At 71.5% G+C, this 110,784-nt stretch carries 111 protein-coding genes and 3 pseudogenes; 29 read left to right on the top strand and 85 right to left on the bottom strand.

The window, feature by feature from the left end; translation table 11 throughout:
• Positions 1–58: 58 nt before the first annotated feature.
• Complete coding sequence (locus AQJ58_RS12875) at positions 59–1,348, bottom strand: hypothetical protein (protein ID WP_067249037.1); 1,290 nt, start codon at positions 1,346–1,348, stop codon at positions 59–61.
• Positions 1,349–1,551: 203 nt separating this feature from the next.
• Between AQJ58_RS12875 and AQJ58_RS12880 the strand changes: the two genes are divergently transcribed.
• A complete protein-coding gene (locus AQJ58_RS12880; protein WP_067249042.1) occupies positions 1,552–2,478 on the top strand; it encodes a DUF4429 domain-containing protein in 927 nt (308 codons plus the stop codon).
• Here the strand turns inward: AQJ58_RS12880 and AQJ58_RS12885 are convergent.
• Entirely contained in the window at positions 2,447–3,241 is a 795-nt protein-coding gene (locus AQJ58_RS12885) for a class II aldolase/adducin family protein (protein WP_067249045.1), read from the bottom strand. The two genes, AQJ58_RS12880 and AQJ58_RS12885, sit on opposite strands and share 32 nt — an antisense overlap.
• A gap of 148 nt (positions 3,242–3,389) precedes the next feature.
• Here AQJ58_RS12885 and AQJ58_RS12890 point away from each other — a divergent pair, with 148 nt between their 5' ends.
• Complete coding sequence (locus AQJ58_RS12890; protein ID WP_067249048.1) at positions 3,390–3,878, top strand: pyridoxamine 5'-phosphate oxidase family protein; 489 nt, start codon at positions 3,390–3,392, stop codon at positions 3,876–3,878.
• 34 nt (positions 3,879–3,912) lie between these two features.
• Here the strand turns inward: AQJ58_RS12890 and guaA are convergent, their stop codons facing one another.
• Positions 3,913–5,493 (bottom strand): glutamine-hydrolyzing GMP synthase, encoded by a 1,581-nt coding sequence (gene guaA / locus AQJ58_RS12895; RefSeq protein ID WP_067249051.1) that lies wholly within the window; start codon positions 5,491–5,493, stop codon positions 3,913–3,915.
• Positions 5,494–5,817: 324 nt separating this feature from the next.
• Here guaA and AQJ58_RS12900 point away from each other — a divergent pair, with 324 nt between their 5' ends.
• Together AQJ58_RS12900 and AQJ58_RS12905 are read left to right on the top strand one after the other, a co-directional pair.
• Complete coding sequence (locus AQJ58_RS12900; protein ID WP_067249054.1) at positions 5,818–6,099, top strand: chorismate mutase; 282 nt, start codon at positions 5,818–5,820, stop codon at positions 6,097–6,099.
• A gap of 689 nt (positions 6,100–6,788) precedes the next feature.
• Entirely contained in the window at positions 6,789–7,841 is a 1,053-nt protein-coding gene (locus tag AQJ58_RS12905) for an LPXTG cell wall anchor domain-containing protein (RefSeq protein WP_067249056.1), read from the top strand.
• 85 nt (positions 7,842–7,926) lie between these two features.
• On the opposite strand, the gene AQJ58_RS12910 is transcribed toward AQJ58_RS12905, so the two are convergent.
• From AQJ58_RS12910 to AQJ58_RS12945, 8 genes and pseudogenes are all read right to left on the bottom strand, one after another.
• On the bottom strand, positions 7,927–9,708 hold the full coding sequence (locus AQJ58_RS12910) for a GMC family oxidoreductase N-terminal domain-containing protein (RefSeq protein ID WP_067249058.1): 1,782 nt from the start codon (positions 9,706–9,708) through the stop codon (positions 7,927–7,929).
• Between the two features lie 47 nt (positions 9,709–9,755).
• Complete coding sequence (locus AQJ58_RS12915; protein ID WP_079078893.1) at positions 9,756–11,513, bottom strand: succinic semialdehyde dehydrogenase; 1,758 nt, start codon at positions 11,511–11,513, stop codon at positions 9,756–9,758.
• A 172-nt stretch (positions 11,514–11,685) separates the two neighbouring features.
• Positions 11,686–12,447 (bottom strand): annotated as a pseudogene (locus AQJ58_RS12920) (serine/threonine-protein kinase); the annotation flags it as partial.
• A gap of 145 nt (positions 12,448–12,592) precedes the next feature.
• Entirely contained in the window at positions 12,593–14,386 is a 1,794-nt protein-coding gene (locus tag AQJ58_RS12925) for a serine/threonine-protein kinase (RefSeq protein ID WP_067249062.1), read from the bottom strand.
• Between the two features lie 59 nt (positions 14,387–14,445).
• Positions 14,446–16,338: a serine/threonine-protein kinase gene (locus AQJ58_RS12930; RefSeq protein ID WP_067249064.1), complete on the bottom strand. Its 1,893-nt coding sequence runs from the start codon at positions 16,336–16,338 to the stop codon at positions 14,446–14,448.
• A gap of 176 nt (positions 16,339–16,514) precedes the next feature.
• Positions 16,515–19,355, bottom strand: coding sequence for a protein kinase (locus AQJ58_RS12935; RefSeq protein WP_067249068.1), 2,841 nt, complete (start codon positions 19,353–19,355; stop codon positions 16,515–16,517).
• A 154-nt stretch (positions 19,356–19,509) separates the two neighbouring features.
• Entirely contained in the window at positions 19,510–21,624 is a 2,115-nt protein-coding gene (locus AQJ58_RS12940) for a serine/threonine-protein kinase (RefSeq protein WP_067249070.1), read from the bottom strand.
• A gap of 207 nt (positions 21,625–21,831) precedes the next feature.
• Entirely contained in the window at positions 21,832–23,544 is a 1,713-nt protein-coding gene (locus tag AQJ58_RS12945; RefSeq protein ID WP_107122030.1) for a glycerol-3-phosphate dehydrogenase/oxidase, read from the bottom strand.
• Between the two features lie 272 nt (positions 23,545–23,816).
• On the opposite strand from AQJ58_RS12945, the gene AQJ58_RS12950 reads away from it, so the two are divergent.
• A complete protein-coding gene (locus tag AQJ58_RS12950) occupies positions 23,817–25,025 on the top strand; it encodes a nucleotide sugar dehydrogenase (RefSeq protein WP_067249078.1) in 1,209 nt (402 codons plus the stop codon).
• Between the two features lie 741 nt (positions 25,026–25,766).
• Here AQJ58_RS12950 and AQJ58_RS12955 read toward each other — a convergent pair.
• The 4 genes from AQJ58_RS12955 to AQJ58_RS12970 form a co-directional block, all read right to left on the bottom strand.
• A complete protein-coding gene (locus tag AQJ58_RS12955; RefSeq protein WP_067249083.1) occupies positions 25,767–26,891 on the bottom strand; it encodes a GuaB3 family IMP dehydrogenase-related protein in 1,125 nt (374 codons plus the stop codon).
• Between the two features lie 103 nt (positions 26,892–26,994).
• Positions 26,995–28,497, bottom strand: a complete 1,503-nt coding sequence (gene guaB, locus AQJ58_RS12960) for an IMP dehydrogenase (RefSeq protein ID WP_067249086.1) — start codon at positions 28,495–28,497, stop codon at positions 26,995–26,997.
• A gap of 154 nt (positions 28,498–28,651) precedes the next feature.
• Entirely contained in the window at positions 28,652–29,239 is a 588-nt protein-coding gene (locus AQJ58_RS12965) for a sigma-70 family RNA polymerase sigma factor (protein ID WP_067249722.1), read from the bottom strand.
• Positions 29,240–29,917: 678 nt separating this feature from the next.
• Complete coding sequence (locus AQJ58_RS12970; protein WP_003948568.1) at positions 29,918–30,529, bottom strand: response regulator transcription factor; 612 nt, start codon at positions 30,527–30,529, stop codon at positions 29,918–29,920.
• Between the two features lie 379 nt (positions 30,530–30,908).
• On the opposite strand from AQJ58_RS12970, the gene AQJ58_RS12975 reads away from it, so the two are divergent.
• Positions 30,909–31,238, top strand: coding sequence for a WhiB family transcriptional regulator (locus tag AQJ58_RS12975; RefSeq protein WP_055638477.1), 330 nt, complete (start codon positions 30,909–30,911; stop codon positions 31,236–31,238).
• Positions 31,239–31,321: 83 nt separating this feature from the next.
• On the opposite strand, the gene AQJ58_RS12980 is transcribed toward AQJ58_RS12975, so the two are convergent.
• A complete protein-coding gene (locus tag AQJ58_RS12980) occupies positions 31,322–32,296 on the bottom strand; it encodes a LysR family transcriptional regulator (protein ID WP_067249087.1) in 975 nt (324 codons plus the stop codon).
• An 81-nt stretch (positions 32,297–32,377) separates the two neighbouring features.
• Here AQJ58_RS12980 and AQJ58_RS12985 point away from each other — a divergent pair, with 81 nt between their 5' ends.
• The 3 genes from AQJ58_RS12985 (at position 32,378) to AQJ58_RS12995 (ending at position 34,715) form a co-directional block, all read left to right on the top strand.
• Entirely contained in the window at positions 32,378–33,046 is a 669-nt protein-coding gene (locus AQJ58_RS12985) for an MOSC domain-containing protein (RefSeq protein WP_067249090.1), read from the top strand.
• A gap of 97 nt (positions 33,047–33,143) precedes the next feature.
• Positions 33,144–33,917 (top strand): SDR family NAD(P)-dependent oxidoreductase, encoded by a 774-nt coding sequence (locus AQJ58_RS12990; protein ID WP_067249093.1) that lies wholly within the window; start codon positions 33,144–33,146, stop codon positions 33,915–33,917.
• 90 nt (positions 33,918–34,007) lie between these two features.
• Positions 34,008–34,715 (top strand): ester cyclase, encoded by a 708-nt coding sequence (locus AQJ58_RS12995; protein WP_067249095.1) that lies wholly within the window; start codon positions 34,008–34,010, stop codon positions 34,713–34,715.
• A gap of 97 nt (positions 34,716–34,812) precedes the next feature.
• On the opposite strand, the gene groL is transcribed toward AQJ58_RS12995, so the two are convergent.
• From groL to AQJ58_RS13015, 4 genes are all read right to left on the bottom strand, one after another.
• Positions 34,813–36,438, bottom strand: coding sequence for a chaperonin GroEL (groL, locus tag AQJ58_RS13000; protein ID WP_067249096.1), 1,626 nt, complete (start codon positions 36,436–36,438; stop codon positions 34,813–34,815).
• 146 nt (positions 36,439–36,584) lie between these two features.
• Complete coding sequence (gene groES / locus AQJ58_RS13005) at positions 36,585–36,893, bottom strand: co-chaperone GroES (RefSeq protein WP_039652762.1); 309 nt, start codon at positions 36,891–36,893, stop codon at positions 36,585–36,587.
• A gap of 214 nt (positions 36,894–37,107) precedes the next feature.
• Positions 37,108–37,884 (bottom strand): polysaccharide deacetylase family protein, encoded by a 777-nt coding sequence (locus AQJ58_RS13010; protein ID WP_067249097.1) that lies wholly within the window; start codon positions 37,882–37,884, stop codon positions 37,108–37,110.
• The gene (locus AQJ58_RS13015; protein ID WP_079078895.1) at positions 37,881–38,813 is read right to left on the bottom strand and encodes a polysaccharide deacetylase family protein; all 933 of its coding nucleotides are present in this window, start codon (positions 38,811–38,813) and stop codon (positions 37,881–37,883) included. The genes AQJ58_RS13010 and AQJ58_RS13015 overlap by 4 nt, the downstream gene beginning before the upstream one ends.
• 138 nt (positions 38,814–38,951) lie before the next feature.
• Here AQJ58_RS13015 and AQJ58_RS13020 point away from each other — a divergent pair, with 138 nt between their 5' ends.
• A complete protein-coding gene (locus AQJ58_RS13020) occupies positions 38,952–40,145 on the top strand; it encodes a class I SAM-dependent methyltransferase (RefSeq protein WP_067249728.1) in 1,194 nt (397 codons plus the stop codon).
• Positions 40,146–40,170: 25 nt separating this feature from the next.
• Here AQJ58_RS13020 and AQJ58_RS13025 read toward each other — a convergent pair whose 3' ends face one another.
• The 4 genes from AQJ58_RS13025 to AQJ58_RS13040 all read right to left on the bottom strand — a co-directional run bounded on the left by AQJ58_RS13025 (position 40,171) and on the right by AQJ58_RS13040 (position 44,564).
• Positions 40,171–41,469, bottom strand: coding sequence for an RNA polymerase sigma factor (locus AQJ58_RS13025; protein WP_420712152.1), 1,299 nt, complete (start codon positions 41,467–41,469; stop codon positions 40,171–40,173).
• A 47-nt stretch (positions 41,470–41,516) separates the two neighbouring features.
• Positions 41,517–41,873 carry a YciI family protein gene (locus tag AQJ58_RS13030; RefSeq protein ID WP_067249100.1) on the bottom strand — a complete coding sequence of 119 codons (357 nt, stop codon included), beginning with the start codon at positions 41,871–41,873 and terminating at the stop codon, positions 41,517–41,519.
• Between the two features lie 219 nt (positions 41,874–42,092).
• Positions 42,093–43,436 carry a glycoside hydrolase family 10 protein gene (locus AQJ58_RS13035; RefSeq protein ID WP_107122031.1) on the bottom strand — a complete coding sequence of 448 codons (1,344 nt, stop codon included), beginning with the start codon at positions 43,434–43,436 and terminating at the stop codon, positions 42,093–42,095.
• Positions 43,437–43,517: 81 nt separating this feature from the next.
• The gene (locus AQJ58_RS13040; RefSeq protein ID WP_067249102.1) at positions 43,518–44,564 is read right to left on the bottom strand and encodes a LacI family DNA-binding transcriptional regulator; all 1,047 of its coding nucleotides are present in this window, start codon (positions 44,562–44,564) and stop codon (positions 43,518–43,520) included.
• Between the two features lie 128 nt (positions 44,565–44,692).
• Here AQJ58_RS13040 and AQJ58_RS13045 point away from each other — a divergent pair, with 128 nt between their 5' ends.
• The 3 genes from AQJ58_RS13045 to AQJ58_RS13055 all read left to right on the top strand — a co-directional run bounded on the left by AQJ58_RS13045 (position 44,693) and on the right by AQJ58_RS13055 (position 49,488).
• Entirely contained in the window at positions 44,693–47,011 is a 2,319-nt protein-coding gene (locus AQJ58_RS13045) for a beta-xylosidase/alpha-l-arabinosidase (RefSeq protein WP_067249104.1), read from the top strand.
• A 75-nt stretch (positions 47,012–47,086) separates the two neighbouring features.
• Complete coding sequence (locus AQJ58_RS13050; RefSeq protein ID WP_067249106.1) at positions 47,087–48,550, top strand: M48 family metallopeptidase; 1,464 nt, start codon at positions 47,087–47,089, stop codon at positions 48,548–48,550.
• On the top strand, positions 48,547–49,488 hold the full coding sequence (locus tag AQJ58_RS13055; protein WP_067249108.1) for a DUF3592 domain-containing protein: 942 nt from the start codon (positions 48,547–48,549) through the stop codon (positions 49,486–49,488). The genes AQJ58_RS13050 and AQJ58_RS13055 overlap by 4 nt, the downstream gene beginning before the upstream one ends.
• 341 nt (positions 49,489–49,829) lie before the next feature.
• Here AQJ58_RS13055 and AQJ58_RS44365 read toward each other — a convergent pair.
• From AQJ58_RS44365 to tsaB, 4 genes and pseudogenes are all read right to left on the bottom strand, one after another.
• A pseudogene (locus AQJ58_RS44365) lies at positions 49,830–50,078 on the bottom strand (hypothetical protein); the annotation flags it as partial.
• The gene (tsaD, locus tag AQJ58_RS13070) at positions 50,075–51,208 is read right to left on the bottom strand and encodes a tRNA (adenosine(37)-N6)-threonylcarbamoyltransferase complex transferase subunit TsaD (RefSeq protein ID WP_067249110.1); all 1,134 of its coding nucleotides are present in this window, start codon (positions 51,206–51,208) and stop codon (positions 50,075–50,077) included. The gene tsaD and the pseudogene AQJ58_RS44365, both read right to left, overlap by 4 nt.
• Complete coding sequence (gene rimI / locus AQJ58_RS13075; protein ID WP_234360035.1) at positions 51,201–51,770, bottom strand: ribosomal protein S18-alanine N-acetyltransferase; 570 nt, start codon at positions 51,768–51,770, stop codon at positions 51,201–51,203. Before rimI ends, tsaD begins: the two co-directional genes overlap by 8 nt.
• A complete protein-coding gene (gene tsaB, locus AQJ58_RS13080) occupies positions 51,767–52,420 on the bottom strand; it encodes a tRNA (adenosine(37)-N6)-threonylcarbamoyltransferase complex dimerization subunit type 1 TsaB (protein ID WP_067249112.1) in 654 nt (217 codons plus the stop codon). The genes rimI and tsaB overlap by 4 nt, the downstream gene beginning before the upstream one ends.
• A 120-nt stretch (positions 52,421–52,540) precedes the next feature.
• Here tsaB and AQJ58_RS13085 point away from each other — a divergent pair, with 120 nt between their 5' ends.
• On the top strand, positions 52,541–53,089 hold the full coding sequence (locus AQJ58_RS13085) for a hypothetical protein (RefSeq protein WP_067249114.1): 549 nt from the start codon (positions 52,541–52,543) through the stop codon (positions 53,087–53,089).
• 134 nt (positions 53,090–53,223) lie between these two features.
• Complete coding sequence (locus AQJ58_RS13090; protein ID WP_067249116.1) at positions 53,224–53,403, top strand: hypothetical protein; 180 nt, start codon at positions 53,224–53,226, stop codon at positions 53,401–53,403.
• A gap of 14 nt (positions 53,404–53,417) precedes the next feature.
• Here the strand turns inward: AQJ58_RS13090 and tsaE are convergent, their stop codons facing one another.
• The 5 genes from tsaE to AQJ58_RS13115 all read right to left on the bottom strand — a co-directional run bounded on the left by tsaE (position 53,418) and on the right by AQJ58_RS13115 (position 59,232).
• Complete coding sequence (tsaE, locus tag AQJ58_RS13095) at positions 53,418–53,930, bottom strand: tRNA (adenosine(37)-N6)-threonylcarbamoyltransferase complex ATPase subunit type 1 TsaE (RefSeq protein WP_067249122.1); 513 nt, start codon at positions 53,928–53,930, stop codon at positions 53,418–53,420.
• A complete protein-coding gene (locus AQJ58_RS13100) occupies positions 53,896–55,152 on the bottom strand; it encodes an alpha/beta fold hydrolase (RefSeq protein WP_067249128.1) in 1,257 nt (418 codons plus the stop codon). Before AQJ58_RS13100 ends, tsaE begins: the two co-directional genes overlap by 35 nt.
• A gap of 135 nt (positions 55,153–55,287) precedes the next feature.
• Entirely contained in the window at positions 55,288–56,454 is a 1,167-nt protein-coding gene (gene alr / locus AQJ58_RS13105) for an alanine racemase (RefSeq protein ID WP_067249131.1), read from the bottom strand.
• A 505-nt stretch (positions 56,455–56,959) separates the two neighbouring features.
• Complete coding sequence (locus AQJ58_RS13110) at positions 56,960–58,414, bottom strand: bifunctional ADP-dependent NAD(P)H-hydrate dehydratase/NAD(P)H-hydrate epimerase (protein WP_067249133.1); 1,455 nt, start codon at positions 58,412–58,414, stop codon at positions 56,960–56,962.
• 47 nt (positions 58,415–58,461) lie between these two features.
• Entirely contained in the window at positions 58,462–59,232 is a 771-nt protein-coding gene (locus AQJ58_RS13115; RefSeq protein WP_067249143.1) for a MarR family transcriptional regulator, read from the bottom strand.
• A gap of 230 nt (positions 59,233–59,462) precedes the next feature.
• On the opposite strand from AQJ58_RS13115, the gene AQJ58_RS13120 reads away from it, so the two are divergent.
• From AQJ58_RS13120 to AQJ58_RS13130, 3 genes are read left to right on the top strand one after another with little or no spacing between them, the layout of a single operon-like run.
• On the top strand, positions 59,463–60,128 hold the full coding sequence (locus AQJ58_RS13120; RefSeq protein WP_067249742.1) for a DUF4097 family beta strand repeat-containing protein: 666 nt from the start codon (positions 59,463–59,465) through the stop codon (positions 60,126–60,128).
• A gap of 31 nt (positions 60,129–60,159) precedes the next feature.
• The gene (locus tag AQJ58_RS13125) at positions 60,160–61,116 is read left to right on the top strand and encodes an ATP-binding cassette domain-containing protein (protein WP_067249144.1); all 957 of its coding nucleotides are present in this window, start codon (positions 60,160–60,162) and stop codon (positions 61,114–61,116) included.
• Positions 61,113–61,898, top strand: coding sequence for an ABC transporter permease (locus tag AQJ58_RS13130; RefSeq protein ID WP_067249146.1), 786 nt, complete (start codon positions 61,113–61,115; stop codon positions 61,896–61,898). Before AQJ58_RS13125 ends, AQJ58_RS13130 begins: the two co-directional genes overlap by 4 nt.
• A gap of 121 nt (positions 61,899–62,019) precedes the next feature.
• Here AQJ58_RS13130 and AQJ58_RS13135 read toward each other — a convergent pair whose 3' ends face one another.
• Both AQJ58_RS13135 and AQJ58_RS13140 read right to left on the bottom strand, forming a co-directional pair.
• A complete protein-coding gene (locus AQJ58_RS13135) occupies positions 62,020–62,391 on the bottom strand; it encodes a holo-ACP synthase (RefSeq protein WP_067249744.1) in 372 nt (123 codons plus the stop codon).
• 24 nt (positions 62,392–62,415) lie between these two features.
• The gene (locus tag AQJ58_RS13140; RefSeq protein ID WP_067249148.1) at positions 62,416–63,123 is read right to left on the bottom strand and encodes an SDR family oxidoreductase; all 708 of its coding nucleotides are present in this window, start codon (positions 63,121–63,123) and stop codon (positions 62,416–62,418) included.
• 83 nt (positions 63,124–63,206) lie between these two features.
• Here AQJ58_RS13140 and AQJ58_RS13145 point away from each other — a divergent pair, with 83 nt between their 5' ends.
• Entirely contained in the window at positions 63,207–63,932 is a 726-nt protein-coding gene (locus tag AQJ58_RS13145; RefSeq protein ID WP_199844575.1) for a sugar isomerase domain-containing protein, read from the top strand.
• Between the two features lie 56 nt (positions 63,933–63,988).
• Here AQJ58_RS13145 and AQJ58_RS40685 read toward each other — a convergent pair.
• Positions 63,989–64,117: pseudogene (locus AQJ58_RS40685) on the bottom strand (transposase); the annotation flags it as partial.
• A gap of 32 nt (positions 64,118–64,149) precedes the next feature.
• Between AQJ58_RS40685 and AQJ58_RS13150 the strand changes: the two are divergent.
• Complete coding sequence (locus AQJ58_RS13150; protein WP_067249149.1) at positions 64,150–64,476, top strand: hypothetical protein; 327 nt, start codon at positions 64,150–64,152, stop codon at positions 64,474–64,476.
• 10 nt (positions 64,477–64,486) lie between these two features.
• Here AQJ58_RS13150 and AQJ58_RS13155 read toward each other — a convergent pair whose 3' ends face one another.
• Positions 64,487–65,191 (bottom strand): PH domain-containing protein, encoded by a 705-nt coding sequence (locus tag AQJ58_RS13155; protein ID WP_067249151.1) that lies wholly within the window; start codon positions 65,189–65,191, stop codon positions 64,487–64,489.
• A 48-nt stretch (positions 65,192–65,239) separates the two neighbouring features.
• On the bottom strand, positions 65,240–65,644 hold the full coding sequence (locus AQJ58_RS13160) for an ATP-binding protein (RefSeq protein WP_067249153.1): 405 nt from the start codon (positions 65,642–65,644) through the stop codon (positions 65,240–65,242).
• A 114-nt stretch (positions 65,645–65,758) separates the two neighbouring features.
• Between AQJ58_RS13160 and AQJ58_RS13165 the strand changes: the two genes are divergently transcribed.
• On the top strand, positions 65,759–66,595 hold the full coding sequence (locus AQJ58_RS13165; RefSeq protein ID WP_067249155.1) for a helix-turn-helix domain-containing protein: 837 nt from the start codon (positions 65,759–65,761) through the stop codon (positions 66,593–66,595).
• A gap of 8 nt (positions 66,596–66,603) precedes the next feature.
• Positions 66,604–66,945 carry a DUF397 domain-containing protein gene (locus AQJ58_RS45330; RefSeq protein WP_079078898.1) on the top strand — a complete coding sequence of 114 codons (342 nt, stop codon included), beginning with the start codon at positions 66,604–66,606 and terminating at the stop codon, positions 66,943–66,945.
• On the opposite strand, the gene glmS is transcribed toward AQJ58_RS45330, so the two are convergent.
• Entirely contained in the window at positions 66,928–68,775 is a 1,848-nt protein-coding gene (gene glmS, locus AQJ58_RS13180; protein ID WP_067249156.1) for a glutamine--fructose-6-phosphate transaminase (isomerizing), read from the bottom strand. The two genes, AQJ58_RS45330 and glmS, sit on opposite strands and share 18 nt — an antisense overlap.
• Positions 68,776–68,952: 177 nt before the next feature.
• Here glmS and coaA point away from each other — a divergent pair, with 177 nt between their 5' ends.
• Positions 68,953–69,921 carry a type I pantothenate kinase gene (coaA, locus tag AQJ58_RS13185; protein WP_199844586.1) on the top strand — a complete coding sequence of 323 codons (969 nt, stop codon included), beginning with the start codon at positions 68,953–68,955 and terminating at the stop codon, positions 69,919–69,921.
• A gap of 13 nt (positions 69,922–69,934) precedes the next feature.
• Here coaA and AQJ58_RS13190 read toward each other — a convergent pair whose 3' ends face one another.
• From AQJ58_RS13190 to AQJ58_RS13210, 5 genes are all read right to left on the bottom strand, one after another.
• On the bottom strand, positions 69,935–70,510 hold the full coding sequence (locus AQJ58_RS13190; RefSeq protein ID WP_067249160.1) for a hypothetical protein: 576 nt from the start codon (positions 70,508–70,510) through the stop codon (positions 69,935–69,937).
• Complete coding sequence (locus AQJ58_RS13195) at positions 70,507–71,892, bottom strand: hypothetical protein (protein WP_067249162.1); 1,386 nt, start codon at positions 71,890–71,892, stop codon at positions 70,507–70,509. The genes AQJ58_RS13190 and AQJ58_RS13195 overlap by 4 nt, the downstream gene beginning before the upstream one ends.
• A 65-nt stretch (positions 71,893–71,957) precedes the next feature.
• Entirely contained in the window at positions 71,958–72,767 is an 810-nt protein-coding gene (locus AQJ58_RS13200; protein ID WP_420712153.1) for an ABC transporter ATP-binding protein, read from the bottom strand.
• Positions 72,768–72,787: 20 nt separating this feature from the next.
• Positions 72,788–73,645 (bottom strand): zf-HC2 domain-containing protein, encoded by an 858-nt coding sequence (locus AQJ58_RS13205; protein ID WP_067249167.1) that lies wholly within the window; start codon positions 73,643–73,645, stop codon positions 72,788–72,790.
• Entirely contained in the window at positions 73,642–74,172 is a 531-nt protein-coding gene (locus AQJ58_RS13210; protein WP_234360036.1) for an RNA polymerase sigma factor, read from the bottom strand. The genes AQJ58_RS13205 and AQJ58_RS13210 overlap by 4 nt, the downstream gene beginning before the upstream one ends.
• A 133-nt stretch (positions 74,173–74,305) precedes the next feature.
• On the opposite strand from AQJ58_RS13210, the gene AQJ58_RS13215 reads away from it, so the two are divergent.
• Both AQJ58_RS13215 and AQJ58_RS13220 read left to right on the top strand, forming a co-directional pair.
• Positions 74,306–75,244, top strand: coding sequence for a DUF389 domain-containing protein (locus tag AQJ58_RS13215; protein ID WP_067249171.1), 939 nt, complete (start codon positions 74,306–74,308; stop codon positions 75,242–75,244).
• Between the two features lie 164 nt (positions 75,245–75,408).
• Positions 75,409–76,191 carry an SAM-dependent methyltransferase gene (locus AQJ58_RS13220; protein ID WP_067249173.1) on the top strand — a complete coding sequence of 261 codons (783 nt, stop codon included), beginning with the start codon at positions 75,409–75,411 and terminating at the stop codon, positions 76,189–76,191.
• A 104-nt stretch (positions 76,192–76,295) separates the two neighbouring features.
• Here AQJ58_RS13220 and glmM read toward each other — a convergent pair whose 3' ends face one another.
• From glmM to rplM, 3 genes are all read right to left on the bottom strand, one after another.
• Positions 76,296–77,654 (bottom strand): phosphoglucosamine mutase, encoded by a 1,359-nt coding sequence (gene glmM / locus AQJ58_RS13225; RefSeq protein WP_067249175.1) that lies wholly within the window; start codon positions 77,652–77,654, stop codon positions 76,296–76,298.
• A gap of 175 nt (positions 77,655–77,829) precedes the next feature.
• Positions 77,830–78,351 (bottom strand): 30S ribosomal protein S9, encoded by a 522-nt coding sequence (gene rpsI, locus AQJ58_RS13230; protein ID WP_067249178.1) that lies wholly within the window; start codon positions 78,349–78,351, stop codon positions 77,830–77,832.
• Between the two features lie 44 nt (positions 78,352–78,395).
• Positions 78,396–78,839: a 50S ribosomal protein L13 gene (gene rplM, locus AQJ58_RS13235; protein ID WP_055632362.1), complete on the bottom strand. Its 444-nt coding sequence runs from the start codon at positions 78,837–78,839 to the stop codon at positions 78,396–78,398.
• Positions 78,840–79,190: 351 nt separating this feature from the next.
• On the opposite strand from rplM, the gene AQJ58_RS13240 reads away from it, so the two are divergent.
• On the top strand, positions 79,191–80,063 hold the full coding sequence (locus AQJ58_RS13240; RefSeq protein WP_067249181.1) for a hypothetical protein: 873 nt from the start codon (positions 79,191–79,193) through the stop codon (positions 80,061–80,063).
• Positions 80,064–80,159: 96 nt separating this feature from the next.
• Complete coding sequence (locus AQJ58_RS13245) at positions 80,160–82,160, top strand: right-handed parallel beta-helix repeat-containing protein (RefSeq protein ID WP_067249182.1); 2,001 nt, start codon at positions 80,160–80,162, stop codon at positions 82,158–82,160.
• Between the two features lie 6 nt (positions 82,161–82,166).
• On the opposite strand, the gene truA is transcribed toward AQJ58_RS13245, so the two are convergent.
• From truA to rpsJ, 31 genes are all read right to left on the bottom strand, one after another.
• A complete protein-coding gene (gene truA, locus AQJ58_RS13250) occupies positions 82,167–83,024 on the bottom strand; it encodes a tRNA pseudouridine(38-40) synthase TruA (RefSeq protein ID WP_067249185.1) in 858 nt (285 codons plus the stop codon).
• A 70-nt stretch (positions 83,025–83,094) separates the two neighbouring features.
• Positions 83,095–83,601 (bottom strand): 50S ribosomal protein L17, encoded by a 507-nt coding sequence (gene rplQ / locus AQJ58_RS13255; RefSeq protein WP_067249188.1) that lies wholly within the window; start codon positions 83,599–83,601, stop codon positions 83,095–83,097.
• An 85-nt stretch (positions 83,602–83,686) separates the two neighbouring features.
• Positions 83,687–84,709: a DNA-directed RNA polymerase subunit alpha gene (locus AQJ58_RS13260; RefSeq protein ID WP_003966937.1), complete on the bottom strand. Its 1,023-nt coding sequence runs from the start codon at positions 84,707–84,709 to the stop codon at positions 83,687–83,689.
• Between the two features lie 118 nt (positions 84,710–84,827).
• The gene (gene rpsK / locus AQJ58_RS13265) at positions 84,828–85,232 is read right to left on the bottom strand and encodes a 30S ribosomal protein S11 (protein WP_010354218.1); all 405 of its coding nucleotides are present in this window, start codon (positions 85,230–85,232) and stop codon (positions 84,828–84,830) included.
• Between the two features lie 66 nt (positions 85,233–85,298).
• Positions 85,299–85,679 carry a 30S ribosomal protein S13 gene (gene rpsM / locus AQJ58_RS13270; protein ID WP_055632357.1) on the bottom strand — a complete coding sequence of 127 codons (381 nt, stop codon included), beginning with the start codon at positions 85,677–85,679 and terminating at the stop codon, positions 85,299–85,301.
• A gap of 217 nt (positions 85,680–85,896) precedes the next feature.
• Complete coding sequence (rpmJ, locus tag AQJ58_RS13275) at positions 85,897–86,010, bottom strand: 50S ribosomal protein L36 (protein WP_004984509.1); 114 nt, start codon at positions 86,008–86,010, stop codon at positions 85,897–85,899.
• A 75-nt stretch (positions 86,011–86,085) separates the two neighbouring features.
• Positions 86,086–86,307, bottom strand: a complete 222-nt coding sequence (infA, locus tag AQJ58_RS13280) for a translation initiation factor IF-1 (RefSeq protein ID WP_003948620.1) — start codon at positions 86,305–86,307, stop codon at positions 86,086–86,088.
• Positions 86,308–86,480: 173 nt separating this feature from the next.
• A complete protein-coding gene (map, locus tag AQJ58_RS13285) occupies positions 86,481–87,317 on the bottom strand; it encodes a type I methionyl aminopeptidase (protein ID WP_067249189.1) in 837 nt (278 codons plus the stop codon).
• Positions 87,318–87,450: 133 nt separating this feature from the next.
• Complete coding sequence (locus AQJ58_RS13290) at positions 87,451–88,113, bottom strand: adenylate kinase (RefSeq protein WP_067249192.1); 663 nt, start codon at positions 88,111–88,113, stop codon at positions 87,451–87,453.
• Complete coding sequence (secY, locus tag AQJ58_RS13295) at positions 88,113–89,426, bottom strand: preprotein translocase subunit SecY (protein WP_067249194.1); 1,314 nt, start codon at positions 89,424–89,426, stop codon at positions 88,113–88,115. Before secY ends, AQJ58_RS13290 begins: the two co-directional genes overlap by 1 nt.
• Positions 89,427–89,672: 246 nt before the next feature.
• Positions 89,673–90,128, bottom strand: coding sequence for a 50S ribosomal protein L15 (rplO, locus tag AQJ58_RS13300; RefSeq protein ID WP_003974249.1), 456 nt, complete (start codon positions 90,126–90,128; stop codon positions 89,673–89,675).
• A 2-nt stretch (positions 90,129–90,130) separates the two neighbouring features.
• Positions 90,131–90,313 (bottom strand): 50S ribosomal protein L30, encoded by a 183-nt coding sequence (rpmD, locus tag AQJ58_RS13305; protein ID WP_055632353.1) that lies wholly within the window; start codon positions 90,311–90,313, stop codon positions 90,131–90,133.
• Positions 90,313–90,918: a 30S ribosomal protein S5 gene (rpsE, locus tag AQJ58_RS13310; RefSeq protein WP_009190144.1), complete on the bottom strand. Its 606-nt coding sequence runs from the start codon at positions 90,916–90,918 to the stop codon at positions 90,313–90,315. The genes rpmD and rpsE overlap by 1 nt, the downstream gene beginning before the upstream one ends.
• 39 nt (positions 90,919–90,957) lie before the next feature.
• Positions 90,958–91,341: a 50S ribosomal protein L18 gene (gene rplR / locus AQJ58_RS13315; RefSeq protein WP_055632352.1), complete on the bottom strand. Its 384-nt coding sequence runs from the start codon at positions 91,339–91,341 to the stop codon at positions 90,958–90,960.
• A gap of 3 nt (positions 91,342–91,344) precedes the next feature.
• Positions 91,345–91,884: a 50S ribosomal protein L6 gene (rplF, locus tag AQJ58_RS13320; RefSeq protein ID WP_067249196.1), complete on the bottom strand. Its 540-nt coding sequence runs from the start codon at positions 91,882–91,884 to the stop codon at positions 91,345–91,347.
• 24 nt (positions 91,885–91,908) lie between these two features.
• The gene (gene rpsH, locus AQJ58_RS13325; protein WP_055632350.1) at positions 91,909–92,307 is read right to left on the bottom strand and encodes a 30S ribosomal protein S8; all 399 of its coding nucleotides are present in this window, start codon (positions 92,305–92,307) and stop codon (positions 91,909–91,911) included.
• A gap of 214 nt (positions 92,308–92,521) precedes the next feature.
• Entirely contained in the window at positions 92,522–92,707 is a 186-nt protein-coding gene (locus tag AQJ58_RS13330) for a type Z 30S ribosomal protein S14 (RefSeq protein WP_003956452.1), read from the bottom strand.
• 5 nt (positions 92,708–92,712) lie between these two features.
• Positions 92,713–93,270 (bottom strand): 50S ribosomal protein L5, encoded by a 558-nt coding sequence (gene rplE / locus AQJ58_RS13335; protein WP_067249204.1) that lies wholly within the window; start codon positions 93,268–93,270, stop codon positions 92,713–92,715.
• Positions 93,270–93,593 (bottom strand): 50S ribosomal protein L24, encoded by a 324-nt coding sequence (rplX, locus tag AQJ58_RS13340; protein ID WP_030039760.1) that lies wholly within the window; start codon positions 93,591–93,593, stop codon positions 93,270–93,272. Before rplX ends, rplE begins: the two co-directional genes overlap by 1 nt.
• A 2-nt stretch (positions 93,594–93,595) precedes the next feature.
• Positions 93,596–93,964 carry a 50S ribosomal protein L14 gene (gene rplN, locus AQJ58_RS13345; RefSeq protein WP_003998823.1) on the bottom strand — a complete coding sequence of 123 codons (369 nt, stop codon included), beginning with the start codon at positions 93,962–93,964 and terminating at the stop codon, positions 93,596–93,598.
• 100 nt (positions 93,965–94,064) lie between these two features.
• Positions 94,065–94,349, bottom strand: a complete 285-nt coding sequence (rpsQ, locus tag AQJ58_RS13350; RefSeq protein WP_067249205.1) for a 30S ribosomal protein S17 — start codon at positions 94,347–94,349, stop codon at positions 94,065–94,067.
• Entirely contained in the window at positions 94,349–94,573 is a 225-nt protein-coding gene (gene rpmC / locus AQJ58_RS13355; RefSeq protein ID WP_055632347.1) for a 50S ribosomal protein L29, read from the bottom strand. Before rpmC ends, rpsQ begins: the two co-directional genes overlap by 1 nt.
• Entirely contained in the window at positions 94,573–94,992 is a 420-nt protein-coding gene (rplP, locus tag AQJ58_RS13360) for a 50S ribosomal protein L16 (RefSeq protein ID WP_030788270.1), read from the bottom strand. The genes rpmC and rplP overlap by 1 nt, the downstream gene beginning before the upstream one ends.
• A 5-nt stretch (positions 94,993–94,997) precedes the next feature.
• Entirely contained in the window at positions 94,998–95,825 is an 828-nt protein-coding gene (gene rpsC / locus AQJ58_RS13365; protein WP_067249207.1) for a 30S ribosomal protein S3, read from the bottom strand.
• Positions 95,825–96,172: a 50S ribosomal protein L22 gene (gene rplV / locus AQJ58_RS13370; protein ID WP_004571827.1), complete on the bottom strand. Its 348-nt coding sequence runs from the start codon at positions 96,170–96,172 to the stop codon at positions 95,825–95,827. The genes rpsC and rplV overlap by 1 nt, the downstream gene beginning before the upstream one ends.
• A 45-nt stretch (positions 96,173–96,217) precedes the next feature.
• Entirely contained in the window at positions 96,218–96,499 is a 282-nt protein-coding gene (rpsS, locus tag AQJ58_RS13375) for a 30S ribosomal protein S19 (protein ID WP_023547380.1), read from the bottom strand.
• A gap of 12 nt (positions 96,500–96,511) precedes the next feature.
• A complete protein-coding gene (gene rplB, locus AQJ58_RS13380) occupies positions 96,512–97,348 on the bottom strand; it encodes a 50S ribosomal protein L2 (protein WP_007494772.1) in 837 nt (278 codons plus the stop codon).
• 38 nt (positions 97,349–97,386) lie between these two features.
• On the bottom strand, positions 97,387–97,806 hold the full coding sequence (gene rplW, locus AQJ58_RS13385; RefSeq protein WP_067249212.1) for a 50S ribosomal protein L23: 420 nt from the start codon (positions 97,804–97,806) through the stop codon (positions 97,387–97,389).
• Positions 97,806–98,459 carry a 50S ribosomal protein L4 gene (gene rplD, locus AQJ58_RS13390; RefSeq protein WP_067249214.1) on the bottom strand — a complete coding sequence of 218 codons (654 nt, stop codon included), beginning with the start codon at positions 98,457–98,459 and terminating at the stop codon, positions 97,806–97,808. The genes rplW and rplD overlap by 1 nt, the downstream gene beginning before the upstream one ends.
• A gap of 8 nt (positions 98,460–98,467) precedes the next feature.
• The gene (rplC, locus tag AQJ58_RS13395) at positions 98,468–99,112 is read right to left on the bottom strand and encodes a 50S ribosomal protein L3 (RefSeq protein ID WP_007384065.1); all 645 of its coding nucleotides are present in this window, start codon (positions 99,110–99,112) and stop codon (positions 98,468–98,470) included.
• A 17-nt stretch (positions 99,113–99,129) separates the two neighbouring features.
• The gene (gene rpsJ / locus AQJ58_RS13400; RefSeq protein ID WP_003948644.1) at positions 99,130–99,438 is read right to left on the bottom strand and encodes a 30S ribosomal protein S10; all 309 of its coding nucleotides are present in this window, start codon (positions 99,436–99,438) and stop codon (positions 99,130–99,132) included.
• Positions 99,439–99,913: 475 nt separating this feature from the next.
• Between rpsJ and AQJ58_RS13405 the strand changes: the two genes are divergently transcribed.
• Complete coding sequence (locus AQJ58_RS13405) at positions 99,914–101,935, top strand: Ig domain-containing protein (protein ID WP_159056242.1); 2,022 nt, start codon at positions 99,914–99,916, stop codon at positions 101,933–101,935.
• Positions 101,936–101,950: 15 nt separating this feature from the next.
• On the opposite strand, the gene AQJ58_RS13410 is transcribed toward AQJ58_RS13405, so the two are convergent.
• From AQJ58_RS13410 to AQJ58_RS13435, 6 genes are all read right to left on the bottom strand, one after another.
• Positions 101,951–102,778 (bottom strand): hypothetical protein, encoded by an 828-nt coding sequence (locus tag AQJ58_RS13410; protein WP_067249219.1) that lies wholly within the window; start codon positions 102,776–102,778, stop codon positions 101,951–101,953.
• Positions 102,779–103,027: 249 nt separating this feature from the next.
• Positions 103,028–104,221: an elongation factor Tu gene (gene tuf / locus AQJ58_RS13415; RefSeq protein WP_055632341.1), complete on the bottom strand. Its 1,194-nt coding sequence runs from the start codon at positions 104,219–104,221 to the stop codon at positions 103,028–103,030.
• A 169-nt stretch (positions 104,222–104,390) separates the two neighbouring features.
• Positions 104,391–106,517 (bottom strand): elongation factor G, encoded by a 2,127-nt coding sequence (gene fusA, locus AQJ58_RS13420; protein ID WP_067249221.1) that lies wholly within the window; start codon positions 106,515–106,517, stop codon positions 104,391–104,393.
• Positions 106,518–106,556: 39 nt separating this feature from the next.
• Complete coding sequence (gene rpsG, locus AQJ58_RS13425) at positions 106,557–107,027, bottom strand: 30S ribosomal protein S7 (RefSeq protein ID WP_030788318.1); 471 nt, start codon at positions 107,025–107,027, stop codon at positions 106,557–106,559.
• A 3-nt stretch (positions 107,028–107,030) separates the two neighbouring features.
• Positions 107,031–107,402 carry a 30S ribosomal protein S12 gene (gene rpsL, locus AQJ58_RS13430; RefSeq protein WP_003948652.1) on the bottom strand — a complete coding sequence of 124 codons (372 nt, stop codon included), beginning with the start codon at positions 107,400–107,402 and terminating at the stop codon, positions 107,031–107,033.
• A gap of 253 nt (positions 107,403–107,655) precedes the next feature.
• The gene (locus tag AQJ58_RS13435) at positions 107,656–108,627 is read right to left on the bottom strand and encodes a glycosyltransferase family 2 protein (RefSeq protein ID WP_067249752.1); all 972 of its coding nucleotides are present in this window, start codon (positions 108,625–108,627) and stop codon (positions 107,656–107,658) included.
• A gap of 184 nt (positions 108,628–108,811) precedes the next feature.
• Between AQJ58_RS13435 and AQJ58_RS13440 the strand changes: the two genes are divergently transcribed.
• Positions 108,812–110,089, top strand: a complete 1,278-nt coding sequence (locus AQJ58_RS13440) for a glycosyltransferase family protein (RefSeq protein ID WP_067249223.1) — start codon at positions 108,812–108,814, stop codon at positions 110,087–110,089.
• A gap of 19 nt (positions 110,090–110,108) precedes the next feature.
• On the opposite strand, the gene AQJ58_RS13445 is transcribed toward AQJ58_RS13440, so the two are convergent.
• Positions 110,109–110,597 carry a DUF1707 and DUF4190 domain-containing protein gene (locus AQJ58_RS13445; protein ID WP_067249226.1) on the bottom strand — a complete coding sequence of 163 codons (489 nt, stop codon included), beginning with the start codon at positions 110,595–110,597 and terminating at the stop codon, positions 110,109–110,111.
• Between the last annotated feature and the right edge of the window lie 187 nt (positions 110,598–110,784).

Raw genomic sequence — 110,784 nt, forward strand, 5'->3', positions numbered from 1 at the left:
CCGCCCGAGCGTTCACTTCGGCCGGGCGGGGTGGTTGTCGGGCGGGCGGCGGACGGTTCTACTCGGTGACGTCGATCAGGTAGCGGTTGGTCTCCACGCCCGCCGCGGTGACGACCTGGACCTCCAGCCGGCCGGGTTCGACGTCGACGGGGACGGGGACGGTGAGGACGGCGTCGGTGGGGTTGCTGAAGCCGCCGGCGACCGGGACGAGGGGGACGTGGACATGGACCGGACCGATGCGGACGACCATGCGGGAGAGGCGGTCGGCGGTCTGGGCGCCGGGCGGGACGAAGCCGGCGCCGCGGATCTCGATGTCGTCGCCGGTGCGGATGGGCGCGTCGAGATCGCCGGCCTCACGGGAGCGGACGACGGAGAGGATGACGGGGCGGCCGCCCTCGGCGTACTTGCCGGCGAGGTAGGTCGCGGCCGAGACCAGGACCACGACCGCGAGTCCCCAGGGCAGGTCGGGGAGCTGGTCCGGGCGGCGGGCGAGGCGGGTCGCGGCGAAGGCCAGGGCGACGGCGCTGATGACGACGTACTGGATGTCGGCGAAGGTGCCGCGGCCGGAGTCGTCGGTGAGGAGGTCGGCGGCTCGGGGGCGGTGGGCGCGGACCTTCTGGAGCCGCTGGGCGAGGACCCTCAGGCCCACCACCCGGCGGACGAGGACCGCGATGCCGCAGACCACGGCGAGGACGGTCACGACACCGGCGCCGCGGGCGAGGTCGAGGCCGGAGATGAGGGCGTCGCGTTCGGTGTGGCTCGAGGCGGCGGCGAGGCGGCCGACGAGGACGAGGACCGCGTAGGAGAGGAGGAGGACCCAGGCGGCGGCGACCGCGCGGGAGGTGGAGAGGCGGTTGTCCTCGCCGATGACGGGGGCGAGGGCGCCGCCGCGGGCCCGGTGGAACCAGGAGGCGGTGGTGAGGGCGCCGGCCACGAGGAGGGCGGCGAGGAGTCCGGCGGTGCGGGCCGATGTCCAGCCCGCGCCGATGGCGGTGACGGCCTGGACGAGGAGGAGCAGCACGACCACCGCCCAGACGGTGGTGGCGGTGCGCAGCCACAGGCGGGACAGCCAGACCTCGCCCTCGGCGCGGCCGCGTTCGGCGACGAGTTCCGCCGACTGGGTGAGTTCCTCGGAGACCCATTGGCGGGAGGCCGAGGCGGAGTGGGCGACGGCGGCGGGGAGACCCTGGCCGGCGGCGAACTCGTCGCGTTGGTGCAGGAACGCGGCGACCGCGCGCCGGTGTCCCTCGCGGGCGCCGTGCGGGCAGTCCCCGCAGGTGCAGCCGCCGTCGTGGGGGCCCGCGCCCGTGCCCGGGTGCGCGCCCTGTCTCGCCTCCTGTACCGCCACGTCCGACGCCCGCCTTCCCCGTGACCCGAACGAGCGGCGGCCTGTGCGGGACCCGTTGTGGATCCCGGCCGCCGCACTGCTGACAACTCCCCCGCGATGACAGCGAATTGTGCCCTATCGCACACGGTCCGGTTTCGGCAGGTCTGGTCAGAGCGGGTGAAGGAGGGAGGGGCCGTGTTGACCCGGCTGCCAGAATTGTCCGTATGGCCGAGATCATCCAGCGCGACGGGGGCTGGGACTTCGACGGGACGGCGGTGCGGATCAGGCCGGGGCTGCACCGTTCCGTGCCGCTGTTCCGGCGGGCGTACGGGGAGATCGTCGTGCCGTTGGAGGCGGTCGCCGGGGTCGTGTACGAGCCGGAGCGGCGGCGGGGGCGGCTGCGGATGTGGCTGAGGGAGGGGGCGGATCCGCTGGTGCAGGCGACGGGCGGGCGGCTTCCGGAAGGCGCGGATCCGTACCGGCTGCTGGTGGACGTGGACCGTTGCGGGCTGGCGGAGTACGTCGTGGAGGAGATCCGGCACGCGCTGCTGCTGGACCAGGTGCCCAAGGAGCCCGCCCGGTCCTATCTGCTGCCGGGGCCGCCGGTCCCGGTGTCGGTGCGTTCCTCGGACGGCACGGTGTCCTTCGACGGATCGCGGGTGCGGATCGACTGGGCGGACACCTCGGACCGGGTGAAGCGCGCGAGGGGGCCGCTGATCCTCGGGGTGGGGGACCTGGTCCGGGTGGAGTGGTTGCCCAACTCGGGGCACGAGGGCGGCTTCCTGCGGTTCGTGACCCGGGAGACGGTGTGCGCGAGGCTGCCGGCCGAGAAGGATCCGTATGCGCTGGATCTGTGGGGCGGTGTGCAGCGGGATCTGCTGACCGCGCTGGTGGCGACGGCGGTGACGGCGCGGATGCCGCACCCCTCGGCGTGGGCGGACGCCCAGGGCGCGGACCGGCCGCGGCGGTGGGCGGCCGCCGTCCCCGCCCAGGCCGACCCCCATGACGAACTGTTGCGCAGGCTGCGGGAGCTGGGCGAGCTGTACCGGGACGGGGTGCTGACGGACGAGGAGTTCACGCGGACGAAGGCCGCGCTGCTGCGCGGCTTCAAGGAGGGGCCTAGCTCAGCAGGTCCGGTTCGCTGCGGCTGATGTCCTGCCAGAGGGGCTGGTAGTTGATCCAGGCCACGAGGTCGCCGCCGAGTTGTTCGCGGGTGGCGACGGCCGCGCGGTGGTCGATCAGCAGGGGGCGGCCGGCGGCGCGGGCGGTGAGCTGGACCTGGCTGGAGCGTTCCATGGACAGGAACCACCAGGCGGCCGCGTCGACCGAGTCCCCGACGGTGAGCAGGCCGTGGTTGCGCAGGACGAGCGCCTTGCGGGAGCCGAGGGCCCTCGCGATGCGCCGGCCCTCCTCGGCGTCCACGGCGACCCCGGTGTAGGCGTCGTACAGGGCGTGGTCCTCGTAGAAGGCGCAGCTCTCCTGGGTGAGGGGGTCGAGGAGTTCGCCGAGGGCGGCGAGGGCGCGGCCGTACACCGAGTGGCAGTGGGCGACGGCGACGACGTCCGGGCGGGCGGCGTGGACCTGGGCGTGGACGGTGAAGGCGGCCTGGTTGACGTGGTAGCCGCCCTCGACGACCTGGCCGTCGGAGTTGGCCAGAACCAGGTCACTGACGGTGACGTGCTTGAACGGCATGCCGAACGGGTTGACCCAGAAGCAGTCGCTGTACTCCGGGTCGCGTGCGGTGATGTGGCCGGACACGCCGTCCTCGAAGCCGAGGCGGCCGAAGATGCGTACGGCGCCCGCCAGGCGTTCCTTGCGGTGCCGGCGCTCGTCCTCGACCGTGTCGTGCATCGGCGGCATCGCGAAGTTCAGCCGGTCGGTGGGCAGCGGGGCAGGCGGCGTGGGCCCGTGCATCGGTCCTCCAGCACTGGGTGGGTGTACGGGCGGAAGTTACCCTCGGTCAGCGCAGGAGAACAGGCTTGTGGGGCAAAGATGACGCGCGTCCGACGAACGCGACAGGAATACGACAGGAGATGTCCTGTATCGGGTTCACACTGCGGGTATGACAGCGCACAGCACAGCGGTTGACTGGGCGGCCTTCGCCGCGGCCGAACCCGCTCTCGCGCGGACCGTCGAGGAGCGGTTCGGCGCGTTCACCCATCATGTTCTGGCCACTCTGCGCAAGGACGGCTCTCCGCGGACCACGGGGCTGGAGGTCCGGTTCCTGGACGGGGAGCTGTGGTTCGGCATGATGCCGGACTCGGTCAAGGCGCTCGATCTGCGGCGCGATCCGCGTTTCGCGCTCCAGGCCAACCCGGGCGAGGGCACGGGGATGGGCGGCGGCGACGTACGGATCGCGGGGCGGGCGGTGGAGGTCGAGGATCCGGCGGTGAAGGGGGCGTACCGCGAAGAGGTGGAACCGCCGGAGCCGTTCCACCTCTTCCGCACCGAGCTGACGGAGGTCGTCAGGACCTACGTCGAGGACGAGACGTATCTCGTCGTGCAGGTCTGGCAGCCCGGTGCGGGGCTGCGCGTCGTCAAGCGCAGGTGATCCCGGGGAGGGACCGGATGCCGGTCCCGGGGACCTACTCCCACTCGATGGTGCCCGGGGGCTTGGAGGTGACGTCGAGGACGACGCGGTTGACGTCCCGTACCTCGTTGGTGATCCGGGTGGAGATCTTCGCGAGGACGTCGTACGGCAGCCGCGACCAGTCGGCGGTCATGGCGTCCTCGGAGGAGACGGGGCGCAGCACGATCGGGTGGCCGTAGGTGCGGCCGTCGCCCTGGACGCCGACGCTGCGGACGTCCGCGAGCAGGACGACCGGGCACTGCCAGATGTCGCGGTCGAGGCCGGCGGCGGTGAGTTCCTCGCGGGCGATCGCGTCGGCGTCGCGGAGGAGGTCGAGCCGCTCCTTCGTCACCTCGCCGACGATCCGGATGCCGAGGCCGGGCCCGGGGAAGGGCTGGCGCTGGACGATCTCCTCCGGCAGGCCGAGCTCCTGGCCGACCATGCGGACCTCGTCCTTGAAGAGCTTGCGGAGGGGCTCGATGAGCTTGAACTCCAGGTCCTCGGGGAGGCCGCCGACGTTGTGGTGGGACTTGATGTTGGCGGTGCCGGTGCCGCCGCCGGACTCGACGACGTCCGGGTAGAGCGTGCCCTGGACCAGGAACTCCACCGCCGGGCCCTCGTCCGCGATGATCTCGGCCTGGGCCTGCTCGAAGACGCGGATGAACTCGCGCCCGATGGTCTTGCGCTTCTCCTCGGGGTCGGAGATGCCCTTGAGCGCGGTGAGGAAGCGCTCCTCGGCGTCGACGACGACCAGCTTGACGCCGGTCGCGGCCACGAAGTCCTTCTCGACCTGCTCGGTCTCGCCCTTGCGCATCAGGCCGTGGTCGACGTAGACGCAGGTCAGCTGGTCGCCGATGGCGCGGGCGACGAGGGCCGCGGCCACGGCGGAGTCGACGCCGCCGGAGAGACCGCAGATGGCGCGCTTGTCGCCGACCAGCTCACGGATCGCGGAGACCTGCTCCTCGATCACGTTGCCCGTGGTCCAGGTGGGCTTCAGGCCGGCGCCGCGGTAGAGGAAGTGCTCCAGGACCTGCTGGCCGTGCGTGGAGTGCATGACCTCGGGGTGGTACTGGACGCCGTAGAGCTTCTTCTCGTCGTTCTCGAAGGCGGCGACCGGGACGACGTCGGTGGACGCGGTGACGGTGAAGCCCTCGGGGGCGGCGGAGCAGGCGTCGCCGTGCGACATCCATACGTGCTGCTCGGCCGGGGTGCCCTCGAAGAGGGTGGAGGACGTCCGGGAGACGTGCAGATCCGTACGGCCGTACTCGCGGGAGCCGGTGTTGTCGACCGTGCCGCCGAGGGTCTGGGCCATCAGCTGGAAGCCGTAGCACATGCCGAAGACGGGGACGCCGGCCTCGAACAGCTCGCGGCCGAGGCGGGGGGCGCCCTCCTCGTACACGGACGAGGGGCCGCCGGAGAGGATGATCGCCGCCGGGTTCTTGGCGAGCATCTCCTCGACCGGCATGGTGCTCGGCACGATCTCGCTGTAGACCCGGGCCTCGCGGACTCGGCGGGCGATGAGCTGGGCGTACTGCGCGCCGAAGTCGACGACCAGGACGGTGTCGGGGGCGGTGGCAGCGGGAGTCGCTGTGGACACGGGGGCCTTCCGGCGGTGGGGCGGGGGTCTGTGTGTACGCCGATTCTACCGAGGCGGCCGTCCGAACGGTCCCGTCCCCCGGGGGCTCCGCCCCCGGCCCTCGGGCACCGCGTGGGCGGCTGTGGCATACTCCCCTCCATGCGCAAGCTTCCGACCTTCCTCTTTACCTATGGCGACCGGCCCACCGGCTGCCATGGTCGTGCTGCTTGAGCAACTGACAAGCGACTTCCCAGGCGCCCCGGGCCGACAAGGTCCGGGGCGCCTGGCGTTTTCCGGGGTTGTCGGTCCGGGGCCCACCCGACACCCACCCCACCAGGAGTCCCCATGACCGCCCTCGACGTGACCGGCGCCCGTACCCCCGAGGCCGCCGATGTGATCACCGGTGCGCGGGAGCGCATCGACGCCCTCGACGACCGGATCATCGGGCTGATCCAGGAACGGGCGGCGGTGTCCGCCGTCATCCAGGAGGCCCGCATCACCTCCGGCGGCCGGCGCGTGAACCTCTCCCGCGAGATGGACGTGCTCGGCCACTACAGGGAGGCGCTGGGCAAGCCCGGGACCGCCCTCGCGATGACCCTGCTGGAGCTGTGCCGGGGTCGTATCTGAGTTCGGGCGCCGTCTCACCCGTACGGCGCGTGACCGCCGCCGGGTCCGTTTCGTTGGTCCCGGTGTCCGTTCCAGCCAGGTGCGGGCCCGGAAGTACCACGCGTGGCTCACTGGAGCGATGAGGCGGACGGATCGTGCCGTGCGTCGTGGGACCTCGCTCCAGGTAAGTGACCGGACGGCAGGGGACAGCAGCCCGGTCACCCAAGAGAACGGTCGGCCTCGGGGACGCCCGGGGCCGACCGGCGGACTTGGCAAAGATGCACAAGAACCGGGTCGAAAGGTTGCGGGCGCCGCGTTCATCCAGCACGATGCAGACAAAGCCCCCACCGCTCCTCGTCCCGTCCCGGCCGACGCTCTTGTCCAGCTTGTGTCCCGGACGACTTTCAGAGGTCCAGACCACTAGTGCGGCGCAATCCCCCGGCGCCGCCTCCCAGGCACCGGCGCTGCCCTGACGCCGGTGCTGACGAAAGAAGGGCCTCGCGGATCCGCCCCGCGGGGCCCTTCGTCGTACCCGCGGCCACAGGTCGTACCCACCGCCCCAGGATGAGTGATGCAGATCACATAAGAATCTTGTGAAGTCAGGACAACGATTCACCGGACCCACGGGTCACACCAGGCGACACAAGGGTCACGCCTGCGCCCCGCATTCGCAGAAGACCTCCCCCTACAGTCGATCTCCCGAGGTCTTCATGAAGCTCCGCCGGACTCTCCTCACCGCCGCCGCGACAGCCGCCATGGTGCCGCTCGCCCTGCTCTCCGCGCCGGGAGCGTTCGCAGAGGAGTCCGCCTCGCCGTCGGCGAGAGCCTCCGGGTCCGCGACCGCCGCCGCGCCGGACCAGGACGCCGTGGACACGTCGAGCCCGTCCGGCTCCGCGTCCGCCACCACCTCTCCCTCGGCGACCCCGTCGCAGACGGGCAGCGCCTCCGGCTCCCCGTCCGGCTCGGCCTCGCAGTCCTCCTCCTCGGCGAGCGCCTCGGCCTCCGCGAGCGCCTCTGCGGGCGCGTCCGCGAGCGAGAAGCCCTTCGACCCGTTCACGGACTGCAAGGCCTTCGAGCTGGACGAGAACCTCACCGCGCAGATCAAGGGACTGCCGAACAAGATCGTGGCCGGTTCGGGCTGGCACGACTTCACCTTCAAGGTCAAGAACGACTCCGACCAGGACCTGACGAACGTCTACATCGACGCGTTCCTCGAGTACGGCGACGACAACGACGCCTGGCTGTCCGAGGGCCTCGCCGTCATCCAGGTCAAGGAGGACGGGAAGTGGACCGACGGCTTCCAGGACTCCTACGAGGACGAGAACGGCAAGCAGGTCAACGTCACCGGCTCCTTCGTCGGACTGCTCGACACCCTGGAGAAGCACAGCTCCAGCACGCTCGACCTGCGCGTGAAGGTCAAGGCGTCGGCCCCGGCCGGCTCGTCGTTCGCACTGAGCGAGGCGATCTACGCGGGCAAGGACGCCACCTGCCACGGCAACGGCGACTTCTACGACGTGAAGATCCTCGCCGCCGGCAGCGACGCGGGTGACGTCGGCGACGCCGAGCCGAACGGCCAGAAGCCCGACACCGACGACGGCACCCGCGCCCAGGGCGGCGCCAGGCCGATCGACGGCGCCCTCGCCTCCACCGGCTCCGACTCCTCGCTCCCCGTCATCGGGCTGGTCGGCGGTGTCGCCGTCCTCGCCGGTGCGGGAGCGGTCGTCGCGGTCCGGCGCCGCAGGACCACCGGCGCGCACGCGTAAGGCGCCGCCCGGTACAGCGAGAGGGACCTGTGCTCGGAGGGGGGTGCAGGTCCCTTTCGCCTGCCCGCCGACGGCCTGCCGGGTCCTACGGCTTCTTCGGGGGCACCGCCGGCATCCCCAGGAAGGGCAGGCGCAGCGCGCCGAACGCCTCCGCCGGGACCGCCGGGGTCCGCGGCTCCACCGGCTTCAGGCGCTCGTACGCCGCTCCCTGCGCCGGACGCGGGTCCGCCTCGCCCTTGTTCGGCCAGTACGACATCGCCCGCTCGGCCTGGGCGGTGATCGTGAGGGAGGGGTTGACGCCCAGGTTCGCCGAGACCGCGGCGCCGTCGACGACCGAGATGCCGGGGTGGCCGTAGAGGCGGTGGTACGGGTCGATGACCCCGGTCTCCCGGGAGTCGCCGATCGGACAGCCGCCGAGGAAGTGGGCGGTGAGCGGGGTGCCCATCAGCTCGCCCACGTTGGAGCCGGCGAAGCCGTTGATGTCGGCGGCGAGCGCGGTTGCCGCCTCGGAAGCGGCCCTGATCTGCTTCGGGTTGGGCGCGCCGTGGCCCTGGCGGGCCGTCAGCAGCCCCTTGCCGACGCCCGTCTGCTTCAGGTACGTCGTCAGCGAGTTGTCCAGCGACTGCATCACCAGGCCGATGATGGTCCGCTCCGACCAGCGCCGGTTGGACAGCGAGCGCAGGACGAGCAAGGGGTGCCGGGCGGCGTGGGCGAGCCAGCCGGCCACCCGGGAGGAGCCCTCCGCGTACGGGACCTGGAGGATGGACAGGCCGCCCATGGAGTTGGAGCCCTTGCCGTAGCGGACCGGCTCGATGTGGGTGTTCTCGTCCGGGTGGATGGAGGAGGTGATGGCGACGCCGCGGGTGAAGTCGGCCTTCGGCGCGCCGGTCGCCCGGCGGTAGCGGCGGTCGTCGGTCTGGGCGCCGACCAGCGCCTCGGAGTTGGTCCGGGTCAGCTCGCCGAGCCGGTCGGACAGGTAGGGCAGTTGTCGGTTCGCCTTCATGCGGTGCAGCAGACTCTGGGTGCCGTAGGTGCCGGCCGCGAGGACGACCCGGCGGGCCTTGAAGGTGCGGCCCTCGGCGCGGCGGCGCTCGTCGGTCGGGAGGGTCGCCACCGCGTACCCGCCCTGGGAGTCGTCCGTGACCGACACGACCGTGGTCATCGGGTGGACGACCGCGCCCGCCCGCTCGGCGAGGTACAGGTAGTTCTCGTTGAGGGTGTTCTTCGCGCCGTGCCGGCAGCCGGTCATGCACTCGCCGCACTCGGTGCAGGCGTTGCGGTCGGGGCCCGCGCCGCCGAAGTAGGGGTCGGCGACCCGCTCGCCCGGTTTCGCCCGCGCGGCGCCGTCCGCGTCCTCGCCGTCGCCGAAGAACACGCCGACCGGTGCGAGGTGGAAGGTGTCGGCGACGCCCATCCGCTCGGCGGCCGCCTTCAGGTGCACGTCGGAGGGGGTGGTCGTGGGGTTGAGCCGTACGCCGAGCATGCGGCGCGCCTGGTCGTAGTACGGGCTCAGTTCCTCCTGCCAGTCGGTGATGTCCCGCCACTGGGGGTCGTCGAAGAAGGCCTTCGGCGGGACGTAGAGGGTGTTGGCGTAGTTCAGGGAACCGCCGCCGACGCCCGCGCCCGCCAGGACCATGACGTTGCCGAGGAGGTGGATGCGCTGGATGCCGTAGCAGCCGAGCTTGGGGGCCCAGAGGTAGTTCCTGAGGTCCCAGGAGTTCTTGGGGAGGTTCTCGCGGGTGAAGCGGCGGCCGGCCTCCAGGACGCCGACCGTGTAGCCCTTCTCCGTGAGGCGCAGGGCGGTCACGGAACCGCCGAAGCCGGAGCCCACGACGAGGACGTCGTAGTCGTAGGTGTCCTGGGGCACGATTGCTCCTCTTCGCGTGTCCGTGCGGGGGGTACGAGGTAGGTCGGCTACCCGAGCCGGAGTGCCTTCATCACCCGCAGGCTCGCGCTCATGAACGCGGCGTACTTCTCGTCGTCCATCCCCAGCGCCGGCGCCATCGGCAGCAGCCGCTGCTGGGCCACCGTCTGGGCCTCCGTGTACTTGAGGATGCCCTCCGCGCCGTGGCGGCGGCCGAGGCCGGAGTCCTTCATGCCGCCCATCGGGGACTGGACGCTGCCGTAGGCGGGGGCGTAGCCCTCGTTGACGTTGACCGTGCCGGTGCGCAGGCGGGCGGCGACCTCGGCGCCGCGGCGGGCGTTCCTGGTCCAGACGGAGGAGTTCAGGCCGTACGGCGTGGCGTTGGCGAGGGCGACCGCCTCGTCGTCGGTCGTGAAGCGGTAGATCGAGACGACCGGGCCGAAGGTCTCCTCGCCGCACACCGCCATGGGCTCGGTGACGCCGTCGAGGATGGTCGGCTCGTAGAAGTAGGGGCCGATGTCGGGGCGGGCCACTCCGCCCGCGACGACCTTCGCGCCCTTGGCCACGGCCTCCTCGACGTGCCGGGTCACGGTCTCCAGCTGGCGTTCGCCGACCAGGGAGCCCATGTCGGCGCCGTAGGCCAGGGAGTTGCCGAGGCGCATGCCCCGGGTACGGGTGGCGAAGCGCTCCAGGAAGGCGTCCGCGACCGACTCGTGGACGTAGAGCCGCTCGATGGAGATGCAGAGCTGGCCGGCGGAGGAGAAGCAGGCGCGGACGGCGCCCGCGGCGGCCTTCTCGATGTCGGCGTCGTCGAGGACCAGCATGGCGTTCTTGCCGCCGAGTTCGAGGGACACGCCGACCAGCCGGGCGGCGGCTCCTTGCGCGACCTCACGCCCTGTGCGGGTGGAGCCGGTGAAGGAGACGTAGTCGGCGTGCCGGACGACCTCGGGGCCGACGACCGGGCCCTCGCCGAGGACGACCTGGAAGACGTCGGCGGGCAGACCGGCCTCGATGAGGAGGTCACGGGCCCACAGCGCCGTCAGGCAGGTCTCCGTGTCCGGCTTCATGACGACCGCGTTGCCCGCGACGAAGGCGGGGAGCGCGTCGCCGACGGAGAGCTCCAGGGGGTAGTTCCAGGGGGCGATCTGGCCGACGACGCCGCGCGGGTGGCGCAGTTCGGTGACCTTGGTGAGGGTCGGCACGGCGCCGGCGTGCCGCTTGGGGCGCAGGTACGCGGCGGCCCGGCGGCCGTAGTGACGGGCGGCGACCGCGACGGCCTGGACCTCCTCGTGGGCGTGCAGGCGGGCCTTGCCGGTCTCCAGCTGGATGAGGTCGAGGACCTCGGCCTGACGGGCCAGGACCAGGTCGTGGAAGCGGAGCAGGACGGCGGCGCGCTCCCGTACGGGGGTCCGCGCCCACACGGCCTGGGCGGCGCGGGCCGCCTCGTAGGCCTTCACCACGTCCTCGGGGGTGGACTCGGGCAGGTCGGCGAGCTTCTCGCCGGTGAACGGCGTGTGGTTCGCGGTGCGGCCGGAGCCGACGACGCCCTTGGTCAGCTGGGCCACGAGCTGGGGGGTGACCACGTCGGCGGCGGTGCGGACCCCTGCGGGGGCGGGGGCGACGGGGTTGGTGCCTGCCGGGGCCGTGGCTGCCGCCGTGGCTGCCGTACCTGCCGTACCGGCCGTACCTGCTGCCGTACCTGCTGCCGCCGTATGTGCCGCATCTGCCGGGGTCGTCGCGCCGGCTGTGGTCGTCGTGCCTGCCGTGTTCGTCGTGCCGCTGCTGTCCGGGGCCTGCGAGTCCGTCATGACGCGCAGGGTATGCCGCGGGGAGGACTTTGGGTACCCGCGGGTAACGGGGATTCACCGACCGTCCACATGACGCCAGTGGCCACTGGCAACGAAGCCGCTGATCAGGGCACCGATCGGGGCACGGCGCGGTTCAGCGGCTCTCCAGCTCCAGGGAGGCGCGGGACGCCGTGACCACCGCCTCCAGCTCCGCCGCGACCTGTGCCGCCTCCGGCCGGCCGGCCGGGTCCGGGCTGAGCAGCCGCCGGACGAGCGGGTCCAGCGGGCCGGTGTCCGCCACGGCGGCACGGAGCAGGGCCCCGAGCGACCACAGGTCGGAGGCGGGACCGGCGGCGCGGCCCGCCCTGCGCTCGGGGGCGGCGAAGTCCGCGGAACCGGGGAGGGCGCCGGCGGGCGGCTCCGGGGTGGCGGCCAGGCCGAAGCCGGTGAGGACGACCCGGCCGTCGGAACCGAGCAGGACGTTCGCCGGCCTCACCTCGCGGTGGACGATGCCGACGGCGTGCGCGGCGCGCAGGGCACCGAGGACGGCGAGGCCGATGCGGGCGGCCTCGGCGGGGTCGAGGGGGCCGCGGGCGAGCGTCTCGTGCAGGGACTCGCCGCGGATCAGCTCCATCACGATCCACGGCGGTCCGTCGCCGGCCGCCTCGGGCGCGCCGTCCTCCTCCACCACGTCGAGGATGGCGACGGCGGAGGGGTGGTCGACGAGGGCCGCGGCCCGGGCCTCGTGGTGGAGGCGGTGGGCGGCCCTGCGGCGGTCCTCGTCCCCCGGGTCGCCGGGCAGCCGGGGCTGCTTGACGGCGACCTCGCGGTCGAGGAGGCCGTCGTGGGCCCGCCACACCGTGCCCGTGGCACCGGAGCCGATCCGTTCGAGCAGCCGGTAACGCCCGGCCACGACAAGGTCGTTGACGCCTATCGGGGCGCCGTCGTCACTCATGCCCCATGACTACCACGAGCACCCGCCTCCAAGCCGTCCGCCGAGGCCCACGGATGTCCGCGGACTCGTCTCCGACACCCCCGTGCCGGCTCATGGGTCCGTCCCTATCGCGCCAGGCAGGCCGGTTTCCACCGGAGAACGGCACCTACCGTGTCACGAACGTGTCGACCGCGACGTCGAAGTACTCCCGTGCCTCCCGCACCTTCCCGACGGGGGCCGACACCCACACGTCGTACAGCCGCCCGCGCTCCTCCCAGCACAGGTCGTAGGTGTGCCGGGGGCCCTCGGCCGCGCTGAAGCCGTCCCAGGTGAACTGCCAGAGGGCGGCGGGGTCCCCGTCGTGGGTGGTCTCGGTGACCGTGCCGTCGTGGTAACCCGGGTTGGTGTCGGGCCCCTTGGCGGCCGCGCGGCGCATCACGCCCAGCGGGCCGCCCGACTGCGGGGCGGAGACCTTGATGCCGAGCCGGAAGGTCTGCCCCGGGGACAGGTAGAAGACCCGCTCGCCCTGCGGCGCGCGGGTGAAGTCCTCCGGCACGGCGAGGGCGAACCCGGCGGGGTCGTCGGCGACGCGGTAGCCGGAGGGCGCGCTGGGGCGCTCGTCGGAGGCGGGGCTCGCGCCGCCCGAGGCCGACGCGGACGGGGTGCTGCCGGGGCTCGCCGAGCCGCCGGCGGCCGGACCCGTGCCCGGGCCCGTCGTGTCCCGGGACGCCGACCCGGTGGGCCCCGGGGACCCGGTGGAACCGGTATGTCCCGTGGGACGCGCGGAACTGGCGTGGCTCGTGGGCGAGTCGGCGCCGCCGTCGCGGTTCACCAGCAGCGCCGCCGCGGACACGCCCGCGCCCGCCATCGCGGCGACCAGGAGCGCGGCGATCAGCACACCCCGCGAGGAACGCTCCCGCGCGGCCGGCGACTCCGGGTCCGGCCGGGTGTGCTCGGCTCCCGGCCCGGTCCGCTCCGACGGCCGGGACTGCTCCCCCCGTGACTCCTCCGGCTGCCGGGGCTGGTCCGACCGCGCGGGCGGCCGCCGGAACCTCCCGGTCGCCCGGGAGCGGGCCGGCAGATCCTCCCGGGTGGGGGTGTACCCGGAGCCCACGGGCTCCGGCGTACGCCCGGTGTCGAGGAAGGCGCGCAGCAGCCGCTCCGCTTCCGCCGGTGCGAGCCGCCGTTCCGGATCGCGCTCCAACAACCCCCGAACGACGGGCAGCAGCGGGGCGGCCTCGGCGGGGGTGCGGATCTCGGCGAACACGACGGCGTGCAGGATGCCGCCGAGGGAGTCGCGCCGGAAGGGCGACTCGCCGCTCAGCGCGGTGCACAGCAGCGCGCCCAGCGACCACAGGTCGGACTCGGGGCCGGTGCGGGCACCGGACATCCGCTCCGGGGCGGTGTACTCGGGCGAGCCGACGAAGGAGCCGGTCTCGGTGAGCGTGGTGGCGCCCGCGACCTGCGCGATGCCGAAGTCGGTGAGGACGACCCGGTCGCTGTCGTCCTCCAGCAGGACGTTCGCCGGCTTGATGTCCCGGTGCAGCACCCCGGCCGCGTGCGCGGCGCGCACGGCGCCGAGCAGGGCGATGGCGATCCGGGCCGCCTCCTCGGGGGCCAGGGGGCCGTGCCCGGCGATCCGGTCGGCGAGCGAGCCCCCCTTGATCAACTCCATGACGATGTACGGCCGTTCGTCGTCCTCGACGACGTCGTGCACGACGATGATGTGCGGATGGCTCAACTGGGCCACCGCGCGGGCCTCGCGCAGGGTCCGGTCGCGGCGGCCGCGCGCCTCCTCGGCGGAGAGCGTGTCGTCCTGGATCAGCTCCTTGACCGCGACACGCCGTCCCAACAGCTCGTCCGTGGCACGCCACACGACGCCCATGCCGCCCCGCCCGAGCCTCGCCTCGAGCCGGTAGCGGCCCGCGATGACGCGGACGGCGTCCCCCTCGGTCCCCATGGGCCCATGATGCCCCACCGGATGTCCCCGCTCCGGGTGGCCGACCGGCCAACCCCCCGTCACGAGGCGCCGGGTTCCCGCCAGCTCTGCAGTACGGCTTTGAACTGTTTGGCGGTGGTGGCCCAGTCGTTCGCCGGGGAGGACATGTAGATCACGTACTCCGAGCCGTCCCGGGCGATGTACGTTTCCTCGACGGCCCGGCGCGGCCCGGGAAACGCCGAGTCCTTGGCCAGCGCGGTCCAGGTGTACTCCCACTCGGAGCCGTCGCGGTCGCGGTAGAGGTTCTTCTCCAGCTTGACCGTCGTGTAGTCCACCAGCCGCTCGAGCTGTGCCTGGAGGTCCTTCTGGTGGGCGTACGGGTCGTTGTAGTCGGGCGACGTGTCGAGCGCGATCCGGACGAAGTGCTTGCCGCCGTCCGGGGAGTAGTCGACCTGCTTGAGGTCGCCGTCGTCCTGGTAGACCGACCGCTTCCAGCTCTTGTCGGGCAGGGAGAGCCCGAAGCCCAGCTCGTCGTCGACCTCGGTCCAGGAGTTGGGCACGCCGCCCTGGCTGCCGGGGCTCACGTCGGCCGACGGGCTCGACGAGGCGGAGTCCTGCGGCACGGTGTCCTGGGGCGCGGTGGACGCGCCGGCGTCCTCCTGGCTCCGGCCCCAGTTCTGGAGCGCCACGGCGGTCCCCCCGCCGACCAGCGCGGCGACCACGACCACCAGCGCCAGCGTCCGCAGCCGGCGGCGCGGGGGCGCGGCGGCCGGGACGGGGCCGAGGTGGACGGGGCCCGAGTGCCCGGGGTGGGGCACGGGACCGGAGCCGGTGCCGGAGTACGGGAGGCCGCTGCCGGAGTACGGGAGGCCGGCGGCGGTCGGGCCGGTGCCGCCGGGGACGGGCGTCGACGCCTGTGCCGAACCGGGTCCCGCCGGGCTCCCGGGTCCCGTGGGCGGCCCGGCGTGCGCCCCGGAGACGTACTGCGCCCCGGAGGCGTGCTGCGCCCCCGAGTCGTACGCCGGGTAGGACGACCCCGTGCCGCTCGTCCCGCGGTCGGGTCCGCCGTACGCGTCCGGGCCCTGGGTGCGGCCGGGGCTGGTGTATCCGCCCGGTCCGCCGTACTGCGTGGGCACGAAGGCCTGCGCCGCGTCGGGGCGGCGCCCTTCGGCGGCCTCGGCGAGGAGCTGCTCGGCCGCGGAGGTGGAGGGCCGGCCGGCCGGGTCCTTGCACAGGAGGGCGGCGATGACGGGGGCGAGCGGGCCGGCGTGCTGCGGCTCGGCGGCCTCGTCCTCCACGACGGCCTGAAGGGTGCTCAGGGCCGAGGTGCGGCGGAACGGCGAGCGCCCCTCCACCGCCGTGTACAGGGTCGCGCCGAGCGCCCACAGGTCGGAGGACGGGCCCGGGTCGTTGCCACGGATGCGCTCCGGGGCGAGGTAGTCGACGGAGCCGACGACCTCTCCGGTCCGGGTGATCGTCGTGTCGCCCTCGATCTGCGCGATGCCGAAGTCGGTGAGCAGGACCCGGCCGTCGTGCGAGATGAGCACGTTGCCGGGCTTGACGTCCCGGTGCAGGACTCCGGCGGAGTGCGCGGCGCGCAGGGCGCGCAGCACCCACAGACCGATGCGGGCCGCCTCGGCCGGCTCGATCCGGCCGTCCTCCTTGACGGCGTCGGCCAGCGAACGGCCCTCGACCAGCTCCATCACGATCCACGGCCGGCCGTCGTGTTCGAGCACGTCGTGCACGGTGACGACGGCGGAGTGGTTGATCCGCGCCGCGGCGCGCGCCTCCGCCCGGGTGCGCGCGAGCAGGACCGGCCGGTCGCTCTCGGTGACGTAGAGGGCGGCGGTCAGCTCCTTGATCGCGACGGCACGGTGCAACAGCTCGTCGTGCGCCCGCCACACCCGACCCATGCCACCGCTGCCGATGGTGTCGGCGAGCCGGTAGCGGCCCGCGAGGAGCAGGCCCTGCATCTGATTCACGTTGCCCCGCAATGCTCTTGACAGGCTCAGCGTAAAGACCGGGATGCCTCCGGGGAACCAGGGGGGTGCCAAGGAGACAGCACTGTGACGGTTGTCGCTTCCGTGACGATCCGGGAACCGGCCGGACCGCGGCCGCCCGCACCCGCCCGACGGCCGAACGGACTTGCTCAGCCGGTGTACCGGTACGTGGCCGCCGCCTGCTCGTAGAGCCGGGTGACCTCGTCCCGTTCGGCCTCGGGCCCGCGCACCTGGACGACGTGGTAGCGGCCGTCGATGAGGATCGCGAGGTTGCGGACGTAGAGCTCGCGGCCGCCGTCGGACCAGGTGAACTGCCCTTCCGCCATGGTGCGGGTGCCCACGGTCGTGGTCCGCAGCCCGGAGGCGGTCGCCCAACTGGAGTCGCGGTACGGCTGGAGCTCGCTCTCCTTCTCCCGCTGATAGACCATCGGGTCGCCGCCGTTGGCGGAGGCGCTGTCCCGCCCCGGTACGACGATCAGCTCGAAGTCGCCGTGGGAGTACACGATCTGGCCGCGCCCGTTCTTGCCGGTGCGGCTCCAGCCGTCGGCGACGGCGATCCGGAAACCGGCGGTGTCCTCGCGGAGGGTGAAGCCGTCGGCGGCGTCCGTGTCGGAGCCGGTCTGGGTCTCGGTGGCCTCCGCGCTGCTCCCGCCGCCGGGCGAGGTCTGGTCGGGCCGCGGCTCGCTGCTCGCGTCGGGGGCCCGACCGGCGGGTGCGCTCGCGGAAGCGGTGGCCCCGGTGTTCTGGGTGCCTCCGGTCGCGGTCGCGCCGTCCTCGCCGGCCTTGGGCATGAACAGGACGGCGTAGGCGACGGCCCCGGCCAGCAGCAGCAGGATCAGCACCAGCAGGGTGCGGCCGAGGCTGCGCGGGGAGCGGCCCGGGTCCTGCCGGGCCCGCTTGTGGCGGCCGTGCGGGGCGGGCAGCCCGGCGCGTCGTCTGCGCACCAGCTCGCCCTTGCGGCGCACGATCGGCAGCCGGCGCGGGTCGGTGGGTGGCGTGGCGACGACGTACGTGCCCGCCTCCGGCTCGGGCGCGGAGCGCACCAGCGAGCGAAGCCAGCCGCGCAGTTCCTCGAAGTCGAGGCGCTCGGTGGGGTCCTGACGCAGCAGCGACTCCACGACCGGCCTGAGCGGTCCGCACTCCTCGGCGAAGGCGGGCGGCTCGGCGCACACCATCTGCACCAGCTCCGCGGTCGACTCCTCCGGGTAGGGCGCGTGTCCCTGTACGGCCCGGAAGAGCAGCGCGCCGAGCGCCCACAGGTCGGTGGCGGGGCCGATCGGCGCGGCGAGCTGCCAGTTCTCGTGCACCGGTCCGGCCTGTTCGGGTGCCCAGCGCTCGGTGACGGGTCCGACGACCGCCATCCGGGCCTGCCGGGCGCGCTCGGCGGCGAGCGCGGTCGCGGGGCCCCGGCGCACGCCGTGGCCGGGCGCGCCGGTGGCCACGGGATCGCCCCAACGCGCCCCGGAGCGCCCGTCACCGGCCACTGTGCCGGGCTGGGCCGGGACGGGGACGGGGACGGGCGGCTGCCCGGCGGTCGCCGGGACGGACGGATACCCGCCGGCGGCGGGGGCGGGCGCCGGGCCCGGTGCGGTGTGCGGTGCGGGGGCGCCTCGTACGCCGTAGGGGTCGGCGATCTGTCCGGGCGGGCCGGAGGGGGCTCCGGTGGTACCGCTCAGGGCGTGCGGGGTGCCGGTGGCACCGCCGGGGAGCGCGGTGTTCGTGCCGGATGCGCCGTACGGGGAGGCGGTCACGGGGCCGTGGTCGTCCTCGGCGGGGGTGCGGGCCCCTGGCAGGGCGGTGCGGCCGCTCTGCTGGGACTCCTGGACGCGGGCGGCGGCGCGGGCGCCCGCGCGGTAGGCGGCGATCGCCCCGGCGCGCGCGGCGCGGATGTCCCCGCCGGTCTCCAGGGGCGCCCGTCGGGCGACCTCGCCCGACGCCCCGGCGCCGGTCGCCGGCTCACCCGCCGGCCCGGGCAGCCCACCGGCCGCCCGCGCCTCGATGGCGGCCCGCCGCGCGGCCTCGGGGTCCTCGGCCCCGGCGCCACCCACGGACCCGCCGCCCGAAGCCCCGAGTGCGCCAGCGGCGGGTGCACCCGGGGGCGCCCCGGCGAATCCACCGGCGGTCCCACCGGAGGCCCCTCCGCCGAAACCACCGGCGGTCCCACCGGAGGCCCCTCCGCCGAAACCACCCGAAGTGCCTCCGGCGAAAGCACCCGAAGTCCCACCGGCGCTCCCTGGCGCACGGCCCGGCACACGGCCCGTGCCCGCGGGCCCGCCGGGCTCCCCGGCAGCGCCCGGTGCCGCGGGGTGCGGGGTCGTGGCGGGGGACGCCTGGAGGGCCGCGCCGGTCCCCGGTTCCTCCTGCGGCACCGGGTCGTAGCCGCACAGCGCCTCTTCCGCCGCGCCGACGGCGAGGCCGGTCAGCATGACCCGTCCGTCGTCGCAGACGAGGACGGTGCGGGCGGTGATGTTGCGGTGCACCCAGCCGTGCGCGTGCAGCACCCGCAGGGCCGTGAGCACGTCGGAGGCGACCTCGGCGGCCCGGTACGGGGTCAGCGGCTGCTCGGCGAGGAGCGCGGCGAGCGGCCGGGCGGCCACCAGCTCACTCACTATCCACAGCGAACCGCCGTCGGCGAACACGTCGAAGACCTGGTCGAGCCGGGGGTGGTCGGGGATGCCCGCGGCCGCCTGCGCGGCCTCCACGGCACGCCGTACGACCGGATCGGCGGGCTGCCGGGTGCTCGCGCCCGCGCGTGCGCCGGGGCGGCGCCCGGCGCCGCCCGGGTGCTCACGCGCCGTGAACCCCTCGGGCAGCCCCCCGGCGTCGAGCACCTCGGCCTCGACGACCTCGGGCAACGGGACCTGACGAACCAGGACTTCCTGGCCGCTGAAGGTGTCGAAGGCCCGGGTCTCCGTGAGTTCGTACTCGTCGGAGGGGGGCAGCGGCAGGCGGTAGCGGTCGGCGAGAACCCGTCCCGCGTAGTCGTCCACATGGCCTCCCCCGGCCGCCCCGGTCGGTCACATCCGTTCACCGTACGACCCGTTGCAGCCGTATCCGGCCACGGAGCTGGATGCACACGGTCCGCAGCCCTTCACGATACGTGCCGGAGGCAACTCTCCGAGAGGGGATGCCCGATCCGGACCGCTACTTCTTGGGCGTGAAGGTGTCCGTGAGGGTCTGCCAGGTGCTCGTGCGCAGCTCGGTGGACCATGTGGCGGCCTTCGCCGTGTACATCAGCGCGTAGCCCTGGCTGTCGCTGACGACGAACCCGCGGTCGACCACCCGGTATGCCGTGCCGCTCTCCGCATACGTGAACTCCCAGTCGGCCGTGTTCCAGCCGCGGTAGTCGACGGCCTGTATGCGGATCTTGCGGTACTGCGAGCGCGTCATGTAGCGCTCCTGGCTCTTCCAGTCGGCGACCGGGTCGTCCTTGGGCGTGGTCGTCCAGGCGACCAGCAGCCGCTGTCCGTCGGGGCCGGTGAACCGGTCGCCTGCGGAGCTCGACGTCTGGAACTTCCAGCCGGCGGGCAGCCCGATGGAGTAGCGGGTCCCCTCGTGCGTCGTCGCCGCCCGGCTGTCGTCGGTGGCGGACACGTCGGAGCCGGAGCCGCCGGCGGCCGTGGTGTTGCCGGGCGTCGAGCCGGAGGCGGCCGAGCCGGACCGGGAGGGGGACCCGTCCGTGCGGCTGCCGTCGCTGTCGTCCCCCTTGGTCTCGGCGCTCGCGGCGGCGCCACCGGTCGCCACGGTGCTGCCGCCGCTCTTCCCGGAGCCGCTCGCGCTGTCGTCGTCACCGCCGCCGAGGGTGAGGGCCAGCACGGTGCCGAGCACCGCGAGCACCACCACCACGGCGATGATCACCAGCGTGCGCTTCGGCACCACGTCGGTCAGCGGCGCCTTGGGTACGGGGCGCGGCGGCAGGTCCGGCGGGGTCATCACGGGCCAGCCCGAACTCCGGCCGCCCGCAGCCCCGTTCGTCCCGGTCCTCCCGGCGGAGCCGGAGGCGCCGGTGGGCGGCACGGCGGGCGTCACCGCGGTGGGTGCGGAGCCGGCCGTCGCGGAGGCGGCGGCCGGGGCCGTGGCCGTCCTGGCGGTGGGCGCGGTGGCGGTCGCGGCGCCGGTGTGCCGGGGCTGGTCCGCGCCCACGGAAGGGGACACCGTGGTGGCGGACGCGGTGGGGGCCTCCCCGGCACCCGAAGCGGCCGTGGTCCCGGCGGACTTGACGCGGGAGGCGGCCGCGGTGGAGGCCGCTCCCGCGGCGACGGCGGCCTTCTTGCGGACGGAGCGCAGCGCGCCGCGCAGCTTCTCGCCCGCCTCCCCGGCCGAACTCGCCCTGTTCTCGGGGGCGTCCGGCTGGACCGGGATCGGCACGAGCCTGGTGGCCTCGGCGGCCGCGGTCTCCTTGGGGTCGGGCGCGTGGATCACGTCGTTGAGCATCGCCCGCGCACCGGCGTCGTCGAGCCGCCGCTGGGGGTCCTTGGTGAGCAGCCCGTAGATGACGTCCCTGAGGGGACCGGCGTTCTTCGGCTCCTCCAGGGGCTCGGTCATCACCGCGGTGAGGGTCGCGATGGCGGAGCCCTTGTCGTACGGCGGGGTGCCCTCGACCGAGGCGTAGAGCAGACCGCCGAGCGACCACAGGTCGGCGGCGGGGCCGGGCTTGTGGCCGCGGGCGCGCTCCGGGGAGATGTAGGAGGGGGCGCCGACGAGCATGCCGGTGGAGGTGATGGACGGGTCGCCCTCGACCTGGGCGATGCCGAAGTCGGTGAGCACGACCCGGCCGTCCTCGGCGATCAGCACGTTGGACGGCTTCACGTCGCGGTGGAGGATGCCCTCGCGGTGCGCCGAGCGCAGCACGTCGAGGATCGCGAGGCCGACCTCGGCGGCGCGCCTCGGTTCCAGCACGCCGTCCTCACGGATGACCTCGGCGAGCGACTTGCCCTCGACGAGTTCCATCACGATCCACGGCCGGTCGTCCTCCTCGACGACGTCGAAGACCGTCACCGCGCTGTTGTTGCGGATCCGGGCGATGGCCTTGGCCTCGCGCAGGGTCCGGGTGATCAGCCGGCGCTTCTCGTCCTCGTCGATGTTCCCCGGGAACCGCAGCTCCTTGACGGCGACCGTCCGGCCGAGGGTCTCGTCCTCGGCGCGCCACACCGTCCCCATGCCGCCGCGGCCGAGTACGCCTCCCAGCCGGTACCGACCGGCGAGGAGACGTGCGCTCTTGTCCTGACGGGATGCTCCCGCCCGCTCCGCCTCCGACATGCGTCCCCTCATGCAACCCGCCCTGAAAGAGCCTCCATTGTCCCTCACCCGACAAGTGCCCGACGCCCAGGGGGCCCCTCGCGCCCCCGGGGGTGGGGAGCATTCCGGCCAGAAGGTGCGGCGCAGTCCGGCCAACGCCCAGGTGACACCGGGGCGCAAGGCCTGCTTGCGGCGTGAACAGGCCTTGTGTCGAGCGGAGTTCGACGGTCAGAGCGGCACGATGTCCGGTGCCCCGAGCCGGGCCGCGTCCGCCGTCTGGTCGTCGGGCTGGAGCTGCGACTCGCGCTCCGCCTCCACCCGCTTCTCGTAGTGCTCGACCTCGCGCTCGATCTGGTCCTTGTCCCAGCCGAGCACGGGCGCCATCAACTCGGCCGCCTCGCGGGCGCTGCGCGTGCCGCGGTCGAAGGTCTCGATGGAGATGCGGGTGCGCCGGGTCAGGACGTCGTCCAGGTGCCGGGCCCCCTCGTGCGAGGCGGCGTAGACGATCTCGGCGCGCAGATAGTCGTCGGCGGCCTGGAGCGGCTCGCCGAGGGAGGGGTCGGAGGCGATGAGGTCGAGCACCTCCTCGGCCGTCGCCCCGTAGCGGTTGAGGAGGTGCTCCACCCGCACCACGTGCAGCCCGCTGCGGGCGGCGATGCGCGCTCGCGCGTTCCACAGGGCCCGGTAGCCCTCGGCGCCGAGCAGCGGCACGTCCTCGGTGACGCAGTCGGCGACCCGCATGTCGAGCCCGTGCACGGCCTCGTCGACGGCGTCCTTGGCCATCACCCGGTACGTCGTGTACTTGCCGCCGGCCACGACGACCAGTCCGGGCGCGGGGTGGGCGACGGTGTGTTCGCGCGACAGCTTGCTGGTGGCGTCCGACTCGCCGGCCAGCAGCGGCCTGAGGCCGGCGTAGACGCCCTCGACGTCGTCGCGGGTCAGCGGCACCCTGAGGACGGAGTTGACGTGCTCCAGCAGGTAGTCGATGTCCGCGGTGGAGGCGGCGGGGTGGGCCTTGTCGAGGTCCCAGTCGGTGTCGGTGGTGCCGACGATCCAGTGCCGGCCCCAGGGGATGACGAACAGCACGGACTTCTCGGTGCGCAGGATGAGGCCGGTGGAGGAGCTGATGCGGTCCCGGGGCACGACGAGGTGGATGCCCTTGGAGGCGCGGACGTGGAACTGGCCGCGCTCGCCGACCATCGCCTGGGTGTCGTCGGTCCACACCCCGGTGGCGTTGACGACCTGCCGGGCGCGGATCTCGTACTCACCCTCACCGCCGCCCTCCACGTCCGTCACCCGGGCGCCGACGACCCGTTCGCCCTCGCGCACGAAGGCCGTCACCCGGGCCCGGTTGGCGGCCTTCGCCCCGTAGGAGACCGCGGTGCGCACCAGGGTGGCGACGAAGCGGGCATCGTCCATCTGGGCGTCGTAGTACTGAAGGGCGCCGACCAGCGCGTCCTTGCGCAGGGCGGGGGCGACGCGCAGGGCGTGACGGCGGCTCAGATGGCGGTGCATGGGCAGGCCCCGGCCGTGGCCGCGGGCCATGGACATCGCGTCGTAGAGCGCGACGCCCGAGCCGGCGTACCACCGCTCCCAGCCCTTGTGCTGGAGCGGATAGAGGAACGGGACGGGCTTGACCAGGTGCGGTGCGAGCCGCTCCAGCAGCAGTCCGCGTTCCTTCAGGGCCTCGCGGACGAGGGCGAAGTCGAGCATCTCCAGATAGCGCAGTCCGCCATGGATCAGTTTGCTGGACCTGCTGGACGTGCCCGACGCCCAGTCACGCGCTTCGACGAGGCCCGTGGACAGGCCCCGGGTCACGGCGTCGAGGGCGGTACCCGCGCCGACCACTCCGCCTCCCACGACCAGCACGTCCAGCTCACGCTCGGCCATGCCCGCCAGTGACTCGGCTCGCTGTGCCGGCCCCAGTGTCGCTGTCCTCACCGCTGCCTCCCGCTGTCCGTCGCGCCGGCCGCACCTTCAGGGCGAGGCCCGCTCGGTGTCCCCCTGCGTGTCCCCCTGCCCAAAATTCTGACCGTCTTGCCCGACTTCAGCCACCACTCACCCCCAGCCTGTGGACAACTCTCACGGAACACAGTCGATCAATCCCGCATAACGGTCATATTTACTCCTAGTCTGACATTGCGCTCGCCCATCCTGTCCACAGGGCTTGCGCACCTGTCCCGCTTCGGTTACTGGGAAGGACGGCCCACGCCATGCCCGCAGATCTCGCCGTCATCGGACTCGGCCCGCTCGGCCTGCCCCTGGCCCAGGCCGCGGTGGCCGCCGGCATCGCCACCCTCGGCTACCGGACCGGACCCGAGACGGGCCCCCTCAGCGCCGCCGAGCTGCGCCGGATGCTCTCGGGGGGCTTCCGGACCGCCACCGACCCGGCCGGGCTGAGCCGGGTGCGCACGGCCGTCATCTGCGCGCCCACCCCGCGCGACGCGGCCGGCGGCCTCGACCTGGGGCAGGTGGAGGCCGCCGCCCGCGCCCTCGGCGCCCGGTTGCGCCCGCACACCACCGTCATCCTGGAGTCACCGGTCCACCCGGGGACGACGGAGGACTTCCTGCGCCCACTCCTCGAAGAGACGTCCGGCCTGCGCGCGGGCCGCGACTTCCACCTCGCCTACTCCCCCAGCCGGGTCGACCCGGGCAGCCGCGCCTTCACCCCCGCGAACACCCCGAAGGTCATCGGCGGCCTCACCCCCGCCTGCACCGAGTCCGCCGCGGCCTTCTACGGCCGCCTCACGGACAAGGTGGTACGCGCGCGTGGCGTCCGGGAGGCCGAGACGGTCCACCTCCTGGAGACCAACTTCCGGCACGTCAACATGGCCCTCGTCAACGAGATGGCCGTCCTCTGCCACGACCTCGGCGTCGATCTGTGGGACGTCGTCCGCTGCGCCGAGACCAAGCCCTTCGGCTTCCAGGCCTTCCGCCCCGGCCCCGGCGTCGGCGGCCACGCGGTCCCGCTGGACCGCGCGGGCCTCCCGGGCAGCCCCCTGCGCATGGTCGAACTGGCCCAGCAGGTCAACAGCCGGATGCCGCGGTACGTCGTCCAGCGCGCCGCCGCCCTGCTCAACGAGCACGGGAAGTCGGCCCGGGGCGCCCGCGTCCTCCTCCTCGGCGTCACCTACAAGCCCGACCTCGCCGACCTGACCGGCACCCCCGCCCACGAGATCGCCATCCGCCTGATGGAACTCGGCGCCGCCGTCAGCTACCACGACCCGCACGTCCCCGCCTGGAGCGTCCTGGACCGCCCGGTCCCCCGCGCCGACTCCTTCTACGAGTCCGCCGCCGACGCCGACCTCACGATCCTCCTCCAGCACCACCGCACGTACGACCTCCAGGGCCTCTCGGTGAAGGCCCAGCTGCTGCTGGACACACGGGGAGCCACGCCCACGGGGGCGGCGCACCGGTTGTGAAGGGGGCGCGTGGGGGGCCGGTGGACTCCCGGGATGGTGGCATGCGGGGTCCGGCGCCAGTACGGTAGGAGCAGGTGGAGCCCACCGCAGTGGCCACTGCGTCAGGCTCCTGGATGGATCACGGAGTGTCCGCCCCTAGTTGGTGTGGGGGCGGCCGCTCACCATCCGAAAAGGATGGAGCCCACCGCAGCAGGCACTGCGGCAGGCTCCTGGATGGATCACGGAGTGTCCGCCCCTAGTGTGTGTGGGGGCGGCCGCTCACCATCCGAAAAGGGTGGAGCCCACCGCAGTGGTCCCTGCGGCAGGCTCCAGGATGGATCACGGAGTGTCCGCCCCTAGAGTGTTTGGGGGCGGCCGCTCACCATCCGAAAAGGCGCAAGATCCACCTCCTCTTGAACTGGACCATCCGAAGACGGATCCGGTCCCAGCGGGTGGGCTTGCGGTGGCGTCCCACGGGCGCCCCCTTCCACGATGCCGCCCAGTGACCCGGTGGGACGGTCCGTCGGAACTCGGGCCGGGCCCCGAGGGCCGGGGTCCGGAACGATGTCCTTGGAAGGGGGCAACCCCACACAACTGGGGCGCCGAGACGGACGCTATCGCCTGCGACCCCCTGACCAGCCCAGATCCACCCTGAACGCAACCACGCGCCCCCTCCCCATCCCACACGCCCTCATGTCCCCGGGCATGCGAAAGGGGCCGGTCGCCCGTTGTGGGTGACCGGCCCCTTCGGGGCGCCGGGTGTCAGCGGCGGTGCTGCGAGTCCGCCACCGTCACCTCGACGCGCTGGAACTCCTTCAGCTCGCTGTAGCCGGTGGTGGCCATCGCGCGGCGCAGGGCGCCGAAGAGGTTCATCGAGCCGTCGGGGGTGTGCGACGGGCCCGTGAGGACCTCCTCGATCGTGCCGACCGTGCCGAGGTCGACCTTCTTGCCGCGCGGCAGCTCGTCGTTGACGGCCTCCATGCCCCAGTGGTGACCCTTGCCCGGCGCGTCGGTCGCACGGGCCAGCGGGGAGCCCATCATCACCGAGTCGGCACCGCAGGCGATCGCCTTGGGCAGGTCGCCGGACCAGCCGACCCCGCCGTCCGCGATGACGTGCACGTACCGGCCGCCGGACTCGTCCATGTAGTCGCGCCGGGCGGCCGCGACATCGGCCACCGCGGTCGCCATCGGGACCTGGATGCCCAGGACGTTACGGGTGGTGTGCGCGGCGCCGCCGCCGAAGCCGACCAGGACGCCCGCCGCGCCGGTGCGCATCAGGTGCAGGGCCGCCGTGTAGGTGGCGCAGCCGCCGACGATCACCGGGACGTCGAGTTCGTAGATGAACTGCTTCAGGTTCAGCGGCTCGTGCGAACCGGAGACGTGCTCCGCCGAGACCGTCGTACCGCGGATGACGAAGATGTCCACGCCCGCGTCGACGACGGCCTTGGAGAACTGGGCCGTGCGCTGCGGGGAGAGCGCGGCCGCCGTGACCACACCGGAGTCGCGCACCTCCTTGATGCGCGCGCCGATCAGCTCCTCCTTGATGGGGGCGGAGTAGATCTCCTGGAGGCGCCGGGTCGCCGTGTCCGCGTCGAGGTCGACGATCTCGTCGAGGAGCGGCTGCGGGTCCTCGTACCGGGTCCACAGGCCTTCGAGGTTGAGGACACCGAGGCCGCCGAGCTCGCCGATGCGGATCGCGGTGGCCGGGGAGACGACCGAGTCCATGGGGGCGGCCAGGAAGGGCAGCTCGAAGCGGTAGGCGTCGATCTGCCAGGCGATCGAGACCTCCTTCGGGTCCCGCGTACGGCGGCTGGGGACGACGGCGATGTCGTCGAAGGCGTACGCCCGGCGGCCGCGCTTGCCGCGCCCGATCTCGATCTCAGTCACGTCTGTGGCCTTTCCCTGATGCGTTCAGCGTCTTCCAGTATCGCCGACGGGCACGACAAGGGCGGCCCCGGTGCGCCCGGGACCGCCCTGGAAGGCCTGCCGCCTACTTGCGGCTGTAGTTCGGCGCCTCGACCGTCATCTGGATGTCGTGCGGGTGCGACTCCTTCAGCCCCGCCGACGTGATCCGCACGAAGCGGCCCTTCGTCTCCATCTCCTCGATGGTGGCGGCGCCGACGTAGCCCATGGTCTGGCGCAGACCGCCGACGAGCTGGTGCAGCACGTTGGCGAGCGGACCGCGGTAGGGCACCTGGCCCTCGATGCCCTCGGGCACGAGCTTGTCGTCGGAGGCGACCTCGGCCTGGAAGTAGCGGTCCTTGGAGTACGACCGGCCCTGGCCGCGGGACTGCATGGCGCCCAGCGAGCCCATGCCGCGGTACGACTTGAACTGCTTGCCGTTGATGAACAGCAGCTCGCCCGGGGACTCCTCGCAGCCGGCGAGGAGGCTGCCCAGCATCACCGTGTCGGCGCCGGCGGCGAGCGCCTTGCCGATGTCGCCGGAGTACTGCAGACCGCCGTCGCCGATCAGCGGGACACCGGCGGGACGGGCCGCGAGGGAGGCCTCGTAGATCGCGGTGACCTGCGGGACGCCGATACCGGCCACCACGCGCGTGGTGCAGATCGAACCGGGGCCGATGCCCACCTTGATGCCGTCGACACCGGCGTCGATGAGGGCCTGCGCGCCGTCGCGGGTGGCGACGTTGCCGCCGATCACGTCGACGTTCACGCTGGACTTGATCTTCGCCATCCAGCTGAGGGCGTTGCTGTTGTGACCGTGCGAGGTGTCGACGACCAGGAAGTCCACGCCGGCCCCGGCCAGGGCCTGGGCCCGCTCCAGCGCCTCGGGGCTGGCGCCGACGGCGGCACCGACGATCAGCCGGCCCTCGGAGTCCTTCGCCGCGTTCGGGTACTTCTCGGCCTTGACGAAGTCCTTGACCGTGATCAGACCCTTGAGAAGGCCCTGGTCGTCGACGAGCGGAAGCTTCTCGATCTTGTGCTTGCGCAGCAGGTCCATGGCCTCGACACCCGTGATGCCGACCTTGCCCGTGACCAGCGGCATCGGCGTCATGACCTCGCGGACCTCACGAGTGCGGTCGCTCTCGAAGGCCATGTCGCGGTTGGTCACGATGCCGAGCAGCCGGCCCGCCGGGTCGGTGACCGGGACACCGCTGATGCGGAACTTGGCGCAGAGCGCGTCCGCCTCGGCGAGCGTGGCCTCCGGGTGGACGGTGATCGGGTCGGTGACCATGCCGGACTCGGACCGCTTGACCAGGTCGACCTGGTTGACCTGGTCCTCGACGGACAGGTTGCGGTGGAGGACGCCGACGCCGCCGAGGCGGGCCATCGCGATCGCCATGCGGGACTCGGTCACCTTGTCCATGGCCGCGGACAGCAGCGGGATGTTGACCCGGACGTTGCGGGAGATTCGGGACGAGGTGTCGACCGCGTTGGGGAGCACCTCGGACGCTCCCGGCAGCAGCAGCACGTCGTCGTAGGTCAGCCCCAGGGTCGCGAATTTGGCGGGCACTCCGTCGACGTTGGCAGTCATGACACCTTCCCCAAATGGCCTTGATCGGTGCGGATGTCCATGCTAACGGGAAGTGAACCTCCCGAATTCCACGGTGGGACGCCGCTCCGGGCTTCGTATGTTCGTACGGAAATCCCGGCGCGCCCGTTCATACGGCGCCGACTATGCGTGTTTTCTACTGTTCGGCGAGAGCCCGCAGCCGGCTCAGCGCCCGGTGCTGGGCCACCCGGACCGCTCCGGGTGACATTCCCAACATCTGACCGGTCTCCTCGGCGGTGAGGCCCACCGCGATCCGCAGCAGGAGCAGCTCCCGCTGGTTCTCGGGCAGGTTGGCCAGGAGTTTCTTGGCCCATTCGGCGTCGCTGCTGAGCAGGGCGCGCTCCTCCGGGCCGAGGGAGTCGTCGGGGCGTTCCGGCATCTCGTCGGAGGGGACCGCGGTGGAGCCGGGGTGCCGCATGGCGGCCCGCTGCAGGTCGGCGACCTTGTGCGAGGCGATCGCGAACACGAACGCCTCGAAGGGCCTGCCGGTGTCGCGGTAGCGGGGCAGGGCGAGCAGGACCGCGACGCAGACCTCCTGGGCGAGGTCCTCGACGAAGTGGCGCGCGTCGCCGGGGAGCCGGGAGAGCCGGGTGCGGCAGTACCGCAGGGCGAGGGGGTGGACGTGGGCGAGAAGGTCGTGCGTGGCCTGCTCGTCGCCGTCGACGGCGCGATGCACGAGCGAACCGATCGTCCCCACGGCAGTGACCGCCTCGTCGTCGCGCATCGGTCCATGGTGCACCGCGGCCGACGGGTCCGCGGCACCGTGCTCGTCGTTGTGCACCGAAGCGTTATGAGCAGGTGCGCCGGAACTCATCCCCTGCGCCCTCCCCTTCCGCTCGACCGACTCGTCCCCGAGAGACTCCACATCTCAAGGATGCGGCATCGGCGGCGAAACGAGCAGCGGGCACCCGGCGGAGCCCGGCGCGAGCCTCGCCCGCCGCCCCGGAGACGGGTGTCCCGACCCCGTCTGAACAGGGAGGTTCCCTCATGCCTCCCCTCCTTCCGACCGACCGGACACCGACCGCACACCACCCGCCGGGACGACGACATCCACCGAACGGCCCACCGGCTGGTTCGGGGCGGGTGCCCGGTTTCGGTGCGGGCGACCCCGACTTCCCGGCGACGCGCTGCCGGCACGGCAGCGGCAGCGACCGATGGGTTTCGGTGAAGGAGCGAGGGGCGGGGAAACGCCGGGGTGCCCCCGCGCGGACGACGACACGGCCGAAGGGCAGCCGCGCGCGGGAGGGCGCCGGCCCCGCGGGCAAGCGCGACCCGCCCGCGGCCGCGCACACGGGGCCCGTAAGGCGGGACACCGCACCGGCCCGCACCACGGAAACCCGAGACGGCCCGCACCACAGAGCACCGGACCAACCCGCCCCCAGTGCGTGACCGCCGGACGGCGCTAGCGGACCAGTCCCCACCGGAAGCCCAGGGCCACCGCGTGGGCGCGGTCCGAGGCGCCGAGTTTCTTGAACAGGCGCCGGGCGTGGGTCTTGACGGTGTCCTCGGAGAGGAACAGCTCGCGGCCGATCTCCGCGTTGGAGCGGCCGTGGCTCATGCCTTCGAGGACCTGGATCTCGCGCGCGGTGAGCGTGGGCGCCGCGCCCATCTCGGCGGAGCGCAGCCGGCGCGGGGCCAGCCGCCAGGTCGGGTCGGCGAGCGCCTGGGTGACGGTCGCCCGCAGCTCCGCGCGGGAGGCGTCCTTGTGCAGATAGCCGCGGGCCCCGGCGGCGACCGCGAGGGCCACGCCGTCCAGGTCCTCGGCGACGGTGAGCATGATGATGCGCGCACCGGGGTCGGCGGACAGCAGCCGCCGTACGGTCTCGACGCCGCCCAGTCCGGGCATGCGCACGTCCATCAGGATGAGGTCCGAGCGGTCGGCGCCCCAGCGGCGGAGGACTTCCTCGCCGTTGGCCGCCGTCGTCACGCGCTCGACGCCGGGCACGGTCGCGACCGCGCGGCGGAGCGCCTCTCGGGCAAGCGGGGAGTCGTCGCAGACGAGGACGGAAGTCATGGCCGCCCTCCGCAGCTGATGCGCGTCACCTTGTGCCTCCAGGCTGGTGGGAAATCGTCACCTGTGCGGTCGACCGTCTCGGACGCCTGCCCGAGCGTTTGTGTTTTCAACCGCCTCGCACTCTCAACGATGGTCACTCGAAAGAGTTACGGGGCCGCGTGCAGACTTCGGCACTCTACGTGAGGGCGTGGACACGGTGGAGGGTGCCGCGCTGACCCTCAAGCTTTCATCACAACCCATGCCCCATTCAGCCCTATTTCTTCCCTTTAGCTGGTGTCTGAGGCTAGATTCGCAATGAGTCATATTTTCATCTCCTTAGATCGTAGTTGTACGGTCGTGGGCACCGTATCCGCTCAGAACGGCTACAAGGGGTCACGCAATGGCAGATTTCTCCCGCCTTCCCGGACCGAACGCGGACCTGTGGGACTGGCAGCTCCTGGCTGCCTGCCGCGGGGTGGACAGTTCGCTCTTCTTCCATCCGGAGGGTGAGCGCGGGGCGGCTCGGAGCGCTCGAGAGAACTCGGCCAAGGAGGTCTGCATGAGGTGCCCGGTCCGAGCGCAGTGCGCCGCGCACGCGCTCGCCGTACGTGAGCCGTACGGCGTGTGGGGCGGGTTGACCGAGGACGAGCGCGAGGAGCTGATGGGCCGGGCGCGCAACCGCCTGGTGTCAGCGTCGACGGGCGCGAGGGACGCGTCGTCGGACACATGAGAGAACGCACGTGAAGGAACTCTGAAGGAACGTTTCTGCAAGGCCGACGCCGGACGGCGGGCACGCGCGCGTGCCCGCCGTTCCTACATGCCCCGAGTCGCCTGAGTCTCCTGAGTCGCCCGAGACGCGCGCGGGGCCCGAGTGGACCGGGCCGCCCCTTCCAGCCGCTCCAGCGTCGCCGCGACCGCCGGCACCTGGGCCAGGTCGGGCAGGGTGAGCGCGACGATCTCCCGCCGCACGGCCGGTTCGAGGGTGACCGCGCGCGCTCCCCGGGGCCGTACGGACTCGATCGCGAGCTGGGGCAGGACGGCCACCCCGAGACCTGCGCCGACCAGCCCGACCACCGCCGGGTAGTCGTCGGTCGCGAAGTCGATACGGGGGGTGAAGCCCGCCCGCTCGCACACCTCCACCAGCTGGCCCCGGCAGCGCGGGCACCCCGCGATCCACGGCTCGGCGGCGAGTTCACCGATGGCGACGGCCGGTGTGTGCGCCAGCCGGTGCCCCTCCGGTACGAGGGCGACGAGGCGGTCCGTCAGCAGCGGCCGTACGACGAGGTCGTCCCATTCCTCGGCCGCCCCCTCGGCCGGACCCGCGCCCGGCACGCGCGCGTAGCGGAACGCGAGGGCGATGTCGCAGTCGCCGGCCCGCAGCGCGTCGACCGACTCGGGCGGTTCGGCCTCCTCCAGGGAGACCCGGGTGCCGGGGTGATCGGCGCGCAGGGCGGCCAGGGCGGTGGGGACCAGCGTGGAACTGCCGCTGGGGAAGGAGACCAGCCGGACCCGGCCGGCGCGCAGCCCCGCGATCGCGGCGACCTCCTCCTCGGCGGCGGTGAGGCCGGAGAGGATCCCGGCCGCGTGCCGCACGAGGGCCTCGCCCGCCTGGGTCAGGCGCATCTCCCGGCCGCTGCGGATCAGCAGGGGGGTGCCCACGGAGGCTTCCAGCGCCTTCATCTGCTGACTGACGGCCGGCTGGGTGCAGCCCAGCTCGCGGCCGGCCGCTGAGAAGGAACCGGTGGCGGCGACGGCGCGCAGGACGCGGAGATGGCGGGCCTCGATCATCTTTCGAGCATAAGGGAATCTTGGGCGATGAGGCGAAAAATGAGTAGACCCTTTGAGGTCCGGTGACCTACGGTGGCGGCCATGAGGCTGCTCTCCGTCAACGTGGGCCGGGCACGCGCCGTCCCTTACACCGATCACCCGCAGAAGCTGACGGGCATCGACAAGCGTCCGGTCGAGGGACCGGTGCGGATCTCGGCACCGGGACCCAAGGGCGTCGCCGGGAGCGGACTGGCCGGGGACGACGTCTGCTCCCTGAACCACCACGGCGGGAACGACCAGGCGGTGTACGCGGTCGCGCGCGAGGACCTCGACGACTGGGAGCCCGAGCTGGGGCGGGCGCTGCGGGCCGGCGCGTTCGGCGAGAACCTCACCACCCATGGCCTCGACGTCTCCGGGGCGCGGATCGGCGAACGCTGGCGGATCGGCCCGGACGTGGTGCTGGAGGTGACCTCCGGGCGGATCCCCTGCCGTACCTTCCAGGGCCACCTGGGCGAGGAGAAGTGGGTCAGACGGTTCACGGAGAGGGCGGCGACCGGCGCGTATCTGCGGGTGATCGAACCGGGCGAGGTCCGCGCGGGGGACGCGATCGAGATCGTGCACGTCCCGGAGCACGAGGTGACGGCCCGGATGCAGTTCCAGGCCGTCACCACCCGTCGCGATCTACTGCCCCGGCTGCTCGCGGCGGGCGAGGCGCTGCATCCCGAGGCGCTGGAGCAGGCGCGGAAGTACGTGGCGAAGTACGGCGTCTGAGCGGCGGTCACGACGGGGGCGCGCACCGGTCCCTCACGTTCGGACAGACCGTGTCCGCGGAACGGACCCGCACAGTCCGGGTCACTACGCTGCTGCCATGACAACGGCTCTCATCACGGGTTCGACCGCGGGCATCGGCGCCGCGTTCGCCCGCAGACTGGCGGCGGACGGGCATGATCTCGTCCTCGTCGCCCGGGACACCAAGCGGCTGCGCGAGCAGGCGACCGAGTTGCACGACCGGCACGGCGTCGAGGCGCAGGTGCTGGTCGCCGATCTCGCCGCCGACGCGGGCATCGAGACGGTGGCTTCGCGGCTCGGCGACCGCAAGAACCCCGTCGACCTGTTGATCAACAACGCGGGCTTCGGCAACAAGGGCCGCTATCTCGACGTACCGATGGCCGACGAGCTGAAGATGCTCAAGGTGCACTGCGAGGCCGTGCTGCGGCTGACGTCGGCGGCGGTGACCTCGATGCGCGAGCGCGGGCGCGGCGGTGTGGTGAACGTGGCCTCGGTGGCGGCGTTCCTGCCGCGCGGGACGTACGGGGCGTCGAAGGCGTGGGTCGTGCAGTTCACGCAGGGTGCGGCGAAGGATCTGGCGGGCAGCGGCGTCCGGCTGATGGCGCTCTGTCCGGGTCTCGTGCGCACGGAGTTCCACGAGCGGGCCGGGATGGGCACGGACAACGTCCCGGGCTGGATGTGGCTGGACGCGGACAAGCTGGTCGCGGCCGCGCTGGACGATCTGGCGCGCGGGAAGTCGCTGTCGATCCCCGACCCGCGCTACAAGACGCTGATGGGTCTGGTGAAGGTGACGCCGCGTGCCCTGCTGGGCGGGATCAGCTCCCGGACCGGGCGGAAGTACGGGCCTCAGTGACCGGAGTCCCCGTACGCAGGTGACGTCGGCGCTCCGGTGGGAAAATGGGCTTGTCAGAAGACCGGACCCAGGGGGACCGGAGGCGGCGTCATGACATTCGTACAGCTCATCGACTGCAGGACCAGTCGGTTCGACGAGATGGACCGGCTGATGGACACATGGGTCGAGCAGACCAGGGGGAAGCGGACGGCGACGCACGCGGTGGTGGGCAAGGACCGCTCGGACGCGTCGCACTTCATCGAGATCGTGGAGTTCCCCTCGTACGAGGAGGCGATGCGGAACTCGAATCTACCGGAGACCGACAAGATCTTCCGCGAGCTGGTGGCCCTGTGCGACGAGATGCCGACGTTCACGGATCTGGACGTCGTACGGGACGAGAAGCTGTACGCGCAGACCGCGCGCCGGATGTTCGAGACGATCGCCACGCGGGGTGAACTGCCTCCGCTGGACGGTCTGATCGCCCAGGACTACCACGACCACGACCCGGCGAACGAGCAGGACACCATGGGGATGGACGCGATGCGGCGCGAGGTCTCCATGTGGCGCGAGGGCTTCGACTTCGCCTTCGAGATCGAGGACCAGATCGCGCAGGACGACCGGGTGTGCAACCGTTGGACCTGGCGCGGCACCCACAAGGGCGACTTCATGGGCCTCGCGGCCACCGGCAAGCAGGTCACCATGACCGGGATGACCGTCTTCCGCTTCGACGCGGACGGAAGGATCGCCGAGGCCTGGTGGCAGTACGACCGGCTGGGACTGATGGCCCAACTGGGCGCCCTGGACGAACTGGGGGGCTGATCCCGGCCCCCACCCGAACCGAAATCGCCCGCGAAGGGAGAAGCCCCCCGTTCCGCGACGGAACGGGGGGCTTCTTCGCGCGGGTGCGCGGGGTGCCTCAGTGGGAGTGGCCGTGGTGGCCGCCCGCGGCGGCCGGCTCTTCCTCTTCCTTCTTCTCGACGACCAGGGTCTCGGTGGTCAGCAGGAGGGAGGCGATGGAGGCGGCGTTCTCCAGGGCGGAGCGGGTGACCTTGACCGGGTCGATGACGCCGGCCTTGACCAGGTCGCCGTACTCGCCGGTGGCGGCGTTGAAGCCCTGGCCCTTGTCGAGCTCGGCGACCTTGGAGGTGATGACGTAGCCCTCCAGGCCGGCGTTCTCGGCGATCCAGCGCAGCGGCTCGACGGCGGCGCGGCGGACCACGGAGACACCGGTGGCCTCGTCGCCGGTCTTGTCGAGGTTGCCCTCGAGCACCTTGACGGCGTGGACCAGCGCGGAGCCACCACCGGAGACGATGCCCTCCTCGACCGCGGCGCGGGTCGCGGAGATGGCGTCCTCCAGACGGTGCTTCTTCTCCTTCAGCTCCACCTCGGTGGCGGCGCCGACCTTGATCACGCACACGCCGCCGGCCAGCTTCGCGAGGCGCTCCTGGAGCTTCTCGCGGTCCCAGTCGGAGTCGGTGTTCTCGATCTCGGCCTTGATCTGCGCGACGCGGCCGTGCACGTCGGCGGAGTCGCCGGCGCCGTCGACGATCGTGGTGTCGTCCTTGGTGACGGTGACACGGCGGGCGGAACCGAGGACGTCGACGCCGACCTGGTCGAGCTTGAGGCCGACCTCCTCGGAGATGACGGTGGCACCGGTGAGGGTGGCCATGTCCTGGAGCATCGCCTTGCGGCGGTCACCGAAGCCGGGGGCCTTGACCGCGACCGCGTTGAAGGTGCCGCGGATCTTGTTCACGACCAGGGTCGACAGGGCCTCGCCCTCGACGTCCTCGGCGATGATCAGCAGCGGCTTGGAGGAGTTGGTCTGGATGACCTTCTCCAGCAGCGGCAGCAGGTCGGCGATGGAGCCGATCTTGCCCTGGTTGATGAGGATGTAGGGGTCCTCGAGGACCGCCTCCATGCGCTCCTGGTCCGTCACGAAGTACGGCGACAGGTAGCCCTTGTCGAAGGCCATGCCCTCGGTGAAGTCCAGCTCCAGGCCGAAGGTGTTGGACTCCTCGACGGTGATGACACCGTCCTTGCCGACCTTGTCCATCGCCTCGGCGATGAGCTCGCCGACCTGCTGGTCCTGGGCGGACAGCGCGGCGACGGCGGCGATGTCCGCCTTGTCGTCGATCGGGCGCGCGGAGGCGAGCAGCTCGTCGGAGACGGCCTTGACCGCGGCGTCGATGCCCTTCTTCAGGGCGGCCGGGGAGGCGCCGGCGGCGACGTTCTTCAGGCCCTCGCGGACGAGCGCCTGGGCCAGCACGGTGGCGGTGGTGGTGCCGTCACCCGCGATGTCGTTGGTCTTGGTCGCCACCTCCTTCACGAGCTGGGCGCCGAGGTTCTCGTACGGGTCGTCGATCTCCACCTCGCGGGCGATGGTGACGCCGTCGTTGGTGATGGTCGGGGCGCCGAACTTCTTGTCGATGACGACGTTGCGGCCCTTGGGACCGATCGTCACCTTGACCGTGTCGGCCAGCTTGTTGACGCCGCGCTCGAGGGCGCGACGGGCGTCCTCGTCGAACTTCAGGATCTTCGCCATGACAGCGGCAGCCCTCTCGGAAATCTGTGGGCGGAAAACGTGGGGTGAAAAGGCACTGCGCCCCGGGCGCCCGGCTTCTTGTGTGGTGGCGGGAGCCAGGGGCGCAGCATCAAGCTTCAAGCACGCATGTGTGCTCGGGTGAAGAACTACTTCTCGATGATCGCGAGGACGTCGCGAGCCGAGAGGACGAGGTACTCCTCGCCGTTGTACTTCACCTCGGTGCCGCCGTACTTGCTGTACAGGACGACGTCGCCGACCTTGACGTCGAGCGGCAGGCGCTCGCCGTTCTCGAAGCGGCCCGGGCCCACGGCGAGGACGGCGCCCTCCTGGGGCTTCTCCTTCGCGGTGTCCGGGATGACCAGGCCGGAGGCCGTGGTCTGCTCGGCGTCGAGCGGCTGGACCACGATGCGGTCCTCAAGCGGCTTGATGGCAACCTTGGAGCTGGCGGTCGTCACGATCCGACCTCCCCCTTCGGAGATCTCACGGGGTTAACTGTCTGAGGTGGCGACCAGGTGGATCCGTCGTCGCGGGTGCCGGACCTGCCCGTCGCGTTGTTGGCACTCTCCAGTGGGGAGTGCCAGAGCCGAGACTATGACCGCGATTAGCACTCGGTCAAGCGGACTGCTAATCCCCGTGGCGCGTCGGGACGATTTCCCGGCTCGCGCACCCCTACAGGTAGTCCTCCAGCCTCCCCACCGTCAGGCCCCTTTCCCGCAGCACCCGCAGCAGTGCCGTGGTCCGTTCGCGCAGGCTCGGGCCCGTGGACTCGTCCGGGTCGAGGGCGACGATGTCGCCGGGGCGCAGGCCGGGGGCGCCGTGCGGGTAGGTGAGCCCGGCGGGGCCCAGCGCGGCGCGCCACAGGACGACGGCCGTGATGCCGCAGTCGGCGGCGGCGCGCAGGGTGGTGGTGTCGTACGTGCCGTAGGGCGGGCGGAACAGGCGGGGGCGCACGCCGAAGCGGGCGTGGAGCTTGTCCTGCTGGCCGCAGATCTCGGCACGCTGGCCGGCGTACGGCAGTCCGCGCAGGGCCGCGTGGTCGAGGGTGTGGTTCTGGAGGGTCGCGCCGACGGAGCGCAGCCGGGCGAAGTGGCCGTAGCCGGGGCCGACCACGCTGTCGGTGAGGAACACGCTGATGGGCAGGCGTCGTTCGCGGACCAGGTCGATGAAGCGGGGGTCGCGTTCGGCGCCGTCGTCGTAGGTGAGGAAGACGACCTTGTCGCGGGTGGGGACGCGGTCGACGACCGGCGGGAGGGGCTCCTGCCCGGAGCGGCCCGGGCGGCCGGTACCGCCGGGGCTGCCGGGGCTGCCCGGACCTTGGGAGAGGGGGCGCACCCGTTGGGCGGCCTTCTTGCCCAGGCGTTCGATCGGGTCGACGGACTGGGCGCAGCCGGTCAGCGTCGTCACCGCCAGCGCCAGGAGTACGGCGATCAGCGCACGCGTCCTCACAGGTAGTCCTCCAGGCGGGCGACCGCGTACCCCTCGGCCGTGACCTTGTTCAGGAAGCGGCGGACCATGTCGGGCATGGTGCCCTGCCACTCGCCCCGGCCGCGGAAGTGGCTCAGGACGATGTCGCCGGGGTGGAGGTCGCGGTCCCCCTCGCGGTACTCCCAGTGGTCGACGAAGACCTCCTCGTCCCACAGCGGGGCGTACCTCACCCCGCAGGCCTTCGCGGCGACCAGCGTGTCGCGGTCGTAAGTGCCGTAGGGCGGGCGGAAGAGGACGGGGCGCCTGCCGTAGCGCTCGCCGAGGACGGTCTGCATGCCGCAGATCTCGTGCTTCTGCCGCCGGTAGGACAGGCCGCGCAGGGAGGGGTGGTGGAGGGTGTGGTTGTTCAGGGTCACCCCGGCGGCCTGCATCTTCTTGAAGTACGGGTAGTCGTCGCTGATGAGGTAGTCGCTGAGGAAGGCGGTGTACGGGATCCTCAGCTCGCTCATCATCCGCAGGAACCGCGGGTCCTTCTCGGCGCCGTCGTCGATGGTGAGGAAGACGACCCGGTCCCGGGTGGGGACCGAGGTGAAGACGGGCGGGAGGCCGAGTTCCTCGTGGCCCCGCACCTCGAAGCCGTCCCGGGTGGTGATCCGGGGCTTCCTCGCGGGCGGGGGCGGCGGGGTGAGCGGGACCTGCTTCAGGCCCCAGCGCCGGGCGGCGGCGACCCGGGCCGTCTGCTCGGCGCGCAGCCGTTCCGCGTACGAGTGCAGTGCCCGGACCGGGGGCGCGGCCTCGCCTGCCTGCTGGCCGGGGGCCGGGGCACCGCCCTCACGGTCGCCGCCCTCGGCGCAGCCCGCCACGATCGCGGTGAGAACCAGGAGCGCGATGCCGCCGCGCAGCGCGGCCAGAGAAGCGCCCTTTTTGTCATTTTGTACGACTGCTCCCATGGCGCCGGATCTTCCCAGCCCCGTCCCCGCGCCCCGCCCCGACACCGCCGCCGGGGACCGACGGTCCCCCGACCGGCCCACACGGGCACCGCACCGGACCGACCCGCCCCCGGCCCGGCGATGACCGACAATGACCCCGTGACCGACCTCGCCCCCCTCCTCACTCCCGAAGGCCTCGCTCTGCTCGACGCCGTGCGGGGGACCGACCCCTCCGACGAACTCGCGGTCGCCACCCGGCTGCGCCGGGAGCATCCCGCCGCGCTGGTGTCGGCGGCGCTCGGGCAGGCGCGGCTGCGGCAGCGGGCGGTGGCGAAGTTCGGGGCCGAGGACGCCGGGCGGATGTTCTTCACGCCCCACGGGGTGGAGCAGTCGACGCGGGCGAGTGTGGCGGCGTACCGCGCCGGACGCCTCAAGGAGCTCGGCGTGACCTCGGTGGCCGACCTGTGCTGCGGGATCGGCGGCGACGCGATCGCGCTGGCCCGCGCGGGCATCCGGGTGCTGGCCGTGGACCGCGACCCGCTGACGGCGGCGGCCGCCCGGGCCAACGCCGAGGCGCTCGGACTCGCCGATCTGATCGACGTACGGGAGGCGGACGTCACCGAGGTGGACACCGCCGGCTTCGACGCCGTGTTCGTGGACCCCGCGCGGCGGGGCGGACGCGGGCGGATCTTCGACCCCGAGGCGTACTCCCCGCCGCTGTCCTGGGCGGTGGGCGCCGCCCTGGCCGCGCCCCGGGCCGCGCTGAAGATCGCGCCCGGCGTACCGCACGAGGCGATCCCGGCCGAGGCCGAGGCGGAATGGATCTCGGACGGCGGGGACGTGAAGGAGGCGGTCCTGTGGTTCGGCACCGAGCCGGGGGCCGTGCGCGCGACACTGCTGCCGGGCCCGCGGACCCTGCGCGGCACCGGCCTGCCGAACCCGCACGTCCGGCCCCTCGGCCGCTATCTCTACGAGCCCGACGGCGCCGTCATCCGCGCCCATCTGGTCGCGGAGGTGGCCCGGGAGCTGGACGGCGGGCTGGTCGACGAGACCATCGCGTACGTCACCGCCGACACCCTGCGACCGGTCCCCTATGCCACCGCCTACGAGATCACCGACCAACTCCCCTTCAACGTAAAGAAGTTGAAGGCGCTGCTGCGGGAGCGGGAGGTCGGGATCCTGACCGTGAAGAAGCGCGGCTCGGCCGTGGAGCCGGAGGAGCTGCGCCGCAAGGTGCTGCCGAAGGGACACGGGCCGCACGCGGTGACCGTGTTCCTCACCCGGGTGGCCGGGGCCCCGACGATGCTGCTCGGGAGCCCGGCTCCGGACGCCACCGCCGACGGCGCGTCCTGAGGCCGGGACCGGAACGGGGCGAGGGTCACGCCTCGCAGCCGGCCGCCCGGGCCAGCAGCAGCTCCCGCTCCCGTTCGTTGCGGGCCAGGGCCGCCGCCCGCTCGAACTCGGCCCGCGCCTCGGCCGTACGCCCGAGGCGCAGCAGGAGGTCGCCGCGGACGCTGGGCAGCAGGTGGTAGTCGCTCAGGGCGGATCCGGCGGCCAGGGTGTCGACGATCTCCAGGGCGGGGCCCGGTCCGTCGGCCATGGAGACGGCGACCGCGCGGTTGAGTTCGACGACCGGGGACGGGGCGCGGGCGGCCAGCAGGGCGTAGAGGGTGGCGATGGCGGTCCAGTCGGTGTCCTCGTAGGTGGGGGCGTGGGCGTGGCAGGCGGCGATGGCGGCCTGGAGGGCGTACGGGCCCGGGGCCCCGGGGGAGGTGGCGCCGGCCCGGTCCAGGGCGGTGATGCCGCGGCCGATGAGCATGCGGTTCCAGCGGCGCCGGTTCTGGTCCTTCAGGAGGACGGGGGTGCCGTCGGGGGCGGTGCGGGCGGCGGTGCGGGCGGCCTGGAACTCCAGCAGGGAGACCAGGCCGTGCACCTCGGGCTCCTTGGGCATGAGCGCGGCGAGCTGCCGGGCCAGGCGCAGCGCGTCCTCGCACAGCGCGGGGCGCAGCCAGTCGTCGCCCGCGGTGGCCGCGTAGCCCTCGTTGAAGATCAGGTAGATGACGTCGAGGACCGAGCCGAGCCGGGCCTCGCGGTCGGGGCCGTACGGCACCTCGAAGGCGATGTTCCGGGTGGCGAGGGTCCGCTTGGCCCGGACGACGCGCTGGGCGACCGTGGGCTCGGGGACCAGGTAGGCGCGGGCGATCTCGGCCGTGGTCAGACCGCCGAGGAGGCGCAGGGTGAGGGCGGTGCGGGCCTCCGGGGACAGCACGGGGTGGCAGGTGGTGAAGACGAGCCGGAGCAGGTCGTCGTCGATGGCGTCCGGGTCCGGCGGTTCCTGCGGCGGGGGCGTGTCCTCCAGGGTGCGGCCGATCTCCCGGAGCTTGCGGGCGTAGTTCTCCCGGCGGCGGACGAGGTCGACGGCGCGGTGGCGGGCGGCGGCGGTGAGCCAGGCGCCGGGCCGGTCGGGGACGCCGTCCCCGGGCCACTGCTCCAGTGCGGCGACGAGGGCGTCCTGCGCGAGTTCCTCGGCGATGCCGACGTCCCGGACGACCCGGGTGACGGCGGCGACGACCCGGGGGAACTCCAGGCGGAAGACGGTCTCGATGGCGGTCCGGGGGTCGACGGCGGTCCGGGGGCCGATGGCGGGCCGGGGCTCGACGGCGGGCTGTGGTTCCACAACCCACCATCGAACACCCTGCCCGCGGGTCCGCACAGCGGACGGGCTCATCCCTCGGCGATCTCCCGCACCTCGCAGGTGACGGTCCAGAACTCCTCGTGCGCCTTCAGGAACCGGGTGGCCCACTCGATGGCCTCGGCGCGGTCCTTGCACTGCATGATCGCGTACCCGCCGACGACCTCCTTGGCCTCGGTGAACGGCCCGTCGGTGACGGAGATCCGGCCGCCTTCCCAGTGCACCCGGGTGCCCTGCGCGGACGGCAGCAGCCCGGCGGTGTCGAGCATGACGCCGGCCTTGGTGACCTCCTCGATCAGCTCGCCCATCCGCTGCATCAGCTCGGGGCTGGGGCCCTCGGCGGGGACGGAGTTCTCATCGATCTTCACGAGCGACAGATAGCGCGGCATGGTGGCTCCTCAGGGCTCACGGCGACCGGGTCCTTCCCGGCCTCTCACCCCTGCGTCGAACGGGGGACGGCCGGATCGACACCCTCGCCGAATTTTCCCGGAGATTTCTTCGGGGCGCGCGTCCGCGCAGGTGGGAGGGGGAGCACGGTGGGGCTGGTGCCGGTCCGGGCCGGCGGCCCGCAGCACGGGGGACCGCCGGCCCGGCCGGGACGGCGATGCTCAGCCCAGGGTCACCGTCGGCACAGGATTGCTGCCGCTCCAGCTCGCGTTGAACCCGAAGCTCACCGAACCCCCGTCCGGCACGGTCCCGTTGTACGGGGCGTTCGCACAGGACACGGCCGCCCCCGACTGGGTGCAGGTGGCGTTCCAGGCCTGGGTGATCTGCTGCCCGGCGCCGTACGTCCAGGTCACCTTCCAGGACGACAGCGAGGCACCCGAGCAGGAGATCGTCACGTTCCCGGTGAATCCGGTGTTCCACTGACTGCCCACGCCGTACGACGCCGTGCACCCGCCGGTCGGCGGGGGCGTACTCGTCCCGCCGAGCGCCTCCGCGATGCCGTAGTAGGCCGGTTTCGGCGCGTAGTTCCCGTCGTACGGCGTCGCCGCGCCCTGCCCCGGGAAGGTGCTCTCCACCCAGGAGTCGGAGTCGGCGAAGCCCCAGACGGTGAGGTTCACACAGCGCGCCACCGCCACGCAGGCGGCGGTGACGGCCTTGTAGTCGGCCTTCTGCTGGGCGAGTTTGGCGCTGTCGGAGGGCAGGTTCATCCGGATGTCCAGCTCGGTGATCGCCACGTCCACGCCGAGGTCGGCGAAGCGCTGGATGTTCTGCTGGAGCGTCGAGGGGACCTGCCCGAGGATGAGGTGCGCCTGGAGGCCGACCCCGTCGATCGGGACGCCCCGCTCCTTCAGCGACCTGACCAGGTTGTACAGGGCGGTCGACTTCGCGTTGACGCCCTCCACGTTGTAGTCGTTGACGTAGAGCTTCGCGGCCGGATCGGCGGCCCGCGCCCAGGTCAGCGCCTTCGCGATGTAGTCGGTGCCGAGGCCGTTGTACCAGAGGGTCGGGCGGTAGGTGCCGTCCTCGTTGAAGGGCTCGTTGACGACGTCCCAGGCGGCGATCTTCCCCTTGTAGCGGCCGACCTCGGTGCCGATGTGGTTCTGGAGCAGGGTGGTGAGCTGGGCCGGGGTCCAGCTGCCGTTGGTCAGCCAGTTCGGGTTCTGGTTGTGCCAGACCAGGGTGTGACCGCGCACCTGCTGGTTGTGCGCCTGGGCGAAGGCGACGATCTGGTCGGCCTCGGCCCAGTTGAAGGAGCCCTGGGCGGGCTCCACCGATTCCCATTTCATGGCGTTGCCGGGGGTCAGCGAGGAGAACTGCGCCCCGGCGAGGTCGCCGTAGGTGCCGGTGAGCTTGGAGCCGGTGACCGCCGTGCCGACGACCTTGCCCTTGGCGGCGCCGAGGTCGCGCAGGGGGGTGTCGGCCGCGTGGGCGGCGGGTGCCGTGAGCAGCAGCGCGAGGCCGGCCACGAGGGAGGTCAGGGACAGGCCTGTTCTCAGAGATCTCATGCGGGTGCCTCCGAAAGTTTCGGCCGTGCAACCGATTGACTTCGGTGGAGTGTGGAGGCGCCCACCACACCCGTCAATACGTCAACTTCCGGCCACGGGCGGCGCCGCGGTGCTCGTGCGCACCACCAGGCTCGTCGCCAGCTCCACCCGGGTGGCGGCCGGCGCCTCCTGCGCCGACCGCCCCAGCTCCAGCACCAGCCGGGCGGCCGCCTCCGCCATCTCGGTCAGCGGCTGCCGTACGGTCGTCAGCGGCGGCCCCACCCAGCGCGCCACCGGCAGATCGTCGAAGCCGACCACGCTGACGTCCTCCGGGATCCGCAGCCCCAGCTCCCGGGCGGCCTCGTAGACGCCGAGGGCCTGGAGGTCGTTGCCGGCGAAGACGGCGGTGGGCCGGTCGGGGCGGTCCAGCAGCTCACGGCCGAGCCGGTAGCCGGTCTCGTGGTGGAAGTCGCCGGTCTTGATCAAGCCGGGCTCGACCGGCAGCCCGGCGGTCTCCAGGGCGGCCCGGTAGCCGTCGATCCGGGCCCGGCTGCACATCATCTGCGGGGGTCCGCTGATCGCCCCGATCCGCCGGTGCCCGAGCTCCACCAGATGCCGGGTGGCGGCCAGGCCGCCCTGCCAGTTGGTGGCCCCGATCGAGGGCACGTCCGCGCCCGGGTCGCCGGCCGGATCCATCACGACGAACGGGATGGTGCGGCTGGTCAGCAGCGCCCGCTGGGACTCGTCGAGGCCGGACAGCACCAGCACCACCCCGTGCGGGCGCCGGGCGGCGACCTGGTCGGCCCAGGTCCGGCCGGGGGTGAGCCGGCCGGCGCTCTCGCTCAGCACCACGCTCAGCCCGGCGTCGCGGGCCACGTTCTCCACGCCCCGGATGACCTCCATCGCCCAGGCGCTCTCCAGTTCGTGGAAGACCAGGTCGATCAGGGGCGAACGGGTCGCCTCGGCCCGCCGTCGCCGGTAGCCGTGGGCGCGCAGCAGTTCCTCGACACGGGTGCGGGTCGCGGGCGCGACGTCGGCACGGCCGTTGAGGACCTTCGAAACAGTCGGGGCCGAGACACCGGCCTCGCGGGCGATCTCCGCGAGTGTGGCGGTCTGCGGACGCGTTTCAGCGGGCTCGGAGCGTGTCATGGCGGCGATCGTATCCCCGCGCGGCCTCTTGACTAACCCCTCGCAGCGCCATAGGTTCCCGGAACATTCGAAGTGTGTTACGAAACATTCGAATCCTTCGGGACAGGATCCCCCGGGACAGGAGTTTCATGACCACCGCCCCCTGGCGTGACCGTGCTCTGAGCGCCGCCGCCCGAGTCGACGACCTGCTCTCCCGGATGACCCTGGAGGAGAGGACCGCCCAGCTGTACGGCGTGTGGGTCGGCGCCTCGACGGACGGCGGGGGAGTCGCCCCGCACCAGCACGACATGACCGCCGACTACGAGTGGGACGACCTGATCACCCTGGGGCTCGGCCAGCTCACCCGCCCCTTCGGCACCGCCCCCGTCGACCCGTCGACCGGCGCCCGCGCCCTGGCCGCCGCCCAGCGCCGGATCGCCGCGGCGGGCCGCTTCGGCATCCCGGCCCTCGCCCACGAGGAGTGCCTGGCCGGGTTCACCGCCTGGCGCGCCACCGCCTACCCGGTCCCGCTGGCCTGGGGCGCCGCCTTCGACCCGTCGCTGGTCGAGGAGATGGGCCGGGCGATCGGGCACGACCTGCGCGCCGTCGGGGTCCACCAGGGCCTGGCCCCCGTCCTGGACGTCGTCCGCGACCCGCGCTGGGGACGGGTCGAGGAGACGATCGGCGAGGACCCGTACCTGGTCGCCACCATCGGCACGGCCTACGTCAGGGGCCTTCAGTCCGCCGGGGTCGTCGCCACCCTCAAGCACTTCGCCGGGTACGCCTCCTCCGCCGGCGCCCGCAATCTGGCCCCGGTGCGGGCGGGCACCCGCGAGTTCGCGGACGTCACGCTCCCCCCGTTCGAGATGGCGGTGCGCGAGGGCGGCGCCCGCTCGGTGATGGCCGCCTACACCGAACGCGACGGCGTCCCCGCCTCCGCCGACCCGGAGCTGCTGACCCGCCTGCTGCGCGAGGAGTGGGGGTTCACCGGCACGGTCGTCGCCGACTACTTCGGCATCGGCTTCCTCCAGACCCTGCACCGGGTCGCGGGCACCCCCGCCGAGACGGCGCGCCTCGCGCTGGAGGCGGGCATCGATGTCGAACTGCCCACGGTGAAGCACTACGGCGAGGCGCTCGTCGCGGCGGTCCGCGCGGGCGAGATCCCCGAGGCCCTGGTCGACCGGGCCTGCCGCCGGGTCCTGCTCCAGAAATGCGAACTCGGCCTGCTGGACGAGGACTGGCAGCCCGAGCACCCGGAGTCCGTGGACCTCGACCCGGCCGCGAACCGCGCGCTGGCCCGCCGGCTGGCGGAGGAGTCGGTGGTCCTGCTGGACAACCCCACCGGACTGCTCCCCCTCGCCCCCGACACCAGGATCGCGGTGGTCGGCCCACGGGCGGCGGACGCCCTGGCGATGCTCGGCTGCTACTCCTTCCCCTCCCATGTCCTGCCCCACCACCCCGGGGTGGAGACCGGCATCGAGATCCCCACCCTGCTGGAGTCCCTGCGCACCGAACTCCCGGACGCCAAGGTGACGTTCACCGAGGGCTGCCCGGTCTCCGACCCCGACCCCTCCGGCTTCGCCGAGGCCATCGCGCGCGCCTCCGAGGCGGACGTGTGCGTGGCGGTGCTCGGCGACCGGGCGGGACTGTTCGGCCGGGGCACCTCCGGCGAGGGCTGCGACGTGGCCGACCTGACCCTGCCCGGCGTCCAGGGCGAACTGCTGGACGCGCTCGTCGCCACGGGCGTCCCCGTGGTCCTGGTGCTGCTCACCGGCCGCCCCTACGCGCTCGGCCGCTGGCACGGCCGGCTCGGCGCGATCGTCCAGGCCTTTTTCCCGGGGGAGGAGGGCGGCCCGGCGGTCTCCGGCGTGCTGTCGGGCCGCCTCAACCCCTCCGGCCGCCTCCCGGTCAGCGTGCCGCGCCTGCCCGGCGGCCAGCCCTGGACCTACCTCCAGCCGCCCCTGGGCCTGGCCGGCGAGGTCAGCAGCCTGGACCCGACCCCGCTGTACGCCTTCGGCCACGGCCGCTCGTACACCTCCTTCGTCTGGGAGGACTTCACCGGCGGCGGCCCGCGGACACCGGTGACGGAGATCGGCACGGACGGCTCGTACGACCTGTCCGTCACCGTCCGCAACACCGGGCCCCGGCCGGGCACCGAGGTCGTCCAGCTGTATCTGCACGACCCGGTGGCGAGCGTGACCCGCCCCGACGTCCGGCTGATCGGCTACCAGCGGCTCGACCTCGCCGACGGCGAGTCCGCCCGGGTCACCTTCCGCTTCCACACCGACCTGTCCGCCTTCACCGACCGCGCGGGACGCCGGGTCGTCGAACCGGGCGAGCTGGAGCTGCGGCTGGGCACGTCCAGCGCGCTGGTGCGGGGCACGGCCCGGCTGCGGCTGACGGGCCCGGTGCGCGAGGTGGGGGCCGACCGGCGGCTGCGCTGCGAAACGGAGGTCGTACGAAACTGAGGTGTGCCCGGTGGGTGCCCGTGTGTCACAATCCGCCGACCTCCTGCAACCCGGCGCGTGACGGGAACCGCCCCCATGGACACCCCCATACCGCAACCGCCCCCCTGGCACACGGCCGCCCGGCAGTGGCTGCTGGCCGCCGCCCTGCTGACCGTCGGGCTGCTGCCCACGGTCGTCGTCGGCGCGGCCCTGCTCACCGCCTGTCTGCTCTGGGGCCCGGACTGGTCGGCGCTCGCCCCCGTGCTGCTGTTCTGGTCCGGGATCACCGGCGCCGTCGCCCGGGACCGCGGCCCGCTGCCCGGCCGGGCCGTGCGGCCCGACGACGAACCCGAACTGGCCGCGCTCGTCCGGGACGTGGCCGACCGCCTCGGCTTCCGCGCGCCTCTCCTGGTCCGGATCGTCCCGGCCGTCGAGGCCTCCCTCGGCCGGGCCCGGGTCAGCGGGGTGCGCACCCACGTCCTCTTCCTGGGCCTGCCCCTGGTGCGCACCCTCACGGAGGCCGAACTCGCCTCCGTCATCGCCCATGAGCTGGCCCACCACCGCCATGTGGACAGCCGCCGCGCCACCCTCCTGCGCTACGCCCGCGCCCGCCTCGCCGACCGGCTGGACGCCCCCGTCCGCCCCCTGGCGCCCCTGGCCGCACCCCTTCTGCGCGCCTCGCAGCCCGACTTCTGGCAGGCGGAGACGGCCGCCGACGCCGACGCGGCCCGGATCGCGGGCACCGACGCCACCACGGAGGCGCTGCGGCGGACCGTCCGGCTGCACGCGGTTTTCGAGGGCCTCGGCGAACCCTGGCTGGCCGACCTCGCCGAACGGGACGCCTGGCCCGAGGACTTCTACGACGCCCTCGACGCCGCCCTCGCCGACCCGCACGTGGCCCGCCGCGCCGCCCGCGCCGCCGCCGACGAGGACGCGATCGACCCGTACGCGGCGGCCGACCACCCGCCCGAGCCGGTCCGCCTGGCCGCGCTGCCGACGCTTCCGGGCACGGGAACGTACGGCGACTCGCCGGTCCCGCTGCGCGACGCACCGGAGATCGCCCGCTGGTGCGTCCGGCGTCTCACCCACCAGGACGGCGAGGGCGAGGACGACCTGGAGGCGGTACGGCTGCTCGGTCTGCCCGCCGACGAACTGCGCGGCCTCGGCGACGACTCCCGCACCGCCCGGCTGTTCAAGGCCACCGGGCACGACACCCCGGAGGCGGCGGTCACCGCGGCCCTGGACACGCTCGCCGAGGGCAGCTGGCCGGGGCTGGCCCGCCGGCTGGAGCCCGGACTGCGCCGGGTCCCCCGCGCCGTCCGCCCCCTCCTGGCCCGCCAGGTCTGCACGGCGGCGACGGCCGCAGCGCTGGCCGAGGTCCTGGAGACCGCCGGCTGGACCCCCGCCGGCCGCTGGACGCACACGGTCCTGACGTCCCCCGACGGCCGGACGGTGGACCTCGACGACCTGCTCACCGAGGCCGTCACGACCGCGGACCCGACCGCCGCCCGCGCCCTCCTGCGGAGCACGAGCGAGAGCACTGAGGAGACGCCCGCATGAGCACCCCCTTGCGCACGGCCCTCCTCGGCATCGCCGTCACCCTCGCCGGATACGCCCTGTTCGCCGGGTGGCTCGGCCTGCGCGCCGACGCCTACGTGGACGCCCGGGACCGGGCCACGGCCCGGACGACCGGCGTGGTCGTCGAGGACGGCATCGGCGACGACCTGGACGTCCGCGTCCGCTGGACCGACGGCACGGGCCGCACCCACGTGCAGCGCTTCGGCGTCTACGACACCGGCCGCTACGCCGAGGGCGAGGACTTCCCGGTCGCCTACGACCCCGCCGCCGGTGACCCCCAGGGCTTCCCGGCCGACCCGCAGGAGACGGCCGAGGAGGACGATCTGATCGTCCCGGTCTTCCTGGGCGCCGCCGTGGCCGTGCCGCTGACCCTGGTCTGGCCCTGGCGGGGCCTGCGCTTCCGGCTGGCCGCCCGCCGGCCCGGCCGGCCGACCACGGCCCGGGTGCGCACCGGCACCCGCCGGGCGGCCTGGCGCGCGTCGCGGGGCACCTGGCTGGAACTGACGTACCCCGAGGGCCGTACCCGCTGGCAGCGGATCATGTGGCACCCCGCCCTGCACGAGGCGCCGGCCGAACTCCCGCTCACCGTGCACGGCACCGGCCGCCGCACCGTCGCGGCCCTGCCCGACGGCACCCGGCTGGTCCCGCTGGGCCGGCTGCGCGACCATCCCCCGTCCGGCGCCGTCCTCGACGACGACGCGATGCGCACCGACCTCCGCGACGCCTTCGTCCTGCCGCCCGGCACCGCGGCCGCACCGCCCTGGCACGAGGCCGCCTCCGCCACCGGCCTGGGCACCCTCCTCGGCCTCGTCCTGGGCCTGGTGATGACGGGCCCGACCCTGACCGGCACCCTGTCCTCAGTCCTGGCCTGCGCGACCCTGACCGGCTCGGTGTGGCTGTTGTCGGCGCCGCAGCCCTAGAGGGTGTGTTTCGAACGTCCCGGCCAGTGCGGTGACCGTCAGCCGTCCGTCCGCTCGGCGCCCGTGGCGAAGAAGCGCTCCACGTACGCCCCCGGCGGCAGGGTGCTCGCGCGCATGAGGGAGAAGACCTCCGTGCCCTCGCCGGGGGCCGTACCGAGGGTGAAGACCTCGGCGAACCGGACGTACTCGACGCCGTCCAGGCCCTCGCCGTACTCGGCCGCCTCGGCCTCCGCGCGGGCGACGGCCTCGTCGGGGGAGCCCGCGGTCCACAGGGTGACGCGCTCCTCGTAGACGCCGAGGGGGCCGTGGCGGAAGACGCAGCGCACGGCGTACCAGGACCGCTCGACCGGTGTGAAGCGCCAGCGGTGGACCGGACGGGACACCAGGTCGGGCGCCGGGTCGGGGAGTTCGGGGAGCGCGGCGTCGTACTCCGCGTCCCACCACGTGATGACGAGGACCCGGTCCTGCGGGGCGCGGAAGGTCTCGCGGCGCAGGGGGCGCTCCGCGAGCAGCCGGCCCTCGGCCCAGGCGAGCAGGTCGGCGCCCCGCCCCCGGACCGCCCGGGCCTCCCACATCAGTGCGACCGTCATGAGTAGAGGTTGTCCTTGGCGGCCTCGTGCACATGGTCGTGGTCGTGAGCCCGGCCGTTGTCGTGAGCGTGGTCCCGGCTGTGCCCGGGGGCGGGGACGTGCGGGTCCGTCACCGGCAGGGAGGAGTCCGCCGAGAGGTCCCAGCCGGACGCCGCGCGGCCCCGGGCGACCATCTCCGCGCCCAGGGCGGCGACCATCGCGCCGTTGTCCGTGCACAGCTTGGGGCGGGGCACCCGCAGCCGGATGCCCCCTTTCTCGCAGCGCTCCTGGGCCAGGGCCCGCAGCCGCGAGTTGGCGGCGACCCCGCCGCCGATCATGAGGTGGTCGACGCCCTCGTCCTTGCAGGCCCGGACGGCCTTGCGGGTCAGGACGTCCACGACCGCCTCCTGGAAGGAGGCCGCCACGTCCCGCACCGGCACCTCCTCGCCGGCCGCCCGCTTCGCCTCGATCCAGCGGGCGACGGCGGTCTTCAGCCCGGAGAAGGAGAAGTCGTACGCGGGATCGCGCGGACCGGTCAGACCGCGCGGGAACGCGATGGCGCCGGGGTCGCCCTCACGGGCGTAGCGGTCGATGACCGGCCCGCCGGGGAAGCCCAGGTTCAGCACGCGCGCGATCTTGTCGAAGGCCTCGCCCGCCGCGTCGTCGATGGTGGCGCCCATCGGACGGACGTCGGAGGTGATGTCGGAGGACAGCAGCAGGGAGGAGTGGCCGCCGGAGACCAGCAGCGCCATCGTCGGCTCGGGCAGCGGGCCGTGCTCCAGCTGGTCGACGCAGATGTGGGAGGCGAGGTGGTTGACGCCGTAGAGGGGCTTGCCGAGGGCGTAGGCGTACGTCTTCGCCGCCGAGACCCCGACCAGCAGCGCGCCGGCCAGGCCGGGCCCGGCGGTGACGGCGATGCCGTCGAGGTCCTTCGCGCTGACGCCCGCCTCCTTCAGCGCCCGGTCGATGGTGGGGACCATCGCCTCCAGATGGGCGCGGGAGGCCACCTCGGGGACGACCCCGCCGAAGCGGGCGTGCTCGTCGACGCTGGAGGCGATGGCGTCGGCCAGCAGGGTGGTGCCCCGGACGATGCCGACGCCGGTCTCGTCGCAGGAGGTCTCGATGCCGAGGACGAGGGGTTCGTCAGCCATGGGTGTCGGTTCCTTGGTCGTCTTCTTCGTGGCGCGGGGACGCCGCTTCTTGGCGCAGGGAGGCCGCCGGGTCGGTCAGGCGCATGACCAGGGCGTCCACGTTGCCGGGCTGGTAGTAGCCGCGCCGGAAGCCGATCGCCTCGAAGCCGAAGCGTTCGTACAGCTTCTGCGCCCGGACGTTGTCGACCCGGCACTCCAGCATCACCTCGGCGCAGTCGAAGGCGGTCGCCGCCTTCAGCAGCTCGGTGAGCAGCCGGCTGCCGAGGCCGGTGCCCCACTGCTCGCGGGCGACGGCGATCGTCTGGACGTCGGCGCCCCGGGCGGAGCCCGTGTCGCCCTCCGTGCCGGCGGAGGCGAGCCCGGCATACCCGACGACCCGTCCGTCCTGTTCGGCGACGAGATAGCGGCGGGTCGCCTCGGCCCCCCGGGCGTGCGCCAGCTCGGACCAGAACATGCCCCTCGACCAGGCGTCCTCGGGGAAGAGGTCCTTCTCCAGTTCCAGCACGGGATCGATGTCCCACCAGCGCATCTCGCGCAGGCGCGCAGTCACGGCCTCGGTCACTTGGGGGTGACCACCTTGTAGTTCTTGGGGACCTGGGCGTCCGGCCGACGCAGGTACAGCGGGCGCGGGGCGGGCAGGTCCGCGCCGGCCGCCAGCCGTTCGGCGGCCAGGGAGGCCAGGGCCGCCGCCGAGACGTGCTCGGGCTCGTGTACGTGGGGGAAGGTGTCCGGGTACAGCAGCGCGCCCGCGCCGACGGCCGGCAGCCCGGCGACCCGGTCGGCGATGTCGGCGGGCCGGTCCACGGCGGGTTCCGTGACCCGGGTGCGGGAGTCGTCGTAGCGCGCCCAGTAGACCTCCTTGCGCCGGGCGTCGGTCGCCACGACGAAGGGTCCTTCGAGGTCGGAGGCGTACGCGAGGCCGTCGAGGGTGCACAGCCCGTGCACCGGGACGCCGAGCGCGAGGCCGAAGGTGTCGGCGGTCATCAGCCCGACGCGCAGGCCGGTGTAGGGGCCGGGGCCGACCCCGACGACGATCGCCGTGACGGCGTCCAGGGCGCGCCCCGCCTCGGCGAGCAGTCGGTCGACGGCCGGCAGCAGCAGCTCGCCGTGCCGGCGGGAGTCCACCTGACTGGAGGAGGCGATGACGTCCGTGCCGTCGTGGAGCGCGACGGTGACGGCGGGGGTGGCGGTATCCAGAGCGAGCAAGAGCACGCAAACAGCCTACGGCTCCCGGGCGCCTGTGTCGGATGTCCGGGCGGAGCCCGTGACGGCTGCTACGGTCACCAGGAAACAGGACATAAGACAATTTTTCTTTTCATGGGGTGATCGCCGGTGGCAGTCCGCAGCTCGACCCTGGTCGCCGGGCTCACGGCGGCGGCCGTGGCGACGGTCGGGTTCCTCGCCTACCAGGCCTCCGCGAACGTACCCCCGGGGCTCGCCGCGTCCGAGGCGGCCACCCCCGCCGCCGCCCGCAAGGCGCCGCGCGACCGGGCGCACCCCGCCGCGCTGCCCGGGAACTCGGGCACGGGCCGGCGGGTCGTGTACTCGCTGGACGACGACCGGGTGTGGCTGGTCGGCATGGCGGGCAACGTCGAACGCACCTTCCACGTCACCCCGGGCCGGGTCGACCCGCCGCCCGGCCGCTACGCGGTGACCTCCCGCTCGGGCCGTGTCACCGGCACCGACGGCACCCCGGTGGAGCACGTCGTCCGCTTCGCCACGGTGGACGACGTGGTCATCGGCTTCAGCGCGGCGGTGAAGTCCTTCGTCCCGGCGCCGGACGCGACGGTGCGCACGGGCGGGATCCGGCAGACCCGGCCGGACGGGGACGCGATGTGGGACTTCGCGACGATCGGGCAGCGGGTCGTCGTGATCCGGTGACGCCGACCGCGAACCGGCTGAAGGTTTCCGACAACCGGTCGGCAAAATGTTGCGTACGGCGTGTTGTGCGTGGTCACATGGTATCCCAGGGCTGGTTAGGTGAACCTAACCAGCCCCTGTCCCCGGGAGGCGCCATGCCGGCCGACGAGCCCCAGACCACCGACGCCCGGCCGCCCCGGCTGTTCACACTCGCCGGGGTGTCCATGCGCGAGCTGCTCACGTCGTGCGCCGCGGCCGAGGCCGTCTCGACACCCCCGCGCCTACCGGACCCGACCACCACGGGAAAGCCGGCCGCGCACCCCCGGGCGGCGTAGGACACACGTCCGCCTCAGGCCGCGAGCACACTCAGATCGGTGCTCGCCCAGCGGGCGCCGAGTCCGGCGACGGTCACGTGGCGCACCTCGTCCGTGGTGTCGCCGACGGCCCGGTGGATGCGGACCTGGAGGCGTTCGTCGGTCAGCTCCTCGACCTTGCCCTCGCCCCACTCCACGACGATCACGGACTCGGGCAGGGACACGTCGAGGTCGAGGTCCTCCATCTCGTCGAGCCCGCCGCCGAGGCGGTAGGCGTCGACGTGGACGAGGGGCGGACCGTCCCCGAGGGAGGGGTGGACGCGGGCGATCACGAACGTCGGCGAGGTCACGGCCCCGCGCACCCCGAGCCCCTCCCCCAGCCCCCGGGTGAGAGTCGTCTTGCCCGCGCCCAGCTCCCCGCTGAGCATCGCGAGATCACCGGCCCGCAGCAGCTTGGCCAGGCGGCGGCCCAGCTCCCGCATCTGTTCGGGGGAGGTGACGGTCAGCTCGATCTCAGCCGGGTTGTGCGGTGCCGCTGGTGCTTCCATAGCCCCCCACGGTAGCCCCTGCCGGGACGGCACCCGCGCGGGTGAGGAGGTCGGCGAGGCGGTCGGTGACCACTTCCGGGTGTTCCAGCATCACGAGGTGCCCGGCGTCCGGGACGAGCACGAGTTCGGCCTCGGGCAGCAGATCGGCGATCGCCTCACTGTGCTCGCTGGGCGTGACGAGGTCCCCGATGCCCGCCAGCACGAGCACCGGCATGCCGGTGAACAGCCCGAGCGCCTCGGTCTTGTCGTGCTCGGTGAAGGCCGGGTAGAACTCGGCGACGACATCGATCGGCGTCCCCTCGATCATCCGCTCGGCGAACCGGGCGACGGCCGGATCGACGTCCTTCGAGGCGAACGAGTACCGCTTGATGATCCCCGCGAACAGATCGGCGGTGGCCCGCCGCCCCTTCTCCACCAGCGCGGCCTGCTGCCCGAGCGCCTTGAGCACCCCGGGGAGCACCCGCCGTACCGCGTTGACCCCGGCCACCGGCAGCCCGAAGTTGACCTCGCCGAGCCGGCCGGAGGAGGTACCCACGAAGGCGGTGGCGACCACCCGCTCGCTCACGAACTCCGGGTACTGCGCGGCCAGCGCCATCACGGTCATCCCGCCCATGGAGTGCCCGACCAGCACGATCGGCCCCTCCGGTACGGCCGCGTCGATCACGGCCCGCAGGTCCCGCCCGAGCTGGTCGATGGTGAGCGGTACGCCGTCGCGGAGCTGGTCCGCCCCGCGCGCGGACCGGCCGTGGCTGCGCTGGTCCCAGTGCACGGTCCGGACGACCCCGCGCAGCGCCGCCCGCTGGAAGTGCCAGGAGTCCTGCGTGAGGCAGTAGCCGTGGCTGAAGACGACCGTGACCGGAAGGGGCGCCTTGCGCCCGAACAGCCGGCGCCGCCGCCCCGCGGGCCCGCCCTGCGGCTCGACGTCGTCGACCTCGTAGTACAGCTCGGTGCCGTCGTCCGCGATCGCCCTGCCTGGGGTGCCGCGCAGTCCCCCGTACGGCCCCGCCGAGTCCAGGGCGAGCCGGGCCTTGGCCCGTATCCCGCGGCCCACGGTCATCCGCTCGATGGCGACCCCGGCCGCGGCGCCCGCGGCGATCACGCCTATCGCGGCGCCGGCGATACCGGTCGCCCGGCGCCAGCCCCCGGCCGCCCCCGTGGCGGAGACGACGGCGACGGCCGCCGAGGCGGCGTCCGCCACTGCCTCCGCACTGCTCTCGCTCACGTACCGCTCCTCCAGTCCACAAGGTGCTCGTCCACAAGGTGCTTACACGGTGCTCGTCCACAGCGTGCCCCGCAGCCTGTGTCACGGCTGTCGGAGCTGCCGAAGCAATGTCCTACCCGCGGGTTACCCGCTTCGTCACTCGTTCACATAGACGCGCGGAACGCGTGCTCCGATGCGCGTGACGATTTCGTACCCGATGGTTCCGGCCGCCTGCGCCCAGTCCTCGGCGGTGGGCTCCCCGCGGTCGCCCGGCCCGAACAGCACGGCCTGCGCGCCCACGCCCGGCTCGTCCCCGCCGAGGTCGACGACGAACTGGTCCATGGCGATCCGCCCGGCGACCGTGCGCCACTTGCCGGCCACGAGGACGGGTCCGGTGCCGGAGGCGTGCCGGGGGATGCCGTCGGCGTAGCCCAGCGGCACCAGCCCGAGGGTGGTCGCGCCGGGGGTCACGTAGTGGTGCCCGTAACTGACGCCGTGTCCGCCCGGCACCTGCTTGACCAGCGCCAGCGAGGCGGCCAGCGTCATCACCGGGCGCAGCCCGAGGTCGGCGGCGGAGCCGAGCTGGGGGCTGGGCGACAGGCCGTACATCGCGACGCCCGGCCGGACCAGGTCGAAGTGGCTCTCGGGGACGGTGAGGGTGGCGGGCGAGTTGGCGATGTGCCGCACCTCGGGCCGTACGCCCCGTGCCTCGGCGTGGGCGACCATCTCCCGGAACAGCGCGAGCTGGGCCGGGACGGACGGGTGACCGGGCTCGTCGGCGCAGGCGAAGTGCGACCACAGCCCGGTGATCCGCAGCAGCCCGCCCGCCTCGGCCTCCAGCGCGGCGGCGACGAGCCGTTCCCAGTCCTCGCCCGGCTGGCATCCGTTGCGGCCGAGCCCGGTGTCGGCCTTGAGCTGCACCCGCGCGGGCCTGCCCGCGGCGTGCGCGGCGAGCACGACCTCCTCCAGGGCCCACAACCCGCTCACGGACACGTCGAGGTCGGCCTCGACGGCCTCCCGCCAGGGCCCTCCGGGCGTCCAGAGCCAGCACATGATCCTGACGTCGGCCGGCAGCTCCCCGGACCGGCGCAGGGCGAGCGCCTCCTCGGGGGTCGCGGTCCCCACCCACCCGGCGCCCGCCTCCACGGCTGCGCGGGCGCAGGCGAGGGCGCCGTGCCCGTACCCGTCGGCCTTGACCACCGCCATGAACGCGGCCCCCGGCGCCTTGGCGCGCAGGGTGCGCACATTGGCCCGCAGCGCGCCCAGGTCTATCTCGGCACGGGCGCGCGGCGGGGCGGAAGGGGTCACGGCGTTCTCACTCATCGCCGCCCAGTGTCTCAGAGGCCCCGCGGAGCTCCGGAGTGCCGGGCCGCAGCGACCCCGTCCGCCTTTCGCCGCCGTACGTCTCGGACGTCCCACGAGGCCGCGCCCATCACGTCCGCCGGGCACGCCCGCCACCCCGTACGGGCGCACCCCGCGCCGGGGCCTGGGCGTCCGCCACGTCCCGCACCCCGTACTGGCGCGCCCCGCGTCGGGGCCTGTGCGGATACGCCGCGACACCGGCCGTGCCTCCGCGCCGCCATCCCCGCCGCCAGGTGCCTCCACGCCGCCACCCCCGCCGCCAGGTGCCGTTCAACGCCCTCTAACACCCCGCCACGCACCTGGAATCCCGTTTGCCGCGTCCCGCACCCCTCAGGTGGCGCACCCCCGCGCCGGGAGCCCGTGCGGAAACGCCGCGACACCGGCCGTGGCCCACCCCCGCCGCCAGGTACCTTTCACGACCCCCATGCCGCACCTCCCGCCACACGCCCGCCGACCGCAGGTCCGCTCAGCGCCCCCCGTCCCGCACATCACGCCACGCGCCCGGGATCGCCTCCGCCACGTCATGCGCCCCCACCGGCGCGCCCCGCGCCGCCAGCCGGCCCGCGAGTCCGTGCAGATACGCCGCGACACTGCCCGCGTCCAGCGCCGACAACCCCGCCGCCAGCAACGACCCGGCGAGCCCCGACAGCACGTCCCCGCTCCCGGCGGTGGCCAGCCAGGGTGTGCCCGTCGCGTTCACCCGCACCGGTCCGCCGCCCGGGGCCGCGGGGCCCGCGACCAGGGTGGTCGACCCCTTCAGCAGCACGGTCGCCGCGTACCGCCCGGCCAGTTCCCGTACGGCAGCCAGCCGGGCCCCCTCGACCTCCTCCCGGGTCACCCCCAGCAGCGCGGCGGCCTCTCCCGCGTGCGGGGTCATCAGGGTCGGCGCGCCGCGCCCCCGTACCGCCTCGCGTTCCGCGAGCCGCAGCCCGTCCGCGTCCAGCAGCACCGGTACCTCGGTCGCCAGCACCTCGGCGACGGTCGCGGCGTCCTCCCCGGCGCCCGGCCCGACCACCCACGCCTGGACCCGCCCGGCCTTCTGCGGCCCCCGGTCCGACACCAGCGTCTCGGGGAACCGCGCGAGCACGGCCTCCCCGGCGGGCCCGACGTACCGTACGGCCCCCGCGCCGCCCCGCAGCGCCCCGGCGACGGCCAGCACGGCGGCCCCGGGGTAGCGCGCGGACCCGGCGGCGATGCCCACCACGCCCCGCCGGTACTTGTCGCTCGCGCCGCCGGGTTCGGGCAGCAGCGCGGCGACGTCCGTGTGCTGGAGCGCCTCCAGTTCGGCCGCCGCCGGCAGGACGTCCCCGAGCCCGATGTCGACGAGGCGCACCACGCCCGCGTGCTCCCGCGCGGGGTCGATCAGCAGGCCGGGCTTGTGCGTCCCGAACGTGACGGTCACATCGGCCCGTACGGCGGACCCGCGCACCTCTCCGCTGTCCGCCTCCACCCCGCTGGGCAGATCGACGGCGACGACGACGGCCCCCGACCGCTCGGCGGCCTCGACCAGCGCCGCCGCGTCGGGCCGCAACCCGCCCTTGCCGCCGATCCCGACGATCCCGTCCACGACCAGGTCGGCCCGCCGGACGACCTGGTCGGCCGCCTCCACCCCGACCACGGCACCCCCGGCCCGCCGCAGCGCGGCGAGGCCCCCGGCGTGCACCCGGTCGGGCGCGAGCAGCACCGCGCTCACCCCGGCGCCCCGCCGGGCCAGCCGCGCTCCGGCGTACAGGGCGTCACCGCCGTTGTCCCCGCTGCCCACCAGCAGCACGACCCGCCGTCCGTACACCCGCCCGAGCGCCTGCGCGCAGGCGACGGCGAGTCCGGCGGCGGCCCGCTGCATCAGCGCCCCTTCGGGCAGCCGCCCCATCAGCTCCCGCTCGGCGCTCCGGACCGTGTCCACAGAGAAGGCAGTACGCATGCCGCAAGTCTCACATCAACCTCCTTGGGCGTCGCGTCCGTTGCCGCTCACCGCTCCGACCGCGGCTCGGCTGCGTCGTCGGCCGGAGCGCTGTCATCGGGGGCTGTCCCGGTGTGCGCGAAGAGGATGTCGCGGGCCTGCTCGGCGGCGCGGACCATGCTCTCGCCGACGAAGTCGACGAAGCGGGCGACGTTCTCCAGCCGCACGGCGGCCGGCGTGTCGGGGCCGAGGACGCCGACGCCCCGGCGCGCGGTCTCGGCGAGCTGGGTGTGGGACCGGGCGCTGGCGATCATCCCCTGGTACCAGACGTCGGTGTCGACGACGTAGCGCTCACGGCGGCCTTCCCCGCGCTCGCGGCGGATGAGGCCCATGTTCTCCAGGAGCGCGACCGCCTTGGAGACGGACGCCGGACTGACCTGGAGCCGCTGGACGAGTTCGGACGCCGTGAGGCTGCCCTCGTCGGTGGTGTAGACGCAGGCCAGCACCCCGGACGCCATCCGGGGCAGGCCCTGCTGCATGAAGAGCGTGGTGAACGCCTCCTCGTACGCCCGTACGGCCTCGGCGTCCCGCCCGTGGGGCAGCGCGGGCCTGTCGGCGTGCCGGGGGGTGCTGCGCCTGCGGCGGTGGGCGCGGTGTTCGGTGGCGCGGTGGGCGAGGTCGGCGCGGTAGCCGGTGGGGCCGCCGTTGCGCAGGACCTCGCGTGTGACGGTCGAGGTCGGGCGGTCCAGGCGTCGGGCGATCTCCGCGTAGGCGAGGCCGTCGGCCAGTCCCAGCGCGATCTGCTGGCGTTCCTGCTGGGTGAGTCGGCCTCCCGGCATCGCGGCCTCCTTCGTGGTCCGTGGGTGTCCGAAGCCTAGCCTTCACTTCCCATCCATTGCAACGAACCGAGTGGAGTCGTTGCGTTAGATCCAGAAGCGTTGCAACGATTTACTAGCTTCTACCAGCAATGATTGAGATTAAGAGCAACGAGTTTGTTGCCGGATTCATGAACGCAACGTAGCTTTCCATCATCGGAAACACCATGGACGACGAAGCCAAGGAGCACACCATGCAGAAGTTCGACACCCCCGCCCCGGTCTCCGCGATCCTCGACATCCCCGCCGGCCGCATCCAGTTCATCGCCGCCGACCGCGCCGACACCACCGTCGACGTCCGGCCCGCGGACGCCTCCGAGAACCGCGACGTGAAGGCGGCGAAGGAGATCGAGGTCGCCTACGCCGAAGGGGTGCTGTGGGTCGAGGCCCCGGCGGCGAAGAACCGGCTCCTCGGCAACACCGGAGCCGTCGAGGTGACCGTCCAGCTGCCCGCCGGCTCCCGCGTCGACGGCAAGGCCGCCGCCGCCGAACTCCGGGTGGTGGGACGCCTCGGCGACATCGCCTTCGAGGGCGCCTACCGGCAGGTCAAGATCGACGAGGCCGCGAGCGTCCGCCTCGCCGCGACCGACGGGGACATCGAGATCGGCCGGCTGGGCGGCCCCGCGGAGATCAGCACCGCACGCGGCGACATCCGGATCGCCGAGGCAGTGAGCGGCTCGGTCGTCCTCGGCACCCAGTCGGGCGACATCTCGGTGACCGCGGCCGCCGGAGTCTCGGCCGTCCTGGACGCCGGCACCGGATACGGCCGTATCAGCAACACCCTCAAGAACGACGGCACCGCCGCACTCGACATCCGCGCCACCACCTCCCACGGCGACATCACCGCCGCCGGCCGCTGATCCGCAGACGAGTACACAGGGGGCACCTCTCATGACCGACCTGGCCATCGCGGCGAGCGGGCTGCGCAAGTCCTACGGCGACAAGACCGTCCTCGACGGCATCGACCTGCACGTGCCCGCCGGCACGATCTTCGCCCTGCTCGGCCCGAACGGGGCCGGCAAGACGACCGCTGTCAAGATCCTCTCCACGCTGGTCCGCGCCGACGCGGGCGAGACCCGTGTCGGCGGCCACGACCTCGCCACCGACCCGCAGGCGGTACGCGCAGCGATCGGGGTCACCGGGCAGTTCTCCGCGGTCGACGGCCTGATCACCGGCGAGGAGAACATGCTCCTCATGGCGGACCTGCACCACCTGCCCCGCAGCGAGGGCCGACGGGTCGCCGCCGCCCTGCTGGAACACTTCGACCTCGCGGAGGCGGCGAGGAAACCCGCCTCGACCTACTCCGGCGGCATGAAGCGCCGCCTCGACCTCGCCATGACCCTGGTCGGCAGCCCCCGGATCATCTTCCTCGACGAACCCACCACCGGCCTCGACCCCCGCTCCCGCCACACCATGTGGCAGATCATCCGCGAACTCGTCTCCGACGGCGTCACCGTCCTCCTCACCACCCAGTACCTGGAAGAGGCCGATCAGCTCGCCGACCGCATCGCCGTCCTCCACGAGGGGAAGATCGCCGCCGAAGGCACCGCCGAGGAACTCAAACGACTCATCCCCGGCGGCCACGTCCGGCTCCGCTTCACCGACCCCACCGCCTACCAGCGCGCCACCGCCGAGCTGCGCGAGGTCACCCGCGACGACGAGGCGCTGGCCCTGCAGATCCCCAGCGACGGCAGCCAGCACGCCCTGCGCTCCCTCCTCGACCGGCTGGACTCCGCCGGCATCCAGGCCGACGAACTCACCGTGCACACCCCCGACCTCGACGACGTCTTCTTCGCCCTCACCGGCCCAGCCCAGGTCCCCGCCCAGCCCAAGGAGAGCACCCGATGAGCGCCCTGTCCCTGGCCGTCCGCGACTCCTCCACCATGCTGCGCCGCAACCTCCTGCACGCCCGGCGCTACCCGTCCCTGACCCTGAACCTGCTGCTCACCCCGGTCATGCTCCTGCTGCTCTTCGTCTACATCTTCGGCGACGTGATGAGCGCGGGCATCGGCGGCAGCGACCGCTCCGACTACATCGCCTACATCGTCCCGGGCATCCTGCTGATGACCATCGGAGGCACCGTCGTCGGGACGGCGGTGTCCGTCTCCACCGATATGAACGAGGGCATCATCGCCCGCTTCCGCACCATGGCCATCCACCGCGGCTCCGTGCTCGTCGGGCACGTCGTGGGCAGCGTGCTCCAGTGCATCGCCAGCGTGGTCCTCGTCGGCGCCGTCGGCGTGGCCATCGGCTTCCGCTCCACCGACGCCACCGCCCTGGAGTGGCTCGCGGCCTTCGGACTGCTCGCCCTGTTCTCCCTGGCCCTCACCTGGATCGCGGTCGGCATGGGCCTGGCCAGCCCGAACCCCGAGGCCGCCGCCAACAGCGCACAGCCGCTGATCCTCCTGCCGCTCATCTCCAGCGCCTTCATCCCGGCCGACACGATGCCCGGTTGGTTCCAGCCGATCGCCGAGTACCAGCCGTTCACCCCGGCCATCGAGACCCTGCGCGGCCTGCTGCTCGGCACCGGCATCGGCAACAACGGCTGGATCGCGCTCGCCTGGTGCGTCGGCCTGACCGCGCTCGGCTACCGCTGGTCGACCACGCAGTTCCACCGCGACCCGAATTGACCGCGTGCCGCCCGAAGCGACCGCCATGGCGAAGGACCGCCCTGGCGGTCCGCCGCGCTCCCCCATCCCCCGCGCCCTCCGCTCCACCCCTCCGCTCTGCCCTCCGCTCCACCCCTCCGCTCTACCCCTCCGCGATCACCACGGCCGAAGCCACCCCGGCGTCATGGCTCAACGACACATGCCACCCCCGCACCCCCAGCTCCGCCGCCCGGGCCGCCACGCTCCCCCGCACCCGCAGCCGCGGCTGCCCGCTCTCCTCCACGAACACCTCGGCGTCCGTCCACAGCAGCCCCGGCGGCGCCCCCAGCGCCTTGGCCAACGCCTCCTTCGCCGCGAACCGCGCCGCCAGCGAGGCGACCCCCCGCCGCTCCCCACTCGGCAGCAGCAACTCGCTCTCGACGAAAAGCCGCTGCGCGAGCGCCGGCGTCCGCTCCAGCGACGCCGCGAACCGTTCGATCTCGGCCACGTCGATACCGACCCCGATGATGCTCATGCCGAGCACTCTAAGACGTCATTTCTAGCGGTAGGCGCCCTGGCCGACAGGGCGGACGAGAATCTCGTTGACGTCGACAGTGGCGGGTTGAGTGACGGCATAGAGCACCGCGCGGGCGACGTCGCCGGGTTCGAGTTTCGGGTCGTGGGCGCGTTCGGGCGGGATGCCGCCGGTGTCGACCAGGCCGGGCTGGACGAGGGTGACCCGGACACCGGTGCCGACGCACTCGGCGCGGATGTTCTGGGCAAGGCCGTTGACCGCCCATTTCGTGGCGGAGTACAGGTTGCCCGGGCGTACCCCCCGCCCGGCGGCCGACCCGGTGAACACCAGGTGACCGCCGGAGGCGACCAGGGCGGGCAGGGTGGCACGTGCCGTCAGGGCGGGGCCGTAGACGTTGGCGAGGACCATGTCCCGCCACTGGTCGGGCGGTGCGCCGTCGGCGCCGAGGAAGCTCGTGACCACACTGGAGCCGGCGTTGGCGAAGGCAACGTCCAGTCGGCCCCAGGTGTCCTGGACCTGGCGGACGATTCCGCTGATCTGGTCCCATTCGGTGACATCGCAGGCGACCGGCAGGACTCGGTCGGGGCCGCCCAGCTGGGCGGCAAGTTCGGCCACGGAGTGGTGAGTCCGCGCGGCCAGCACCACGCGGTACCCGGAGCCGACGGCCAGCCGGGCGGTGGCGGCTCCGATACCGCGGGACGCTCCGGTGATCAGGAAGACGGGATCGTTCATGGAGGCCAGATTAGCCATTACGAACGCAAGAGGTCTAGACCACTGTGCTAAGTTTTGCCACGAGCCAGCGAAGGAGAACATCCGTGGACTTCAGTGACGACTTCGGGGCCGCGATGCGCGCCCATCTCCGCATGATCGAGGAACACAACACCGCAGCCCTGGACGACGTTGCGGCGCGGCTGCTCGACGTGGCGCGCGCAGATCGGATCGTGCACACCACCGCGGCGGGCCACAGTGTGGCTGCGGTCCTGGAGACCTTCTACCGCGCCGGAGGACTGAGCTGCGTGCGCCCCTTGTTCCATCCGGCGCTGCTACCGCTGAACGGCGCCCAGGCGAGTACGGAGTTGGAACGAGTCAGCGGGCTGGCGGCGACCTTGGTCGCCCAGGCGGGCGTCCAGCCGGGCGATCTCGCCGTCGTCTTCTCGAACTCGGGCGTGAACGCGTTCCCGGTCGAAGCGGCCCACGAACTCAAGCAGCGCGGCGCCTACGTCGTCGCAGTTTCCTCACGCCTGCACATGGCACAGGCACCCGCACGATCCTTCGCCAAGCTCGATGACGTAGCGGACACGGTGCTCGACACCGTCATCCCGCCTGGTGACGCGGTCGTGCCCACACCGAGCGGAGCGACCGCATCGATCTCCACCATCTGCTCCGCCTACCTGTGGGACCTGCTACTGGCCCGTCTGGCCCGGCTCTCTGCAACCCAGCAGGTGCCCCTGCCTCTTTGGCGCAGCTCCAATCTTCCCGACGGCGACGCGGTCAACCAGCGATACCTCGACTACTACCGGGCAGCCATCCCGATGCTGTGAGCCGTTCAAGCGTCTCGACTCGCGGGTGATCGCGTTGAGGTCCGTCACTGGATTCGTCTGCGGGACGCCGTCACCCCCGACAGCCCCAAGCACGGTGGCAGTTGGTTCCAACTGCAGCCTGAGGTGGCCACGAAGATGATGGCAGCCAGCACCTCGCGGTCTCCTCGCCGCCGGTGTCCTCCACCTGCATACACATCTCACGTGCAGTGCTTCTCTGATGTTCAACTACTCCCCGAGCATTCACCGCCTTGACGAGGGACATAGAGGCACCCCCCTCCCGGCCCGCCAGGCGGACCGGATTCCCCGGCCGCGCGAACGGCGGCCGGCCGCCTCCGACCCGCTGAAGTGGGCCCAGTCCCGGGACCTGTGGCTGATCGGTGTCGTGGGGGCCGTCTACACCCTGATCTGTGTGAGCTCCACCGTCCGTGCGGCCGGGGCGGGGAACCCGCAGTGGGTGATGCTCATCGGCCTGTGGGCGACATGGGGGGTGGGCGCCTGGGGTGCCAGGAAGCTCTGGACGGACCGTCGGGGACGACGAGCCTAGGGGGGCGCGCTCACGCCGAAGCGCGCCGCGCGGCGAGCGTCTCGCCCAGCCGGTCCAGGGCGAGGAAGAGGACGGGAAGACAGAGCAGCGGCAGGCCGAGGAGCAGCAGGACCGTGTGCGTCGGCCGGTCGGTGAGGAGCAGCCAGGTGAAGACGACGAACGCGGCGACCGCGACGATCAGGCAGCCGACGACCGCCCGCTGGAACGCCGTGCGCCGCCGTGCCCGGCGCGCGATGAGCACCTCCAGCTCGGGCCGCGTCGCGGAGGACATCAGCCCGAGCCGTACGGCGGTCGCGCTCAGGTCGGCCATCTCGCCGATCGGGTCCGCCAGTTGCAGCTCGTCGACCTGGAAGAGGCGGATGCGGTGCCCGTCGGTGTCGTACAGGTACGCCGGCCAGCGCGAGCTGCCGCCTCGCCTGCCGCCCTCGACCCGAATGCCGTAGATCTCGGACCAGGCGCGGGTACGGGTCCGCAGCGGCCCGCGCGCGGTGACGCCCTCGACGGTGACGGACGTCCGCGCCCGCCAGTGCTCCAGCGCCACGCGGGTGCCGACGGCGACCCAGATCGCCGGGGTCAGGAGGTCCAAGGGCCTGGTGCCCGGCGTCGTCAGTCTCAGCAGGCCCACCCCGACGACCAACGCCGCAGCCACCAGGCCGACGTACACCACCGGCACCGTACGCACTCTGCGGTACTCCCGCTCGATCCCCTCGCCCATCCCGGCTCCCCTCATTCCGGCGGCAGGTTACAGCGGCCGGATGTGCGGTCAGGCGGCGGCCAGCTCGCACCACACGTACTTGCCCCGGCTGCCGAATCCGGACATGGGCTGCCAGTGCCAGAGGTCGGAGCAGGCGCGAACGATCGCGAGGCCGCGCCCGCTCTCGGCGTCCTCGTCCAACTCGTCGAGCCGGACGGGCGGTTCGGGCGGCTCCGGGTCCGCGTCCCAGGCCCCGATCTGCAACACGCCCGCACGCCACCGCACCTTCAGCGCGGCGGGCCCCTTCTGATGCCGTACGGCATTGGAGACCAGCTCGGCGGCGAGCAGCTCGGCGGTGTCGAGGAGGGCGGTGAGGCCGTGGAGCGTGAGGATCACCCGGAGGGTGTGGCGCGAAACGGTGACGGCGCGGGGGTCGTTGGGGATGTGGAGGGAGTACTCCCAGGGTTCGGGCATGGGGGCTCCAACTCGATTCCGTAGAGTGCATTTTGCGTCACTGACGGTAGACCTTTGTTTTATGACCCGGCAAGCTGATCCCGTAATCTGAACCCGAACGAGGAGGAGCAGTCGATGGGGACCAGGCGCGAACCAACGGCCCGTCAGAAGCGCCTCGGGGTCGAGCTGCGCAGGCTCCGCGAGGCGGCGGGCCTCAGCGCCCGCGAGGCAGCAGCGCTGCTCGGCGTGAACTCCGTACAGATCAGCCAGATCGAATCCGCCATCGCGGGAGTGAGCGAAGAGCGACTGCGCCGCCTCGCGTCCCACTACTCCTGCACGGACGGGGAGTTCGTCGAAGCACTGGTGGCGATGGCCACCGACCGAACGCGCGGCTGGTGGGAGGAGTATCGATGGCTACTGCCCACGTCGTTCCTGGACCTCGCCGAACTCGACCACCACGCCAGGTTCCGCAACGAGGTGGCGATCCTGTACGTTCCGGGCCCGCTGCAGACCGAGGACTATGCTCGCGCCGTGTTCTCCGCCCGGGTTCCCGAACTGACGCCTGAAGAGCTGGAGTTGCGCGTGCGCCACCGTATGGCGCGGCAGCAGATCACCATCCCGTACGAGTTGGTGATCCACGAGTCCGCCCTTCGCATCAGAGTCAGCGACCGCGCTGCCTCCCGGGCTCAGCTCGCCAGGCTCCTGGAGCGGTCCGAGGCAAACAACATCACGGTGCGCGTCATCCCCTTCGACCTGGATGGCTTCGGTCTGGCCGCAGGCACTATGACGTACATGGGTGGCCCTGTTCCCAAGCTGGACACGGTGGTCCGCGACACACCCCACGGTTCGGCCTTCATCGACGCCGAGGCCCAACTCGGAGCCTTTCGAACTCGCTTCCGTAAAATGGAAGCCGTATCGCTGGAGCCGCAACAGTCACGTGACTTCATCCGCCGACTGACGAGAGAGCTGTGAGGCGCCCCATGGACAACTGGCGTAAGTCGTCCTACTCAGGCCCCGATGACGGCAATGACTGCGTGGAAATCGCAAGCTCCCCAGCCCGCGTCGGCGTACGTGACTCCAAGAACCCCAGCCACGCCACCCTCACCTTTCCCTTGTCGGCCTTCACCGCCTTCGTCGACACGCTCAAGCCCTGGCGTAAGTCGTCCTACTCAGGCCCCGATGACGGCAACGAGTGCGTCGAAATCGCCACCACCCCCACCTTCACCGCCGTACGCGACACGAAAGCCCCGGCCGGAGGCACCCTCACCTTCCCGGCCGAGGCTTTCGACGCCTTCCTCGACGGCCTACTCGACCGTCACTGACTTCGCCAGGTTGCGCGGCTGGTCCACCTCGTTGCCGCGGGCGGTGGCCAGCTCGCAGGCGAACACCTGCAACGGCACCGTCGCCACCAGCGGCTGAAGCAGTACCGGCGTCGCGGGGATGCGGACGAGGTGGTCGGCGTACGGGGCGACCGCCTCGTCGCCCTCCTCCGCGATCACGATGGTCCGCGCACCCCGCGCCCGGATCTCCTGGATGTTGGAGACGATCTTGTCGTGGAGGACGGACCGGCCGCGGGGCGAGGGGACGACCACGACGACGGGCAGGTCCTCCTCGATGAGGGCGATCGGCCCGTGCTTCAGCTCACCGGCGGCGAACCCCTCGGCGTGCATGTAGGCGAGTTCCTTGAGCTTCAGCGCCCCTTCGAGCGCGACCGGGTAGCCGACGTGCCGGCCCAGGAACAGCACCGTCTTCTTGTCGGCGAGGGAGCGGGCGAGCGCCCGTACCGGCTCCATGGTCTCCAGGACCCGTTCGACCTGGCCGGAGATCCGGGCGAGGTCGTGGATGACGGCGCGGATCTCGTCGGCCCACTTGGTGCCGCGGACCTGGCCCAGATACAGGGCGACGAGGTAGCAGGCGACCAGCTGGGTCAGGAACGCCTTCGTCGAGGCGACGGCGACCTCGGGCCCGGCGTGGGTGTAGAGGACGGCGTCGGACTCGCGCGGGATGGTCGAGCCGTTGGTGTTGCAGATGGCCAGCACCTTCGAGCCCTGCTCCCTCGCGTGCCGGAGCGCCATCAGGGTGTCCATCGTCTCGCCGGACTGGGAGATGGCGATGACGAGGGAGCGGGGGCCGAGGATGGGGTCCCGGTAGCGGAACTCGCTGGCGAGTTCGACCTCGCAGGGGATACGGGTCCAGTGCTCGATGGCGTACTTGGCGATGAGGCCGGCGTGGAAGGCCGTACCGCAGGCGACGATGACGACCTTGTCGACCTCGCGCAGCTCGGCGGCGCCGATGCGGACCTCGTCGAGGGTCAGAGAGCCGGCGGCGTCGATCCGGCCGAGCAGGGTGTCGGCGACGGCCTTCGGCTGCTCGGCGATCTCCTTGAGCATGAAGTAGTCGTAACCGCCCTTCTCGGCGGCCGACGCGTCCCAGTCCACGTGGTAGGAGCGGACGTCGGCGGGCCGGCCGTCGAAGCCGGTGACGGTGACGCCGTCCCGGCGCAGCTCGACGACCTGGTCCTGGCCGAGTTCGATCGCCGAGCGGGTGTGGGCGATGAAGGCGGCGACGTCCGAGGCGAGGAAGGCCTCGCCCTCCCCGACCCCCACGACCAGCGGTGAGTTCCGCCGGGCACCGACCACGACGTCCGGCTCGTCCGCGTGCACGGCCACGAGGGTGAACGCCCCCTCAAGTCGCCGGCACACGAGCCGCATGGCCTCGGCGAGGTCGGCGGTGACGGAGAACTCCTCGGCGAGGAGATGGGCGACGACCTCGGTGTCGGTCTCGGAGGACAGCACGTGGCCGCGCTCGGCGAGTTCCGCGCGCAGACAGGCGAAGTTCTCGATGATCCCGTTGTGCACGACGGCGACGCGTCCGGAGTTGTCGAGATGAGGATGGGCGTTGGCGTCGGTGGGGCCGCCGTGCGTGGCCCAGCGGGTTTGCCCGATGCCGGTCGGGCCGGTCGGCAGCGGCCGGGTCCCCAGCTCCTTCTCCAGGTTCACGAGCTTGCCCGCCTTCTTCGCGGCGGCCAGCCCTCCGTCGGCGAGCACCGCGACGCCCGCCGAGTCGTAGCCCCGGTACTCCAGCCGCTTCAGCCCGGCCATGACGACCTCGAGCGCCGACTGCGACCCCACGTATCCCACGATTCCGCACATGCGCGGCAGCCTAGAGTCGAAACCCCCACCGAACACGCCTCCGCGTGCCCGATTCCGGATATTCCACCGGGGGTAGCAGCGACAGCGAGCGCCGGACCTGATCGGCGTGACACACCCCACCCGCCACCCCGGTTCAAACTCCGTTAACAATGGACTGTGATCTCACCGGTCTCCGCGATGCCCCGGAGCGCCCACCGGCACAGGCCGGAGGCGACTCCCTACGTCGATCTCACCCGCCGCGAGTGGAGCGCCCTGCGCCACAAGACGCCGCTGCCGCTGACCGCCGAGGAGGTCGAGAAACTGCGCGGCCTGGGCGACGTCATCGACCTCGACGAGGTGCGGGACATCTATCTGCCGCTGTCCCGGCTGCTCAACCTCTACATCGGCGCCACCGACGGGCTGCGCGGCGCCCTGAACACCTTCCTCGGTGAGCAGGGCTCCCAGTCCGGCACGCCGTTCGTCATAGGCGTCGCGGGGTCGGTGGCCGTCGGCAAGTCGACCGTCGCCCGGCTGTTGCAGGCGCTGCTCTCCCGCTGGCCCGAACACCCGCGCGTGGAGCTGGTCACCACCGACGGCTTCCTCCTGCCCACCCGGGAGCTGGAGGCCCGCGGCCTGATGTCGCGCAAGGGCTTCCCGGAGTCGTACGACCGCCGGGCCCTGACCCGGTTCGTCGCCGACATCAAGGCGGGCAAGGACGAGGTCACCGCCCCCGTCTACTCCCACCTGATCTACGACATCGTCCCCGACCGGCGGCTGACCGTCCGGCGCCCCGACATCCTCATCGTCGAGGGGCTCAACGTCCTCCAGCCCGCCCTCCCCGGCAAGGACGGCCGCACCCGCGTCGGTCTGGCCGACTACTTCGACTTCAGCGTGTACGTCGACGCGAGCGCCGAGGACATCGAGCGCTGGTACCTCAACCGGTTCCGCAAGCTGCGCGCCACCGCCTTCCAGAACCCGGACTCGTACTTCACGAAGTACACCCAGGTCTCCGAGGAGGAGGCACTGGACTACGCGCGCACCTTCTGGCGCACCATCAACAAGCCGAACCTGGTCGAGAACATCGCCCCCACCCGGGGCCGCGCCACCCTCGTCGTCCGCAAGGGCTCCGACCACAAGGTCCAGCGGCTGAGCCTGCGCAAACTGTGAGAGACGGCCCCGGTCAGCGTCTCGGGCCCGCCGCCGCGTAGGCCGCGGTGCCCGTGACCGCGAGGGCCAGGGCCGTCCAGGTGGCCGCCGGCGCGCCCGCGGGCAGCAGCAGCCAGCCCGCCACCCGCGCCGGCAGCCCCGTCGGGGGCGGCGCGGAGAACGCGTACGCCAGCCAGGCGAACGGCAGTGTCCACGCGTACGAACCACCCCACAGCGCCGCGCCCAGGGCGCCCAGCCCCAGCAGGCCCGCGCTGTCCCGGACGACGAACGCGGCCCCGGCCAGGTCCGCGCCCGCCGTCCGCGTGATCAGCGGCACCGCCGCGACGACCGCCCCGGCCAGGAGCACATGGGCCGCCCGGCGGGGCGCCCAGCGGATCGCCGCCGTGCGGTCCAGCGCCGGGTCCTGCCCGCCGAAGCCGGTGGAGGCCGCCATCGCCCCCACGGCGAGGACGAGCAGGGGCAGCCGCGGATCGACCGGACCGCCACCGCCGTCGCGGGCCAGGGCCCACACGATCGCCGCGCCGGCCAGCAGCGCGGCGAGCGCGGCGGGGACCTGGCGCGAGCGGGCGTACAGCGTCAGCCATCTCACCGGGACGCACCGCCGGTCTTTCGGAGCGCTTCGAGCGCGTCCCCCTCGCAGGAGAGCGCGGCGGTGCGCATGGCGTCGATCCGGGCGCGCTGCTCGGCCTCCGGCAGCGTCCGGAACTCCTTCCACACCGGGCGGGCCTCCGTGTCGACGTAGCGCCGCAGCTTCTCGGACACCTGGGGCAACGACACGAGGTCTCCGAGAACCCAGCCGGCCGCGACGGTACGCGCGACGTCCTCGCCCCCCGTGCCGCTCCAGCCGACGGGGGAACACCCCGGCACCAGGCCCTTGCCGACCAGGGCCACGGTCATGTCCTCGCCCTTCGCGCCGACGATGCCGGCGTCGTCGAAGTCGAGCGGCACGGTCCTGCCGGACCACTTCGGCATGCTGCCCTCCGGCAGCACCGCGGCGCTCTCCCGGACCTCGACCGGCGCCCGGTCGCCCAGGGCGGCGTGCAGCAGGCTCAGCGCCTTCCTTCCGGGGCCGGCGACATCGGCGAGGCGCCCCTGCTGGGTCCGCGTCACGCACACCGGGCCGTCGCACACCGGTTCCGCGGCGGTCTTGTCGACGACGAACAGCCGGTCCGGGTCGGTGGGCAGGACGAGCAGGGCGAGGGCCGCGCCCGCCAGGACGGGCGCCACGGCCAGCAGCCGGGTGCGCCGCCGCGCGGCGACCAGCAGCGCGAAGCCCGTCACGGCCATGCCGAGCAGCCACACCGTCTGCCCGAGGTGCGCGACGGCGGAGAGCGTGGTGAACGGGTCGCGCACGTCCTGCACGGCCGGGGACAGCAGCGAGAGCCGGTTCGGCTCGCTCACCGGGATGCCCATCGGCGTGTCCCGCTGCGTCCGGCCCCACGACAGCTGCATGAGGACCGTCAACGCGAAGGCGCCCACCGTCACCAGGGGCGGCGTGAGCACCGACGGCAGGGCCCGCGCGGCCCCCATGCCCAGGACGGACCCCGCGACCAGGGAGAACGCACCCACCAGCGAGATGGGCAGCCATCCGAGGTGGGTGTACGAGGTGTGGGCGAGCACCTGGACCCCGCCCACGAGGACGAGCAGCGCGAAGGCCGAGGTCAGGGCGGCGGCGGTGGTGCCGGCGAGCGCGGCCGCGCGGTGCCGGGCGGGCCGCGGTGTGCTCGTCAGCAGCTCGGACATCTTCGAGCGGTGGTCGCGCAGGCCCTGGAGCGCGCCGAGCCCGACGGCGAGCGGCCACAGGTAGAACAGCAGGGAGCGCAGCCACAGGGCCATGGGCGTCCACTGGGCCGTCCAGGCCGTGGTGCCCTGGTCGAACGTGCCCCTCAGCAGGTACAGGAAGGCGAGGGCCGTCGTCAGGACCACGCCACCGGCCCAGGGGGCGACCGAGCGCCTCAGCTCGATGCGCATGGCGCGCGGGAGGCGGAGGAGGCCAAAAACACGGGGGACGCGCGGGACGCGCGCGACACGCGGGTTCACCAGGCGCCCCTTCCCTGCCCGGGGGCCTGGAGCAGCGCCGAGTAGCCGCGTTCCAAGGGGCTGTCGCCCACGTCCTCGGGGCCGCCCGCGGCCGCCAGCTCGTCCGGGGTGCCCTGGAAGACCAGGCGGCCCTCGGCGAAGAGCACCACGTCGGTGCAGGCGGCGGCCACGTCCTCCACGAGATGGGTCGAGACGAGCACACAGGTGTCGGTGCCCAGCTGCTGGAGCAGTTCGCGAAAGCGCAGCCGCTGCGCCGGGTCCAGCCCGACCGTCGGCTCGTCCAGCAGCAGGATCGCCGGGTCGTTGACGAGGGCCTGGGCGATGCCGACCCGGCGCACCATGCCTCCCGAGAGGGTCCTCATCCGGTCGTCGGCGCGGTCCGCCAGGCCGACCCGCTCCACGGCGCGCTGCACCGCGGCGGGGATGTCCGCCCCGGGAACCTCCTTCAGCCACGCCATGTACTCGACGAACTCGCGGACCGTGAACCGCTTGTAGTAGCCGAACTCCTGCGGCAGATAGCCGATCCGGCGGCGCAGCGCCCGCACGTCGCCCGTGCCGCCCACGGACCCGCCGAGCAGCTCCAGGTCGCCCTCGGTGGGGCGCAGGACGGTGGCCAGCGTCCGGATGAGGGTGGTCTTGCCCGCCCCGTTGGGGCCGAGGAGGCCGTGCACGCCGGTGCCCAGCGACAGGTCGAGGCCGTCGACGGCCATCCGTTTGCGACCCACCCTGACCTTCAGCCCGGTGGCCCGGATCTCGTGGGCGTAGGGCGTCGGCGCGAGGTCGGCCGCGCTCACCGCGGACGTCATGGAATATTCCCTTCCGGTGGTCATCGATGGGCTCCCAGGGCGGTGTACGCGCCCCTGCGGGCGATCACGACACCGACGCCGAGAGCGAGGAGCAGCCCCCACACGGGCAGACCGCCCGTGCGCAGGGCGAAGGCCGTACGGCCGCCGGCGGCCACGGTCGGCGCCACGATCACGGCGGCCCACACGGCGGCCAGCGCGACGGCGGCGCGGGTCACCCCGACCGCGCCGCCGAGCGCCAGCGTCGCCGCCGTGAACGCCAGGCAGGGCAGCAGCCACTGAGCCGCCGTCACCCCCGTCGCCCAGCCGCCCACCAGCAGCGCGGGGACGACCACGCCGAGCACGGACGCGGTGCGGCGCAGCACCAGCGGGAGCCCGGCCCGGGGCGCCGAGGCGGTCAGTTCGTACGCCGGGTCGAGACCCCGGGACCAGGACGCCGCGACGCCGAGCACGGGCAGGACCGGCGCGAACAGCAGCACCAGCGACACCTGACCGGAGCCGGCCCCGGAGCCGGGCCCGGTCCCGGAGCCGAGGCCGAAGCCGGTCCGGTCGAGCAGCAGCGCCAGCAGCGTCACGCCGACGACCATGGCCACCCACGGCACCATGGCGGGCGTCAGCCAGCCCGACAGCCAGGCCGGCCGGTGCCGTCGGCGCGGCATCGGGGAGATGGCCGCCAGTTCGGGTGCGAGGCCGGACCACACCGAGTCGACCAGCGAGGCGACCGCCGGGACCCCGGTGGCGACCGCGGCCGCCAGCCGGTCGCGGCACCTCCGGCACGACTCCAGATGGGCCTCCACCGCCCACACCTCGTCGGCGGCGAGGTCCGTGTCACCGCGCGCGTACCCTTCGATGACCCGCGCCGACGCGTGTTCCGCGCTCATGCCAGCGCCCTCCGCATCTGGATCCTGGCCCGGCGGGCACGGGTCTTGACCGTGCCCTCGGGCAGCCCGAGCAGGACCGCGGTCTCCTTGACGGACAGTCCGTCGAGCACCAGGGCCTGGAGTACCTGTCTCAGTTCCGGCGCGAGGCGGCGCAGCGCGTCGCCGACGTCCCCGCCGACGCTCGCCGCGAGCGCCTCCTCCTCGGCGGCGGGTGCCGCACCGGGTGCCGCGGCGGCCGGCGGCGGCTCCGCGTGGTGGGCGCGGCGCCGGAACGCGTCGACCAGACGGCGCGCGGCGATCGTCCACAGCCAGCCGGTGGCCGACCCGCCGACCGCGGCCCCGCTGAACGCGCCCGCCGCGCGCCACACCGCCAGATACGTCTCCTGCATCACCTCGGCGACGACCTGCTCGTCCCCGCAGCGGCGGCGCAGCCGCACCGCCAGCCACGGCGACGTACGCCGGTACAACTCCTCGAACGCGGCCCGGTCGCCCTTGGCCACCAGCCGCAGGAGACGTGCCTCGTCCACCTCGTGCAGCGTTGCCCTGACTGATCTCACACCCGCTAGACGCCGGCGCCGGGCCGCACGTTTTCTCCGGCGCGTGATCCCCGTCACACGGGGCGGGGGCGGGCGGGACGGGGACGGCGACTAGCCTGCCCCCGTGCTGCATCTGCGTCTGATCACCCCGTCGGAGAAGACCGACGACGTGCTCCGGCTGATCGAGAACACCGTCGGCGCCACGCACCTCGTGGTGCTGCGGGGGGCGGCCCGCAATCCCGCCGGGGACGTCGTCACCTGCGACGTGGCCCGTGAGGCCGGTGACGCGCTGCTCACCGAGCTACAGGCGGCGGGCGTGGACCGGACCGGCTCGATCGCCGTCGAGAACATCGACCTGACCCTGTCGCTGCGTGCCGACAAGGCCGAGGCGGAGGCGCCGGGCGAGGGCGCGGACGCGGTCCTGTGGGAGCACCTCACCGACGCCACCCAGGAGGAGTCGACGCTCTCCGTCACCTACCTCGCCTTCATCACCCTGGCCACGATGATCGCGGCCTGCGGTGTGGTCCTGGACAACGCGGTCCTGATCGTCGGCGCCATGGCCGTGGGCCCGGAGTTCGGGCCGCTCGCCGGGATCTCCACCTCGATCGTCCGCCGCCGTCCCGGCCTGGCCCTGCGCTCCCTGCACGCCCTGCTCGTCGGCTTCGCGATCGCCATGGCCGCCACGGTCGTCTTCAGCCTCTTCATGGACGCCCTGGGCCTCTTCAGCCAGGCCCAGCTGGACGCCGACCGCCCGCAGACCGGTTTCGTCTACGCCCCCGACGCCTTCTCCTTCATCGTCGCCGTACTCGCCGGGGCGGCCGGCACCCTCTCCCTGACCTCGGCCAAGTCCGGCGCCCTGGTGGGCGTGGCCATCAGCGTCACCACGGTCCCGGCGGCGGCCAACGCGGCGGTGGCCCTCAGCTACGGCGACATGAAACAGACGTGGGGTTCGACGGAACAGCTCCTGCTGAACCTGCTGGGCATCGTCCTCGCGGGGACCCTGACCCTGCTGGCCCAGCGGGTGTGGTGGCAGCGGCACCGCCCCTCGGCGCGGACTGGCTGAAACCGCACGTCGGGCGGGGGCGGATGATCCTCAACTTGCCTGTGACGCACGGCAGTTCACATAGGTTGACTCTGCAAGCAATGCTGCGATCAACTCCGCAGCCACCTCTGCACACCGCTGCAGTCACCGCTGCGCTCACACATCCGTGCCGCCAGGAGACCGTCATGCCACACACCCGTATCGACACGTCCAAGCCGCACTCCGCCCGCTTCTGGAACTACTTCGTCGGCGGCAAGGACTACTACGAGGTCGACCGGGAGATCGGCGACCACATCAAGGAGATCTTCCCGGGGCTGGTGGACGTCGCCGTGACCAGTCGTCACTTCCTCGGCCGCGCCGTCCGCCACCTCGCCGGCGAGCAGGGCATACGGCAGTTCCTCGACATCGGCACCGGTCTGCCGACCGCCGACAACACCCACGAGGTGGCCCAGCGCACCGCGCCGGACGCCCGGATCGTGTACGTCGACAACGACCCCACCGTCCTGGCGCACGCCCACGCCCTGCTGAGCAGCAGCCCCGAGGGCGCCACCGCCTACCTGGACGCCGACCTGTACGACCCCGACGCCGTCCTGGAGGCCGCCAAGGGCACCCTGGACTTCTCCCGCCCGATCGCCCTGATGATCCTCAACACGCTGGGCCATGTCGCCGAGTACGCCCAGGCACGCGACCTGGTGGGCCGGCTCATGGCCGGGCTCCCCTCGGGCAGCTATCTGGTGATCAGCGACAGCACCGCCACCAGCGAGGGCATGATCGCCGCGTCCGAGGCCTACAACAAGAGCGGCGCGGTCCCCTACCACGTGCGCACCGTCGCCGAGATCGCCGGCTTCTTCGAGGGGCTGGACCTGGTGGAGCCCGGGGTCGTCCAGGTCACCGAGTGGCGCCCGCAGCCGGACGCTCCGGCGGGCCCGCGGGTGGACGCGTACGGCGCGGTGGGCCGCAAGCCGTAACCGCGCCCGTGAGGGGGCCTGAAGGGGCGGGGGAACCGCGCGACACGCCACGACGCACCCGCGGCCCGCACCGCACAGGCCCCCATCGGCCCCGGCGCCGCCGACTATCCCAGCGCGGACTTCACCACGTCGGCCAGCCGGCCGGCGACAGCGCGGGCCTGCTCGATGTCGGCGGCCTCGACCATCACCCGGACCAGCGGCTCGGTGCCGGAGGGGCGCAGGAGGACCCGCCCGGTCGACCCCAGCTCCCGCTCCGCCTCGGCGACGGCGGCCGACAGCTCGGCCGAGTCCCCGACCCGGGACCGGTCCACGTCCGGCACATTGACCAGCACCTGCGGCAGCCGCTCCATCACGGAGGCCAGCTCCCGCAGCGACTTCCCGCTCTGGGCGACCCGCGCCGCCAGCATGAGCCCGGTCAGCGTGCCGTCGCCGGTCGTCGCGTGGTCGAGGATGATCACGTGCCCGGACTGCTCGCCGCCGAGGGCGTAGCCGTGCTCCTTCATCTCCTCCAGGACGTACCGGTCGCCGACCGCGGCCTGGACCAGGTGGATCCCCTCCCGCTCCATGGCGAGCTTGAACCCGAGGTTGGACATGACGGTGGCGACAACGGTGTCCGACCGCAGCACGCCGCGCTCCCGCATGGCGAGCGCCAGGACGGAGAGGATCTGGTCGCCGTCGATCTCCTCACCCGTGTGGTCCACGGCGAGGCACCGGTCGGCGTCGCCGTCGTGCGCGATGCCGAAGTCGGCCCCGTGCTCGACGACCGCGGCCTTCAGCTTGCCGAGGTGCGTCGATCCGCACCCGTCGTTGATGTTGAGCCCGTCCGGCTCGGCACCGATCGTCACGATCTCGGCCCCGGCCCGGGTGAACGCCTCAGGCGACACCCGCGCCGCCGCGCCGTGCGCCTCGTCGAGGACGATTTTCAGCCCGTCGAGGCGGTTCGGCAGGACGGCGATGAGGTGGGCGACGTACCGGTCGAAGCCCTCGTCGTAGGAGCGCACGCGTCCGACGCCGGCGCCGGTGGGCCGCTCCCACGGCTCACCGTGGGTGTGGGACTCGTACACGCCCTCGATCTTGTCCTCGAGCTCGTCGGCGAGCTTGTGGCCGCCGCGCGCGAAGAACTTGATGCCGTTGTCGGGCATGGCGTTGTGGCTGGCGGAGAGCATCACGCCCAGGTCGGCGCCGAGCACACCGGTGAGATAGGCGACGGCGGGCGTCGGCAGCACGCCGACCTTCAGCACGTCCACGCCGGCGCTCGCGAGACCCGCGACCACGGCGGCCTCCAGGAACTCTCCGGACGCACGCGGGTCCCGCCCCACGACGGCCACCGGCCGGTGGCCCTCGAAGGTGCCCGCCTCGGCGAGCACATGCGCCGCCGCGACGGACAGGCCGAGCGCCATCTCGGCCGTCAGATCCGCGTTGGCGACCCCGCGCACGCCGTCCGTACCGAAGAGTCGTCCCACTTGTCCTCCTGAGGAAGCGTCAATGACCGAAGGGGCAATTACACCGGATAGCGGCATCCGTCACACAAGCTTTTGAGCATCTTGTGCCGTTATACGCCCCTGGCAGAGATAAAACGAACGCCCCGACAGCACTGTGGCGTGCCGCCGGGGCGGTCGTACGAGCAGGCAGCTGTGATTAGCGCTTGCTGTACTGCGGAGCCTTGCGGGCCTTCTTCAGACCGGCCTTCTTCCGCTCGACCGCGCGGTCGTCGCGGCGCAGGAAGCCGGCCTTCTTGAGCGCGCCGCGGTTGTTGTCGACGTCCGCCTCGTTCAGCGCGCGGGCGACACCGAGACGGAGCGCACCGGCCTGACCGGAGACACCGCCACCCGCGATGCGGGCGATGATGTCGTAACGGCCCTCGAGCTCGAGAACCTTGAACGGCTCGTTGACTTCCTGCTGGTGCACCTTGTTCGGGAAGTAGTCCTCGAGGGTGCGACCGTTGATCTTCCACTTGCCGGAGCCCGGGACGATCCGGACGCGGGCGATGGCGTTCTTGCGACGGCCCAGGCCGGCGGCCGGCTGCGGGTCGCCGAAGCGGGAGGCGAGGGACTCCGAGGTGTACTCGCCCTCGACGGGCACCTCGGACTCGGTGGTGTAGCTGTCGATGTCGACGAGCTCAGTCTCTTCGAGCGGCTGCTCGGCAGTGGTCTCGGCCACGGTGATTCCTCAGATTCTCTTGGCTTGGTTTGGTCTGGCCGGTGTTACTGCGCGACCTGGGTGATCTCGAACGGCTGCGGCTGCTGCGCGCCGTGCGGGTGCTGGTCACCCTTGTAGACCTTCAGCTTGGAGAGCATCTGACGGCCCAGCGTGTTCTTCGGGAGCATGCCCTTGACGGCCTTCTCGATGGCCTTCTCGGGGTTCTTGTCCAGCAGCTCGTCGTAGCGGACGGAGCGCAGACCACCCGGGTAGCCGGAGTGGCGGTACGCCATCTTCTGGGTCCGCTTGTTGCCGGACAGGTGCACCTTGTCGGCGTTGATGATGATGACGAAGTCACCGGTGTCGACGTGAGGGGCGTAGATCGGCTTGTGCTTGCCGCGCAGGATGGAGGCGGCGGTGCTGGCGAGACGGCCCAGGACAACGTCCTGAGCGTCGATGACGTGCCACTGGCGCGTCACATCGCCGGGCTTGGGGCTGTACGTACGCACGGTTCGTAGCCTTCGCTTCGAGTGAGTGGTCCTGACAAGGTCACCGAAGACGATCACGACAGCCCTGACCGCACTGCGGTGACGCAAACCGCGTGCTGGTCGCTGGTCATCGGCCCGGTGGACCGGTGTAAGGGCCCGTCCCGTGAGAATGAGCAAGCCAATACACAACGAAGATGCAGGATACCCGTGTCGCAAGGGTGGGGTCAAAACGAGGCCGGAACAGGGCTGGAACAGGGCCGGGACCGGGCCGGAACGGGGCCCCGGCACGGCAAACACGACATCTCCGGGTGAGAAGGTTTCAAAGGCAGTTGGAGCGGAGCGCGGCGTGTCCACCCGTCTAAGATGCGGCCCATGAGCTATGGGCAGGGGGGACCTCAGTCCCAGTGGGATCCGTGGAAACCGAACTCCCAGCAGCCGTGGACCGGTGGCAGTGACGGCCCGTCCCCGGACTGGGCGGCACTCGCGGACGCGTCCGAGAAACGCAACAGGCGCCGCAAGGTGTTCCTCATAGTCGGGGGCGCGCTGGCCACGGTCGGCGTCGGCGCCGCCGTGACCATGGCGGTGGTGGACAGCGGCGCCGACGACGAGGCCAACCGGCCCACGTCCTCGGTGCCCGCCACCGGCCTGCCGAGCGCGTCCGGCACCCCGTCCTTCGCGCCCACCAGCGCGCCGCCGGCCCTGAACCCCAAGGAGTTCGTCTCCAGCAAGGCCAAGGACAAGGCGCGGAACAGCCCGGAGCTGATGTTCCCCGGCACCCAGCTCACCATGGGCTCCACCGTCTACAAGAAGGGCCCGACAGCGGACAGCACCGACTGCGCCACGGGCGTCCAGGGCACCCTGCCCAAGGTCCTCGCGGCGAACGGCTGCACCCGGCTGATGCGCGTGACGTACACCAAGGGCGACACCGCGGTGACGGTCGGTGTGGCGGTCTTCGACACCGAGGCCCAGGCCCTGAAGGTCAAGAGCCAGGCCGACAGCAAGAGCATCGTCAAGGCGCTCGCCGGCAAGGGCGTGAAGGCCTTCTGCAACGCCGCGATCTGCCGCTCGACGACCAACTCCTACGGCCGTTACGCCTACTTCACGATCACGGGCTTCACCAACGGCAAGGACGTGACCACGAAGGACACGGCCGTCTTCACCATGGGTGACGACCTCGCCGAGTTCGCGTTCCAGCAGATCAACCGCCGTGGCCAGACCCAGGCCTCGGCGGCGGCCGAGGGCTGACCCGGCCGGCCGTCAAACGGGCCAATCGGACGTGCGACACTCCCCCCAAGTGATCATCTGATCATCCGGTCACGGATCCCTGGGGGGAACCACGCCATGAGCGCCACGACCCGACGCAGTCTCCTGGCCGGCGCCGCCGGTCTCACCGGCGCCGCCCTCGCGACCTCGATCGTCATCGCCCAGACCGCCTCGGCCACCGGCACCGGCGCGAGCTGGCTCAACGTGAAGGACACGCCGTACGGGGCCCTCGGCGACGACAGGACCGACGACGCGCCCGCCATCCAGAAGGCGATCGACGCGGCCGGTCAGGGCGACACCGTCTACCTCCCGCCCGGCGCCTACCGGCTCGCCTCCCCGCTCCGCCTCCGCCTCGGCGTCACCCTGCGCGGCGACTGGCACCCGCGCTCCCCGGCCGCCACCGAGATGACCGCCTCCTACCTGCGCCCCGGCCTCGGCACCTTCACCGGCGAGGCCCTGATCGTCGTCGGCCCGGCCGCGGCCCAGGGCACCTCCACCGCCACGGGGTACGGCGGCGGCCCCCGCCTGTACGGCCTGGCGCTCGACGGCCGCGACCAGCGGTCCACCACCGGCACCGCCGTCGACGGCATCCGCGTCACCCCCGGCGTCCAGGACCTCGGCCTGGAGAAGGTGACCGTCTGGCGCTTCACCGGCCACGGCCTGAACGCCCAGAACGCCACCACCCTTCAGCTCACCCAGGTCCACTGCGTCGGCAACGGCGGCCACGGCTTCACCTGGGGCGACGCCACGGGCACCGGCGGCGGCCTGGTCGACGCCGATCTGTTCCAGTGCCACGCCGAGGGCAACGGCGGACACGGCTACGACATCCTCAACCCCGACGCGGTCACCGTGGTCGAGTGCCGCGCCGAGGCGAACACCCGGCACGGCTACCACGTCACCGGCGTCAGCCACGCGATGGTGATGATCGGCTGCACCACCGACCGCAACGGCCGCGACGGCTTCCACCTCGCCACCTCCCCCGGCGGCCGCTTCCTCCAGCTCCTCGGCTGCCTCGCCGGGCGGGACGGCCGGGAGACCGCGACCTCCCTCATCCCCTACTCCGGCTTCACCGTCACCGGCGAGGCCGCGGAAGGCGTCGTCCTCACCGGCTGCTCCGCCACCACCGGCCGCGGCGACGACGGCACCGGCGCGGACTCCCCCGCCTACGGCCTCACCACCTCCGCACTGAACTCCGAGAGCAACGTCTCGGTGGTCGGCGGCCAGTACGTCGGGACCACGGCCCCCTTCCAGGACCTCGGGGCGGTCCTCGTCCGCCACAGCGGTGTGATCTCCGGCACCCACCGGGACACCGGCATCGAGTGGGACCGGCATGACGTCCACATGATCTCCGGAGCCGCCGGCACCCGGCGCGACCTGGAGTTCTGGTCCCGCGGCAAGGCCCGCCGCTGGACCCTGCGCACCACCGACGCCGCCGAGTCCGGCACCGGCGACGGCTCCGACTTCGCGCTCGTGCGGCACGCCGACGACGGCACCGTCCTCGACACGCCCCTCGCCGTCAGCCGCGCCAGCGGCCGGGTCTCCCTCACCACCCCCGGCCTCACGGTCACCGCCACCGGCGGCCCCGGCGTCCACCTCGTCCAGCAGCGGAAGACCGCCCAGGGCTACGCGGTCACCGGGGCCGGCCGGGCCTCCCGCGCCTTCCAGTCCCGGGCCGCCGGCGACTCCGTCAACCGCTTCGCGATGGAGATCGACGGAACCCAGACCTTCGGCCCCGGCGGCGACACCGGCCGGGACACCAGCTGGGGGCGCCTCGGCACCGCCCAGATCGGCAGCGCCGACGCCGACCTCGTCGTGGGACGGGCCGGGAAGGGCATCAAGGTCAAGGAGGGCGACAACGCCAAGATGGGCACCGTCACCCTCGCCGGCACCACCCCGGTCACCGTCCCCACGACCGCCGTCACCGCCGCCAGCCGCATCTTCCTGACCGTCCAGTCCCCCGCCGGCACCCCCTCCGGCGTCGCCTACGTCGCCTTCCGCACCCCCGGCACGTCCTTCTCCGTGAAGGGCATGCCCGGGGACACGTCGACGGTGGCCTGGCTGATCATGGAACCGGCGTAGGACCGCTCAGCAGCACCCCGCCGCCCCCGGCAGCGTCCGCCGGTTCCTGGCCTCCTTGCTGCGGGCGGCCAGGAGCTCGTCGGCCGGGTAGCCGACCTCCTCCAGGGTCAGCCCGTGCGGCCGTACGACATGCACGGCGGAGTCCCGCACCCCGGCGGCCAGCACCTTCCCCGGCCACTCGGCGCCCCGGTGCCCGTCCCCCACGAACAGCAGCGCCCCGATGAGCGAGCGCACCATGTTGTGGCAGAAGGCGTCGGCCCGCACGGTGGCCGTGATGATCCCGTCGTCGCCCTTGACCAGGCTCAGCTCCTGAAGGGTCCGGATGGTCGTGGCCCCTTCGCGCCGCTTGCAGTACGCGGCGAAGTCGTGCTCGCCGAGCAGCCGCACCGCCGCCTCGTTCATGGCGTCGACGTCGAGCGGCCAGTCGTGCCAGAGCACATGGCCCCGCAGCAGCGGATCCACGCCCCCGGGGTTGTCCGTCACCCGGTACGCGTACCGCCGCCAGACAGCCGAGAACCGCGCGTTGAAGCCACGGGGCGCCTCCCTGAGCGCCCACACCCGCACATCCCGGGGCAACCGCCCGGCGAGCCGCTTCAGCAGCTTCTCGTGGTGCTCACGCCACACGCCCTCCGGCAGATCGACATGGGCCACCTGCCCCCGCGCGTGCACCCCCGCGTCGGTGCGGCCCGCCACGGTCAGCTCGAAGGTCTCCCCGGACCGGGTGACGGTCCGCAGAGCGTCCTCGATCTCCCCCTGCACGGTCCGCCGTCCCCCGGCCTGCTTGGCCCACCCGGAGAACTCGCTCCCGTCGTAGGAGAGATCGAGACGGACACGGACGTACCCGGGCTGTACTTCGTCACTCACACCGAGATCCTCTCAGCAACACAAAAAAGCGGGCCCGCCCCTCGAAAGGAACGGGCCCGCCAGGACAGCCTTACGCGTCCTTGGACTCCTCGGCGGGAGCCTCGGCGGCGTCCTCGGCGACCTCGTCGGCCTTGGTCTCCTCGACCTTGGCCTCCTCGGCCTCCTTGACCGCACGCTTGGTGGCGGCCTCGGCCTCACCGGTCGCCTGCTGCGCCACGGTCAGCGCCTCGACCAGCTCGATGACAGCCATGGGCGCGTTGTCGCCACGGCGGTTACCGATCTTGGTGATACGGGTGTAGCCACCCGGACGGTTCTCGTAGCGCGGGCCGATCTCGGTGAAGAGCGTGTGGACGACGCTCTTGTCCGTGATGACCTGGAGCACCTGACGGCGGTTGTGAAGGTCGCCCTTCTTCGCCTTGGTCACCAGACGCTCGGCGTACGGCCGCAGACGGCGGGCCTTCGCCTCGGTGGTGGTGATACGGCCGTGCTCGAAGAGGCTCTTCGCGAGGTTCGCGAGCAGCAGCTTCTCGTGCGCGGCACTGCCGCCCAGACGGGCACCCTTGGTGGGCTTCGGCATCTTTCTTCTCCTGTGTGTCTGCCCCGGCCGTGTCAGGTACCGGGGTCAGGAACCCGATGAGCGGATGCTCACCGGCAACGACCGATCAGTACTGCTCGGTCTCCACGAAACCCGCGTCCGCGTCGTCGTCGGCGCCGAAGGCGTCGGCGGCGGCCGTGGGGTCGAATCCGGGCGGGCTGTCCTTGAGGGCCAGGCCCATGCCGGCCAGCTTCGCCTTGACCTCGTCGATGGACTTCGCACCGAAGTTGCGGATGTCCAGGAGGTCGGCCTCGGAGCGCGCGACGAGCTCACCCACGGAGTGGATGCCCTCACGCTTGAGGCAGTTGTACGACCGAACGGTGAGCTCCAGCTCCTCGATCGGCAGCGCCAGATCGGCGGCCAGGGCGGCGTCCGTCGGGGACGGGCCCATGTCGATGCCCTCGGCGTCGATGTTCAGCTCGCGGGCGAGACCGAACAGCTCGACCAGGGTCTTGCCCGCGGAGGCCATGGCGTCACGGGGACGCATCGCCTGCTTGGTCTCGACGTCCACGATCAGCTTGTCGAAGTCGGTGCGCTGCTCGACACGCGTGGCCTCGACCTTGTACGTGACCTTCAGAACCGGCGAGTAGATCGAGTCGACCGGGATGCGCCCGATCTCCTGACCGACCTGCTTGTTCTGTACGGCGGAGACGTAGCCGCGGCCGCGCTCGACCGTCAGCTCCATCTCCAGCTTGCCCTTGCCGTTGAGCGTGGCGAGGACGAGGTCGGGGTTGTGCACCTCGACACCGGCCGGGGGCGCGATGTCGGCGGCGGTGACCAGACCCGGGCCCTGCTTGCGCAGGTACATCACGACCGGCTCGTCGTGCTCCGAGGAGACGACCAGCTGCTTGATGTTGAGGATCAGGTCGGTGACGTCCTCCTTGACGCCCGGCACGGTGGTGAACTCGTGCAGGACACCGTCGATACGGATCGACGTGACCGCCGCACCCGGGATCGACGACAGGAGCGTACGGCGGAGGGAGTTGCCGAGGGTGTAGCCGAAGCCCGGCTCCAGCGGCTCGATCACGAACCGGGAGCGGAACTCGTCGACGACCTCTTCGGTCAACGAGGGACGCTGAGCGATCAGCATGATGTGTTCCTTCAGTCAGGGGCGCCCGCTATTTGACGCCCGACTCTGTACTGCAAGGGTACGGGCGGTACGACCCTTTATGGAGCCGTACCGCCCGTATCCTCAGGACAACCGTGCGTCAGACGCGGCGACGCTTAGGCGGACGGCAGCCGTTGTGCGGGGTGGGGGTGACGTCCTGGATGGAGCCGACCTCGAGGCCAGTGGCCTGGAGGGAACGGATCGCGGTCTCACGACCGGCGCCCGGGCCCTTGACGAAGACGTCGACCTTGCGCATGCCGTGCTCCTGCGCGCGACGGGCAGCCGACTCGGCGGCCATCTGCGCGGCGAACGGCGTGGACTTGCGCGAGCCCTTGAAGCCGACGTGGCCGGCGGAGGCCCAGGAGATCACGTTTCCGGCCGGGTCCGTGATGGACACGATCGTGTTGTTGAACGTGCTCTTGATGTGCGCCTGGCCGTGGGCGACGTTCTTCTTTTCCTTGCGGCGCACCTTCTTGGCAGCGCCCTGACGACCCTTGGGGGGCATCTATTACTCCTACGGGAGGTGGTCGGTCCTACAGCGAAGACCGCTGGACGGCGAGTCCGCTGCGGACTACTTCTTGCCCGGCTTCTTCTTGCCGGCGATGGCGCGACGCGGGCCCTTGCGGGTACGAGCGTTCGTGCTGGTGCGCTGACCGCGGACGGGCAGACCACGACGGTGACGGAGACCCTGGTAGCAGCCGATCTCGACCTTGCGGCGGATGTCGGCCTGGATCTCGCGACGGAGGTCACCCTCGGTCTTGATGTTGTTGTCCACGTACTCGCGGATGGCGACCAGCTGCTCTTCGGTCAGATCGCGAACACGGGTGTTCGGGTCGACGCCGGTCGCAGCCAGCGTCTCCTGCGAGAGGGTCCGGCCGATGCCGAACACGTAGGTGAGGGCGACCTCCACGCGCTTGTCGCGCGGGATGTCAACACCGGAAACGCGTGCCATTCAATGGCTCCTGGTGATCTTCGGAGGTCTTCCGCAGAACCGGATCCCAGCCGCCGGCCTCTTCTCTTCGAAGACTTGGTACGACTGGGTCCCCGGCCTCCGAACCGGGGGTGTCAGGCAAGAAGAATCCCCCGCCTGGGCCCTGCGTATGAACATATTCAGCTCGCGTCGCGCGAAGTCTCTGCGATGTCTGTGCAGAGGGTGAGATCGGCTGCGATCAGCCCTGGCGCTGCTTGTGGCGCGGGTTCTCGCAAATGATCATGACCCGACCGTGACGGCGGATCACCCTGCACTTGTCGCAGATCTTCTTGACGCTCGGCTTGACCTTCATGGGATGTGAGGTTCTCCGGGTCAGTTGCCGACAACCCCGCACGCCCGCCAGGGCGCCCGGGGACATGGGCAAGATCTACTTGTACCGGTAGACGATCCGGCCACGCGTCAGGTCGTACGGAGACAGCTCCACCACGACCCGGTCGTCAGGGAGGATACGGATGTAGTGCATCCGCATCTTGCCGCTGATGTGTGCCAGGACCTGGTGGCCGTTCTGGAGCTCGACCTTGAACATGGCGTTCGGCAGAGACTCGACGACAGTGCCCTCGATCTCGATGGCACCTTGCTTCTTGGCCACGCTTCGCCCTTCGAATCGACTACCTTGATCGACTCTGTGTGAGCGCATGCAGACATGCGGGTACACGAGAGCCGACGAGTCAGTCTACGTCAGGGCCCCGAGAAACACGAATCGAGAGAGTCTGCCCCACCCGGTAGATCCGTAAGCCCGAAACTCCCGCGCGTCACGGCCCCTCAGGCCAGCGGATCCGGCGCGGCCACGACCCCGTGCTCCGCCAGCTTCGCCTTGCCGCCGTCCGGGGCGGTCAGCACCAGCGGCCCCTCCTCCGTGAGGGCCACGCTGTGCTCCCAGTGGGACGACCACGTGCCGTCGGTCGTGATGACCGTCCAGTCGTCCTGCAGCACCTCGGTGCGCGCAGTGCCCAGGGACACCATCGGCTCGATGGCGAGGCAGAAGCCGGGCACCAGCTTGGGGCCCTTGCCGCGGCGCCGGTCGACGTAGTTCAGCAGGTGCGGGTCCATGTGCATCTCGGTGCCGATGCCGTGGCCGCCGTAGTCCTCGATGATGCCGTAGCGCCCGCCGCCGGGCTTGGGCTGACGGCGGATGTACGTCTCGATGGCACGGGAGACGTCGACGAGCCGGTTGCCGAGCTTCATGGCCGCGATGCCCGCCCACATCGACTCCTCCGTCACCCGGGAGAGTTCGATCAGCTCCGGGGCGTGACCGGAGCCCACGAACGCCGTGTACGCCGCGTCCCCGTGCCAGCCGTCCACGATCGCGCCGCAGTCGATGGAGATGATGTCGCCGTCCTTGAGGACCACCTCGTCGGACGGGATGCCGTGCACCACGACCTCGTTCGCCGAGGTGCAGATCGTCGCGGGGAAACCGCCGTAGCCGAGGAAGTTCGACTTCGCCCCGTGCTCGGCCAGCACCTTGCGCGCGACCTCGTCCAGGTCCTTGGTCGTGGCCCCCGGCACCGCCGCCTCCCGCGTCGCCGCGTGGATGGCGGCGACCACCAGGCCCGCCGCACGCATCTTCGCGATCTGCTCGGGGCTCTTGATCTGCACCATGGGGGCCTGCGCTCTCCATCACTCGGTCGGGGGATCGGGTACTGCGGGATCGGGCACTGCGGGATCGGGTACTGCCTACACAACAGTACGGCCGTGGGGTCCAGGGGACTCCACGGCCGTACGGGACGGACGACTACGCGTCGTCCCCCTCGCGCTTCAGCGCCGCCAGCGCGCGATCGGTGACCTGCTCCACGGGGCCCATGGAATCGATGGTCACGACCAGGCCCTGGGCCTTGTAGTAATCGATGATCGGCTCGGTCTGCGTGTGGTAGACCTCCAGCCGCGTCCGGACGGTCGCCTCGGAGTCGTCGTCCCGCTGGTACAGCTCGCCGCCGCAGACGTCACAGACGCCCTCCTGCTGCGGCTTCTTGTACGTCACGTGGAAGACGTGGGCGGAGTCGTTGCGGCAGATGCGCCGGCCGGCGATCCGCTTGACGACCTCCTCCTCGGGAGCCTCCAGATCGAGTACCGCGTCCAGCTTGATGCCCTCTGTGGTGAGGAGCTCGTCCAGTGCCTCGGCCTGCGAGACGTTGCGCGGGAAACCGTCCAGCAGGAAGCCGCGCTCGGCGTCCGGCTGCTCCATGCGGTCCTTGGCCATGGCGATGGTCACCGTGTCCGGCACCAGTTCGCCCTTGTCCATGTAGGACTTCGCGAGTTTCCCGAGGTCGGTCTGCCGGCTGATGTTGGCGCGGAACAGGTCGCCCGTGGAGATGTGCGGAACGCGCAGAGTCTCGGCCAGACGAGTGGCCTGCGTACCCTTCCCGGCACCCGGCGGCCCGACGAGGACGATTCGCATCAGCGGAGGAACCCTTCGTAATTGCGCTGCTGGAGCTGGCTCTCGATCTGCTTCACCGTCTCGAGGCCGACACCCACGATGATCAGGATGCTGGTCCCGCCGAAGGGGAAGTTCTGATTTGCCCCGAAACCAACCAACGCCATCGTCGGCACGAGAGCGATCAGACCCAAGTACAGCGAACCCGGCCAGGTGATCCGGTTGAGCACGTACGACAGGTACTCAGCGGTCGGTCGGCCAGCCCGGATGCCCGGGATGAAGCCACCATACTTCTTCATGTTGTCGGCGACTTCCTCGGGGTTGAAGGAGATGGCCACGTAGAAGAAGGCGAAGAAGACGATCAGCAGGAAGTACAGGCTGATGTAGATCGGGTGGTCACCCTTGGTCAGGTTGGTCTCGATCCAGGTCTTCCAGCTGGAGGTTCCGCTGGAGAACTGCGCGACCAGGGCCGGGATGTAGAGCAGCGACGAGGCGAAGATGACCGGGATCACACCGGCCTGGTTCACCTTGAGCGGGATGTACGTCGAGGTACCGCCGTAGGACCGGCGGCCGATCATGCGCTTGGCGTACTGCACGGGGATCCGGCGCTGGGCCTGCTCGACGAAGACGACCAGGGCGACCATCACCAGGCCGACCGCCACGACGGTGCCGAACTCGATCCAGCCGTCCGCCAGGGTGCCCGACTTCTTGATGGCCCACAGCGCGGACGGGAAGGTCGCGGCGATCGAGATAAACATCAGGATCGACATGCCGTTGCCGATGCCGCGGTCGGTGATCAGCTCACCGAGCCACATGACGACGCACGTACCGGCGGTCATGCAGATGACCATGACGACGGTGGTGAAGATCGCGCGGTCCGGGACGATCTGGCTGGCGACGGTGCAGCCGTTGAACAGGGCGCCGCTGCGGGCGGTGGCCACCAAGCCGGTGCCCTGCAGGATGGCCAGCGCCACGGTCAGGTAACGCGTGTACTGCGTGATCTTCGCCGTGCCTGCGGAGCCCTCCTTCTTGAGGGCTTCCAGGCGCGGGATGACCACGGTCAGCAGCTGGAGAATGATGCTCGCCGTGATGTACGGCATGATGCCGAGGGCGAAGATGGTGATCTGCAGCAGCGCGCCGCCGCTGAACATGTTCACCAGACCGAAGAGGCCCTGGTTGCCCGACGCCTCGTCGACGCAGCGCTGTACGGACGTGTAGTCGACGCCGGGGATCGGGACGTGCGTACCGACCCGGTAGACCACGATGATCCCGAGCGTGAAGAGCAGCTTCTTGCGCAGGTCGGGCGTCCTGAACGCCCGGGCGAACGCGGTGAGCACGGTGCCTCCTGCGACCCCCGCGCATCTGCGTCAAGGGTGACGGTCTTGAGGGTCCAATAAGAACAACGACATGAGTAACGGCCGACTGCCGCTCAAGGTGCCCCCTTGGGGAAACCTTGTGAAAAGTGGGCAGTGCTGGTCACCTTACCCGCGACACAGCTTCCCTAGGAACGACCGACCGGGGATACCCCATTTGTGGGGTATCCCCGGTCGGGATCGCTCAAGTCATCGAGACGCCTGATGGGGTCAGACGAGCTCGGTGACGGTACCGCCGGCGGCGGTGATCTTCTCCTTGGCGGAGCCGGAGACGGCGTCGACCGTCACCTGCAGCGCCACGGAGATCTCGCCCTGGCCGAGCACCTTGACGAGGCTGTTCTTGCGAACGGCACCCTTGGCGACGAGACCCTCGACGGTGACCTCGCCACCCTCGGGGTACAGCGCGGCCAGCTTGTCGAGGTTCACGACCTGGAACTCGGTCTTGAACGGGTTCTTGAAGCCCTTCAGCTTCGGGAGACGCATGTGGAGCGGCATCTGGCCACCCTCGAAGCGCTCCGGAACCTGGTAACGGGCCTTCGTGCCCTTGGTACCACGACCGGCCGTCTTACCCTTCGACGCCTCACCACGACCGACACGGGTCTTGGCGGTCTTGGCGCCCGGGGCGGGACGGAGGTTGTGGATCTTGAGCGGGTTGTTCTCCGCCATGATCAGTCGACCTCCTCGACCGTCACGAGGTGGCGGACGGTGTGCACCATGCCGCGGAACTCGGGACGATCCTCCTTGACGACCACGTCGTTCAGGCGCTTCAGCCCGAGCGAGCGCAGGGTCTCACGGTGGTTCTGCTTGCTGCCGATGTACGACTTCGTCTGCGTGATCTTGAGGCGAGCCATTACGCACCCGCTCCCGCACGCGCACGAAGCAGAGCCGCGGGGGCGACGTCCTCGAGCGGCAGACCGCGGCGGGCCGCGATCTCCTCGGGACGCTGCAGGCCCTTCAGGGCCTCCACGGTCGCGTGCACGATGTTGATCGCGTTGTCGGAGCCGAGCGACTTCGACAGCACGTCGTGGATACCGGCGCACTCGAGCACGGCACGCACCGGACCACCGGCGATCACACCGGTACCCGGGGACGCGGGCTTGAGCAGCACGACGCCGGCAGCCTTCTCACCCTGGATGGGGTGGGGGATGGTGCCCTGGATACGGGGGACCTTGAAGAAGTGCTTCTTGGCCTCCTCAACACCCTTGGCGATGGCGGCCGGCACCTCCTTGGCCTTGCCGTAACCGACACCCACGGTGCCGTCACCGTCGCCCACCACGACCAGCGCGGTGAAGCTGAAGCGACGACCACCCTTCACAACCTTGGCGACGCGGTTGATCGCGACGACGCGCTCGACGTACGCGGTCTTCTCGGCGGCAGCAGCGCCGCCGTCACGGCCCTTCCGGTCCCGCCGCTCGCCGCCACCGGCACCGCCACCGCGGCGCTGGGGTCCAGCCATTGGAATTACCTCTCTCTTTTTCCGCTAGCTACGGCAGGCTCAGAACTTGAGCCCGGCTTCGCGGGCGGCGTCCGCCAGGGCGGCGATGCGCCCGGCGTACTGGTTGCCACCACGGTCGAATACGACAGCCTCGACACCGGCGGCCTTGGCACGCTCGGCGACCAGGGCGCCGACCTGCTTGGCCTGCGCGGACTTGTCGCCCTCGCCGCCGCGGACCGACGTGTCCAGGGTGGACGCCGACGCCAGGGTGTGACCCTTGATGTCGTCGATCACCTGGGCCACGATGTGGCGGTTCGAGCGGGTAACGACCAGACGGGGACGCTCCGCCGTACCGGAGATCCGCTTGCGGATCCGGATGTGACGGCGCTTGATCGCGGCGCGCTTGTAGGCGTCGCCCTTCAGGATCTTCTGCCCGTATGCCATGGCTTACTTACCCGCCTTTCCGACCTTGCGGCGGATGACTTCGCCCTCGTACTTGACGCCCTTGGCCTTGTACGGGTCGGGCTTGCGCAGCTTGCGGATGTTGGCCGCGACCTCGCCGACCTTCTGCTTGTCGATGCCCTCGACCGAGAAACGGGTCGGGGCCTCGACCTTGAAGGTGATGCCCTCGGGGGCCGCGACCAGGATCGGGTGGCTGTAACCGAGCGCGAACTCGAGGTCCGAGCCCTTGGCGGTCACGCGGTAACCGACACCGCTGATCTCGAGCTTCTTCACGTAACCCTGGGTCACGCCGGTGATCATGTTCGCCACCAGCGTGCGGGACAGGCCGTGCAGGGCCTTGCTCTGACGCTCGTCGTTGGGGCGGGTCACCTGGAGAGTGCCGTCCTCGCCCTTGGCGATGTCGATCGGTGCCACGACGGTGTGGGTCAGCGTGCCCTTGGGGCCCTTGACCGACACGGTCCGGCCGTCGATGGTGACGTCCACGCCGGCGGGAACCGCGATGGGGAGCTTGCCGATGCGCGACATAGCTGTTTCCTCCGTTCCCTTCTGCTACCAGACGTAGGCGAGGACTTCCCCACCCACGCCCTTCTTGCCGGCCTGCTTGTCGGTGAGGAGCCCGTGCGACGTGGAGATGATCGCCACGCCGAGGCCGCCCAGCACCTTCGGCAGGGAGGTGGACTTCGCGTACACCCGGAGACCGGGCTTGGAGATCCGCTTGATGCCCGCGATGGAGCGCTCACGGTTCGGGCCGAACTTCAGCTCGAGGGTGAGGTTCTTGCCGACCTCGGCGTCCTCGACGCGCCAGCCGGTGATGAAGCCCTCCTGCTGGAGGATCTCCGCGATGTGAGACTTGATCTTGGACGCCGGCATCGTCACGGAGTCGTGGTACGCCGAGTTCGCGTTCCGCAGACGCGTCAGCATGTCTGCGATCGGATCAGTCATGGTCATGAATTGGCCTGTGGCCTCTCTCGCCGGGGTTTCCTGGTGCGCCATCCCTCTCCCCGATCCGAGACGGGACGGGTGCGGCGCGGTGGACCTACGGCGTAGTAAGTCGTACGGGCGACCGTCAGGCGCCCAACCCTCCAAGCCTAAGCCATGAAGAGGTGGGCGCCTGACACGCCCATTGCTTACCGAGAGCCTCTGGAACCCCTAAATTGGGGGTTTACCAGGAGCTCTTGGTCACGCCCGGCAGCTCGCCACGGTGAGCCATCTCACGAAGGCACACGCGGCAGAGGCCGAACTTGCGGTACACGGAGTGCGGACGGCCGCAGCGCTGGCAGCGGGTGTACGCGCGCACACCGAACTTGGGCTTGCGAGCAGCCTTAGCGATCAGAGCCTTCTTCGCCATCTCGCTCACGCCTCCTTGAACGGGAAGCCGAGGTGACGAAGGAGCGCGCGGCCCTCAGCGTCGTTGGTCGCCGTGGTGACCACGGTGATGTCCATACCCCGGACACGGTCGATCTTGTCCTGGTCGATCTCGTGGAACATGACCTGCTCCGTGAGACCGAAGGTGTAGTTGCCACGGCCGTCGAACTGCTTGGGGGACAGACCACGGAAGTCGCGGATGCGCGGCAGCGCGAGCGACAGGGTGCGGTCCAGGAACTCCCACATGCGGTCGCCACGGAGCGTGACGTGGGCACCGATCGGCTGACCCTCACGCAGCTTGAACTGCGCGATGGACTTGCGGGCCTTGGTGACGGCCGGCTTCTGACCGGTGATCTGGGTCAGGTCGCGGATCGCGCCCTCGATCAGCTTCGAGTCACGGGCGGCGTCGCCGACACCCATGTTGACCACGATCTTGACGAGGCCGGGGATCTGCATGACGTTCTCGTACGAGAACTCCTCACGCAGCTTGCCCGCGATCTCCTCGCGGTACTTCGTCTTGAGACGCGGAGTGGTGGTGGTAGCCATCAGATGTCCTCACCCGTCCGCTTGGCAACGCGGATCTTGTTGCCCTCGTCGTCGAAGCGGTAACCGACACGCGTGACGACCTTGTTGCCGTCCTTCTCCACGACCAGCTGGACGTTGGAGACGTGGATCGGGGCCTCGGTCGTGACGATGCCACCGGCCTGCGAGCCCTTGGCGGTCGGGCCGGCCTTGGTGTGCTTCTTGACCCGGTTGACACCCTCGACCAGGACGCGGTCCTCGCGGGGGAAGGCCGCGATGACCTTGCCCTGCTTGCCCTTGTCCTTACCGGTGATGACCTGGACCAGGTCGCCCTTCTTGATCTTCATGCTTACAGCACCTCCGGCGCGAGCGAGATGATCTTCATGAACTTCTTCTCGCGCAGCTCACGGCCGACCGGGCCGAAGATGCGGGTGCCGCGAGGGTCGCCGTCGTTCTTCAGAATGACGGCGGCGTTCTCGTCGAAGCGGATGTACGAGCCGTCCGGACGGCGGCGCTCCTTGACGGTGCGAACGATGACCGCCTTGACGACGTCACCCTTCTTCACGTTGCCACCGGGGATCGCGTCCTTGACGGTGGCGACGATGACGTCACCGATGCCCGCGTAGCGGCGACCGGAGCCACCGAGCACACGGATGCAAAGGATCTCCTTCGCACCAGTGTTGTCGGCGACACGCAGTCGCGACTCCTGCTGGATCACGTCTATCTCCTGTTTGTCTGCCGGTTCCCCGGGAGCCGCTCAGTCGAGCGGCTCCCGGAGCCTGGCGGAACTGTCCTGCGAGGGATGCCCCGCAGGAGACTTACTTGGCCTTCTCGAGGATCTCGACGACGCGCCAGCGCTTCGTCGCGGACAGCGGCCGGGTCTCCATCAGGAGGACACGGTCGCCGACACCCGCGGCGTTCTGCTCGTCGTGCGCCTTGAGCTTGTTCGTACGGCGGATGACCTTGCCGTACAGCGCGTGCTTGACGCGGTCCTCGACGGCGACGACGACGGTCTTGTCCATCTTGTCGCTGACGACGAGACCCTCACGGGTCTTGCGGAAGCCGCGCGCCTCTGCGTTCTCAGTCACGTTGTTCTCGCTCATCAGGCGTTCTCCACCGTTTCGATGCCCAGCTCACGCTCGCGCATCAGGGTGTAGATCCGCGCGATGTCCTTGCGGACCGCCTTCAGACGGCCGTGGTTCTCGAGCTGGCCCGTCGCCGCCTGGAAGCGGAGGTTGAACAGCTCTTCCTTGGCCTCGCGGAGCTTACCCAGAAGCTCCTCGTTGCCCAGCTCGCGCAGCTCGGACGCCTTGGTGCCGACCGACATCACGCTTCACCTGCCTCGCGCTTGACGATCCGGCACTTCATCGGCAGCTTGTGGGCTGCACGGGTGAGGGCCTCACGGGCGATCTTCTCGTTCGGGTAGGACAGTTCGAACATGACCCGGCCCGGGTGCACGTTCGCGATCCACCACTCCGGCGAACCCTTACCGGAACCCATGCGGGTCTCGGCAGGCTTCTTGGTGAGGGGGCGGTCCGGGTAGATGTTGATCCAGACCTTGCCGCCACGCTTGATGTGGCGGGTCATCGCGATACGGGCCGCCTCGATCTGGCGGTTGGTCACGTACGCCGGCGTGAGGGCCTGAATGCCGTACTCGCCGAACGCGACCGTCGTACCGCCCTTGGCCTCACCACGACGCTTCGGGTGGTGCTGCTTGCGGTGCTTGACCCTACGGGGGATCAGCATGTCGGTCAGGCCTCCGTTCCGGTGCTCTCAGCCGGAGCGGCGGCGGGAGCCTCGGCCTTGGGGGCCTCGGCAGCAGCCTGCTGCGGCTTACGACCGCGACCGCCACGCTCGCCACCGCGGCCACCACGGCCGGCGGGACGGTCGGCGCCGCCACGAGCCGGGCGGTTGCCGGCGCGGGCAGCGGCGTTCTCGGCGCGGACCTCGGCGATGTTCTTGACGTCGCCCTTGTAGATCCAGACCTTCACACCGATGCGGCCGAAGGTCGTCTTGGCCTCGAAGAAGCCGTAGTCCACGTTCGCGCGGAGCGTGTGCAGGGGCACACGGCCCTCGCGGTAGAACTCCGAGCGGGACATCTCGGCGCCGCCGAGACGGCCACCGCACTGGATCTTGATGCCCTTGGCGCCGGCCTTCATGGCGGACTGCATGCTCTTGCGCATGGCCCGACGGAAGGAGACGCGGGAGGAGAGCTGCTCGGCGACGGCCTGGGCCACCAGCTGAGCGTCCGTCTCCGGGTTCTTGACCTCGAGGATGTTGAGCTGGACCTGCTTCTTGGTCAGCTTCTCCAGGTCGCCGCGGATACGGTCGGCCTCGGCGCCGCGGCGGCCGATGACGATGCCGGGACGCGCGGTGTGGATGTCCACGCGGACACGGTCACGGGTGCGCTCGATCTCCACCTTCGAGATGCCGGCGCGCTCCATGCCGGACGTCATCATCCGACGGATGGCGACGTCTTCCTTGACGTAGTCCTTGTACGACTTGTCGGCGTACCAACGGGACTTGAAGTCCGTGGTGATGCCGAGCCGGAACCCATGCGGGTTAACCTTCTGGCCCATTACCGGGTCCCTTCCTTGCTGCTGACGACCACGGTGATGTGGCTGGTCCGCTTGCGGATCCGGTAGGCGCGGCCCTGGGCGCGCGGCCGGAACCGCTTCAGGGTCGGGCCCTCGTCGACGTATGCCTCGCTGATGACCAGCGAGGAGGCGTCCGTGTGGTCGTAGTTGTGCGCGGCGTTGGCGATGGCGCTGTCGAGCACCTTGCCGACGGGCACGGAGGCTGCCTGCGGAGCGAATCGCAGAACAGCCTGGGCCTCCGTGGCGTCCATGCCACGGATGAGGTCCACCACACGGCGGGCCTTCATGGGCGTGACGCGGATGTACCGCGCCTGGGCCCTGGCTTCCATGGTTGTCCCTTCAGAGTTACTTACGTGTCTGAATGCGATCCGCTACTAGCGGCGCTTCGACTTCCGGTCTTCCTTGACGTGACCCCGGAAGGTGCGCGTCGGCGAGAACTCGCCGAGCTTGTGACCGACCATCGACTCGGTGACGAACACCGGGATGTGGGTCTTGCCGTTGTGCACCGCGAGCGTGTGGCCGAGCATGGCCGGCACGATCATGGAGCGACGGGACCAGGTCTTGATGACGTTCTTGGTGCCTGCTTCGTTCTGGGCGTCCACCTTCTTGATCAGGTGGTCGTCGACGAAGGGCCCCTTCTTGAGACTGCGCGGCATCTAAACCCGCTCCTAGCGCTTCTTGTTCGTCTTGCGGCGGCGGACGATGTACTTGTTCGAAGCCTTCTTCGGCGAACGAGTACGACCCTCCTTCTGACCCCACGGGGAGACCGGGTGGCGACCACCGGAGGTCTTGCCCTCACCACCACCGTGCGGGTGGTCGACCGGGTTCATCGCGACACCACGGACGGTCGGGCGAACGCCCAGCCAGCGCTTGCGGCCGGCCTTGCCCCAGTTGATGTTGCTCTGCTCGGCGTTGCCGACCTCGCCGACCGTGGCGCGGCAGCGCTGGTCGACCAGGCGGATCTCACCGGAAGGCATGCGGAGGTGGGCCATCGAGCCCTCCTTCGCGAGCAGCTGCACGGAGGCACCGGCGGAGCGGGCGAACTTGGCGCCGCCACCGGGACGGAGCTCGATCGCGTGGATCGTGGTACCGACCGGGATGTTGCGGAGCGCCAGGTTGTTGCCCGGCTTGATGTCGGCCCCGGGACCGTTCTCGACGCGGTCACCCTGCTGCAGGTTGCGCGGGGCGAGGATGTAGCGCTTCTCGCCGTCGGCGTAGTGCAGCAGCGCGATGCGCGCGGTGCGGTTGGGGTCGTACTCGATGTGCGCGACCTTCGCCGGCACGCCGTCCTTGTCGTGACGACGGAAGTCGATCACTCGGTAGGCGCGCTTGTGTCCGCCACCCTGGTGGCGAACGGTCACACGACCGGCGTTGTTACGGCCGCCCTTGCTGTGCAGGGGGCGGACCAGCGACTTCTCCGGCGTGGACCGCGTGACCTCGACGAAGTCGGCGACGCTGGACCCACGACGGCCCGGCGTAGTCGGCTTGTACTTGCGGATTCCCATTTTTCAGTCCTCGTCCGATATCGGACGATCCGACCCGCTTACGCGGTCGGACCGCCGAAGATGTCGATACGGTCGCCCTCGGCAAGGGTCACGATCGCTCGCTTGGTGGCGGCGCGCTGACCGAAGCCGGTCTTGGTGCGCTTGCGCTTACCGATGCGGTTGATCGTGTTGACCCCGGTGACCTTGACCGAGAAGACCGCCTGGACGGCCTGCTTGATCTGGGTCTTGTTGGCGTTCGGGTCGACGATGAACGTGTACTTGTTCTCGTCGAGGAGCGCGTAGCTCTTCTCCGACACGACCGGCTTCAGCAGCACGTCACGGGGGTCCGTGTACGCCTTGCTGGGCGCGGTGACGACGGTGTTCTTGCCCTCGGTGGCGTGGCGCTTCGCCTTGGCGACGCGCGCGGCCTTGGCGGCCTTGGCGGCCTTCGAGGCGATGGAGGGGTGACGGACGGCCATCAGACCTCAGTCCCTTCGGTGTCGTTGGCCTTCGGGCCGGCGACGAAGGACTCGAGAGCGGCCTGGGTGAAGACCACGTCGTCCGAGACGATCACGTCGTACGTGTTCAGCTGGCCCGGCTCCAGGATGTGCACCTGGGGCAGGTTGCGGGCGGACAGCCACGCGGCCTCGTCGCTGCGCTCGGCGACGAGCAGCAGGTTCTTGCGCTCGCTGATCTTGCCGAACAGCGTCTTCGCGGCCTTGGTGGAGATGTCGCCGTCGACCACGCCGGTGACGACGTGGATGCGGTTGTGGCGGGCCCGGTCGGTGAGGGCGTGACGCAGGGCGGCAGCCTTCATCTTCTTGGGGGTCCGCTGCGAGTAGTCGCGCGGCACGGGGCCGTGCACGACGCCACCGCCGGCGAACTGGGGCGCGCGGGTCGAGCCCTGACGGGCGCGGCCGGTGCCCTTCTGGCGGTAAGGCTTCTTGCCACCACCACGGACTTCGCCACGGGTCTTGGTCTTGTGCGTGCCCTGGCGGGCAGCCGCGTTCTGCGCGACGACGACCTGGTGGATCAGCGGGATGCTGACCTTCTCCACGCCGAAGATCTCCGCGGGGAGCTCGACGCTACCGGTCTTCTCGCCGGCAGGCGAAAGGATGTCAACAGTGCTCATCGGTTACCTCAGGCCCCCTTGGCCGCGGTGCGGACCAGGACGAGGCCGCCGTTCGGACCGGGGACAGCGCCCTTGATGAGCAGCAGACCCTTCTCCGCGTCAACGGCGTGGACGGTCAGGTTCTGGGTGGTGACACGCTCGTTGCCCATGCGACCCGCCATGCGGAGGCCCTTGAACACGCGGCCCGGGGTGGCGCAGCCACCGATGGAACCGGGCGAGCGGTGCTTGCGCTGGGTGCCGTGACCGGCGCCGAGGCCCTTGAAGTTGTGACGCTTCATGACACCGGCGAAGCCCTTGCCCTTGCTCTTGCCGGTCACGTCGACCTTGATGCCGGCCTCGAACACCTCAGCGGTGATCTCCTGGCCGAGGGTGTACTCGCTGGCGTCAGCGGTACGGATCTCGACGAGGTGGCGGCGGGGAGTGACGTCGGCCTTGGCGAAGTGGCCCTTGAGGGGCTTGTTCACCTTGCGCGGGTCGATCTCGCCGAAGGCGATCTGGACGGACTCGTAGCCGTCCGCGTCGTTCGTACGGACCTGGGTCACGACGTTCGGGCCGGCCTTGACGACGGTGACCGGAACAACACGGTTGTTCTCGTCCCACACCTGCGTCATGCCGAGCTTCTCGCCCAGGATGCCCTTGATCTGCTTAGCCATTCTCAGATCACCGACCCTCAGAGCTTGATCTCGATGTCGACACCGGCCGGGAGGTCGAGTCGCATCAGAGAGTCAACGGTCTTGGGCGTCGGGTCGAGGATGTCGATCAGGCGCTTGTGCGTGCGCATCTCGAAGTGCTCGCGCGAGTCCTTGTACTTGTGCGGCGACTTGATGACGCAGTACACGTTCTTCTCAGTGGGCAGCGGCACCGGGCCCGCGACCGACGCACCAGTGCGGGTCACCGTCTCGACGATCTTCTTCGCCGAGGAGTCGATGACCTCGTGGTCGTAGGCCTTGAGCCGGATGCGGATCTTCTGTCCCGCCATGGCTACTCAGTAGTCCTTTGTCTTCTTACGCTCTGGAGCCCGACGGCTTCCTTTTCCTCCGACCCACGCGGTCGGGCGTGTCGCGCTCCCGCTGACAAAGATGTCCCTTGTTCGAACATCCCTACGGGAATGCACACGGCCCTTCCGGTACCGCAGGCCGGGGGCGGAAGGCCCACCGGGCGCCTGGCCGTCGCCGCACCGCGCTTCCCGAAAGATTCCCGTACGTCCGCCCCAGCGCTGCCGTGAGGCAGTTAGGGCGACGAGTACTGTGGGACTCGCTTCCGGTCCTCCCGGCGGGAGGCGCACAGCATCAACACTCGACCGAGCAACCCCGCTAGTCTGCCATACGGGGCAGGGCCTCCGCCAATCGAGCCGGAGAGAATACCCCGGACGTGACGCAGGTCAAACCAAGCGGGCCGCCCGCCCCGGCGATGTCCTTACACTCCCCTTACATTCCGACCAGGGGGGCTGGATCATGACATCGGCATCGCCACCGCACGGATCACCGCACAGATCACCGAGCCGGGCCCGCGGACGGGCCGCACGCGCCGCCGTCGTAGCCGGTGCGGCGACCCTGCTGCTCGCCCTCGTGCCCGTGCCGGCCCAGGCGCACCGGGACGGCTGCCACCGCTGGCACTCCTGCCCGTCGGACACGGGTTCGTACGTCTGCGGCGATCTCGGCTACGACACCTACTGCGGCGGGACGGGCGACAGCGGTACGTCGTCGTCCGCGGCGGCGGACCTCACCGCGCCGCGCCGCCCGAAGGTGGTCCGGCCGCACGCGGGCCGGGGCGGCAGGGTCGGCCTGACGGTCACGGCGGAGCGGGGGTCCCGCATCGAGGTCGCCGAGACGGACGAGTACGGCGAACCCGGCGACATCGTCGCGAAGGCCACCGCGACCGGCGGCGCCCAGACCATCGACTTCACCGCCGCGAGCGGCTCGCACACCTACACCGTCACGGCCACCGACGCCGCCGACAACACCAGCGATCCGGTCGAGGCGTTCACGCTCGATGTCGACGCGGAGGCCCCGGCCGTCAGCGGCTTCACCGTGGGTGCGGCCGACGCGGCGACCGCGAGCTCCGCGGTGGCCTTCACCTCGGAGGACGGAGCCGCGTACAGGCTGACCGTCGTCGGCCGCGAGGAGGCGTTCGCCGGCACTGTCGGGGACGGCACGGACGTCCTGCTCACGCTCCCGGACGGCGACTACACGGTCCGGCTGGCGGTGACGGACGAGGCGGGCAACGTCGGCCGTGCGGAGCGGAAGCTCCATGTGGAGCTGGCGGAGCTGGTCCCCCGGGTCGGCGCCGAGCACCGGCGCGGCTCGGGCGACGTCCGGTACACGATCACCGCTCCCCCACACGCCGAGGGCACCCTCACCGCCGACGACGGGGTGGCGCACGCCTTCACCGCGGACGACAGGGGTGCGGCCACGGTGGACCTGCGACTGGCGGACGGACACCACGCGGCCCCCGTCGTCACCGTCACCGACGCCTACGGGCGCACCGGCCGCGCCACGGGCGAGGACCTGACCGTCGACACGGTCGCCCCCGCGCTGAAGGTCGTCTCCGACCGCGAGAGCGCGTCCCACGGGGAGCTGGCCCTGGCGGTCACCACCGAGGCCGGCGCCGAGGTGCGGGTGGCCTACGGCTCGGCCGCCGCCCGCAGGGCCTTCACCTCCACCGGGAAGCCGGGCTCCGTGACCCGGGCCCTGGAGCCGGGCAGCTACTCGGTCACGGTCGTCGCCGAGGACGCGTACGGCAACACGACCTCCCGACGGCTCACCGTCGCCGTGGACGACCGCTGGACGGCCGGTGACTGGCTCGCGCTGCTGCTGAAGGCCGTCCTCCTGCTCCTGCTCCTCGCGGCCGCCGCCTACGTCCACCGCCGCGGCCGTCCGGCCCGTGCGGCGCGCCGGGCCGCGCGGGCGGCCGCGGCCTATGAGGGCCTGCTGCGCGACTGGGAGCAGGAGCGGGAGCGGCTCGTCGAACTCGCCGAGTTCGCTGCGGAATTGGGGGAAGAGGAGGAGTCCTCCGGGCGCTGGCTCGCCGAGTGGGGCAGGCGCCGGCGGGACGAGTCGGTGTGGTGGGTGACCGACGCGGATCTGGTGCAGCCCGACGGCACCGGCCAGGCGGGTGCCGCTCGTGACTCCGGAACGCTGGTGATCACCGCGCAGCGCGTGCTGTTCTGCGGCAGGAACCGGCGCGAGTGGCTCTTCTCGAAGCTGGAGCAGGTCCAACACCTGGGTGAGGACACCACGTTGATGCGGGTGGGCAACCGCTCCAACCTCTCGGGGGTCCGCTACCGCCGCGACCCGGTGCGCACGCGGCTCGCGATCGAGGCCGCCCTCGCGGACGCCCCCAGCGGGCCGGCTCCCGAGCTGGGGACGGGGCGGGGTGCGCTACTGCGGCGGGTGCGGGCGGCGGTCGCCGCGCACGACGCCCGCCGGCCGGCTGGCCCGGGGCCTCGCCCGGAACGGACGCCGGCCCCCGTGTGAGCGGCGCCGAGCCCGTCAGCGCACGTCGACGGCGTCGGCCGCGCCGGCCGCGGTGCCGGTCGTGGTGTTGCCGTTGTACACCCAGCGGAAGGAGCCGTCGACGGAGGCGGTGACCGTCGTCCTGAGGGCTCCGGTGCTGCCGGAGGTGACCTTCTTGACCGTCTTGAAGGTGTCGGTGCCCGCCGCGCGGAACTGGAGACTCACGGTCCGGCCGCCGTAGCCGTCGTACTTCTTGGTGCTCCAGTTCGCCCGGGTCAGCTTGCCGGCGACGGTGATCGCCCTGCCCTTGGTCACCGGCTCCGGCGCGGCGTCGGCGGCGGTGAGCTTGGCCGACCTCCTGAGCGCGACGGTCAGGGACCTCGTCTCGCGCTCCGCGGTCTTGAGGCCGCCGCCGGCCTTGAACAGGCGGAGCGAGACCGCGACCTTCCATGTGGTGGCGTCGGCGTTGGAGTCGACGTGGTCCTTGGTCGGATCCGGGTCGATGTAGAGGTCGCCCTCGCAGTGGGCCCTCTTCGCGCTCTGCTCGTAGCAGGTGTAGCCGCCCGGCCCGATGTAGTTGTCCCCGGTGTCGGCCGCCGTCCTCAGGTCGCCCCGGTAGAGGAACGGAAACGCGTCGTAGCGGAAGGGGTCCGCCGTGCTGTACCCGGACGGCAGGGTGATGTCGAAGCTCAGCGGCGGCTCCACCACCTTCGACGTGCCGACCACGATCGGCTTGCCGTCGTTGACGACGATGTTCGACACGGTGATGCCCGTGTCCGCCGCGTGAGCCTCCGGCGCGCCCAGCACCGAGAGTCCCAGCACGCCCGCGAGCAGGGTCACCGCGGCGGTTCTGCCTGTTCTCATTCACACCTTCCGAGGGGGGAGAGACGAAGATCGGCAGACTAGCGCCCGCGTCTCACGCCTGCTCACGCGCCCTCCTGAACGCCACGTCCGGGCCCCTCTTCACCGCCCCGCCACCGGCCGCTCCACCCCCGCACACTGCGCACTCGACCGAAAGGCGGCGACCGGGCATGCGAAAGGGCCCGTACGACCGGAGTCGTACGGGCCCCTTCAGAGGCTCAGCTCAGGCTGTGCCACCGATCAGGCGCAAGATCACTTGTTGATCTTGGTGACCTGGCCGGCGCCGACCGTCCGGCCACCCTCACGGATGGCGAACTTCAGGCCCTCTTCCATGGCGACGGGCTGGATGAGCTCCACCTTCATCTCGGTGTTGTCACCCGGCATGACCATCTCGGTGCCCTCGGGGAGGGTCACGACGCCGGTCACGTCCGTCGTACGGAAGTAGAACTGCGGACGGTAGTTGTTGAAGAACGGGGTGTGGCGGCCACCCTCGTCCTTCGACAGGATGTAGGCCTGGGCCTCGAACTCGGTGTGCGGGGTGACCGAACCGGGCTTGATGATGACCTGGCCGCGCTCGACGTCCTCGCGCTTGATGCCGCGGAGCAGCAGACCGACGTTCTCACCGGCCTGGCCCTCGTCGAGCAGCTTGCGGAACATCTCGATACCGGTGACCGTGGTGGTGGTCTTCTCGGTCTTGATGCCGATGATGTCGACGGTCTCGTTGACCTTCAGGACACCACGCTCGATACGGCCGGTGACGACCGTACCGCGACCGGTGATCGTGAAGACGTCCTCGATCGGCATGAGGAACGCCTTGTCGACGTCACGCTCGGGCTGCGGGATGGACTCGTCGACGGCCTTCATCAGGTCGAGGACGGAGTTCGTCCACTCGGAGTCGCCCTCCAGCGCCTTCAGCGCGGAGACGCGGACGACCGGCAGGTCGTCGCCCGGGAACTCGTACTCGGAGAGGAGCTCACGGACCTCGAGCTCGACGAGCTCCAGGATCTCCTCGTCGTCCACCATGTCGGCCTTGTTCAGGGCGACGACGATGTACGGAACGCCGACCTGGCGGGCCAGGAGCACGTGCTCCTTGGTCTGCGGCATCGGGCCGTCGGTGGCGGCGACCACGAGGATCGCGCCGTCCATCTGCGCGGCACCGGTGATCATGTTCTTGATGTAGTCCGCGTGACCCGGGCAGTCGACGTGGGCGTAGTGACGGGTCTCCGTCTGGTACTCGACGTGCGCGATGGAGATCGTGATACCACGCTGACGCTCTTCGGGCGCCTTGTCGATGTTGTCGAACGCGGTGGCCTCGTTCAGGTCCGGGTACGCGTCGTGCAGCACCTTGGTAATGGCGGCCGTGAGGGTCGTCTTACCGTGGTCGATGTGACCGATGGTGCCGATGTTGACGTGCGGCTTAGTCCGCTCGAACTTCGCCTTCGCCACTGGGGTCCTCCTGTGGAGTGTGCTGTACGCCTTGGTTCATCGGCGCCAGGTGATCTTTGCTGTTAAGTCCCGGGCCCCGGGTCATTCCGCCACGAATGCGGAGGAACGACCCGCGAGGCTCCGGGGTCAAGCCTAAAGCGTGTGCGCGCGGTGCGTTAAACGCGGTGCGTTACTCGCCCTTGGCCTTCGCGATGATCTCCTCGGCGACGTTCCGCGGAACCTCGGCGTAGGAGTCGAACTGCATCGAGTAGCTTGCGCGACCCGACGTCTTGCTGCGGAGGTCGCCGACGTAGCCGAACATCTCCGACAGGGGCACGAGGCCCTTCACGACGCGGGCACCCGCACGCTCCTCCATGGCCTGGATCTGACCACGGCGGGAGTTGATGTCGCCGATGACCTCACCCATGTAGTCCTCGGGCGTGGTGACCTCGACGGCCATCATCGGCTCGAGCAGCACGGGGCTGGCCTTGCGCGCGGCCTCCTTGAAGGCCTGCGAACCGGCGATCTTGAAGGCGAGCTCGGAGGAGTCGACCTCGTGGTAGCCACCGTCGATGAGCGTGACGCGGACGCCCGTCATCTCGTAGCCCGCGAGGATGCCGAACTGCATGGCCTCCTGCGCACCGGCGTCCACCGAAGGGATGTACTCCTTCGGGATACGGCCACCGGTGACCTTGTTCACGAACTCGTACGACGCGTCGCCGCCCTCGATGGGCTCGATCGCGATCTGCACCTTGGCGAACTGGCCGGTACCACCGGTCTGCTTCTTGTGCGTGTAGTCGACCCGGTCGACCGCCTTGCGGATGGTCTCGCGGTAGGCGACCTGCGGCTTGCCGACGTTGGCCTCGACCTTGAACTCACGGCGCATACGGTCGACCAGCACCTCGAGGTGCAGCTCGCCCATGCCACCGATGATGGTCTGGCCGGTCTCCTCGTCCGAGTGGACCTGGAAGGACGGGTCCTCCTCGGCCAGGCGCTGGATCGCGATGCCCAGCTTCTCCTGGTCGCCCTTGGACTTGGGCTCGATGGCGACCTGGATGACCGGCGCCGGGAAGTCCATGGACTCCAGGATCACCGGGGCCTTGTCGTCGCACAGCGTCTCACCGGTGGTGGTCTGCTTCAGGCCCATGACGGCGACGATGTCGCCGGCGCCGACCGCGGCGATCTCCTCACGCTTGTTGGCGTGCATGCGGTAGATCTTGCCGATGCGCTCCTTCTTGCCCTTGACGGAGTTCAGCACGGCGGTGCCGGACTCCAGGCGGCCCGAGTAGACCCGGACGAAGGTGAGCTTGCCGAGGTGCGGGTCGCTCATGATCTTGAACGCGAGGGCGGCCAGCGGCTCGTCGTCGGACGGCTTGCGCTTGACGACCTCTTCCGCGTCGTTCACGGCGTGGCCCTCGATGGCCTCGACGTCGAGCGGGGAGGGCAGGTAGCGCACGACCGCGTCGAGCAGGGGCTGAACACCCTTGTTCTTGAACGCGGTACCGCAGAACACCGGGGTGACCGTGGTGTCCTTGGACTTGCCGGACGCGATGGTGATACGACGGATCGCGGCGTACAGCTGCTCCACGGAAGGCTCCTCGCCCTCCAGGTACAGCTCCATGATCTCTTCGTCGTTCTCGGCGACGGCCTCGACGAGCTTGCCGCGGTACTCCTCGGCAGCCTCGACGTGGGTGTCCGGGATGTCGACGATGTCGTACATCTCGCCCTTGGTGGCCTCGGCGGACCACACGAACGCCTTCATCGTGACCAGGTCGACGACGCCCTTGAAGTCGGCCTCGGCACCGATCGGAAGCTGCATGACGAGCGGCTGCGCACCGAGGCGGTCGCTGATCATGTCGACGCAGCGGTGGAACTCCGCACCGGTGCGGTCGAGCTTGTTGACGAAGCAGATGCGCGGGACGCCGTAGCGGTCGGCCTGACGCCACACGGTCTCGGACTGCGGCTCGACGCCGGCGACGCCGTCGAACACCGTCACGGCACCGTCGAGCACGCGCAGCGAACGCTCCACCTCGACGGTGAAGTCGACGTGGCCCGGCGTGTCGATGATGTTGATCGTGTGGTCGACGTCCTCGAGCGGCCAGTGACAGGTGGTGGCAGCAGAGGTGATCGTGATGCCACGCTCCTGCTCCTGCTCCATCCAGTCCATGGTGGCAGCGCCGTCGTGGACCTCACCGATCTTGTACGAAACGCCGGTGTAGAACAGGATCCGCTCGGTGGTGGTCGTCTTGCCCGCGTCGATGTGGGCCATGATCCCGATGTTGCGGACCTTGGCCAGGTCAAGTGAAGTGGTAGCCATAAGGCTTCAGTCTTCTCTCGGTCTCGATGTGGGTAGCGACTACCAGCGGTAGTGCGCGAAGGCCTTGTTGGACTCGGCCATCTTGTGGGTGTCCTCGCGCTTCTTCACAGCGGCGCCGAGGCCGTTGGACGCGTCGAGAAGCTCGTTGAGCAGGCGCTCGGTCATGGTCTTCTCGCGACGGGCGCGGGAGTAGCCGACGAGCCAGCGCAGCGCCAGGGTGCTCGCGCGGCCGGGCTTGACCTCGACCGGGACCTGGTAGGTCGCGCCACCGACACGGCGGGACTTGACCTCGATGGTCGGCTTGATGTTCTCGAGAGCGCGCTTCAGCGTGATGACCGGGTCGTTGCCGGTCTTCTCGCGCAGGCCCTCCATGGCGCCGTAGACGATGCGCTCGGCGGTGGAGCGCTTGCCGTTCAGCAGCACCTTGTTGATGAGCGACGTGACAAGAGGAGAACCGTAGACCGGGTCGATGATGACCGGGCGCTTCGGGGCGGGGCCCTTACGAGGCATTTCTTACTTCTCCTTCTTGGCGCCGTAGCGGCTGCGGGCCTGCTTGCGGTTCTTGACACCCTGGGTGTCGAGGGAACCGCGGATGATCTTGTAGCGAACACCCGGCAGGTCCTTCACACGGCCACCGCGCACGAGCACGATGGAGTGCTCCTGCAGGTTGTGTCCCTCACCCGGAATGTAAGCGGTGACCTCGATCCCGCTGGTCAGACGCACACGCGCGACCTTACGCAGGGCCGAGTTCGGCTTCTTCGGGGTGGTCGTGAACACACGCGTGCAGACGCCGCGGCGCTGAGGGGAACCCTCGAGTGCGGGCGTCTTGTTCTTCTCGACCTTGTCCTGCCGGCCCTTACGGACCAGCTGCTGGATCGTAGGCACTACTTCTCCGGTTTCTGTGTGCCGATGAGTACAGCTAACCTGGAACTTCTCCGACCCACGCGGTCGGGTGTGTCGAATCCCGCGGACTTCCGCCGCCAGGCAGCGGGAAGCTCGGATTACGGTGGCCGCTCTCGGCCCCGGCGCGGTGTGATGGCACGCACGAGGGCCAGGGCACACCCCAGGCACAAGGTCTGAGCGTACCCAGCGCAATCACTCCGGTCAAAACAGAAGCCGTACGCCCGACACGCGGCGGTTACGTTCGCGAACCCGATCGCTGGTGTGGTACCGGGGTTTCCCCGCCCTTCGCCTGCGTGTCCACCGCGGTGTCCCGCGCCGTGTCGCTGCCGACGAAATACGTGGGGCGGTTCTGCACGGCCGTATAGATGCGGCCCACGTACTCGCCGAGCAGGCCCACGCAGATCAGCTGGACCGCGCCGATGAACAGGACGCCGATGAACAGGGAGGTCCAGCCGGGGACCGTGTGGTCCAGGAAGTGGGCGCCCAGGGTGTACGCCATCAGCCCCACGCACACCAGGAACGCGAAGCCGCCGAGCCAGGTGGCGATGCGCAGCGGGGCCGCGGAGAACCCCGTGACGCTGTCCACGGCGAGCCGGATCATCCGGCCCAGCGGGTACTTGCTCTCCCCGGCCGGGCGCGGAGCGCGCTCGTACGTCACCTGCCCGCTGGGGAAGCCGAGCCAGGGCACCAGGAGCCGGTAGACGCGCTGCTGGTCGGGGAGCGCCTTGAGGGCGTCCACGGCGGGCCGGCCGAGCAGCCGGAAGTCACCGGCCTGGGAGGGCACCCCCGGCCCCGCCAGCCGCCGCACAAGCCGGTAGTACACCCCCGCGGTCCACCGCTTGAAGCCGGTGTCGCTGGCCCGGTCGGCGCGGATGCCGTACACGATGTCGAGCCCCTCGCCCCGGGCCAGGGCGAGCATCTCGGGGATCTTCTCCGGCGGGTCCTGGAGGTCGGCGTCGATACTGACGACATAGGCGCCGAGGGCGCGGTCCAGTCCGGCGGTGAGGGCGGCCTGGTGGCCGGAGTTGCGGCGCAGGCCGATGATCCGCAGCTCGGGCCAGCCGAGGCGGAAGGCGGCGAGCAGCTGGGCGGTGCGGTCGGTGGAGCCGTCGTCGACCGCGACGACCTCATAGGCCTCCCCGAGACCGGCGAGGACCGGACGCAACCGACTGACCAGCGCCGGAAGGACCTCTTCCTCGTTGTACATGGGTATGACGACCGACAGCACGGTCGCACCGCTCACGGCATCCGGCTCGTTCGCCACGCACCCTCTCCCTCACCTGTGACGCACATGTGCGACTCTGGTGCGATCTTATGACCACGCTTCACGGTCGTCCGGACCACGGCTTCGACCCGGCCGTCCCGCGATCGTCCTAGGGGGGACCCCAGTCATGAGCACGGCCCGCAGCGACGCGGCGACGGACTCCGCCACGCCCGACGAGGGGCGGGAGCGGCCGCCGGGGCGCCGCAGGCTCGCCCTGCCGGACGGTCTCCGACCGTACCTCCTGCCGCTGCTCCTGTACGGCGTGACGAAGCTGGTCGGCCTGACCGTCTTCGCCTGGCTGCTGGAGTGGGCCGGCGACTACCGCACGAAGAACCCGCGTTTCGGCGGAGGCGCCCACTGGTGGGACGTCCTGGCCAGCTGGGACGGCTGGTGGTACCTCCAGGTCGCCGAGAAGGGGTACGACCCCCGGCCGCTCCAACCGCTCGCGCCGGGCGGGCTGTTCACCGTCCAGCAGAACTCGGTGGCGTTCTTCCCCCTCTACCCCGGGCTGACCAGGGGCGTCTCGGAGGTCACGGGCCTCGGTCTGTACGGCTCCGCGATCCTCGTGTCCGTCGTGGCGTCCTTCGTGGCCGCGGCCGGGATCTACGCCGTGGTCGCGGCGCTCGCGGGCGTGCGGGCGGGCACGATCGCGGCCGGGCTGTGGGCCGTGGTGCCCGGCGCGGGCGTGGAGTGGGCGGTCTACTCGGAGTCGGTGTTCGTCGCGATCGCGGCCTGGTGCTGCTACTGCGTGATGCGGGGGCGGTGGGTGGCGGCCGGACTGCTGGCCTTCCTCGCCGGACTGAACCGGCCGACGTCGGCCGCGCTCATAGGGGCGGTGGGCCTCGCCGCGATCGTGACGCTGGCGCGGCGGGAGAGCAGGCGCGAGCAGGGGATCTCCGGTCCGGTCTACGCGATGGTCGCCGCGCCGCTCGGACTGCTCACCTATGTCGCCTGGGTCGGGCTGAGCATGGGCGACCTGACCGCCTACTTCACGCTCCAGCGCGAGGGCTGGGCGCACTACTTCGACTTCGGCAAGTACACCCTGGACGTCCTCGGCAACACGGCGGTCGGGCACAGCGACTATCTGTTCGCCTTCTCGGTGCCCGACCTGCTGGGCGTGCAGATCGTGCTGGCGCTGCCCTTCCTGATCGCGCTGATGCTCCGCAAGAGGCCACCGCTGGTGCTGGTCGCCTATGCGCTGGCGTCGATCGTGACGGTCCTGGGCACCCAGCAGATGTTCGGCAACACGGGCAGGTACCTGCTGCCGCTGTTCCCGCTGCTGCTCGCGCCGGCGGCGGCGCTGAGCCGGCTGAAGTGGCCGAGCCTGGCGGTGTTCTTCGCGACGGCGTCGCTCGCGTCGGGGTGGTACGCGCACTATGTGATCTTCGAGCTGGGCATCCCGTAGGCCGCCCGGGGCGGGCCCGTCAGGGGGAGGACGAGACCGCCGCCATCATGATGACCATCAGGAAGAACGCCCAGCCGGCCACCGACAGATAGCCCAGGATCAGGCCGGCCAGGGCGAACCCGTCGCCGCCCTCGCCGGAGCGGCGGATCTCGGCGCGCGCCTTGTGCCCGAGGATCACGGCCGGGATGCCGGTGAGCCCCATGGACATGGTGGTGAGGACACCGCAGACCATCGAGCCGACCGCCTTGCCGTTGGTGGGCGGGGGCGGGGCGGGCAGGAACGTGCGCGGGACGGGCGGGCCGTAGGCGGTCGGCGCGGCGAGCACCGACGGGACGGCCATCGGCCCCTGCGGGAGGTCGGAGATGACCAGTTGCAGCTCACCGACGGTACGGGCCTGGTAGGCGCGCTGCACCCGCTTCTCGAACTCGTCCTGCTGGAGGCGGCCTTCCCCGAAGCCCGCCCTGAGCACGTCCACCGCGCGCTCGCGATCGGCGTGCGACGCGAGCATCGAAGCGCCGTTGGGCACCTGTCCCTGCGGCTGCCATGGCGACGGATACGACACGGGCACCTCCCCCCGGACGGCTGGTTGCCTCCATCATCTCTCAACGCGTCCGGGCCGCCCACGGTTCCGCCACCACCGCCGGCGTCTGCGCGGCCCCGGCCCCCCTGGCTCCGGCCCCCCTCGCCCCACGGCC

This window comes from Streptomyces sp. DSM 15324, from assembly GCF_001514285.1.
Classification (GTDB): domain Bacteria; phylum Actinomycetota; class Actinomycetes; order Streptomycetales; family Streptomycetaceae; genus Streptomyces.

Bases quoted from the DNA above. Each gene is read 5' to 3' on its own strand.
- AQJ58_RS12880 (WP_067249042.1), top strand. From the start codon at position 1,552: ATGGCCGAGATCATCCAGCGCGACGGGGGCTGGGACTTCGACGGGACG.
- AQJ58_RS12885 (WP_067249045.1), bottom strand. From the start codon at position 3,241: ATGCACGGGCCCACGCCGCCTGCCCCGCTGCCCACCGACCGGCTGAAC.
- AQJ58_RS12890 (WP_067249048.1), top strand. From the start codon at position 3,390: ATGACAGCGCACAGCACAGCGGTTGACTGGGCGGCCTTCGCCGCGGCC.
- AQJ58_RS12900 (WP_067249054.1), top strand. From the start codon at position 5,818: ATGACCGCCCTCGACGTGACCGGCGCCCGTACCCCCGAGGCCGCCGAT.
- AQJ58_RS12905 (WP_067249056.1), top strand. From the start codon at position 6,789: ATGAAGCTCCGCCGGACTCTCCTCACCGCCGCCGCGACAGCCGCCATG.
- AQJ58_RS12915 (WP_079078893.1), bottom strand. From the start codon at position 11,513: ATGACGGACTCGCAGGCCCCGGACAGCAGCGGCACGACGAACACGGCA.
- AQJ58_RS12925 (WP_067249062.1), bottom strand. From the start codon at position 14,386: ATGGGGACCGAGGGGGACGCCGTCCGCGTCATCGCGGGCCGCTACCGG.
- AQJ58_RS12930 (WP_067249064.1), bottom strand. From the start codon at position 16,338: ATGCAGGGCCTGCTCCTCGCGGGCCGCTACCGGCTCGCCGACACCATC.
- AQJ58_RS12940 (WP_067249070.1), bottom strand. From the start codon at position 21,624: ATGTCGGAGGCGGAGCGGGCGGGAGCATCCCGTCAGGACAAGAGCGCA.
- AQJ58_RS12950 (WP_067249078.1), top strand. From the start codon at position 23,817: ATGCCCGCAGATCTCGCCGTCATCGGACTCGGCCCGCTCGGCCTGCCC.
- guaB (WP_067249086.1), bottom strand. From the start codon at position 28,497: ATGACTGCCAACGTCGACGGAGTGCCCGCCAAATTCGCGACCCTGGGG.
- AQJ58_RS12965 (WP_067249722.1), bottom strand. From the start codon at position 29,239: ATGCGCGACGACGAGGCGGTCACTGCCGTGGGGACGATCGGTTCGCTC.
- AQJ58_RS12970 (WP_003948568.1), bottom strand. From the start codon at position 30,529: ATGACTTCCGTCCTCGTCTGCGACGACTCCCCGCTTGCCCGAGAGGCG.
- AQJ58_RS12975 (WP_055638477.1), top strand. From the start codon at position 30,909: ATGGCAGATTTCTCCCGCCTTCCCGGACCGAACGCGGACCTGTGGGAC.
- AQJ58_RS12980 (WP_067249087.1), bottom strand. From the start codon at position 32,296: ATGATCGAGGCCCGCCATCTCCGCGTCCTGCGCGCCGTCGCCGCCACC.
- AQJ58_RS12985 (WP_067249090.1), top strand. From the start codon at position 32,378: ATGAGGCTGCTCTCCGTCAACGTGGGCCGGGCACGCGCCGTCCCTTAC.
- AQJ58_RS12990 (WP_067249093.1), top strand. From the start codon at position 33,144: ATGACAACGGCTCTCATCACGGGTTCGACCGCGGGCATCGGCGCCGCG.
- AQJ58_RS12995 (WP_067249095.1), top strand. From the start codon at position 34,008: ATGACATTCGTACAGCTCATCGACTGCAGGACCAGTCGGTTCGACGAG.
- groL (WP_067249096.1), bottom strand. From the start codon at position 36,438: ATGGCGAAGATCCTGAAGTTCGACGAGGACGCCCGTCGCGCCCTCGAG.
- AQJ58_RS13015 (WP_079078895.1), bottom strand. From the start codon at position 38,813: ATGGGAGCAGTCGTACAAAATGACAAAAAGGGCGCTTCTCTGGCCGCG.
- AQJ58_RS13030 (WP_067249100.1), bottom strand. From the start codon at position 41,873: ATGCCGCGCTATCTGTCGCTCGTGAAGATCGATGAGAACTCCGTCCCC.
- AQJ58_RS13035 (WP_107122031.1), bottom strand. From the start codon at position 43,436: ATGAGATCTCTGAGAACAGGCCTGTCCCTGACCTCCCTCGTGGCCGGC.
- AQJ58_RS13040 (WP_067249102.1), bottom strand. From the start codon at position 44,564: ATGACACGCTCCGAGCCCGCTGAAACGCGTCCGCAGACCGCCACACTC.
- AQJ58_RS13045 (WP_067249104.1), top strand. From the start codon at position 44,693: ATGACCACCGCCCCCTGGCGTGACCGTGCTCTGAGCGCCGCCGCCCGA.
- AQJ58_RS13050 (WP_067249106.1), top strand. From the start codon at position 47,087: ATGGACACCCCCATACCGCAACCGCCCCCCTGGCACACGGCCGCCCGG.
- AQJ58_RS13055 (WP_067249108.1), top strand. From the start codon at position 48,547: ATGAGCACCCCCTTGCGCACGGCCCTCCTCGGCATCGCCGTCACCCTC.
- tsaD (WP_067249110.1), bottom strand. From the start codon at position 51,208: ATGGCTGACGAACCCCTCGTCCTCGGCATCGAGACCTCCTGCGACGAG.
- AQJ58_RS13090 (WP_067249116.1), top strand. From the start codon at position 53,224: ATGCCGGCCGACGAGCCCCAGACCACCGACGCCCGGCCGCCCCGGCTG.
- tsaE (WP_067249122.1), bottom strand. From the start codon at position 53,930: ATGGAAGCACCAGCGGCACCGCACAACCCGGCTGAGATCGAGCTGACC.
- alr (WP_067249131.1), bottom strand. From the start codon at position 56,454: ATGAGTGAGAACGCCGTGACCCCTTCCGCCCCGCCGCGCGCCCGTGCC.
- AQJ58_RS13110 (WP_067249133.1), bottom strand. From the start codon at position 58,414: ATGCGTACTGCCTTCTCTGTGGACACGGTCCGGAGCGCCGAGCGGGAG.
- AQJ58_RS13115 (WP_067249143.1), bottom strand. From the start codon at position 59,232: ATGCCGGGAGGCCGACTCACCCAGCAGGAACGCCAGCAGATCGCGCTG.
- AQJ58_RS13120 (WP_067249742.1), top strand. From the start codon at position 59,463: ATGCAGAAGTTCGACACCCCCGCCCCGGTCTCCGCGATCCTCGACATC.
- AQJ58_RS13125 (WP_067249144.1), top strand. From the start codon at position 60,160: ATGACCGACCTGGCCATCGCGGCGAGCGGGCTGCGCAAGTCCTACGGC.
- AQJ58_RS13130 (WP_067249146.1), top strand. From the start codon at position 61,113: ATGAGCGCCCTGTCCCTGGCCGTCCGCGACTCCTCCACCATGCTGCGC.
- AQJ58_RS13135 (WP_067249744.1), bottom strand. From the start codon at position 62,391: ATGAGCATCATCGGGGTCGGTATCGACGTGGCCGAGATCGAACGGTTC.
- AQJ58_RS13140 (WP_067249148.1), bottom strand. From the start codon at position 63,123: ATGAACGATCCCGTCTTCCTGATCACCGGAGCGTCCCGCGGTATCGGA.
- AQJ58_RS13150 (WP_067249149.1), top strand. From the start codon at position 64,150: ATGTTCAACTACTCCCCGAGCATTCACCGCCTTGACGAGGGACATAGA.
- AQJ58_RS13155 (WP_067249151.1), bottom strand. From the start codon at position 65,191: ATGGGCGAGGGGATCGAGCGGGAGTACCGCAGAGTGCGTACGGTGCCG.
- AQJ58_RS13160 (WP_067249153.1), bottom strand. From the start codon at position 65,644: ATGCCCGAACCCTGGGAGTACTCCCTCCACATCCCCAACGACCCCCGC.
- AQJ58_RS13165 (WP_067249155.1), top strand. From the start codon at position 65,759: ATGGGGACCAGGCGCGAACCAACGGCCCGTCAGAAGCGCCTCGGGGTC.
- AQJ58_RS45330 (WP_079078898.1), top strand. From the start codon at position 66,604: ATGGACAACTGGCGTAAGTCGTCCTACTCAGGCCCCGATGACGGCAAT.
- glmS (WP_067249156.1), bottom strand. From the start codon at position 68,775: ATGTGCGGAATCGTGGGATACGTGGGGTCGCAGTCGGCGCTCGAGGTC.
- coaA (WP_199844586.1), top strand. From the start codon at position 68,953: ATGCCCCGGAGCGCCCACCGGCACAGGCCGGAGGCGACTCCCTACGTC.
- AQJ58_RS13195 (WP_067249162.1), bottom strand. From the start codon at position 71,892: ATGCGCATCGAGCTGAGGCGCTCGGTCGCCCCCTGGGCCGGTGGCGTG.
- AQJ58_RS13200 (WP_420712153.1), bottom strand. From the start codon at position 72,767: ATGACGTCCGCGGTGAGCGCGGCCGACCTCGCGCCGACGCCCTACGCC.
- AQJ58_RS13205 (WP_067249167.1), bottom strand. From the start codon at position 73,645: ATGAGCGCGGAACACGCGTCGGCGCGGGTCATCGAAGGGTACGCGCGC.
- AQJ58_RS13220 (WP_067249173.1), top strand. From the start codon at position 75,409: ATGCCACACACCCGTATCGACACGTCCAAGCCGCACTCCGCCCGCTTC.
- AQJ58_RS13240 (WP_067249181.1), top strand. From the start codon at position 79,191: ATGAGCTATGGGCAGGGGGGACCTCAGTCCCAGTGGGATCCGTGGAAA.
- AQJ58_RS13245 (WP_067249182.1), top strand. From the start codon at position 80,160: ATGAGCGCCACGACCCGACGCAGTCTCCTGGCCGGCGCCGCCGGTCTC.
- rplQ (WP_067249188.1), bottom strand. From the start codon at position 83,601: ATGCCGAAGCCCACCAAGGGTGCCCGTCTGGGCGGCAGTGCCGCGCAC.
- AQJ58_RS13260 (WP_003966937.1), bottom strand. From the start codon at position 84,709: ATGCTGATCGCTCAGCGTCCCTCGTTGACCGAAGAGGTCGTCGACGAG.
- rpsK (WP_010354218.1), bottom strand. From the start codon at position 85,232: ATGCCCCCCAAGGGTCGTCAGGGCGCTGCCAAGAAGGTGCGCCGCAAG.
- rpsM (WP_055632357.1), bottom strand. From the start codon at position 85,679: ATGGCACGCGTTTCCGGTGTTGACATCCCGCGCGACAAGCGCGTGGAG.
- rpmJ (WP_004984509.1), bottom strand. From the start codon at position 86,010: ATGAAGGTCAAGCCGAGCGTCAAGAAGATCTGCGACAAGTGCAGGGTG.
- map (WP_067249189.1), bottom strand. From the start codon at position 87,317: ATGGTGCAGATCAAGAGCCCCGAGCAGATCGCGAAGATGCGTGCGGCG.
- AQJ58_RS13290 (WP_067249192.1), bottom strand. From the start codon at position 88,113: ATGCGAATCGTCCTCGTCGGGCCGCCGGGTGCCGGGAAGGGTACGCAG.
- rplO (WP_003974249.1), bottom strand. From the start codon at position 90,128: ATGGCGGAGAACAACCCGCTCAAGATCCACAACCTCCGTCCCGCCCCG.
- rpmD (WP_055632353.1), bottom strand. From the start codon at position 90,313: ATGGCTCGCCTCAAGATCACGCAGACGAAGTCGTACATCGGCAGCAAG.
- rpsE (WP_009190144.1), bottom strand. From the start codon at position 90,918: ATGGCTGGACCCCAGCGCCGCGGTGGCGGTGCCGGTGGCGGCGAGCGG.
- rplR (WP_055632352.1), bottom strand. From the start codon at position 91,341: ATGGCATACGGGCAGAAGATCCTGAAGGGCGACGCCTACAAGCGCGCC.
- rplF (WP_067249196.1), bottom strand. From the start codon at position 91,884: ATGTCGCGCATCGGCAAGCTCCCCATCGCGGTTCCCGCCGGCGTGGAC.
- rpsH (WP_055632350.1), bottom strand. From the start codon at position 92,307: ATGACCATGACTGATCCGATCGCAGACATGCTGACGCGTCTGCGGAAC.
- AQJ58_RS13330 (WP_003956452.1), bottom strand. From the start codon at position 92,707: ATGGCGAAGAAGGCTCTGATCGCTAAGGCTGCTCGCAAGCCCAAGTTC.
- rplE (WP_067249204.1), bottom strand. From the start codon at position 93,270: ATGGCTACCACCACCACTCCGCGTCTCAAGACGAAGTACCGCGAGGAG.
- rplX (WP_030039760.1), bottom strand. From the start codon at position 93,593: ATGAAGATCAAGAAGGGCGACCTGGTCCAGGTCATCACCGGTAAGGAC.
- rpsQ (WP_067249205.1), bottom strand. From the start codon at position 94,349: ATGAGCGAGAACAACGTGACTGAGAACGCAGAGGCGCGCGGCTTCCGC.
- rpmC (WP_055632347.1), bottom strand. From the start codon at position 94,573: ATGTCGGTCGGCACCAAGGCGTCCGAGCTGCGCGAGCTGGGCAACGAG.
- rplP (WP_030788270.1), bottom strand. From the start codon at position 94,992: ATGCTGATCCCCCGTAGGGTCAAGCACCGCAAGCAGCACCACCCGAAG.
- rpsC (WP_067249207.1), bottom strand. From the start codon at position 95,825: ATGGGCCAGAAGGTTAACCCGCATGGGTTCCGGCTCGGCATCACCACG.
- rplV (WP_004571827.1), bottom strand. From the start codon at position 96,172: ATGGAAGCCAGGGCCCAGGCGCGGTACATCCGCGTCACGCCCATGAAG.
- rpsS (WP_023547380.1), bottom strand. From the start codon at position 96,499: ATGCCGCGCAGTCTCAAGAAGGGGCCCTTCGTCGACGACCACCTGATC.
- rplB (WP_007494772.1), bottom strand. From the start codon at position 97,348: ATGGGAATCCGCAAGTACAAGCCGACTACGCCGGGCCGTCGTGGGTCC.
- rplW (WP_067249212.1), bottom strand. From the start codon at position 97,806: ATGGCCGTCCGTCACCCCTCCATCGCCTCGAAGGCCGCCAAGGCCGCC.
- rplD (WP_067249214.1), bottom strand. From the start codon at position 98,459: ATGAGCACTGTTGACATCCTTTCGCCTGCCGGCGAGAAGACCGGTAGC.
- rplC (WP_007384065.1), bottom strand. From the start codon at position 99,112: ATGGCTAAGCAGATCAAGGGCATCCTGGGCGAGAAGCTCGGCATGACG.
- rpsJ (WP_003948644.1), bottom strand. From the start codon at position 99,438: ATGGCGGGACAGAAGATCCGCATCCGGCTCAAGGCCTACGACCACGAG.
- AQJ58_RS13405 (WP_159056242.1), top strand. From the start codon at position 99,914: ATGACATCGGCATCGCCACCGCACGGATCACCGCACAGATCACCGAGC.
- AQJ58_RS13410 (WP_067249219.1), bottom strand. From the start codon at position 102,778: ATGAGAACAGGCAGAACCGCCGCGGTGACCCTGCTCGCGGGCGTGCTG.
- fusA (WP_067249221.1), bottom strand. From the start codon at position 106,517: ATGGCTACCACTTCACTTGACCTGGCCAAGGTCCGCAACATCGGGATC.
- rpsG (WP_030788318.1), bottom strand. From the start codon at position 107,027: ATGCCTCGTAAGGGCCCCGCCCCGAAGCGCCCGGTCATCATCGACCCG.
- AQJ58_RS13435 (WP_067249752.1), bottom strand. From the start codon at position 108,627: ATGTACAACGAGGAAGAGGTCCTTCCGGCGCTGGTCAGTCGGTTGCGT.
- AQJ58_RS13440 (WP_067249223.1), top strand. From the start codon at position 108,812: ATGAGCACGGCCCGCAGCGACGCGGCGACGGACTCCGCCACGCCCGAC.
- AQJ58_RS13445 (WP_067249226.1), bottom strand. From the start codon at position 110,597: ATGCTCGCGTCGCACGCCGATCGCGAGCGCGCGGTGGACGTGCTCAGG.